Here is a 115,343-nt window from a genome sequence, read left to right on the forward strand (position 1 = left end):
GGGTAACGAACGGAAGAAAATCCATAGAACCGCAATACTGGGAAAAAATGGTAGACATACAAAACCCTATGAATTCTGAAAGCTTTTTCGGGGATGGGCCATTCAAGAACAGAAACGTGCCAAACCAGAGAAACCCGACTCGGAGCGTGCAGAATTCTCTTTTTTGATATGATAAGCACTGACTAGTTTATTTTACTCCAAGCTATTTCTGAAAATCAATCAGAATCCCAGGGAACTCAGGTAAACGGCCGCGAAATCCGCTGCATGACCTGTTTTCCCATGTTTTTTGCGATACACGCCACTTATGACTTGGATTTACAGCCATTCCGACTTTTTAGCCCACCAGACAGGCACCCATCCCGAACGCCCCGAGCGTTTGATCGCGATTCTTCGGCAATTAGAACGGACAGGCCTGGGGGCACGTTGCCACCACCCCACCTGGGAAGTGGCCACTACCGCGGAGCTGACCACCATTCACGGGACCGATTATTTAAACGATTTGAATGCTTTTTGCTTGCGGGGCGGGGGTCGAATCGAAGAAGACACCGTGGTCTCGGCTCGGTCGTATGACATTGCCCGGCTGGCGGCTGGCGCGGCGATTTCCGCCACCCGGGCCGTGATTTCCGGCGACACACCCACCGCGTTATGCCTGGTGCGGCCCCCCGGTCATCATGCCCGCCGCGATACCGCCATGGGTTTTTGTTTGATCAACAATATTTCGGTGGCGGCGCACGCGGCACTGGCTGCCGGATTATCGCGAATTTTGATCATTGATTGGGACGTGCACCATGGAAATGGCACCCAGGAACAGTTTTATACCGACCCGCGGGTGGGCTTTTTTTCGATCCATCGCTGGCCCTTTTATCCGGGAACGGGGGACCACGATGAAACCGGTAGCGGGCCGGGGCTGGGGACGACCAAAAATCTGCCGATCGCCTGGGGAACTTCTCGACAAGAGTATTTGAATCAGTTTACCGAGGCAGTAGAGGGTTTTGCGGACAAAATTCGCCCCGAGCTAGTTCTGCTAAGCGCGGGGTTTGACGCGCACCGGGATGATCCCGTCGGCTCGCTGGGCCTAGAGACCGAGGATTTTGCCATGTTGACCCAGATTGTGGGGGAAATTACCGCGACGTGGTGCGGAAAAAAACTGGTCAGCGTGCTGGAGGGGGGTTACAACACGGGCGTCCTAGCCGGCTGCGTGGAAGAGCATGTGCGGGGGTTGCTGACCCTAGAAAATCGCGATATCAAATCTGCTTAGGTAGACAGTCGTGGCTAAACTCGGATCGCAAATAATTTACAAAAACTTTTAAAAATCTGGGAATATTTGGCGGGGGAACTCGTTTGCACTGGTGTGATGGCAAGACACGTCATACTTGGCCGCGACGGTAACACTTTACCGTATTTTTCGCACTGCTAATCAAAGCGTGTTTTACCCTTCTGTCGCAGTTTTTTTCAACCCCGCTGAATTTTTTGAGGAGACCCAGCCATGTTACGCCCCCTGATTTTTTGTGGATTGTTCGCTCTGGCCCTGATCCCAGGCTTTAGCCGCGGAGCCGATTCCGCCGGAACGGAAAAGCCTTCGGTGGACCAGCTCAAGCAGTTAGCCCCCAGCAATGTCGAAGAATTAAAAGTTATCAGCGAAAAGCCCCCGCTGATTCAATTCAAGCAACGGGGCAATAAAGGCTTTGCCTGGAAATTGGAGCTTTCCCGGTATGTCAACAAGCACGGAGATTTTTTGGAGATGAGTTTTCCTTGTGAACCGCTTCCCGAAAACGCCAACTCCGCCAAACTGCTAAAACTGCTCCAAACGAACGAAATTATGGCTGGCTCGCCCGTCTATAGTGTGGATAAAAACAACCTGGTTTGGTTGCGGCTGCAAATTCCCGCAAGTACCGCCACCCCCGAGGTCGTCGCCCGCAAATTTGCCGAACTGGTCTACCATGCCGAGGATCACCTGGCGGAATGGGACTTTGAAGAGCTCTTTGTCGAGAATAATCACACTGTGGCAAAAGTGGAAACGGAATAGCTAGTAAAATTAAGGAATTTTGCCGGGTGATATCGGACGGCCTGGAAAGATGACTTTCCAGGCCGTTTGTCATTTATACAGGCAAAAAATGCATGCTCTTTGTAAAAGACCGAGCTAGCCACCACTATTAACGCCAGTAAAAAAGTAGACATTACGCCTCTAATTTCTTGGACAATTTATGCATTTTTACTTACCAATTGATTGCAAAATTGGAGATTTGAATTACAGTAAAAGTCAGGTTGCGAGATGCCGCAATAAAGAGGGCCACCCATTTACACACCGTGAGGAGTACGCTGATGAGTCGGAATTGGAAAATTGCCTTGGCTGGTCTATTTGGCCTGGCATGCATGGCGGGGCAGGCAAGTGCCGCATCTGTAACTTATGGACCCCAGCCCATCGGTCCCAACAATGCTGGCAGCGCGGGAAGTTTCTTTTTGCCCCAGTTTGATCCTTCCTTGGGGACACTGACCAAAGTCATTTTGATGGTAAATGGCTTTAGCGATGGCGGCCAAAACATTCTGGATAGTGAATCGGATTTCTCGGGGAACGCGTCGGTCTCCATCGGTACAAATATCACCGTGACAGGCCCCGCCACCTTGACCGTGTTAACCACCCCGGTGGATACCAATAGCGGCCCCATCGGCCCCGATGATGAAATGGTTTTTCCCGATTTTGCGGGTCCGGACTCGATTGGGGTGTTTGGGAATCTGTCCACCGACTCGGACATGAGCATGATCACCAGCGGCATGGGCCCCTACATTGGTTTGGGGAATGTCACGTTCAACTACAGCAGCGTGGTGAACAATTCGTCTTCCTCGACGGTTTCGCCTTCGTTCACGTTTAATACACCCACGATTTACAGCTTTGACGCCAAAGTGACTTACGAATACGACGTCATCCCGGAACCCTCGACCTTTATCCTGGCCGGATTGGGCGCGGTTGGCTTGGTGGGTTATGGCTTGCGTCGTCGGGTCAAGTAATCGTCCCGCACAGATATTAATGAAACATTTTCAGCCGCAAAAGCTTGCCTTTTGCGGCTGTTTTTTTGCGCTAAGAACGGGAATGCCCTTAGCCGCTCACGCCACTGGACAATTTCTCCGTTGGTTTTGCGCTATGTGGTCTGAGAATTCCTGGATCATCGCCAAAGTAATATTTGCGGGCGTCCGGGTTATTCAGCACTTCCTCGGGCGTTCCTTCGCACAGCACCTGACCCGCGCGGATCACATAACTGCGATCGGTGATCGCCAGCGTTTCCCGTTCGCGGTGGTCGGTAATCAGTATCGAAATGCCGTCGTCCCGCAAACGGCGAATAATCCCCTGGATGTTGTTGATCGTCACCGGGTCAATGCCGGTGAATGGCTCGTCCAGCAGAATGATGGTCGGTTTGCTGACCAGGCAGCGGGCAATTTCTAACCGGCGTTTTTCCCCGCCGGAGCAACTTTGCGCCAGTGATTTGCGGATTTTGACAATGTCGAACTCCCGCAACAGTTCCTCGCACCGGCTTAAACGCTCGGCCCGCGGCATCCCTAACAACTCCATAACCGCTAGCAGGTTTTGCTCTACCGTCAATTTGCGAAAAACGCTTTGTTCCTGGGCCAGATATCCCATCCCCCCGTCGCGCGCCCGGCGATACATGGGCCAATGAGTCACATCCAGTCCATTCAGCGTCACGGTGCCGGCGTCCGGTTCCACCAATCCGCAGGTCATGCGAAAGCTGGTCGTTTTGCCTGCGCCGTTGGGACCCAATAGACCCACAATTTCGCCGGTATTCACATAAAACGTAACGCCGTCCACCACACGGCGACGGCCATAGGTCTTTACCAAACCGGTCGATTTTAATAAGGGATTCACCTGGTCCTCCCTGACCTGGCACTGGCAATGGGGCAAAAGAATTTCAATGCTTTGGCGGCTAGTTTAGCAAAATTGGCCTAACGGATAAAGTTCATTCGCGACCAGTTGGGCATAAAGGGAAAGTCATACCTCACCCCGCGAATCATGATGGGCAGGGAATAAGTCGTGGGCCAGCTATGGGGCCAGTAAATCGCCATTGCCTTGCCCACCAACTGGCGACGTTCGACAAAGCCCTGGGTCAACCAATAACGGCTATCGCTGCTGGAGGGGCTATTGTCACCCAGCATAAAGAATTGATCGCGGCTGGGATCGGCGGGATTTTTTTTCAGTTCGATTTGATTCCGCTGCATACCATCGGTAGCCTGGGAGGAACCGGTGTAAAAAACATCCCGCATGATTCGCAGGGAACTGACGGTGGCGGCGCTTCCCTGGACCGAGATACCCGCGGGAGAATGGTCGGTGACGCGCTGTTCGCCGGGACGAATGGAGGGCAGTTCCGCCGGACGGGTATTACCCAGGTGGTCGTAAGTAGTGGGGGAGTCAAACTCCACCGGCTGGCCATTGATCACCAGCCACAGCTGATCATCCACATTGGCAAACATGACTTGCTTGGTCGCGCTGCTCCATACGCGGGTGGTGGATTTAGGTTGATAATTCTCCACTCCGGGAATGCGCAAGCGGGCGATTCCCGAAGCCAAATCGATTTCGGCATGAAAAACCCGGCCTCCCTTGACCAGCTCTAACCGCAATAAGCCTGTCTGTTCGGCGGTTTGCACCTCGCACATCAAGGCTAAATCTCCCACCCAATGGATACCATCGCGGGCATTGGGAAAGGGTGCATAATTATAGGGATAAAAATCGCGGATAAGTTGGGGGACGGGTTGCAACGAGGGTTGTGCCAGGGAGGCCTTTCCCCCGGGGGGGTCAACTTGGTCCCAGTTGTATTGATCCACCAGCAGATGCAGATATCGCAGCGATGTTAATTCCGTGGTTTTATCCAAAGTAAATACTTTTTGATCCGCGCTGGTCTTCCAGCCAGGTTGATTGGGCATGGCCCAATTTTGCCAGCGCGAGGGCCACCCCTTTGCCAGTAACTCTTCTGGCTGGTGGTCTTGGTCATGGACCGGCTGCAACATGGCGCGTAGTTTTGCCAGGTTGGGCTTGCGGGCGATTTCCCATTGTGGACCGGTCCCTGCGGGCAGGTTCGCTCCTGACGGTGGCTTCAGCCAAATATCGCCATGCTCGATTTTCAGGGTTTCCCCCGGCAGGCCAATGAGCCGTTTAATATAATTGGTCTTGGGATCCTCGGGATATTTAAAGACAATCACATCCCACCGTTCGGGCGGGTGAAAATCGTATATAAATTTATTTACAACAATGCGATCCCCTTCAAAGACTTGCTCATATTTGTCGGTCTCTGGCTGGACAGCCTGCACATATTGGCAATTGGGGCAGCAGGCGGCCGTGGTGGCGTTAAGACCAGCCCCCGGCGCGGCCGGGTTGCTGTCGCTATAACCTTTGCGAAAACTGGTGCCACATTGGGGACAAACCAAATCATAATGCTTCCCCTGCAACGTGGGAGCCATCGACCCCGTCGGAATAACAAACGGCTCCGCCAAAAAGTTTCGAAACATACAGGCCATCACAAAGGCAATCAGCACCGACTCTAGCGTTTCCCGCCAGACATTCCCCTCTGGCTCGGGAGGGACTGCGGGAGAAGAGGGGGCCTCGGTAGCCGCATTCTGGGGGGATATGGCCATAAATCAAAAATAATAATTGAATGATCGAGGAAAGAAACCAACAAGCCAATTGCGTAAATATTACCAAAATTTATCCAATTCGGCTGGACCAGACAGTATTCGGAATCGTACAAAAAATATTGGATTGCATCGTTGTGACATCTTAAAAGACGATAATTTAGGGCAAATGGCTTAAATGAGGGCTATGCAAAGCTAGGTGCCGCATTGGTGAATTCAGTGACAAACTGCGGCTTACCGCCGTTATAGTCGTTACAGTCGGGAATTATTAGCCATTATAACCAAATTATTGCAGAAAACTCATCGTTGTTTATAATGAACTTTTGAAACTGGATTTTGAGCCAGGTTCAATTCAACACGATTTTCACAACTTTGGACGGAATTTGGCTAATGAAAATTTGAAAACCTGTTCCTAAGCGGGAAATCTTGGGGATTGGGTAAATTTTCATGGCTGTTAACCTTGGGAGGCTCGGCAGATAATGCCGACAAGGTTATGAAACGGCTATCAGCGATAGCTTGGGATCAAACGCGACGTTGGTCCCCGGAATTAGCATTGGAACATTGGATGCTGGGTCGAAATCCGCGCATGCGCAGGATTTCACAGCATATTGAGCGCGCTGCCGATGTGCAGTGCACCGTGCTGATCACCGGCGAGACCGGCACCGGCAAGGAAGTTCTCGCGCGCCTCTTGCACGAGGTTGGCTCCCGCAATTCAGCCCCTTTTGTGCCGGTCAATTGCGCCGCCCTGACCACCACGCTAGCCGAAAGCCAACTCTTTGGCCACGAAAAAGGTGCCTTTACCGGTGCGGCCGGTAGTTCTTTAGGCGTGTTTCGCGCGGCAAGTTCCGGTGTGGTGTTTTTAGATGAAGTGGGCGAAATGCCATTAGAGCTGCAGCCCAAGTTGCTGCGTGTTCTGCAAGAGCAAGAGGTCACACCCGTGGGGTCGTCGATCCCCGTATCGATTAATGTGCAAATCGTCGCCGCGACCAATCGCAATCTCGAGGCGGAAGTCGCCGCGGGCCGCTTTCGCGAGGATCTGTATTATCGGCTGAACATGGTCGAGCTGCGCGTCCCACCTCTCCGCGAGCGCAGCGAGGATATACCAGATTTTGTGGACTTTTTCTCCGAAAAATTTGCGTTACGTTATCAACGCCCGGTTTGGATTCCCACTCCCGCCATTTTACAAGAGTTCTGCGCGTACCACTGGCCGGGTAATATTCGCCAACTGGCCCATGTCATTGAACAAGCATATGTGCTAGAGACCGAGCCGATGCTGCCAGGCCGGGATTCCGCCACGACCGGCGAAGAGTCCGGCCCCGCCGGGCGGCTCCCTTACCTAAATCTGGAAAAACTCCGCTATGAGGCTGTCCGCCAGGCTCTGGTGTTGACCCGCGGCCATAAAGGACAAGCGGCACAAATGCTGGGCGTACACGCCAACACCCTGACCCGGATGATCGCCGAATTTAAAATGTCTCCCAAACACTGGCAAGCAACGGTGCCCAATTAAGCCCGGATAGCAACCGGTCCACGCGAGCGACACTCTTTTTAACCAGCCGCGGCATAAGCGACACCCCACTTAAAAAAAAACGGCCGACGCGGCCGGTCGCCCCGGGAAAGAAACTTTCCCGCGGGCATGGCGGACGGGTCGGCCAATTGCGCTCTTTTACTCGAGCAGTCTCTTTTTAATTCACTTCATTTGCCGTTTCGCCGCTGGCCCGGGTGACGAATTTAGCAAACTCACGGATGTTGATATCGCTATTGAGAAAGCGTACCGAGGAATCGCCAAAGACGATATTCGCCCCGCTGGTGTGAAAGGAATAGGTTTCACTGCTTCCTTCCGAACCATAAAATGGATGGGGAAACGTGTTGCCAAAATCCTCGCCGTTGGTGCAATTCACGGCGCAGGGTCCGGGAAAGGATTTGCCGTCATAGCTTGATCCATCCACGCTGAAATCGCTGGCCGGACGGCACCACCCCCCCGCATTGACACGATTCGTGTTGATATCCGCGGCAAGTTGCATGCCCCCTTGGTAAACATAGGGACGTCCGGCTGATTCCGCATACAGGATCGTCTTGGACGTACCATCCGTCACATCTTTGAACTTGGGATTCCCATTCTTGGGGAGCATGCCGGTACCGGCAAAATCAACTAAATTGGCGTCTTTCAATCGCTTATCGACGCTAATGGTGGGGGAATAATCCGTGATTGCCACCAGGTTCCCCCGCCAACTGGGTTGCGGGTCGCCATCCAGCCGGTCGGCATCGGGCGAGGAAGGGCACAAAAACGTGGTGATGATAGTGCTGGTCACCGGCAGATTCTTGACATGCGACCAATTCAGGGTTTTGTCGTAGCGCTTAAAGAGGTTGTCCTCCTCGATAAAGGGCAACAGTTGCAACAGCCCGGCAATCCGCGGCAGGGGCGTCACACCCGCCGGTCGAATACTGGAAGGGAGTTTTTTGTAGGCATCGCTAAAGTTGTGCGCGGCGATGCCCAACTGGCGGATGTTATTGGTGCACTGCCCGCGCAGGGCGGCTTGCCGGGCCGCCTGGATGGCGGGCAGCAATAACGCGACCAAAATGCCAATAATTGCGATTACGACCAGCAGTTCCACAAGGGTGAAACCGCGTCGCGACAAAGGGGAAAACCGTAACATGAACGTACTCCTGGAAACAAAGTTGTAAGGTGTAATCTTTCTTGAAATCCGTCCGTCGGACCCAAGATAAAAATGGTGAAGGTGGTTGAAATTCAACGAGTGATGTTTTTTGCCGGAATTTTGGTTGGTGCCTGGCCAACCGTCACTTTCCAATCCGTGGTGTTCGGGTCGGAGTATTTCGCGGGGAGTGAGTTCTCTCCCCGTTCATAGCTTTCGCCATTTTTTACCAATGGATAATGTTGCACGGTGATCTTGTACTCTCCCGTCGCGGCTCCATCTCCCGTTTCGTAGGTGGTGACGGTAAAATTTCCCTCCTTATCAGTTTGCGCCCGCGCCGCCAGCGCCGGAGAACCCGCGGCACTGGGATGCAGGATGATCTGGGCATGGGGCAAAGGCTGGTTATTCACCAGTAACCGCCCTTCCACCGGAAATGTCGCCAATCGTTCTGGCTGGGATTTGCCGCAGCCAACAACCAATGGCAATGCACAGAACGCCAGCAACAGCCAAAAACCAGAGCCACGTCCCATAGGCGCGGGAAGCTCGCGATCCCGGCAATAAACTTCAATTCGCATGATGAAAATTCCTCAAAACAGTAGTGGTAAAAAATCCAGATAAATTCGCTCTCCCGGGATCAATCCGCACAGCAAATTTGCAGTGGTAGACTCCAATCAATCTCTGGTGATTTCGCGGGATCTATCCGTACCAACAACGGCGTTTGACGCCATTCCTGATAACGCCGCGGAAGTCGCTCCGGGCCGGGGATCAATGATTCATATTCATGAATTTTTGGCCGCCAACTGGCGGTGACGTGGTATTCCCCCGGCGAAAGATCGCGCCGGGAAATATAAAATTCACCTTCCGAGTTGGTTACCGTCGTGCATAACGAGGTGGCGCTCATTTGCTTATTGGCAAAAAAACGCAACACGACGCCCCCCGTCGGCAAGCCGTTCATACGCACATTTCCCGTAATCACCGGACGGTCGTATTGAGACGGCAATGTTTCACGAAGCGAATCCAGCCATTGCCAGCTAACCGTGCCAATTAACAGCACGCCGGAAAACAAACGGGCCCACAAGGGGAACAATTCCAGACTCATGACCAAAAGTCTTTACGAATAGGTCATGCTCGGGATCAATCCGTGGCAAACCTGAACTCAACTAGAGACCTCTTCCCCGCGGGAAGTCGGCAAACATGTTCAACGTATGAGATAGGGGGGGTCGGTGGAACGCATCTTAACGCCAAGATGCCGCCACGACCCTATCGACAGCTTGAATTCTCGTTGGTAACGCCATTGCGGCGCGTGCGGCGTTTTTCCGTGCGATCAATTTGCACCACCACGCCATCCTGCACGATCACATTGACCGATCCAAATCGTAGACCCCGCAGGGCGTCACGAATTTGCGCGATCTCTTGATCACGTTCGCCCATTCGCGCGGATGGATTCGAGTTTTCGCTGGCGTCTGTCATGGTATTGCTCCCGCCCGCGATTGGGCATCGGTCCTTCGATTTCGTGCGGTTTTTGGCTCAAATACTATAATCCGGCACAAACACGCGGATTTTTTTAGGTGACACAGACACCCATTCGCCTATCCTTAACTCGAGTTCCTCCAAGCGATCCAACGGCAGATCGACCAGGATTTCGTTTTCGTCGGCGTTTTTTAAGGCAATTTTGGCGATTGAACCGGCGGGATTAATACGCAAGATTTGTGCCAATATGCCTGATTCGGGCGCGGGCCCGCGTAAAATATCTAATTCATGGGGGCGAACATAAACATTGGCGGTGGTATGGCCTTCCGCCGACAAATGTGAAACATCGTGCGAGCCGCCGCGCCAGATTGCCCGTCCTTGTTCAATGCGTCCATGAAAGACATTGACCTGGCCTAAAAAGTCCATCACAAATTCCGAGGCGGGGTGATGAAAGACCTCCGCGGGAGTCCCCACTTGTTCTATCTTGGCTCGATTCATGACAACCACCCGATCCGAAACTTCCAGGGCTTCTTCTTGATCGTGGGTGACTAAGATCGTTGTCATTTTTAGTTCTGTTTGCAGCCCCCGCAGCCAACTGCGCAAACCCTGGCGGACTTTGGCGTCGAGCGCGCCGAAGGGCTCGTCCAAGAGCAGAACTTGCGGTTCGATGGCCAAGGCCCGCGCCAGCGCCACCCGTTGCCGCTGTCCGCCTGAGAGCTGGCTGGGCAAACGGTTTTCAAACCCGGTCAATTGAATTAATCGCAGCAATTCCTGGACTTTTGCGGTAATTTTCGCGGCGGAAGGGCGTGTGGCGCGGGGCCGTACCCGCAGCCCAAAAGCGATATTTTCAAACACGCTCAGGTGCTTGAACAGGGCGTAATGCTGAAAGACAAAGCCTACTTTGCGATCAGCCACGCGGTTGCCGGTGACATCTTGATCATGAAATAAAATCGCCGTTTCCGAACGCTGATCGGGTATTTCCAGGCCAGCGATGATGCGCAACAACGTCGTCTTGCCCGACCCGGAAGGTCCCAACAGCGCGAGCAACTCCCCCTTGCGAATTTGCAAATTAACATCGTCGAGCGCGGTGTAATTGCCAAAAGTCTTGGTGACATGGCGTATCTCAATACTATTGGCCGCGGGTGTGGTGGCCGCGGGGGGGGGTCGTGATCGAGCGCGTGGGGCTGTTGACCAGCAGCGCGGCGCGGGAGGAGAATTGCGGCAAGGTGGTAACCAGTGTCAGCATATTCAGGCCTCTGCTGTCTTCAGCTCAAGTGGAGAGTGTTGTGGGCGTAACTTATGTTCAATCCATGATTTAATGACCAGGGTCGCCATGCCCGCCAGCGCTAAAACAGACGCCATGGCAAAGGCGGCCACAATCTTATAATCGTTGTAAAGATTTTCGATATGCAGCGTGATGGTGTTGGTTTTGCCCCGCACGTTGGCGGCGACCACCGCCACCGCTCCAAATTCGCCCAGCGCCCGCGCCGTGCACAAAATCACGCCGTACAGCAGACCCCAGCGAATATTCGGCAGCGTGATCCGCCAAAATGTTTGCCAGCCATTGGCCCCTAGGGAGATCGCCGCCTGCTCTTCGTCGCTCCCTTGTTCTTGCATCAAGGGTATCAATTCCCGCGCGACATAAGGAAACGTTACAAAAATTGTCGTTAGCAAAATCCCCGGCCAGGCAAAAATGATTTGGATGCCCCGTTCCATCAACCACGGCCCCAGCCAACTTTGGCTGCCAAACAGCATGACAAAGAGCATTCCCGAAATAATCGGCGAAATGCCAAACGGCAGGTCGATCAGCGTGATAAGCAGGCTTTTACCGGGAAAATCAAACTTGGCAATCGCCCAGGCGGCGGCAATTCCAAAGACCATATTCAGGGGTACCGCCACCAGGGTCGTCACCACCGTCACCAGCATCGCCGTTTGCCCGGCGGGATCCTGAAAGCTTTTGAAATAGGCCAGCACCCCCTGGGCCAATGCCTCGTAAAAAATAACGGCCAACGGCAGGATGAGCATGAGCACGCAATAGCCCACCGCCACCACGATCAGGGGCCACTTGATCAGTGGGGGAATATTTCGCCGACTAAAGTTCTGGACGGGGTTTGCGGACATCAGGCCCCTCCCTGCAAACGGCGGCCTGCCCACCATTGCAACAAATTGATGGAAAACAATAATACGAACGACGCGACAAGCATGGTGAGGGCGATGGCGGTCGCCTTTGCATATTGGTATTGCTCTAACTTTTCCAGGATGAGCGAAGCCGCGATTTCCGTCTCCATAAATTTATTGCCCGAGATAAACACCACCGACCCGTATTCACCCAATCCGCGGGCAAAAGCGAGGGTAAAACCCGTCAGCCACGCGGGAAGCAGCGCGGGGAGGGTCACTTTGCACATCTTTTGCCAACGACTGGCACCCAGACTATCGGCGGCTTCCTCGGTCTCGACATCCAGTTCTTCGATCGCTGGTTGCAGTGTCCGCACCACAAAGGGGAGGCCAATAAACGTCATGGCGATCATGACCCCCAGGCTGGAATAAGCCGTGGGAATTCCCCAGGCAAAACAGTACCGACCCAGCCAACCGGTCGGACTATAAATGGTCGCCAGGGCCAATCCCGAGACCGCCGTGGGCAAGGCGAACGGCAAATCAATCAGCGAGTCCAAAAATTTCCGGCCAAAGAACTCGTACCGCACCAGGACCCAACTGACCACAAAGCCAAAGACCGCGTTAACCGCGGCGGCAAAAAACGCTCCGCCAAAGGTTAACCGTAACGAGGCCAGCACACGCGGATCGGTGACTGTCTGCCAAAACTCCGGCCAGGTGAGGGAATATGTCCTCACGACCAGCGTGGTCAGGGGCAAAAGCACAATCAAACTCAGGTACAACACCGTGTACCCCAGCGTGATGCCAAAACCGGGCAAGATCGAGTGTTTTTTGCTCAGCCATCCCATGGCGCGATTTCCTATGTGGTGTTATTCGCCGCGAGAGGCCTGAAGAATTCCGTCAAATTCACCACCGTCGTTAAAGTGCGCGGCTTGCGCCTTGGGCCAGCCCCCAAACACGTCGTCAATGGTAAATAGTTCCACTTTTGCGAACGCGTCACGTTGCTCCGCGGAAATTTGCTCCAAATTCACCGGGCGATAAAAGTGCTTTGCCGCCAGTTGCTGTCCCTGGGGGGAATACAAATGCCGCAAATATGCTTCTGCCACTTCTCGCGTGCCACGCTTGTCCACCACCTGATCAACAACCGCCACGGGGGGTTCGGCCAAAATGCTACTGCCGGGAACCACAATCTCGTATTTGTCCGGGCCAAAATTCTTTACCGCCAAAAACGCCTCGTTTTCCCAGCTAATCAGCACATCGCCGATTTCCCGCTGCACAAACGTATTGGTCGCGGCCCGCGCAGCGGGATCCATCACCGGGACGTGCTTGTACAATTGCACCATGTAATCGCGTGCCTTGGCCTGAGCGGACTTTACGGCTTCCGCCGCGGCGGGGTCGTGCAGTTTTTTTAAATCCCCCAACTCTTGTTTGAGAACAGCCCCCCAGGCGGCAAGATAGTTCCAGCGCGCTCCGCCGCCGGTCTTCGGATTGGCGGTAATGACTTGCACGTCCCCCTTGATCAAATCCGCCCAATCCTTGATCTGTTTAGGGTTCCCCTTCCGCACTAAAAATACAATCGTAGAGGTGTAAGGCGCGCTGTTTTTTGAAAGACCTTGTTGCCATTCGCTTTTAATAATTCCTTTGTCGGCAATCGCCTGGATGTCCTGGGCCAAGGCCAGCGTTACCACATCCGCCTGTAAACCATCGATCACGGCCCGGGCTTGTTTACCGGAACCGCCGTGGGACTGCTCGATGGTGACGGTCTGGCCTTTGCTCTTGGCCCAATAATCCGCAAAATTCGAATTGAACTCTTCGTAGAATTCGCGAGTGGGATCGTAGGAAACGTTAAGAATAGTCACCGGCGCGGCTTGACCAGGCTCCGTCGAGGGAGCGCCACCCGTGCAACCCGCGATCCCCAGAAACAACAGCACACCCCAACAGAGCGAGAATGCGAACAAATCAACCTGAGTCGGAATTCGGCCAATCGGTTGGGTCTTGGTCCAAGTTTTCATGCGTTGCTCTGAATAAGGGCAGGAAACTGCAAATTTACAATTATTTTGAAGCAATATGCGTGCCAAGCAATCAAATGAACAAAATAGGGAATATACGTAAATTATCGCTCGTAAAATAGTAAAAATGCCAGATAACCGTTAAATATGACAGAAATACACCTTGATATTTGCTAGTTTTCCGTTACAATAACTACATGAATGAAGTCACTTTATTACAATTGTCCGTCTGGCGCGAAGTCTGTCGCCACCTCGAGATCGCCACTTCGACAGCCACGATTGCCGGCCTCTTGCGACCGCTGGTCCCTTTGGATTTGCTGTTTGTCAGACGCTTTTTACCCAATGGCAATTCACTCCAAACAGTGGCCTATGGCAGCCATGACGGCAGTTCCATGCGCGAAATTGCTGACATACCCATTTCACCCACCCGCTACAAGCGTTTGTTAACCTGGGCAGCAAATGGTAAGCCACTCCAAAACCGATCACGGATTGCCGCCGGAGATATCGCCCTATTGGCAGGTCCAGTCGAGGGAGATTTGTTGGTGGGGCCGTTGGTCGGGGCAGAAGGACCAATCGGCATTTTGGGTTTGCACTGCGCTGCGTTTGGGATATTGACCCCGGAGCAAGTGGAAATTTTCAGTAGCTTGCTCGAGCCATTTTCCGCAGCGTTAGAGAACGACCAACGCTTGCATGAACTTGCCACCCTGCGGGAAGCCGCCGAGGCGGATCGCCGCTCACTTTTGACCCGCCTGGGCCGCACGGAAACTGGCGAAACCATCGTCGGGGCGGAGGTGGGTCTGCGGCACGTCATGGAACGTGTTGATTTAGTCTCGCAATCCGATGTGCCGGTCATGATCCTGGGCGAGACTGGAACCGGTAAAGAAGTGGTTTCGCGCGCGATTCATAACCGATCTAAACGACATTCCGCACCGTTTATTCGGGTTAATTGTGGAGCGATTCCCGCGGAACTGATTGACTCGCAGTTATTTGGGCATGAACGAGGCAGCTTTACGGGAGCGGCTGATACGCGAAAAGGTTGGTTTGAGCGAGCCGATGGAGGCACACTGTTTTTAGATGAGATAGGGGAATTACCCTTGCCTGCGCAAGTGCGTTTATTGCGGGTGTTGCAGGATGGCTTTATCGAACGCGTGGGAGGGCAACAACCGCTGCGGGTGGATGTGCGGATTATCGCGGCCACACATCGCGATTTGCCGGAAATGGTCAAAGAGGGGACCTTTCGAGAGGATTTGTGGTATCGAATTGCCGTATTCCCGATTTTGCTGCCACCTTTACGGGAACGCCGCGAGGATATCCCGCTGCTCGCGCGGCACTTTGCGGAGCGGGCCGCCAAGCGGTTTGGCTTGCCATTTGTCGAACCCAGCCCCCATGATCTTAACATACTGCGGCAGTACGTTTGGCCAGGGAACATTCGCGAATTAGGGGCGGTCATCGACCGCGCCGCGATTCTTGGTGATGGCAAATCCCTGGAAGTGGCCAAGGCCCTGGGAAACGAGGCAACCCCATCCGGCGGTTCACGATCATTGTCGACGTTGAAAGAGCTACGGGAACCAAATCCCGTAACTTCCCTATCCACGGCTTACGAATCGGGCGGCGGTTTTGCCACGCTCGATCAAGCGCTGCGAAGCCATATCGAGCGCGCGTTGCAAGCGACCCGCGGCAAAATAGAAGGCCCGCATGGTGCCGCAAAATTGCTGGATATCAATCCCCACACCTTACGCGCTAAAATGCGAAAATTAAAACTCAAATGGAGCGATTATCGTAGTCCGCAAATCAATTAATTGACGGCGTGCAACCAATACAAGCAACCGGAATCGCCCTCACTTTGTCCCTTACTGTCCCGGTGCCGCGCTAGTTGGCGTTCCCTGGCCAACAACTCGACGCGGACTGTGATACAGACCGACTTCGTCCCGACCGTCGCCGTCCCAATCAGCCGCGACTGGTTGGACGGACTGGCTGAACTGCGCGGCTGTCATTCCCGCCGGAACGCTAATCGACACGACTTCATCGCTCTCGTCCAGCACGCGATTATTATTGGTGTCGAGGATAAAGCGATCCCCGCGATATACGCCCAACTGGTCGACGCCATCCCCATCCCAGTCGCCAACAATCGGCTGATCGCCGTTGGCTCCGTAGCTGGCCGCTAGATCGATGGGGCTAAATTTGCCATCGCCATCGACATCCAGCCGCCATTCGCCGTTATTATAGACGCCGATGCTATCCGACCCCTGGCCGGTCCAGTCTCCCGTGACGGGATGATCGATATTGGTGCCATAGTGGAAGACATGGTCGATCAGGTCCGCCCGCAGCTTGCCTGTGAGCGAACGTTTGAGCGTTCGTTCGCCCAGCGGTGCTTCATCCGGTAACGGAGGCATATTTTTGGCCTTGCCCGTCGGTGGATTCAGGGCAATCGGCAGACCCGGTTCGCGCAGGATCGCTTCGGGATCGCGGGGCCAGGCAGGCCCATAAATGCCAATGTCGTCCTTGCCGTCGCCGTCCCAGTCTCCAACCACGGGCAGGTCTTCTTCGGTCCCCAGCTTCGCCCAGAGGTCGTCTTTGTCCCAACGGCCATTGGCGTTCAGATCAATAAACCATTCGCCGCGGATATAGACGCCCAGCTCGCTTTGCCCATCGCCGTTATAGTCCCCGGGAACGGGAATGGCGTTTTCATTGCCAAAGATCGGCGTGGCGACGGTTTGGCCGTCGCGGCGGTACAGACTCCATTGCGTCCGGCTCATCTCCACGCCGTTCCATGTTTGCAGATTGAGCTGACTGGCAAAGGCGATTTCCGGCTCTTTTTCCCGCTCGGTGCGGGGTTGGCCCGCGTCAATCACGCTTAGATGCCAGGTCTTGCCACGGACACCCGTCCCGTCAATATACAAACGGGCGATTTCCGGCGCGGGTATAAAGGGCAAAATCTTTTGCGGCGGAGTCGCGGGAGTGGCCGTAAACTGATACGTGGGCGGGGGGGGTATGCGTAAAATATCCGGCGGCGGCAGGATGGTTTCCACCACCACTTCGCTAAAATTGTTCTCGCGCGAGGTCACGCCCACCGGCACATTGATCCGGGCGATAAAGTCATAATTGGACAGCGGCACGTCGAATTCAAATTGCAACAGCGCAATGTTCACGCTGCGGTTGATCGCCAAGCCCGAAGTCGTCCCCGCGCGGTCAATATTGTCCAAAAAACCCTGCGGTTGAACCTGCCGCACGGTATACAGTTGCCCCCCCGTCAGGCCCGTAAATTCATAATACCCCTGGGCGTTGGTGGTAGTGGTCCGGGGGTTGCCATAAGCATCCAGGATCGAGTTTCCGCGGCTATCCCCTAGCAGCAACTTAACGCCGGGAATAGGGATGCTATCCGCGCCGCGGATACCCGGGCGGCGACCATACACATCGGGCGATTGACCCGGCAAAACCACGATAGGAGGCCCATCCTGGAACACATAACCCGACAGCGCCGCGGAGGGAAGTTCACAAAAGTCGTAGTTAACCGCGTGTTCGGCGGAATCGAGAACAATGCTTACAATCAGGTCGTCTTGCAGGACCACGCCGCCGGAACTGCCAGGAAGCGTTCCCCCTTGGAAGTAGCCGCTAGGCTGGCGTTCACGGATGGAATACAGTTTGCCCGGTTCGAGTCCGCCAAAGTGATATTCGCCGTTAGTATTCGTTAACGTGGTTTGTAGGACCGCGCCAAAGTTATCCAGCAATTCGATCGTGACTCCAGCGAGGGGTTGATCCCCTTCGTCATACACGCAATCCTCATCCGGATCAGCCCAGACCCGTCCGGCGAGACTGGCGGGAAGCAGTTCGCAAAAGTCATATTGCACGGCCGCGGTGCCAGAACCAATCGTGATTTGCCGGATCGTATCCTGAGCGGTAATGTTTCCCCCCGCCGAACCGATCATTTCCTGTCCATCAAAGTAGCCGGTCGGCTGCAGTTCGCGTACACCATAACTGCCGGGAGCCAAATTATCGAAGGAGTATTCACCCTGGGCATTGGTCAGTGTCGTGCGAATGACCGCGCCATTGGCATCCAGTAGTTGCACCACCACGCCGCCAAGGGGGGTATCACTTGGCCCAAAAAAGCAATCATCTTGTGGGTCCGCCCAAACGCGACCCGCGATTCTGCCGGGGAGTAATTCGCAAAAATTGTTTTCGACCGACAATTCACCAGAGCCTAGATCAATCTGCGTGATCAAATCGGTCCCTTGCGACACACCACCCAAGCTGCCGGGGGTAGCGGCCCCTTGAAAATATCCCGCGGGCTGGATTTCGCGGACGGAATAAACGCCAGGGGGCAAATTTTCGAACGAATATTCCCCGTTGGCATTCGTCAAGGTCGATTGGATCACGTTGCCACTGGTGTCCAAGAGCTCGATCCGCACGCCCGCCAGCAAAATGTCATTAGGCCCAATGATGCAATCCCCTTCGGGATCCCCATGCACGCGGCCTCGAATACCGACGGGAATTTTTTCGCAGAAGTCGTAATTTTTCGCGTTTTCACCGCTCGAGAGGCTGATTTTTCCTAGATGGTCCGCGCCCAGGATCAAACCCCCGGCGGTGCCGATCATTTCCCCCCCGTGAAAGTAGCCTGCGGGCTGGATCTCGCGAATTCCATATTGTTGGTTGGGGGCCAGATTCAAAAATTCGTACTTGCCTTCGGCATCGGTAAACGTCGTGGCAATAACCGCGCCGCTGACATTGAGTAACTCTATTTTCACCCCGGACAGGGCAAAATCCTCGGGATCTTGAAAGCAGTCCCCATCACGGTCGGCAAAGACCTTGCCAGCGATGCTAGCGGGCAAAAATTCGCAAAAATCGTACTCGATGGCATTGGTCCCCGAACCGAGCGCGATCTGGCCCAGGTGGTCCTGGCCTAGGACGCTGCCGCCGGCACTTCCTGGTTTTTGGCCCCCTTGATAGTAGCCAGCGGGTTGGATCTCGCGCACGCTGTAAGTGCCGGGAGCAAGATTTGCAAACTTATATTCCCCTTGGGCGTTGGTCGTGATCGTGTTGATAACTTCGCCCGAGGAATTGAGCAATTCGATCGTGACGCCACTCAGGCGTTGATCGGCGGTGGTCAAAATGCAATCTCCCTGCGGATCCGCCCAGACGCCACCGGCAATACTCGCGGGAAGCAACTCGCAAAAATCGTAATTTTCGCCGACGCCATTGCCCAATAGGACAATCCCGCCGATGTTATCGGCACCGGTGACCTGACCACCGGCGGTGCCCACCATTTGGTCCCCGTGATAGTAGCCGCTGGGTTGGGTTTCGCGCACGGCATAGATGCCGGGGGCTAAATCGGTAAAGGAATACCGCCCTTGGCTATCGGTATAGGTGGTTTGGACGATTTGTCCGCCGCTATTGAGCAGATCGACGCGCACATTTGCCAGTGGCACATCACTCGTGGTGTAAACACAATCCCCCTGCGGATCGGCCCAGACGCGACCGCTCAGCCGGGCGGGCAGCAACTCGCAAAAATCGTAGTGAATGGCGTCGGCATTTGATCCCAGGACAATCTGACTGATGAGGTCCGTACTGGCCGTGCCTCCGGCACTGCCGACCATTTGCCCTCCTTGGTAATAACCCGCGGGTTGGATTTCCCGCACGCTATACACCCCGGGTGCCAAGTTGACAAATTCATATTGTCCCTGGCTATTGGTCGTGGTGGTCCCCACGACCTTTCCGCTGGAATTGAGTAATTCCACAGTCACGCCACCCAGCGCGATATCGTTGGGGCCATAAACGCAATCCCCCTGGGGATCGGCCCAGACGCGGCCGCTAAGCCGTGCGGGAATCAATTCGCAGAAATCATAATTCAATCCCTCCGCGCCTGAGCCCAGATTGATTCCTGTGATCAAATCCGTGGTCGCCACGCCTCCCGCGGTGCCAACCGTTTGTCCCCCTTGAAAGTAACCCACAGGCGTGTATTCCCGCACGCTGTAGACGCCGGGGGGGAGGCCGGTAAATTCGTATTGGCCTTGCGCGTTGGTAAAGGCGGTTTGCAGCACCGATCCAACGGGGTTAAGTAATTCGACTTTAACATTTGCCAGCGGCAAATCGTTTGGCCCAAAGACACAATCGGCCTCGGGATCGGCAAAGACCCGCCCGGCCAACCGCACGGGCAGGACCTCGCCAAAGTCGTAGCGCACGCCATCCTCACCCCCATCCAGAGTGATTTCGCACAGTTCATCGGCGGTAATAACCGTCCCCCGGATCGAGCCATTCACGCTGCCCACTTTTGATCCGGTGCTGAACCAGCCGGTGGGCTGGGTTTCGACCACGCAATATTTTCCCGGTAATAGTCCGGTAAATTTGTATTCGCCGCTAGCGTTGGTGACAGCCGTTTGCCCCGTACTGACATACTGGCTGCCGTTCCATTGCATTAACGTCAAGCTGACATTCGCGATTCCCTCTTCGCCTGTCCCCTGGCTGATGGATTGATCCCGGTCATGAAAGACCACGCCCGACAAGGTAATCGGTTTTGGAACCTGGGTAAGAACTGTCACCGCCCCGGCGGTACGGTCGATCCGGTCGATTGTGTCCGGCGGTATATAATCATCCGGCGGCAGATTTAGCGTCGAACCCGCCTGTGCGCGGGCGTTGGCAAAGTTTGTGTCAAAATAGTCATAGTAAATCGCCTGGCCCGTGATGTCCTCGTAGTTGGGATTCGTAAAATAGCCGGTCAGGATAGAGCCTTCGAACTCGCCCCCTTCCGCCAGGGCGGTCGCGCTGAATAGCCCTTGTTCATCCACATCCAGGCTAAAGATCAGTTTTTCGCCCGCGTCCCAATCCACCAGATCAAACGTGATTAAGCTGGATCCATCCGCGACGCTGACATTACTAATGGAAAAACCCGTGGTGCTGACAATCGCCAAGGGGATAGAGTTGAACACGCCATGGCCCCCAGGCGCCGTGTCATAAAAAATATCCCCGAGGGTCAGGCCGCCATCCTGGAGCTTATCGCCGTCGATGGTAACGCGATTAAGCTTGGTCCCCGCCGCGCCGCCGGTAAAGGTGACTTCCAGGATATCCGGTCGAGAATCGTCCCCGGAGGCTTCCTCGTAATAAACCGAGCCTAAATGCAGCGGAGCGACCGCCATCGCCCGGCGGGATTCCAGTTCTTCCACGCCGCAAATTCGCAGTTGCGCCGCGCGCTCGACATGATCCGCCACGGGACCGCGAAAGAGGCTCAGGCGACTGGCCCAATGACGTACCTTGCGTAGCATACCCATCGTCGTACCTCCGTGCACGTCAATGTTTGATGAATTTGTTGGGGTTGCCCATCCTGGGAACCGGTTCCATTGTTTCTTAGCTATGCCATTGCGATTTTTTAGGTCAATCGAAATGCGATAAGGAAACCAAGCGTATCTCTTCCGCCAGGGGTTTATTTATAAGCACTTGGCAAGCGCGACTGGCGCGGCGGTGTTTTTCCCTGGGAAGTCGCCGGAACCTCGGGAAAAGCCCCTTCCCCGGCGCCGGTATTCACTGGCGGAAAACTTGAATTGCCCGGCGGCAAGACACCTGTTGTCCCCGCGGGAGCTTCCAACGGGTCCACGATTGCGGGTCGGGGTGAGACCTGCGCGGTGGTGGAACCAGCCAGGATTTGATCCATATTCCACACCCGCGCGGTGGTGTCAAAACTGCCGGAAACCAGCAAACGGCCCGCGTCATCGGCGGCTAAGGCCGCAATCGTGCCGGTATGTCCGCGCAGGATTGCCAGCTCACTCTGGGTGGCGGTGTCAAATAGATGGATCAGGTTATCGCTCCCCCCAGCGGCGAGCGATTTTTCTCCGCACCAGGCTAGGGCCATGATTTTACTGCCGCGAATGGTGATTTTTATCGGTTGGGGGTTGGCCTGCATTCCCGCGGCCAAGTTCCAAATTTGCAGTTGCTGATCGTCGCCGGCGGTGGCTAAATATGCCCCCGAAGGCGAAAATGCCATTGCCCGCAGACGCCGCGTGTGGGCGATAACCACCGGCCCCGGAGATGGCGGAGAAAGCCGCCACAATTGCAAGCGTCCGTCGCGACCCCCGGCGGCCAACGTTGATCCATCGCGGGAAAAAGCCACCGCCCGCAGATCCTCGCTAGCGGCGGCAAATTGCTGATTCAGGTTGCCGGTGGTCACATCATAAATGCGGACATCCTGGGCAAAACCGGCGGCGGCGAGTTCATTTCCGGCAGGGCAAAAACCCACGCTACGAATGGCCAGGGGATGCGCGGGCAATGTTTTTAACAGTTGGCCATCGTTTACTTGCCACAGGCGAACTTGGCGGTCGTCCCCGGCGGTGGCCAGGATTTGCCCAGCGGGGTGAAAGACCGTGCCCCGCACCCAATCGGTATGCGACTTTAACGTATGGTGCAGTTGCCCATCGGCCAGATTCCACAACCGGACAATATGATCATCGCCAGCCGTGGCCAAGGTTTGCAGATCGGGGGAAAGCGCCACACCCGTCACCACCGGCGCGCGGTCGGCGGGAAGTTCCGCCAGATGCTGGATCGTCAGGCGGGGCAGGACCTGGGGTAATGCCTGATCCGCGTGAACGGTGGACCAGACGCTGCCGCACTCCGCCACCAGACATGCCGCGGCACAGAGGCCCAGAAAATTTCCGCGAGTCATCCGTGACATCATCGCCTACTCCCATCCTGGGAAAAGCCGGTTAGGGCAATTGCCGCTAGCAACCGGGCGGCAAAAAAGGTGCGCGCAGGCAGCCTGCCAACGCGCGGTCTCTAGTGTTATCGACTTAGAGCCTGGAAAGTCCGTAGTCGAAATATGGGATTTTGAGAAAGTTTAACGATTAGGGGGATTGTGTATGCCAGCAGGACGAGCTGTACCACTTACTATCAAATTTCCCGTGTTGTGCTCAGCTTTTTCATCGCCAAAAACAATTGAGGGCAAAAAGGCGTTTAATTCATTGCGGGCCAAAGGCCCGACCTATCCCCCAGCCTAGGGCAAGCGCAGCGTCGCCCTAGGTACATGGAAAGAAATAAATGGAAGGGCCAACGGCCCGATTCACCCACTGCGACAACCAGATAAAAGCTAACATACCTCTGAGAGGTTGGGGCCGAAGCCCAAACTACGTTTATTCCGCTTCAGCGGCGGCTGGTTTTGCCGGTAAAAACTCCACGGTCTGGCCATCGATTTTATATGCTAGGCCGCTTTCCGCCACCAAAGCCGCTAGCAACTCATCCAAAGTCGCTTCCTTGACCGCCAGCTTAACCGGCTTGTCCAAATTGATCCCCGCCTGACGCAATGCCGTCTTGTCCAACTTGGCGGTTAATTCCAAACGGGGTAAAAGTGTCTCGATCGCCGTGGCCAGGGGAAGTTCTAGCTTCAACGTGTAACGCTTTTGACCCTCCGCAACGCTGGTCACCTTGGCGGGTTTATTTGCCAGCAGGTTTTGTAGCAACTGGTGCTCCTCGGCGGTCCCCCGCAGCGTGATTTTTTTGCCAGCAATTTCCATCTCCCGCTTGACGCCCAGTTTCTCTAGCTTTTGGCGTAATTGCGCGGGATCGGCAAAGGTGTATTGGCGGCTGACAAGGATTTTTTCCAGTTCCGCGGGAATGGGAATCAACGTGATCGAACGGCCATCGGCGGACCATTCCCACGTTAGGCCAAACTGCGCTAAAAACAGCGTGGACCGTTGAATCGTGGTCAAAGGAGGCCAAGATTTTTCCGCCCAAAGATCGTGTGGCAGTTCCCGGGGGTTGGTCGGGGTGACGCCCGCGGCGGTGGTGATTTGAGCGAGCAACTTATCTACAGCAGTCGCCTCGGGCCAAGACCACGCTTGCGAGGTTGTCCAGGGTTTGCGTAGCGGCGCGGGTATGGTGGCGAGCCGCTCGGTTTGCCACAGCGCCAGCGTGTTAAGCTTGGCGGCTGTATCGGGGGGGCCCAGGTAGATGACGCTTTCACCAATGGAAACGCCCAATTTTTTGGCGGAAGCCAGTTTCTTTAACAATAGCTCCAGCGGTTCGCTATTTGCCGTATACTCTACAAACTGCTCGGGATCGACCCGACGGTCGAGCACAATGCAAATTTTGTGAACGTCACTGATACGGGCCAATACCTGCCGCAGGGGAATGCGCACCCAACTGCCATCAACCGGCAGGGCAAGCTGGCGCTCCAGCGCGGAGCCGGTCAGGTATTTGGGTTTGGGTAAGGCGGGAGCGGGGGGAGTAGCTTCCGGTTTAACGGCGGGCGGGGGTGTTTGGGCAGTGGCGACAGGAAAGTAGATGGGGAGAGTGGTTAATAAGATTATTATCGAGTTTGCGAATTTCATACTTACCACCAGAGTTTGGGGAAATGCCGTATTTAACCGCGAAGCGGTTTCACTCTATAGCCCAGGGTCGCGCAGCGCACCCTGAGCGAGCAATTACCACACTATATCATAAACCCCTATGGGGTTTCACGATGATAACCGGCGGTTGAATCTGTTTACCCACCTAAAAACACCCGCCGCAATTCCTCGATCACCGTGTCACCCATGACCGTGACCGGGCCCAGCGCGCGGCTATGAATCAGGGCCTCGGCGGTGGTTTCCAAGACTTCCAGCCGGTCAAACGCATCCAACACACTCTTGCCTAGCACTAGAACGCCATCATTGTCGATAATCGCCGCGGGCTGTTGAGGGCCAACCACTTCGGCCACCGCGGTCCCCGCTCCAAAGTGCGGCCCATAGGCAATGCGCCGCACATCCCGCAAAAAAATATAGCTTTCCGGGATGGTCCGCGCATCTAGCGCTTCATGGGTGACCGAATAAGCCGTCGCATGCACGGGATGGGCCAGCACGATGGCCCGCACCTCCGCATGCTGGCGATAAATACTTTGATGCAGTCGGCTAGCGCGGCTGGGATATTGTCCCGCCGCGGCGGTGTTTCCGCGCACTAGCACTAAATCCGCGGGCTGCAACTCATATCGGTCGCGCTGCGAAGGAGTGATGACAAAGCGTTCTTCATCCAATCGCGCCGAAAAGCTCCCTTCCGTGCTAATGAGCAGTCGTTGCCGCACTCCGCGCCGCGTAAATTCACACAACTCCCGCCGCAATTCCAACTCCTCCGCGCCGGGAGGTGGAAAATTCGCCGGGCAAAAGTCGCTTCGTCGCGCCGCGGACTCCGCCAGTTGGGTCGCCGTTAAATGATGCATCGTACCCAGTTGGCGGGCCTGAATGATCGTCTTGGCCGCGAACTCCAACGCCTCAAATCGTTCAAACGCTTGCGCCAGGGTACTGCCACCCACGACCACGCCATGATTTTCTAACACGACGCAAGTAGGCAGCGTCTGATCGGCGGTCGCGGTCATAAATGCGTGCGCGATGTTTTGGCCCAGTTGCCGACTCCCCGGCAAGCCATACGGAGCAAAGCCAGGCTGGCCACAGACCTGATGCGCCTGGGGAAACAACCGCGTGTCCGGCGTTTGGCGGGTCATGCTAAACGCGACCAGGGACGTGGGATGGGCGTGAACAATTGCCCGCAAGTCCGGTCGCGCGGCGTAGATCGCCTGATGAAAAGGCAATTCGGACGACGGCGGATGCAGACCGATTGATTCGCCGCCGGGCCGCACACAAACCATGTCGGTCCGCCGCAGGCTCCCTTTATCCACCCGGGCGGGAGTAATCCAGATCTGCCCCGTATCATCCACGACAGAGAGATTTCCCCCCGACGTGGTGGTCATGCGAAACTGGTAAATCCGCTGCATGACGGATAAAAGCTGATCGCACGGGGGAAGCCACTGGGTTGCGTGCATGGGGAAGCAAAAAATTCCGGGACTTTATCCAAAGTAGCCTATTCTGTGTGCCACTCTGGCGCAAACTGCACAGAGTTTTTCACGGAGAAGACTGGGGGAACGGGTTACATCTCTTTCGCATCTCTCCTAATTGAATCTCGCTGTGTGAATATCCCGGCGACCTCCACCAATTCTGTGGCCGGATTCGATGCGGTTCACTGGCTGACCCGGCGGCGAATTTCGTCAACCACGTCGTCGGCCTTGACACGCCATTGTTCCAGGGAATCGCGGTCGCGAATGGTCACGGTGTTATCCGTGAGGGTTTGGCCATCCACCGTGATGCAGTACGGCGTGCCAGCTTCGTCCTGGCGGCGATAGCGGCGGCCCACCGCCCCCTTTTCGTCATAAAAGGCGACCATCTGTTTTTTTAGCCCGCGATAGATGGCCTGCGCGATCTCCGGCATGCCGTCTTTTTTGACCAGGGGGAATACCGCCGCTTTGATCGGAGCCAGGCGGGGATGAAACTTCATCACCACGCGGGTTTGCATTTCTCCTTTTTCGTCCGGGGCCTGATCCTCGTGATAGGCCTCGCATAAAAACGCCAATGTGCCGCGGTCCGCCCCAGCGGATGGTTCAATCACATGCGGTATGAACCGTTCATTCGTCAGATCATCGCGATAGCTCAGGTCCTTGCCGCTGCCGCGATGTTTGGGCTTGCCGTCGGGACCTGGCTCGACCTTTAATTCCGGTTTAGAGTTGGGATCGAGCTTCCCCTCCATGTGGCTGCGCAGGTCAAAGTCTCCCCGATGGGCGATCCCCTCCAACTCGCCAAATTCCCCCGGGGCCAAAAATGGAAACGCGTATTCAATGTCCGCCGTTCCGCAGGAATAATGGCTTAGTTCATCCGTGTGATGCTCGCGCATTTGCAGTCGCTCGGGCGACAATCCCAAATCCAAATACCACTGAAACCGGCGATCCCGCCAGTATTGGTACCATTCGCGCGAGGAGTTGGGATGGCAAAAAAACTCGATCTCCATCTGCTCAAACTCGCGCGAGCGAAATGTAAAATTTCGCGGAGTAATCTCGTTGCGAAAGCTTTTGCCGATTTGCGCGATACCCACCGGCACGCGCACCCGCGAGCTATCAATCACGTTCTTAAAATTGACGAAAATCCCTTGCGCGGTTTCGGGACGCAGAAAGGCCACGTCGTCCTCACCCCCCAGGGCGCCGATGAATGTCTTGAACATCAGGTTAAATTCGCGCGGGTCGGTCAAGGTGCCGAGTGTCTTGGCATCCACGCCCAGGACGTCGCTCTTGGCGGCCTGCAACTGAGAGTACCGCACGACATCCCCTTCCCACTGCAACTCGCCGGCGTCTTTATTTCGCAGATTAAAAAATTTGAGGGCTTTTTGCTGCAATTCCTCGGCCTCTTTTTCCGGCTCGGCCATGGTCGTGACAAAGATGCGCTTATCTGCATAACGGACCCAGCGCCCGCGGATATGGTCGTGGCGATAGCGCTTTTTAGACTCTGTGCAATCGACCATAAAGTCATGAAACAGATCATAATGCCCCGAACACTTCCAAACCTGCGGATGCATGATGATCGAACAATCCAGGCCGCACATGTCAAACGGTTCGGGCGCGCCGGGGGGGGCGGTCAACTCGTCATGGCCGCTAACCATGTCCCGCCACCATGCTTCCTTAATGTTTCGCTTGAGCTCCACGCCCAAGGGGCCGTAATCCCAAAATCCGTTCAGGCCACCATAGATTTCGCTGGATTGAAAGATAAACCCCCGGCGTTTGCACAGCGAAACCAGCTTGTCCATGTCCATAAATGTGGGAAGCGGTCAAAAAAAGTGATGAAGTCAATGAGAAAATCCGAAAAAACTCCGGGTGGCGAGACTCGAACTCGCACGGGCGTTACCGCCCAAGGGATTTTAAGTCCCTAGTGTCTGCCATTCCACCACACCCGGGTAAGAACTGGGCAAGTACCTATGATTCGGAGGAATCAGGTGACAATTATCCCATCCATGTGTTACGCCCATCTAGTGAAGGATTTGCGGAGGATTGCGGTAAAATAATAGCGTTCCGACGGTCGCGTATCCTGCCATTCCCCCAAATTCGCCCAGCGGCTAAAATTCTGGCACCAGTTTAAACAAATCGGGATGTTTTTAATAGGCATCCTCCCGGACCACTTTTTCCAAGATCATTCCCTGTCCCGATTGGTTCGCACATACACGACCATCCAGTTTTATGCCCGGTTTTTTGCAATATTTGTTTCCCACCCGTGCATCATTGATGCTGGATGTGGTGTTTTTGGCTATGTTTTTAGTCGTGCCAACCCTGGCCGTCAGTATTCAACTGGCCAAGCGCAAACAATACACCCTGCACAAAATTACCCAAACCGTTTTAGGGGCGGTGCTGCTGGTGGCGGTTTTGGCGTTTGAGATTGATATGCGATTTTACACCCAATGGCGGGCCTTGGCCGAGCCGTCCCCTTACTACGCCAATGGGTTGGTCAGCCAAAGTTTAATGTTGCATCTGTGCTTTGCGGTCCCCACGCTTGTATTATGGATTTTGGTAACTGCGCGGGCGTTAATGAATTATCCCAATCCCCCCCGCCCCGCCGCCGAAAGCAAATTTCATTTATTTTGGGGGAAAGTCGCGGGCCTGGGCATGGTGGGGACGGCCGTGACGGGCTGGTTGTTTTATTATTTGGCGTTTGTGGCGTGAGTTGGAGAAGTGAAGGAGTAGAGGCTGGAGGAGTGGAGCAGTTTTTGCGCGTTAACATAATTCCTCCATTACTCCACTACTTCAAACTCCTTCCCCCCGCTACAACTCCACGCCCAACCGCGCCATGACGACTTTCATATCTTCCCACACGTCTTTCTTGGCGGCGGGGTTACGCAGCAAATACGAGGGATGGTACGTGCAGTACAGGGGTATCCCGCGATAGTCGTGCCACTTTTTGCGCAGTTTGCCAATCGAGATCTGGCTATTCAACAGGCACTGTGCCGCGGTCGTTCCCAAACAAACAATCACCCGCGGGTGCACAATCTCTAACTGCCGTTCCAGGTAGCCGCGGCAATTGGCCACTTCCACCGCTTCCGGGGGACGATTTCCCGGTGGCCTGCATTTGAGCACATTGCAAATGTAAACCTGCTCCCGCGTCAATTGGCATGCCTCGATAATCTTGGTCAGCAACTGCCCTGCCCGACCCACAAACGGCACGCCGGTCTCGTCCTCGTCCGCGCCGGGGGCTTCCCCCACCAGGCACAGCTCCGCCGTGCAACTTCCGTCGTGAAACACCGTCTGCGTCCGGGTGCTGGCTAACTCGGCGCAGCGCGGGCAGCCAGCGACTTCCCGGGCAATCACTTCCAGCCGCATGGGCCGCTCTGCCGCGGGGACCACCTCGGTTATGGGATTATTTTTTAAGGTTGGTTGGGTTGACATATTTTCCGCCGAAATCGCGGTAAACGGTGGTTTTAGGGGGGGAATTTCCAGCTTGCCCAAATTGTTAGCGGGAGGGAATGTTGGCTTCGCCATAACTGGGCTAGCCGGGAGGGGCATCATGGCTGGATTAGACTGCGGAGCCGGTACCCCAGTGATAGCACGACCCGGGCCTGACGCGGGGGGCGCGGCCGGTTTTTTTATAGCGGGGGGGGGAACCGCCGGATCATCTTTTATTCGTGGGGAAACCGCCTTATCCGCACTTTTATGCGACTGAACCAGCGCTAATGATTCTGCTTCGGCGACACCCATGACTTGCAAGGTTTGCAGCATATCACGTACCGCTTGTTCCCGCGGACGCATCAGATCCTGCAGGCCGGCCCGCTCCCAACTTTGCACTAATTGCAGCAGGGCGGTTTGCATATTGATTATATCCGTGGGCATGGCGCTCCTTGGCGATCTACTCGTATGAAAAACTTGAATTCAACAGAAATTCCGCACAGTACATAAAAAGTGACGGAAGTGGGGTTAGCCGCGCTGGTTGCCTTTGCAAAACAGCGGTCTACAATGGGTTGGCCTGACGGCAAATGCCGCAATAAAATCAATTCTAAACACTGGAATGGAATGATGTCCACGACCACCGTTACTTATCGCGGATCCCTGCGGACCGAAGCGCGGCATCATGAAAGCGGCGGCACTCTGTTGACCGATGTCCCCACGGAAATTGGCGGCACAAACAGCGCCCCTTCCCCCAGCGACCTGCTGGCCGCGGCGCTTGGCGGGTGTTTGCTGGTCACGATGGCCATGCTGGCCGAAAAACGCGGGATCAACCTAACAGGGGCGACGGCGCTGGTACGGAAAGAAACTTCCACGGATTCGCCCAAACGGATCATCAGCCTACAATCTGTCTTGACCATACCCGGCGGGGCGCAACTGACCGCCGAACAGCGCGAAATCCTGGCCAAAGCGGAAAAATACTGCTTGGTGCATAATAGCCTCCACCCGGATATTTCTGCCCCGGTCGAAATTATTTGGGCGTAGTCATTAATCTATGAAGTTACCCATTTTTTCCCACATTTTTTTCCTGAACTATGTCGCTCATGTCTCCCTCCGCGCTGTTGGAACAACTGCAATGGCGCTACGCCACCAAAAAATTTGACCCCGCGCGTCAAATTCCCGCCGATGTCTGGCATGTGTTGGAACAGTCGCTGGTGCTGGCCCCCAGTTCGTTTGGCCTGCAACCGTGGAAGTTTATCGTGGTGACCAATCCCGACATCAAGGAAAAACTGGTCGCCGCCAGTTGGGGTCAAACCCAAACCCGCGACGCCAGTCATACCGTGGTCTTTGCCGAAAAGCTGGAAATGCGGATGGAAGACGTGGATCGCCACCTGGCCCGGCATGCGGCCGTGCGGGGGACCACCATCGAATCGCTGGCTGGATTTCGCAAAATTATCGAGGGCTTTTTTAGCCGCCCCCCCGCGGAATTTGACGTGAATCACTGGTCCGCCCTGCAGGTCTATCTGGCGCTGGGACAGTTTATGACCGCCGCGGCGGTGGTGGGGGTCGATACCTGCCCGATGGAGGGGATCATTCCCGCCCAATATGACGAAATCCTGGGCCTGACCGGGACGGGCTATACCACAAATGTGGTGGCGACGGCTGGGTACCGCGCGGCGGACGACAGATACGCGACGCTGCCGAAGGTGCGGTTTGAGACGAAGGATGTGGTGGAGTACCGGCTGTAGGAGGCGACTCCGTCGCCGAACTGGTTTTTGGTTGTTGGTTTTTGGTGTTTGATTGAATGACTTTTTGCCACGAAGCGGTTGCATCCCTTAGCCCAAGATCGCGCAGCGCATCGTCGGTAAGCAAACCTCATCCCCCTGTTTAGCCGCGACGCGCAGCGGAGCGCGGCCCGGCTGGAACCAGAAATGCTTTTTTCACGAAGGAAAGCAAGAGGCACGGAGCAGGCAACCTGTAGGAGGCAACTCCGTTGCCGATTCTCCTCTTAGTGGCGAGGTCCACTTGCCGACACCGCTTCTCGGTGAAGTAGCATAACCGTAGGTGTCACTTTCCCTCATCCCGCCCCCTTTCCCCCTTCGGCTACTTGGCGCAGCTTGTCCCAGGATTGTCGCATGACGCGTTGCAGTTGCCAGCGCGTTAAGGGGGAGTACACCCACACGAACCAGCGCAGCATCGTCGAAAAGAGCGAATAATCGACGAGTTGCCGGTATTCCAGGTTAGTGCGATAACCATTGCGCCGCAGCGTGTAGGCGACTTCGATGGGGAGGGGAAATTTCCCTTGGTAATCCAGACGCAAGCGTAACTCGCGCGGTGGATCAACCACCAGATATTCTCCCGGACTGGTGATCAGCCGCCCCCTTTCCCGCAGATCGATTTCAAACCTTGAACCCGGCATGGGGGGTCCAGGATCTATGTCCCGCTGTGCCACGATTTGCGTCCTCCATTGGCGTTGAAGATCCGGCTCGGTCAGACACGCCCAGACGCGTTCGACCGAAGCGACGATATCCACAGTGGAGGTAAATTCCATACGGCACAACGCGGTTAAGGGGAAAAATCGCCTGGAATTCGCGCCATGATAGCAGAGTGCCGCCTAGGAGGCCAGTTAGTAGCTCATAACTGGTAGCCACGTCGGTGGGGTGATGATCTTACAAAAGGGCAGCGCGTCATATCCCGCCACGGATGAAGGGGCTGTGCGGAAACGCCTGTGTCGATGGCGGAACACTACGATTTCTCGTCACGCCCTACGGTTTCTATCGCACGATGGCGGAACACGTTCCGCCCTACGATTCTCACCTCGCCCCACGGTTTCTATCGCACGATGGCGGATCAACGTTCCGCCCTACGATTACGATGGAACTTCTTTAGCGGCTTCTAGATCGCCGATTCCGCGATTTGCCGCGCCTCTTGGCACGCCGTGTCGGTATGCGTGGCGCAGTGGGCCTGCCACCAGCGCTCGGCCGCATCGCGGCTCCAACGGCGATTCAGGTCCAACCCCACCAGCGCCTGCCACAACTCCCGGGTACTGCCATAGCGGTCCTGAGGGGATTTTTCTAAACATCGCAGTACGATTGCTTCCAATTCCGCGGGTAATTCCGGGCGATGTTTGCTGGGTGGAACCACCGGTTGGCTGGCATGGGCCAGGAGCACCTTAATAGGGTTATCCGCCTGGAACGGGGAACGCCCCGTCAGTAAGTAGTACATCACCGCCCCCAGCGAGTAAATATCGCTACGGGCGTCCGGCTCGGACTCGCCCGTGGCTTGTTCGGGGGACATATATAGGGGCGAACCGGTTATAGCCCCCTGTACCGTCAGTTCCAGGTTATCTTCCTTGTTCATGAGCGGCTTGGCCAAGCCAAAGTCCAGCAGCTTGGCCACGTCATAGACACCCCCGCGATGGGCCGAAAAAATATTTCCCGGCTTTAAGTCGCGGTGAATCAGGCCCAGCTCGTGCGCTTCGCCCAGGGCCTCGCAGACCTGCTGGATTAGATACACGACCCGTTCCGGCGGCAAGGGTCCGTAGCGTTCAACCATATCGGCCAGGTTCATCCCCGGCAGGTATTCCATGACGTAATAAAACGTGCCGTCATCCGTGCGGCCATAGTCAAAAATTTCGATCGAATTCCAATGGGAAAGTTTGGCCGTGGCCCGTACTTCCCGTTCAAAACGAAGCAGCGCCTGGGGATCATGGGTTTTGCCGGGACGGATGAGCTTTAAGGCGACGGGGCGCTTCATGAGTTGATGTTCGGCCAGGTAGACCTCTCCCATGCCCCCCGAACCGATCAAGCGTTTGAGTTTGTACTGACCCAGTTGTTTGGCCTCGTAAACTTCGGCGCGAAGGGAGTTGATCGTGGCGACGCCAAAAATGCCGGTCCCAGCGACCAGCAATAATTGCAGAACGTTTCCGCTAAAAGTATCGATATTATTAACCGGGCAGTTTTTGCCAATGCACACGGAAAGCAACGTGACAGAGCCAAATAACAAGATCGGGACGCTGACCATGACGCCAATCACCACCGCCGCCCGCCGCCATGTATTGGGAATAAAGATTGCATAATTAAAAACCAGCAAAAACCACGGCGCGATCGGATTTTGGGCGTAAGCGGGATCCTGCGTCGCTTGCCAGCGATTGATATACAACACGTTATATAACAGAAAAAACAAGGCGGGCAGGCCAAAGATCGCCAGTTCCATCATCCGCAGCTTGCCCAGGCTGTGCGCGCATTTGCGGCATAAACTAAACGCGCACACCGCCAGCACCGCCGCCACCATGCCGTTGATCCCCCACAGCAAGAGCGCGTCCCATTGATCCAGCCCATAAATAAAGAAATTACGAATAAAAAACAGCGTAAAGCCCGTGCATAACACCAGAGCCGCGCTGCGCAAGCGGTCCCGCAAGAGGGTGGTTAGCTCGCTGCTAAGCCCCGGCTTGCTACCCTCTACTAATTGGATGGGGATGGGCCTTTGAATATTTTGGCTGGATGGATCGGATGTACCCCCTGGTCCCAGGCTCACGGCGCCACCTAGGTAACCCCGTGGCAAGTCCCCGGCGGTTGCGTCCAATGTCCGATCCAGGGGAGGGGGAGTCTGTACCAGGGGGGAACTTGCCATATATGCTGTTCACTTTCAAAAATGTAACAACCGCGCCCCGGCGGCCATCACCGACTTCATGTGAAATTAATCTGTATTCTATGCTAATCAGCCCGGGTCGCCCAATCTTTGTCTTCGTGGCAAACTGACTATTGGATGCTAGTCTTTGTATTCGGGTTACTAAGATCAATCGCAAGTATTGACAGGGAAAGCCGTTATGGCAAGGACACCTTATACCTGCCGAGAGCTAAACCGCGCCAAATTCCCGCGCGCAGTGCTTGTGAAAATTTAGCGGATACTGGAAACTAAGTCGTGTCCCCAGACACAAAGGCCGCGGATCCCCCGTCGAGGCAGGATTTTCGTAGTTATTCCACACATTTTAATTAACAAATGCCCCGCTACAATCCCGCAGAAATTGAACCAAAATGGCAGGCATATTGGGAAGCGCACCGCACTTTTGCCACGCCCCGACTTCCCCCCGGAGAAAAACGGTATTATCTGGATATGTTTCCCTATCCCAGCGGTGACGGGCTGCATGTCGGCCATCCCGAAGGCTACACCGCCACGGATATCCTTTCCCGGTTTGAGCGGATGCGCGGCAGGACCGTCCTGCACCCGATGGGCTTTGACGCGTTTGGCCTTCCCGCCGAAGAGAACGCCATCAAAAACGGCATTCCTCCGCGCGTCTCAACCGAAAAAAACATCGCCAATTTTGTCCGCCAGCTAAAGGCGCTCGGTTTTAGCTACGATTGGCAGCGGCAGCTAAGCACGACCGATTTGGACTATGTCCGTTGGACGCAATGGATTTTTTTGGTGTTGTTTGATACCTGGTTTGACAGTGACCAGCAGCGGGGAAGGCCGATTAGCGAACTGCCCATTCCCCCTAGTGTGACGGCTGAGGGTCCAACCGCCGTGGCAAAATACCAAGACGAGCATCGCTTAGCGTACATTAGCGAGGCGCCGGTGAATTGGTGCCCGGCGCTCGGCACGGTCCTGGCCAATGAAGAAGTTATTGGCGGGTTGAGCGAGCGCGGCAGGCATCCCGTGGTGCGGATTCCCTTAAGGCAATGGATGTTGCGCATCACCGCCTACGCGGACAGGCTGGAACAGGGTTTAGCGAATCTGCACTGGCCGGAAAGCATCAAAAAGCTGCAACGGGATTGGATTGGCAGAAGTACCGGAGCAGAAGTGGACTTTTACATTGGCCCCGCCGGGGAGTTTGAATCGTGGAAGGCCTCCCGCCAACAGTCGGGTTGGCCTGCCAAGCCCGGCGCGGATGTCCTGCGCATTTACACGACCCGCCCGGATACGCTGTATGGGGCGACATATATGGTCATTGCCCCGGAACACGCGGCCGTCGCGCGATTGACCACGCCCGACAACTCCGCAGCGGTAAAAGCCTACTGCGATCAAGCCGCAACCAAAAGCGACTTGGACCGAACCGAACTGGCCAAGGTCAAAACCGGCGTTTTTACCGGCAGTTACGCCCTCAACCCGGTCAATGGGGCGAAAATGCCGATCTGGATTGCCGATTACGTTCTGGCCACTTATGGCACCGGCGCGATCATGGCCGTCCCCGCCCATGATGAGCGCGATTTTGAATTTGCCCAGGTTTTTGGCCTGCCGATTATTCCGGTGGTAGATCCGGGAGAGGCCGCGGGAGTGGAACGTAACTCGCTATTGGCGTGTGAAAAATCCTTTGTGGCGGATGGTGCGGCGATTAACTCGGGCAAATACAACGGCACTCCCAGTGCGCAGTTTAAGCCGCTCATCACGCGCGATCTGGCGGCGTCTGGCCTGGCCCGCGCGGCGGTCAATTACAAGCTGCGGGATTGGCTGTTTAGTCGGCAGCGTTTTTGGGGAGAGCCGTTCCCGATCTTGCACGAACTGGACGACCAGGGGCAATTTACCGGCCGCTACCGCGCGGTCCCCGTGGAGCAACTGCCGGTTCCGCTACCGCACTTGGATGACTACAAACCACTTGGCCGGCCCGAGCCCCCCCTCGAAAAAGCCGCCGCCGACTGGCTCTATGTCACGCTCGATGGCGAGCGCTATAAACGCGAAACCAATACCATGCCGCAATGGGCGGGCTCTTGCTGGTATTACTTGCGTTTTATCGACCCCAAAAACGAGACCGCACTCATTGACCCCGCTTTGGAAGCCGCTTGGATGCCGGTCGATCTGTATATCGGCGGGGCGGAACATGCCGTGCTGCACCTGTTGTACTCGCGCTTTTGGCACATGGTCCTCTTTGATCGGGGACATGTCCGCGCGCCCGAGCCATTCACTCGGCTGGTCAATCAAGGAATGATCCTGGGCGAGGCGGAATATCACATCACTCCCGCAATGTACGCCTTACATGAGTCGGGGATTCATGCGAGCGGCGTTACAACCGTGCATTTACCCGCCAAGGAAGCCGGCGGCAAGGAAAGTTACGTTCTCAAAGTCGCGGACGAAATGGGCAAGCTGGGCAATTTAACGGAGGAACTTGTCGAGAAACGCCAGGGAAAGGCATTTTTGCGCGGCACGCCGGTCGAAATGACCAGCCTGAGCGAAAAAATGTCAAAGTCGCGCGGGAACGTGGTCAACCCCGACCATATCGTCCAGGAATTTGGCGCGGACTCGTTGCGGCTGTATGAAATGTTCATGGGCCCGCTGGAGGCAACCAAGCCGTGGAGCACGACCGGTGTTAATGGCGTGCGGGGATTTTTGGACCGGGCCTGGCGATTGATCGTTAACGAAAAAGCGGAAGTCCTGGAACTCCACCCCGCCGTGGTTGATCAGCCCCCGACGGAGGAACAACTGCGCATCCTGCACAAAACAATCGCGGGGGTCACCGCCGATTTGGAAGCGCTCAGCTTTAACACGGCGATCGCAAAAATGATGGAATTTACCAACGCATTTACCAAGTTGGAGCAACGCTCCAGACTTATTTTAGAGCAATTTGTCCTGCTGCTAGCCCCCTTTGCGCCGCATTTGGCCGAGGAACTGTGGCAAATTTTGGGCAAGTCAAAAACACTGGCGTATGAGCCTTGGCCACGGGCGGAAGAGCGCTATTTGACCGAAAACGAGCTGGAAATTCCGGTGCAGATCTTAGGCAAATTACGCGGGCGGATCGTCGTGCCCGCCGAAAGCACGGCGGACCAGCAAGAAGCCGCCGCCCGCGCGGATTCGCGGATTGCCGAATTGCTGGCGGGTAAAACGATTGTTAAAGTGATAGTAGTTCCGGGGAAGCTGGTGAATTTTGTGGTCAAGTGAGCGGGGGCGGCATGGGGGCATCGTCCGCGCCATTCGTTTGATCAGGGTTGCTCCCGGGATTCGCTGATTCTCCTTAATCCCTTTCTCTCATTAATTTAATTTATTTCCATGCGAAATGTTTTGGCGTTGGTACTGGGTGGGGGACGGGGCACACGGTTGTACCCATTGACCAAATTCCGCTCCAAGCCCGCGGTCCCATTGGCGGGTAAATACCGCCTGATCGATATCCCGCTGTCGAACTGTATCAATAGCGGAGTGAGCCGCATTTATGTGTTGACGCAGTTTAACAGCGTCAGCTTGCACCGGCATATTCGACGAACGTATCAGTTTGACGCTTATAGCGGGGGCTTTGTCGAGATTTTGGCCGCGCAGCAGACCAACGACACCAGCGAGTGGTACCAGGGAACCGCGGACGCCGTGAGGCAGCATGTGCGCTATATTCAGCAGGCGGATATTCAATATGTGCTGATCCTCAGTGGCGACCAACTTTACCGGATGGATTACTCCGACATGCTGCGGACGCATCTGGCCAGCAAGGCGGATGTGACGATCGGGGCCATGCCGGTTACCCGCGAGGCGGCTCCTGGATTTGGCATTATGCGCGGGGATGATAATGGCCGGGTGGAGGGCTTTTTGGAAAAGCCCAAGACCGAGGCCGAAATGAACATGGTCATGACCCCGTCGCACGTGATCGACGCGCGGGGAATACCCAGCCGGGGGCGGGATCTGTTAGCCAGCATGGGGATATACCTGTTTAACCGCGACACACTGGTGGACGTGCTCACCAAGACCGATTATCACGACTTTGGCAAGGAAGTCTTTCCGGCCAGCATTCGCACCCGCAAGGTGCAGATGCATCTGTTTGACGGTTATTGGGAGGACATCGGCACGATCAAATCGTTTTACGAGTGCAATTTGGACCTGGCCAAAATTAATCCCCCGTTCCAGTTGGCCAGCGCGGAAGCCCCCATTTACACCCGCGCGCGGTTTTTGCCTCCGTCGCAAATTCATGACGCGACCATTCGCAACAGCATGATCGGCGACGGCTGCGTCATCGAAAATGGGGTGGTCATCGAAAACAGCGTCATCGGCAATCGCACGCGCATTGGCAAGAATGTTACTATCCGCGACACGGTGGTGATGGGGGCGGACGAATATCAAACCGCCGCGCAAATCCAGCAAAATATGAGCCAAGGCCTACCACTCCTGGGGATTGGCGAAGGGACCGTGATCGAACGCGCGATCATCGACAAAAATGTGCATATCGGCCGCCATGTGCGGATCGTCAATGAACGCAACTTGCAAACCAGCGAGGAAACCGCCGAGGCGATGATCTGCGACGGCATCGCCATCATTCAAAAAGAGGCGTACCTGCCGGATGGCTGGAAGCTATAATTTAGTAGTGCTGGCTTTAGCTAATAACTATATCGGGTGTGCTTTAGCCCGAAATACATAATGTGTAAATGACCAGATTGTCTGGCAATGATGCCAAGAGAAATGCCATGTCCAAAACAGCGAACTTGATCACGGCGGATGAATTATTGCGCATGCCGGATGTCGGCTGGCGGTACGAACTGTTGCAAGGGGAACTGCGAAAAATGGCTCCAGCTGGACATGAACATGGTGGCTCAGCACATGATTTTGCGTTAGTCCTAGGCAATTTTGTTAAACAGTATAAGCTTGGAAAGGTCTATGCAGCCGAAACAGGTTTTCTTCTTTCTAAAAACCCCGATACGGTCCTAGCTCCCGACTGTGCCTTTGTCCGCAAGGAACGCTTGGCAAAGGCCAATAAAGTCAGCGGCTATTTTCCTGGTCCACCCGATCTGGCGGTGGAGGTCGTCTCCCCCTCGGACCGACCCGCCGAAGTGCGGCAAAAGGCCCTCGCTTGGCTGGCGGCGGTAACTTTGGCGGTGGTTGTGATTGATCCTGCGCCGCATACCATGACCGTCTATCGAGCGCCCGATAACGTTGTTAACTTACAGGAATCAGATGTATTAGATCTCTCGGACGTGGTTCAGGATTTTCTGATGCCAGTGAGCGAACTTTTCGATGTGACTTAACTCAAACCCCTACCCCCTCTTCTCGAGCGCGTACCGGCGGACTAACGTCCATCGCACGCTACCTCAAGCCACCCGTCTCCCCTCGCACCAGTTCCGTCGGGCGGACGGAACCTACTCCCCATGTCTGTCGCGCTCGCTATTTTTGCCCATCCCGATGATATCGAGTTTGTCGCGGCGGGGACGCTATTATTGCTTAAGAAAGCCGGTTGGGAACTGCATTATTGCAACCTTTGCCGGGGAAATTGCGGTTCGCAAACGACCGATGGACCGACCACCGCCGCGATCCGCCAGACTGAGGCCCTGACCGCAGCTACACTGCTGGGGGCGACCTGGCATCCACCGCTGACGGATGATTTGGAGCTAATGTATGACGTGCCCACGCTCCGGCGGGTCGCGGCCCTGGTAAGAGAGGTCCAGCCGCGGATTGTGCTCACCCACGCGCTGGTTGATTATATGGAAGACCACATGGCGGCCAGCCGGTTGGCGGTGACGTCTGCCTTTGCCCGGGGAATGCCAAATTTTGCCACCTCCCCCGCGACCGATACTTATTCCGCCGATGTGACTGTGTATCACGCCCTGCCCCATGGCCTGCGCGATCCGCTGGGCCAGCCGGCCAGTGCCAGTTTGTATATCGACACCACGTCCGTGCATTCCAGCAAAAGGGGGGCCTTGGCGGCGCATGTTTCGCAAAAGGCGTGGTTGGATGTCAGCCAGGGGATGGATTCGTATCTGGCCGCGATGGATGAAATGTCGCATGCGGCCGCCACGTTGGCGCGGAAAGCATTGGCTACTCTTGGTCAAAGCGACAAGACTCAGTCCTTTCCAGAGAAAAAATCAGGAAAATCAGCCGCACAGCCAGATATTTCCCACGACCCGCGACCCCCATCCCCTCCAGCGAATGAGTCTCCTTGGCAATTTGCCGAGGGATGGCGACGGCATCTGCACCTGGGTTTTTCCGCCACGGATGACGACCCCTTGGCGGCGGCACTTGCGGAATATGCGCTGTTGGTCACATAAATGGTAATTAGCACGCGGAGACGCAGTATTTCCGAAAGTAAGGAAGTGAACAGCGGATTTTAGAACTAATGATGTGTAAAGTTAATAAAGTATTGCAGTAACCCACCCCTGCTCCTCCGCACCCCCTCGTCCCTCACCCCCTGTCCCCCATGCCCCGCAAGTTATCACATATCGCCCCCGACTGGTGGGATTACACCACGCTGGATGAAGCTCTGATTAACGACGCCGCGCGGCTGACCGCCGCCGACCTGGCGCAGCTTTCACGTCCGGGATTTCAGGTGATCATGCATGACACGCTGGAGGATTTTTATCTGGCCGAGGCGCTTGAGTATATTCACGCCTGGCGGGCCGCCACGCCGGACAATCCCGCGGGAATTTGCGGGCCGATCGGGCCGACCGAGCAACTCCCCCTGGTCGCCAGACTGGTGAACGAGCTGGAGCTGGATTTGCGACACGCCCACTTTTGGGGGATGGATGAATGGTACGCGGAGGGGCGGGCGGTCCCCACATCGCATCCGCTCAGTTTTGAACGGGCCGACCGCGAGCTCTGTTTTGACCGCATTCGGCCAGATCTCGTCATGCCGGGGGAAAATTTGCATTTTCCCACAGCCGATCTGCCCACCTATATCAATTCGTGGAACGGCGTCCGCTGTGTCGTCATGCAGGGGGGGCAGGGAGACATCAAGCACTGGGCGTTTAATGACCCCGTGCGCCGCACGGGGCCGTATGCCGACCAGCCCCCCGCGCCCGAGGAATACCTGGCGCTTTCCACCCGGGTGGTTGAGTTGCATCCCGTCACGCTGGCCCAGAATGCGCGGACATCCGGCGGGGGAAATTTAACCCTCGTGCCGCAGCGGGCAATCACCGTCGGGCCGGTGCAAACTTGGCAAGCGGAGAAAGTGTCAATCTGGCAGGCGGGGGCGCATGATAATCCGCTGGGCCAGCGGCTGACGGCGCTGATGATCAGCAAACACCTAGCCGATAGTGCTGTCCCGATGTCGCTTTTAGGACTGCACCCCCACGTGGAGTTTCATTACTACCGCGGCGGTGTGGGGAGCTGCGCGGTGGAGATGCATTAGGAGCGAAGAGTGGAACGACTTGCAATGCCAATCAATTAGATTGCCAGCACATCCCAGCTTACATCTAGTTCGGCGAATAACTCACCCAGCGATTTCTCTTCCGTGGGTAGATCGACTAAAGGATTATTGTTCGCAATTTCCGCTGTCCAGCCCGGTAGGAAAGAGACGACAGTCCCGTCAAACAATGCTTGACCCGCGGTGGAGTTCATCCCTAAACCGCTAACATTCCCATTTGTAAGCGGGTTAGCAAAGTTGTCGTTTGTCGAACTCAGTCCCAATTCACCAGGGGTGATGGCAACCAGCAAAGGCTGTTCAGTTGGGGGAGAATCCGGTGGCAAGATGCCGCTAATCAGCGGGCCGGAATTATGGGTGATGACCACATCTTTCAAATTAAAGCCTGTGGTATACCCTGGCCAATAGTCGTTATCAATTAGAATCACCCCCGTGCCGGGATTAAAAACTGGCCAAGTCATGATGGGCTGCCACGGCACGTCAATCAAAACGGGATTCGGCGAAGTGACCAAATCAAAGGGGGGCTGGGTATCGCCTGGAAATGCAATGCCCGGCAAATTGATGACTACCGGCTCAATTGGCAGCAAAATCGGTGTGCTCACATCGATTGGCATGGGAAAATATATAGGACCATCAACCGGAGGCAAGGTGTCTACCGGCGGCAAAGTGTCTACCGGAGGAATCTCTGGTGTGGGTGGTGGAATCACTTCGATAGTCGGCGGTAAGTCATGTATCTCGATAGAATCGTCCGGTGAAATGATAATAGGTTCTGGCGGACGTGGTAGTGCCGAGCGATCCGCAAACGCCTGCAGGAAGTTTCCCTCCGCGTCAAACAAATGCACGGCAGCTACGCCGCCCAATTGATAAGGATTTACTCTCAAAGAAGCAGGCTGGTAGCTGGTGATCGCCAGCAAATTCCCCGCGCTCTGCATATAATATCCAAATTTTTCCTCTACGAGTTCGTCAGGACGCTCCAATGTCCTGAACCAGACGCCGTCCTCGGCGTGGTACAGGTACACCGCGCCAGCTACAAGACCAAAAGTGTCGTCATTATGGGCACCTATGGCCAACGTATCCCCGGCAAATGCCAGACTGCAACCAAAAACGCTCCGATTCAATGGCGTAGGATTGATCAAGGAATACAATAAATTTCCGGTCGCAATGTCAAATACTTGAATCGGAATTTCTGGCGAACTGCCGTACATACTGATGGCAATCTTTGTATCGGAAATGGCCAGCGTATGACCAAACCGCTCGTCGCGCGTATTGGGATTAATAATTTCTCTCAGTAACTCGCCAGTGGAGACGCGGTAGAGACTAACTCGTCCACGAAATTGAGAATCTGACAATGGCTCATCTACCCGGCGGTTAGAAATGGCCAAAATATCGCCCGAAACCGCGATGGTGCCACCAAAAGTCCAAGGATCGCCAGTTGTGCTGGATATCGTCCGTTGCAATGCGCCATTTCTCGCATCGTATATCTTTACGCAGCCAAGTTGATTGCCAAATTTCCCAGACTTACCGCCATCCGTGCCAACAATCAGTGAATCGCCACTTATCGCGATACCAGTACCACTATCACCGGAATCGAGCAAGCCCGTCAAATGCGTTGTTAACACTCCGTATTCCAAGTCGTAAACCATAACTTGGCTTACATCCTGGATATAATTGTGAAAACTAATTGCCAAATACTTATCGGTCATGATCATGTGCATTGACCGAATGTTGAAATAAAAAGTTCCAATCGTTGGCAATTCGAGGCGGCTGGCGAGTTGGCCCGTGGAATTGTCGAATAGTTGAATGCTATGTCTTCCAGAAAAAGCAGTATAATAGACTGGTTGATCCTCACCTGCCCAAAGATCATGATTTTCATCCGCTTGGATGACACTATTTGTGGCGCTAAACACGGCCGTAAATTGCGAATTCACGGCGACTACATTTCCAATTCCCCTATCGAATTGCGCATACTGCAGGACATCGGTGCCTGGTCCAACGTCCTGCCATTCGGTTTCCACCAGACCGGTACCATCATAAACCGTGCGTGTTTCCAATGATTCAAACCGCAATATGCGAATTCCGGCGAGTTTGTTCCTCCGCTGGGAAACTTTACCCTGACCAATCAAGCGGGATAAAAAACTTGCCATGATACTGCTCCGTGTTTTGATATTGCCCCGTTTGCCCTGAGTGCGTCGCGCCTCTTACAAACAAGAACCGCGTAAAGAAATCCGCCCCGACGCCAGAAACCGCCAAACCGCATAAGACGACTAGCAATTAACCTGTAATGTATCGCCGGGCGAGGTTAGCGTCAAGGTTTTTGGCGAAAAAAATAGAAAGCTGGCGATTCTAACCAAATTCTCGCAAATCGAATTCAAGGAATCTAGAATGTTTTACGCTAAGGTTTAGCAGCATCGACACCCTTCTCCGTGATCCACCGTGTCTTCTCGGCCGCTCAGTAGTTCATAGCTCTCAATATCCGAATCGCACTGCGCGCCTAATTACAGATAACTCACGAATTAAAAAATCAAAAATTATAAATAAACTTGCTGTCAGAGTACCTAAAGCAAATTTGCTGCATACTTTGTAACCACCCTCTCGCATCGTGCTGCGCGTCGCGGCTAAACGATTTTAGAGCCACCCCACCTCCCGCCTCTCACCTCCCGCCTCTCACCTCCCGGCTCTCACCTCCCGTCTCTCACCTCCCGTCTCTCACCTCCCGTCTCTCACCTCCCGTCTCCCACCTCCCGTCTCTCACCTCCCGTCTCCCACCTCCCACCTCCCGTCGCACCAGTCCCGTCCGGCGGACGGGACCTACCCGCCTGCTAGATCCCCCGCAACACATCATCAATCAGCGCATCGTCGTTATCCCACAGATCGGCCAGGTTGCGGCGGATGCGGGTCTCGGCTAGCTCCAGGGCATACCTTCCCGCGGCCAGTTGCCCGCTGATCGTCTTTCCAGGGTCAGATGGCTTTTCCTCCTGTCCATTCGCCCCATTCGCTCCGTGGGTTGGCTGGCCCATGCCAGCTTGCCCAACGGGAACATCCCTTGCCACCAAGATCGCATCCATCCGCCGCAGTACGCACGCACTGACGTATAGATCGATCGCGGCGTCGGCGATGCGTCCCGCCTGTAACTGCTGGTCGACAATTTCTTCGCGATATTTGGCCAGCGCTTTTTCCACTTGACCGCCAAAGTATGCGGTCAACCGGCCCAAGCGTTCCGCCTGCGGATGCAACTCCGCCGCTTGCACGCGGACCTCGGGCGTGCGAAAGTAGCTCTCCAGCCGCTCGCCGGCAAATTGGCTCAGTCGGCTCAGGTTCTTCCACGGGCTTTGCACCGCCTGCAATATTCCCTGCAATTCCAATCCAACATCCCGCATTCCCACCAACGCCACAAACGCCCGCAGGACATCATTGGCCCCTTCGCCAATCATATTGATCCGCGCGTCGCGGAGCATCCGCTCGAACGGCTCGTCGGTAAAGTACGCCTTGCCCCCGTAGATTTGGATCGTGTCGTTGATGATCCGCCACAGCGTTTCCGTGGCAAAGACCTTCAGCATCGCCGTTTCCAGCATGTAATCTTCTTCGCCGGCGTCGATCAAGGCCGCGGTCTGGTAGGTGCACGCCTCCATGGCAAACACCCCCGCCGCCATCCAGGCCAGCTTTTCCCGCACCATGCCAAAGCTGGCCAGCGGTTGACCAAACTGCACCCGCGTCTGGGCGTGCCGCACGGCGTGCTCCACGCAAAATTTGGCCGCGCCGGTACAACTGGCGCCAAAGGTCGTCCGTCCAAAATCCAACACAGTCAGGGCGATCTTTAGCCCTTTACCCACCGCGCCTAGCACGTTTTCCGCCGGGACATACATATTTTCAAAGGCCAGCCGCCCCGTCGCCGTCCCGCGCACGCCACACTTGGGCATGCGCTCTTCGAGAACCCGAAATCCCGGCATGTCGGGCGTGACAATAAAGGCCGTGGGGACCAGCTTTGTCGGGGGGTAAGTTTGATTTCCCGTAGCGGAAGCGGGGGTAGCCTTATCCCCCATGGGAACCGGCACTTTGGCAATGACCGTCAGCACCTGGGCGATGCCGCCATTGGTGATCCAGCGTTTGGTGCCATTCAGGATGTAGCCCCGGCCATCTGGCGTGGGGGTGGCAATGGTTTGCACGTTGGCCGCGTCGCTGCCGGCCTCGGGCTCGGTCAGGGCAAAGGCGCTAATCCACTCGCCACTGGCGAGTTTTGGCAGGTATTTTTCTTGCTGTGCGGGCGTGCCAAACAGGACCAACGCGCGTGGGCCGATGGAATGATGCGCATTGACGAACAGCGCGGTGCTGGCACAGTGACCCCCCAAAATTTCCAGCAGTCGGCAATACTCGGTTTGGGTTAGACCATGCCCGCCGCAAGTCGTGGGCAGGCACGCCCCCAAAACGCCAATTCCCCCCAAGCCGACAATGACACTTTCGGGAATCCGCTCGGCGCGGTCGATTTCCACGGGATCAACAGAATTTTGTAAAAACTTACGCAGGTTCGCCAGCATGGCGGTGGTTTGTGGTCCCGGCAATTGAGCCGGATAGCGGGGGAGTTTTTCCGCTAGATATTTGCCAAAATACAGCCCCCGCACAAAGCCCAGTTTTTGTAGCCGATCGCCCAGCAACTCTTCGGCTTGGGCGATTTGTTCTTCCCGTTGCATGGTTCCCATAAGTGATCCTGTAAATCTCCCTCTTCCGGCGCACCATAAGAGGTTGGGGGAGGAGGGAACAGCGCGACTTCCGATGGAATCTCCGCACCGCCGCCAGCATCCAATTTTACGCAACTTTTGCCACTAAGACGAATAGCAGTTAGGCAAGGCGATCTAGTTTTGGGTTGCCTGCCATCAAAACCCCATCAACCAGGTGTCCCTTTTTAAAGAGAATTGCGGGCAATTCGCGGAAGAATGCCAAATCTAGGCATTCACCTTTTGCGAACCTATCGTCGGGGATTCACTCTGTCCCCCACAGGGGTTTTTGATTAAAATAAGGTGGTGGAATTTATCCAGCTTAGCTAACTTGTTGCTAGTTGGTTTAACGATTGTGTCAGGTGAGAAGACAGCTTTACTTTTCCGTCTTGTTTTTGCGGGATTCGGGTGGGATACTTCCGCGGCAACAAACGAAAAATCCCCAAAATACCGCGTGAAATTTTTTTACTCCATAACTTTTTCGATTCTGAAAAGAGATCCATTCTGAGGTGGCGGGCTAAGTGTCAACCAACTTCAGGGGTAATGAACGTTGACGGCGGCGTGAAGCAAGGCGGACTTTTATTAGGAATTTTGGTAAAGGAAGTGACATCATGGCCAAACGACGTGATTTGGACACTTTGTTACGAGATTGGAATTACCGGCCCGACGACATCGTGGCGCGGGTGTTAAAGGGGTCCGATGGGCGGCCCATTTTGCAAATGCGGGTGGATTTGGGAATTTTGCAAATGGAAACCAAGGATCGTCCCGACGGCCAGCGTCCCCATGGCGAACGGACCTATTATGACTATCTCATTCGTGAATCCCTGGATGAGGAAAACCAGGACTTTACCATGACCGCCGAGCAATGCTCCCTGGCGGATCAAGAATTTTCACAGTTTTACCATCGACGGGTATGCTGGCTGAGCCTGCGGGAATATCGCCGGGCGGTGGAGGACGCGGACCACACGTTGTCATTTATGGACTTTGTGCGGGACCATTCACCCAACGAAGACTGGACGATCAGCCACGAACAATACCGCCCGTTTGTGCTGTTTCATCGGGTGCAAGCGGCGGTGCTGGCCGAACTAGAGGAAAACGGTCCCGAGTCCGCCATTGCCGAACTCAATCGGGGCCTGAATCGCTTTAAACAGCTTTATGTGGACTACGAGGCCGAGGACAAATACAGCGAAGATGAATTTGTTCAGCGGCTAAATGACCTCAAAACCAGCCTCAAAACCCACTTTAAGATTGGCCGCAGCGCCGAAGACTTGCTGGCGGAAGCAATCGAAAAAGAAGACTACGAAACCGCGGCTAAGCTGCGGGACGAATTGGCCCGTAACAAGCGCAAAAATTAACGGCGGCCCGGGAGTGGTGGTTACCAGTCGGTGGCGATTTGCCGACGGGAACGACCTCGCTCCCCGTTAGGTCTCTGGTGTCAGCAGGTTGGGGCAATTTCTGGGGATTCTCTACGCCTAATCCTCAAAATTCACTTGTCCGGGCATGCCCTGACGCGCCATAATCAGTGTTTGAGGGATGGCCTGCGACAATTTCACACATTTTTCACATAAATTCATGACAATGCACAAACCAAATATCACGAAATCGTGGCGATTGGAACAACTCCCCGGCATGGCGCTTTTGGTCCTGGGACTACTGGTTTTTTCCTCCAGCACGTTGTTTGCCGCCAATGAGGGCCAAGCCAGCCTGGATGAAGCGACGGAGAAAAAGCTCGACGCCGATTCGGTGAAGGATCTGTCGGAGGTGATCAAACTGGCGGAGCGGGCCATAGAAGAGGGTTTGGACGAAACCAACACCCAATTCGCCAAAAGCCTATTGACCAGCACTTATGCCCAGCGCGGGCTGATCCTGGCGGAAGCCGCCGTCGAGCAATTTCAGCAAAATCAGCAACAAGGGACCTGGAATCAGATACGCGGCATGGCCCTGCAGGACCTGGAAAAAGTGCTCAAGGAAGACGACCAGACCGCGGAAATTTACTTTATGATCGCCAAGCTCAATTCCCTTCCCGCGGGAAAGACCGAGCGCGCCAAACAAACCATCGATAAGGCGGTCGAACTGAGCCAGGATAACGCCTCGCTGCAGGCCCAGGCGTTGGTGCTGCGGGCCGATATGGAAACCAACCCCGCCGCCATGCAAGCCGATCTGGACAAAGCGGTCAAGCTAGCCCCCAAGTCGATGGAAATCCACCGCGCGCGGGGGTTGTTTCATCTATTAAAGAATAACAAGCCCGAACTGGCGCTGGCGGATTTTGACAAGGCAGCCGAGATCGAACCCGCCAACCCTGGCTTGCAACACGCGCGGGGTTTGGCCTACATGGCGCTGAATAAGCCCGAGGAAGCAATTGAGGCCTACGATCGGGTGGTGGAATTGTCTAACGGCAACCCCTTAGCGCTTTTACAGCGGGCGCGGGCCAAAGTCACCCTCAAAAAGTTTGATGCCGCGATCGAGGATTTGAACACCGCCCTGGAACAAGAACCGGGCAATAACACCATTTTGTTGCTGCGGGCCCGCGTTTACCAGATGCAAAACAAAACCGAACTCGCCCAGGCGGACATCACCGAAGCCCTTAAAAAACGGCCCGGGCTGCCCGCCGCGATCGAATTACGGGGCTTGATTGCGGCCGATAGCGGCGATTTTTCGAAGGCGATTGAGGATTTTGAAGAGCTGTTAAAGCTAGACCCCAAAAATGTGGAATTGATGCTGCAAATTGGAATTTTGCGGGTCGCGGGCAAACAGCCCCGCAAGGCAATCGAGAAATTCACCGCCGCCCTCGAGCAACAACCAGATAACTTTTTTGCCCTGCGGACACGCGCGGACGCTTATCTGAGTGTCGGTAAACATGCCGAGGCAATTGCCGACTACGAAAAAGCCCTCACGCTCAAGCCCAAAGATTCGGGCGTGCTCAATAATCTCGCCTGGGTGCTGGCCACTTCCCCGGAAGATAGCCTGCGAAATGGCAAACGCTCTATCGAATTGGGGACGCAGGCGTGTGAAGTCACCGATTATAAGGAGGCCCATATTCTAAGCACGTTGGCTGCGGGCTATGCCGAGTCAAATGATTGGGAAAACGCCGAAAAGTGGATTACCAAAGCGGTGGAGGCGGGGGCGGACACCGAACACAAAGAGCAAATCGTCAAGGAACAAGCCAGCTATCGGGAAAAAAAGGCCTGGCGTGAATTGCAAAACGAGCCCGACGCCGAAACCCCGCAAAGCCGGGTAAAATCAGAGAGCGAAGATTCCGCAACTCCGAAATCTCCCCAGGAGAATTCGGCCACACCGGGGAACGATGCGCCAGCCGAACCGGCGAAGGAGCCAGAGGCCGAAAATCCCGGCCCGAAGGTGGAATCATCGCCCGAGAAATAATGGTCCATCCGGGATTCGCCTGGGTTGGCAGCCTATTAAAGATGCCCTGATTGACACAATTTATTTTTCGGTTTGGGCGAACTAAAAACTACCATTAGCCGAGTATGAAGGCTAATTTTCAATTCTAGTGTAGTCCCCGGCGAATGATTGGTTCAGCTCGAATCGGTAATTTTGATACTGTACTTATTGCAATGGGTTAAACTAAAAAAGCATTTGAACCACTTATCAGTACTGATCTTCACTCATCCAGCCAAGGTTTTCCGGCTAGCATACCGTTAAATTGTTTGCGACGGTAAAATTGAACTCTGGCTTCGTGTTGAAAAGCGAAGATGAGTGTTTTCAAATTTCTTCCTCAAGAAATCTTTATTACACGCTTTCTAGCTAAACGTAGCGCGGCTAGCAATTTATGAAGGCATGCAGTATTACTGGGTTATTTCCGGATGACGCAACCGCGTTTCGGTAGAATCCCTCACCCCGGCCCTCTCCCAGAGGGAGAGGGTGTATTCCCAGGGTAGCCGCTACGCGGCAACCCTGGGCTGAGTTATATAACCGCGTTTCGGTAGAATCCCTCACCCCGGCCCTCTCCCAGAGGGAGAGGGGGTACCGCGAAGCGGTTTCGGAATATAGCCCAGTGGTTGGAGCGCAGCGAACAACCCTGGGAAAAGATCAAAACCAGTGAACTCCTACTCCAACGGAGTTGCGGAATCCTTTGGTAAATTGGTTAAAAACCGCGCTATTATTAGTTGTGATTAGTATTACTTGCTCGCTAAAAATCTTGCTAGCGAGGCATTCGGCTGAAATGGCGCGACGTTAACGCCACGCCAGCCAAAGTAAAAACAAGAGCCACACGCCAAAAAAGAGCGCCGCCCAATAAAAATGAGTGTATTCGGCACTGGTGCTCGTCGTTGGCAGGGGAGCCTGCCACGTCAATGGGGAATCAGTCTGTACCGGTCCCGCCCCCACGGCGGGGGAAGATTGTTCCGGAGTCGCCTGGCGGGATTGAGAGGGGGTCATCAGGGCAGGCTAGAAAGCTATTGGTCGGTAATTTTAAATTCGCGGACGAACGCCTGGTCAAAGTCATAAACATTGTCAAAATCTTCGCGGCGGTCATGGCGCGTTTTGCGCATTTGGCGAATTGCGATCAGATTGAACACGATCTCGCCAAAATCAGCCGTCTGCCGGAGACCCCAGCTATTCAGCACGCATTTGGCCATTAATCCAAATTGCTCAAGCGCATAAATGCGAATGGCCTGGCACAGTTCTTGTCCGCTGAGATGCCGTTCGGTTTTGAGCTTGGTCGTCTCGGAAGTATTTTCCGCGGACATGTGTTCGGCGGGTTCCGCCGCATGGGTCACCCGTTCCGAGGCTGAATATTCTTCCGCCCCCTCCGCTTCGGTTTCTTCCCGGTAATAATCCGTCCCCATGTTCAATTTGTCATGGGCATAAGAAAGAGCCTCAAACACAAAGGCGTACGCTTCAAAGCGATAGCGCTTGTCTTTTTTGAGCAAGGTGATAAGGGCGTGCCGTGGGTCTTCCATAGTCAAATTACCCCAGGGATATTTTTCTAAAAGTATTTTAACATGAAATCACGGATGTTCCACCACTCTCGTGGCGGCGACTTGATCAAATTCGTTGATTCCCCCGGATGGGGCGGAAAATCAGGGTGATTTAGGATGGCAAACGCTCGACTGTGACCATAGGTTAATCCGCGGCAGGATTCCCACCGCGATTTTTGTCCGTTGGGGGCCTGCGCCGGGAATCCTGTTCCGGGGAATCGCTTTCCGTCGTATTCCGCGAGGCTCCACCGCCTGCGGAGCGCGAAAGCACTGTCAGAACCTCGGTCGCGGGCAAAAGCACCCGGCGGCGATCTTCCATTTCCACCAGCAACTGTTGGGAAAGGATTTCCTGGGCCAGCACCCGCGCGCGTCCCCGGCCGGTCACAATATCAGCGCCCACGGGGGGCAAATCCCGCTGCAACTCCTCGTAAGTGTCGTACTCATAGCGCAAGCAGCACTTTAACCGCCCGCAACGGCCGGAGATTTTGGTCGGGTCCAGCGTCGCCTTTTGCAGTTTAGCCATTTTCATGGAAACCGGGGGCATATCAATCAGATGCGTGTTGCAGCAGACCGGTTTGCCGCAATCGCCATAATCGGCGAGAAGTTTAGCCTCGTCCCGACTGCCAATCTGCCGCATTTCGATCCGGGTTTGCAGTTCTCCCGCCAATTGCTTGACCAAATCGCGAAAGTCGATCCGGTTTTCGGACAAATAATAAATCACCACCCGCTCGCCGCCAAACAATTGCTCCACATCCACCAGCTGCATGTCCAGCCCGGATTGGGCGATAATCCGCTCCACGATCGCAAACTCGTCCCGCTGCCGGGCTAATATTTTAGATAACTCGAGCGAGTCCGCCGGTGTCATTTCGCGTTGAATTTGCCCTTGGCCGGGATTGGTTAGTTGGGCCACGGCCTGGGGCGTGGCCTCGCACAGGACCACACCCGCCTCCAGGCCCCGTTCGGTCCGGGCAATCACCTGCGTTCCGCGGGATAACATGGTCCCTTCACGGGCACCCATGATCGCGATGGCCCGCATGACGCCGTGCCGGACAATGTATTTGGGCATAAGGGCGGCAGCGGGAATAGAGGCAAAAAAAGTTATGGACGCGCGATTGAGTCGTTATGGTCAAATTATAAAGGTTTTGGCCACGTGCGCAAAGGATAGCGCGGGCCGCTTGGTGCGACGAAAAAAACCCCGAATATCCATTCCCCCCGCCTATCCCCGCAAGTTAGGATAAAAATAGAGCAGAGACTGCCCAAGCGGCGGTGTGGGAACCAACGGTTGAGCCGCTGCCAGAGCAGATAAAAGTTCTTTGTGGATTTCTTCAACAAGCTTTGGCAAGCTCGCGGGAACAAGCAGTATATGTCGGTGACGATAGCGGATTTTTGGCATCAACTGGAACAAAGCCGTTTAATCAGCGGCGAGCATTGCCGCCAATTGGCAGAACAATTTGGCGAGTTAAAGGGGGTCGCGCGCCAGGGAAACGCCACCGTCCTGGCCGAATGGCTGGTCAATCAGCAAGCACTGACCCGCTACCAGGCAAAAATCCTCCTGCGGGGCAAGTCCGGTCCCTTCTTTTTTGGAGAGTATGTCCTCTTTGAAAAAATCTCCGCCGGTCGTTTAGAAGGTCTTTACCGGGCGTTGCACTTGCAGTCGCGGCATCCGGTCCTGTTGGAATTTTTAGAGCCGGGCAATTTTGCCGAACCCCAGCAACGCGCCGCCCTGGCGGAATACACCCAGTTCGCCGCCAACTGGCTGGGACATCCCCATTTGCTGGATCTGTATCAACTGGCGCGCGCGGAACGGCGGGCATTTGTCGTATATGCCGACTGCGCGGGAGACACCCTTGATCAAGTATTGCAAAAGTCCGGCCCCCTCCCCTCCGCGGAAGCTTGCCGACTGGTGCGGGGCGCGCTGTTAGGCTTGGCGGTGCAGCATCAACTAGGCCTGGTGCATGGGGCCATTCGACCCGCGAATTTGCTCTTGGCACACGGTGGGCTGGTCCCGACTTTGCTCGTCCCTCCCCTGGCCCGGGACACTTGGCCCGACCCCGCAAAGGCGGATCTTAGCGCTTTTACGCCGGAGCAATTCACCAACCAAGTCGATTACATGGCCCCCGAACTGGCCCGCCCCGGCCAAACCGCCAATATCCTGACCGATATTTACGCCTGCGGTTGCTTGCTGTATCACAGCTTGGCCGGTAGGCCCCCCTTTGCTGGCGGCGACTTGGGCACCAAATTTGTACGGCATGCCTCGGAGCCGGTCCAACCCCTGGAACCACTGGGCGTGCCGCCGCAACTGGCCCAAGTCGTGGCGTATGCCATGGCCAAGGACCCTGGCTTGCGTTACACGCAGGCTGGCCAGCTTGCCGAGGCATTATCCTACTTTGTTGATCCCCGGGCATTGCAGATACCGTTACCCGCGGCCCCCGCCAGTCGAGTAGCATATTTGAGTTGGCTGGGCCAGCAACCTCGCGTTGATAGCGGCTTTGTGGGTGCGCGGGTGGGAGGATCAGGCAATGATAATTCCAGCGCCGGGGGCGCGCTCGCAACGCTGCCTAACCTTTCGCCCCAGTTGGACTTTGGCGCCGCCATGGCCGCCGTGACAAATAAGCAATCTCCCCCTGGCGCGCCCGGCGTTCCCTTAGGAGACCCTGCTTCCGCCGGTCCGAGCATCTTTGAGCAGCAAACGGCACGCCGGGAACAAGCGTTTCGCAAGCAACTGTTTATTGCCGGGGGCATCCTGGGGCTAGTTATAATCACCACGATGATTGTGTTGTCCCTCAACCGGGATCAACCAACGGATACGCCAACGGAGAAAAATCCTTCCACAATATCCCAACAAAAAACCCAGCCAGAGCCTGCCCCCACCGTTAGCCCGACCACGCAGTCACCCATGATTGCGACGACCGGTCAAGATCCGCTTTCCGGCGATCCGGGAACCGCCACGCCCCCCGCGACTTCCCCCCCCGTGAATACGACTCCGCCTGTCCAAAATACGTCCGTTATCCCCGGTGAACCGGATCGTCCGCTGGAAATCTCGTCCCCCCCGACCAATGTGGCGGACGATGGAAACTCACTTTGGGCGTCTCCCACCAATGGAACGCCGCTAAATTTTTCTCAGTTACCCGCGGGAGCGCAACTCTTTTTTTCTTGTCGTCCGGCGTTTTTGTTAAGGCAAACGCGCGTCGGGCCAAAAATGGTGGCCGCCGCGGGGCCGCTGGTGGCGGCGGGGCTGGAGGAATTGCGTCAAATTACGGCAGTACCGGTGGATGAATTGCAGTTAGTGCAGATTGCCTGGGTGGACGGGGGAAATCGCCTGCTGCCGGTCGTCTATGCCCGCGCGGCCGAGTCCATGACCAAAGAGAAATGGCTGGCGGCCCTGCGTAACCCCGCGGCGGGGATGGAGGGAAGCGAACAAGTTTATCACGGCCCAGCCTGGAGTTATCATTTTCCCTTGGTGGATGGTGGAAAAAAAATCATTATCGCGCCGGTCGCGCAACTGCGGGAATTATTGACGGCTCCCGCGTTACCCTTGCCAAAGATGGAGCGGTTGTTAAAGACCAGTGACGCCGAGCGGGGGGTCAATCTATTGTTTGCCCCGAACTTGCTTTTCAGCGAGGGGGCCAGGTTTTTTCCCGGCCAGGAACCTTTACTCAAATTTTTTGCCGACGTTTTAGGTTATGACACCGAAGCCCTCGGGCTTAGCCTGCATGTGGCGGGGACTGATTTTTTTGTGGAGGCCAAATTTCGCCCCAGCGCGGGTCAATCCGCGGCTCAAGGGGCGCTACTCTATCGCGAAAAAATTAGAAACTGGCAAAGCGCCGCGACGGCCTTTATCAATACCGTTCTGCCTAAAAATCCGCAGCAATACGCTTTTGCGCTCCTGATGAAATTTCCCGAGCGCGTCGGCATGTTTAGCCGCTTTACCCGCACGGGGGAAGAAAACGGGCTGATCGTGGTGCGGACTTATCTCAATAGCGACGCGGCCGAGCACATGGTTTACGGCAGCGAACTGTCCATGGCGTACGCGGGCCTTTTACCAACGATGACAACCGGGGGAACCTCCTCCGCCACTCAACCCGGCACGACCGGCGCGAATGTTCCCGTCGGGAATACCGCCGCGGCCAAGTTGCAAAAAGTGATCACGCTCAACTTTGCCCGCGATACGCTGGAAAAGTCGATGGAAATGTTGTCGACGGAAATTGGCGTACCGATTGAAATTCTGGGGGCGGATTTGCAGCTTGAGGGGATTACCAAGAATCAATCCTTTGGACTGGATGAAAAAGACAAAACCGCCGAGCAGATTTTGCTGACAATTTTCTTAAAGGCCAATCCCGATGGCAAATTGGTCTATGTGATCAAAACCAAGGAACCAGGGGGAGTCGAGACAATCTTTATCACCACCCGCGCCGCCGCGGCCAAACGCCAGGAGAAACTTCCCGCCGCATTGGACCAACCGGCTAAGAATTCGGCTAAAAAAGGGAAGTAGCCGCTCTCGGTAACATTTGTCGCGATTTATCCTAGGAATTTTCGGCAGAATCCACATTTTTGACAGAATTGGCCAAATCTTGGCCGCTTGGCCCTGTTTTGTTCGCTATGATAAAGGGACGCCCGCGCAGCCTGGGCCTCCGCGTTTTGTCAAAGCGAGCGAGGCGAAAGGGCGGATCAACCACCGGGCGTTCGCCTGTGGTTTTTTGCCGTTCCAACCGTGGGCGAGCACCCGACGGTTGAGCCAAAAAACTATGCTTTGACGGGGCATCAGGAACTTTGATTTTCAATTACCCGCTTATTTGGCTCCATTCGTGCAGCCCTACGCCATCCATTGCCAGACATGCCAAGCCGCGCTCGTGGTTAACAAGCCCGAGGCGATCGGTCTGATATTGGCATGCCCCCGCTGCAGTAGCATGGTGGAGGTAACGCCCCCGCCGCAACCGCTGGAATCTACCTCACCCGCCGCTTTACAAAGCTCAAAACGCCCTCCCTCACCAGCCCCGGCCAGTGTTCCCGCCACGGCAAATGGTTCCCGCGGAACCACCGTCCCAAATCACAACCCTAGCCAGGTGGAACCACCAAAGGTCGCAGGTCATCAGCCAGTGGGCGCGCTCCCGGCTAGCAATTTGTCCTTGACTGCTGATCCCACGACAACGGCTGCCGGTTCCGGAATGGCTGATGGTGGGTTGAGCTTCCCCACGCTCTGTCTTGTGGGAGGAGCGGGTATTTTACTGACCGGGGGAATATCCTTTGGTTTGTGGAGTCTCTTACGGGCCGAACCAGCCACCGTCACATCCAACCCTCCTGCGATAGCCGCACTCGGAAATACCGACAGTCAGAACAATGACAGTAACCTGGATAGTACTGTCGGTTCCACTCCATCAATTCCTCCTACGTCCACCGAATCCCAGCCGACGCTTTTAACACCGCGGGATAAACAGCCGGTTCCTCCCGCCACAGCGGCAAATCCCGTCCCGTTGCCAAATGATGACAGTTCAGTGGTAACTGCACCGTCGGCGGAGGCCCCCAACGCAAAGGGGTCCGCTATCGGAAATAATTCCATTATCGCAAAGAATTCCCCGCCCGCGTCGGCTCTCCAGCCTCCCCCGCCCGATACCCCCATTACAGAAGCCAACGCTCCTGCGACAGGCGCCCCACAATTGCCGGATGCCGCTGCACCCTCAGGGACAGTCCCCGCGGGGGTACCCATGGCGGAAAAAGACCCACTGGCCACAAAAACCCTCAAGCTGGATCCCGCCCCTCCGGGGGACACCATTGTGGCGGCCGACGCCCCCCAAATTCCCCGGGCTAATCAGCCCTTGCCCTCGCCGATCCCCCAAAGCGTCCCTCCCGCGGAAGCGGCGAACAACTCGGCCGGCAATCGCTCGGAAGGGGCCAACCCCGTCGCGGTAAAAAATCCAGCCGAGACCAAACCCGCCACGGTAAGCATCGAGCGGTTCCCCCCGGGAAAGCTTCCTCCGGATAGCCTGGATTTACGGCTGAATTTGGTTAATTACGACCAAGTCCCCTTATGGCGGATGGCGCGGGAGATCTCGACTCTGACGGGCGCCCCGGTGCAACTAAACCCCTTGGTGCTAGAAACGACCGGTTGGCGGTGTCAAACACCAGTGACGGTGCGGCTCGAGTTGTGCACCGCGCGCGAAGCATTGGCGGCGGCGGCCCTGCAAGCCGGCCTGGAACTGCTCGAGCGTGAAACCTATTGGGAACTCGCTCTTCCCGGCGAAATGAGTCCGCGCGCCCGTTATCAGGTGGATGACCTGGCCACTCCTGACAATGCCATCGAAGCGGAGATTGCCGCCCCGATTCGGCGTTTGATTGAACCCGCCAGTTGGGGTGTAACCGGAAAGTTGGAGGCGCGGGATGGAGCTCTTTTGGTGGACCAATCCGCCGCCGCGCAAGATCAAATCATCGTCTTTTGTGAAAAGCTCCGCCAAGCCCGCGGACTAAAGCTGCGGACAAAATACGACCCGCGCGAATCCCGTTTGCGCCGGTTTGATCCAGCGCGGTTTGCCCTCACGACCCGTCGCGCCGCGGCGGCGCCGTTGTTGGCCAAGCAGGTCAAGCTGTATGCTCCGCGGGGGGAATCGCTGCAATCCTTGATCAATCAACTTGAACAACAAACCGGCGCGGTAATCCAGTGGGACTGGGGCGCGCTTACCTTGGCCCAGGCAGCGCCGGGTAGCCGTGTGACCGCGGATTCGCGGCCTGAAAATTTGTCCGAGGCCCTCGCCCGGATGCTTACACCTTTACGGCTTACAGCGATTCCCATTGATCACCAGACACTGTGGATCACCTCGGAAGATCCCTCCCGCCAATCCAGACTGCTCGAGTGGTATCAACCCCGCGTGACCGGCGAGCATGATCCCGTGGCGGAACTGCTAACCCAGTATCAAACGCTGGCAACTACCGCGGGCCTGCGACAACCCCTGGCGGCGGCGGATTGCCACTGGGATTTGCCTAGCCAGACGTTGATTGTGCGCGGCACGGCGGCCCAGCACGAAATATGCTATCAACTGTGGGTTGCCTCTTCACCGCCCGCTCCCCAAACCGTCGATTAATCCTTTCCTCCCGGGCAATCAAAGTAGCGATTCGACCATCGCCTTAGGAATCCATTTTTTACCCTGCCAAAAAGACAAGCCCCCGGAATCTTCCAGGGGCTTGTTTATTGCGCTGCTTATTGCCTGTGGAATAGCAAACAACTCTACATATCAAAGGGGTTGGCCTCGGCCGGGGGCGCGGGAGTATTGTCAAATGGATTCGATTCCGACGGCGCTGGCGTTGGCGAAACGGGAGGAGTACCTGCATCAAAAGGATTCGCCTCTTCGGATGGAGCGGCCGCGGAATTATCGTCAAATGGATTAGGTTCGGTGGCGGGAGCGGGAGTGGGTGCCCCGGCAGGAGGAGTCTCCACAACGGGGGCGTCAAAAATATTTTCTTCCACTGTGACTTCTGGCGCGTTGGCCATGGGCGTGGCCGCCGGGGGATTGGCTGATGGCGGAGGGACTAAAGTAGCAGGATTGGGAATTGCCGCTTGGGCATCCTGCACTGTATTTCCCACGGCCTTACCCAATACATTTCCCAGCGCCCTCCCAACGCTAGCCAAACGCCCCGGCGCGCGGGATGTATTACTAGCTATACGAGGCTCGGAAGGAATCGCCAACTGGTTGCTGGCAGGGGGAGTTGCGGGAGCGCTGGCGGAACTATCGAAAGGATTATCGTCGGTCGCTGGTGGTGTGGCGGGTGCCGGGGTGGCGGGAACATCGGTAGTCGGTGCGGCCGCTTCTGGTTCGCCAAATGGGTTATCAGCGGCGGGGGGCGTGGCGGGAGCGGGTGTCGCCGGAGCCGGGGTGGCGGGAACTTCGGTAGCGGGAGCCGCGGCTTCTGGTTCGCCAAATGGGTTATCAGCGGCGGGGGGCGTGGCCGGTGCGGGTGTCGCCGGAGCCGGTGTGGCGGGTGCTTCGGCGGCGGGTGTGCCAAAGGGGTCTTCCGCCATGGGTGTTGTTGTCGCAGGTTCTGCGGCTGGAGAGCCAAATGGATCGCTTGCCATAGGAGTCGCGGGAACCACGGCCGCCGGAGCCGCAGCCTGATCCGCCCCCTTCGGGATCGCCACTAACGGAGTTGGTGCAACCGTTGCCGAGCGTTCCTTGGCTAAGGGAGTGTTCCGTAATACAGCCGCTTCATTGCCACGGGCAACTTCGTACCGTTGGTTGCGCGCTTCTTGTGCTTTTTGATACAACGCCACCCGGGCCGCAGCGCGATATTTTTCTAATTGCAGCCGGCGCGAACCCTGCACACGTTCCAGGCTGCGGCCCACTTGATAAAAACCAGTGGAATCAAGAGCCTCTAGTTCGGCCCCTTTTTTAAAGTCGGCAATCGCTTCATTTTCGCTGCCAAGATTCAGCAAACTCAATCCACGAAAATAAAACGCGCGAGGGTCTTCGCTCCCCCCGGTAATCGCGGCGTTGAGGTCCTCATGCGCGGCCAGATAATTCCCCGCGTTGTAATGATGCACGCCGGTGCCATAATACTGGCCCAATATCGCAAGATCCGCCCCGCACAACGGAGCGGCAAACAACGACGCACCAAACAACAGCGCGGCTAAATTCCTACGCATGATCAAAGCTCCCATTCTGTGAAAAGTGTTTCCTTCACCAGCGCGTGGGCGAGACCACAAAAAAAGTGATTTCCTGGAAAGACCACCCAGGCACCACTCCCGCTTGAAAAGTATTTATCATGTACCTTATTTGTCGCCAACAAATGTCCTGGCCGGGTAATTACACATCCCTACACAAACATGCACCTAGGGACCACGGCATACCGACACATTTGGACGATTGTAACGTCTGGCAAGTTCCCCGCTAACCGAAACAAGCTACAATCCTATTATATTAACCGTACAAATTCTTGAATTCAACGCGCTACGGGGAAAAAGTGCCGTGCTGTAACTACATATTTAATTTACACTTAGGACAATGTTGTCGAATTGGTATAATTGCTATAGCCCATTTTCCCAGACTCCCGTCACGAATGTCGCCGCGACCATCGAAAGCAAGACCCATATGCAGATGTAAAAAATCATAATATCAAATCAGCTTTTTTCACTGGTAGCGTACTCGATGCGCTCTTGTGAAACTGGCATAATTGCCTAAAATTATCGAGAAAAAAGCTACCCATCGAATAGATGGCAAGGAACTGCCGCAATGTATAAAATACCATAATAGATTGCCAAATTTCCACGAGGGCCGGACAGGAAAACAGTGGCAAGTCGAACCAGATATCATCGCTAACTTATTTTAGGCGGCATTTTATGGCTAAGAGACCCGGGTGGAATGATGGCTGGTTGCGCGGCCTAGCTGCCAAACTGGCATTGATGGCTCTGGGCGGTCTTCATCTCTTTTCGTCCGCGCTGCATGTGCGGGGAGAAGAAAGTTTTGACCCGACCGCCGTGGTGGACCTACTCGAAATCATGCTCGAGCAACAAGCCGAAGAGCCGGACACTGTGATCAAATGCCTGGATGTCTTGTCTCAAAAAATCGAAACCCGCGAAGTAACTCCCGCCGCCGCCGCGGAATTGCGCCCCCGTCTGCAAGAACCCTTGCAAAAAATCCTGGCCGGACCTAGCCATATCCCGCTTTTTTCAGCGGCCGCGCGTTTAGCCGCCGGATTGGGTGATCCTGCTGGCCGAAGAGCCATGCGTCAAGTCTTGGCTGATGCAAAATCACCCGTCAACATGCAACTAGCGGCCCTATCGGCGGTAGTGGCCGAACCGGACGATACCCTGTTCAATTTTTTGCGGCGAGTTTTCCCCGCGAAAATAAACCCGGCGGACGCACCACGGCCCGAATATTCAGAAGCCCAACTAATATCAATACTTCAAACCTTGGATCGGAGCGAGGCGACGGAAATTGCCGAAATTTTGTTGGCCGGCTATCCGCACGTCTCCGCCACGCTGCAGCCTCAGGTTCTGGAGCTGTTAACGCATCGCGCCGCTTGGTCTAGGGCGTTACTGGCGAGCATCGAGAAAAAAGAACTTCCCGCGACGATCCTCAATACCAACCAAATCCGCCGGATGCTAACCGGTAATGACGCGGAACTCAGCGGGCAAATCAAAAATATCTATGGGACCATTCGGACCGACCGCAATCCCCAGCGCGAACAGGTTCTCTTGGCCATGCGAGACGCCATCCGCCGCCATCCCCCGGGAAACGCGCTGACGGGGGAAAAAGTCTTTCAACGGGTCTGCGGCCAATGCCACAAACTACATGGCGTCGGACAAGATGTGGGCCCGGATATCACGCTCAACGGCCGAAATTCGTTTGAGCAACTCTTGTCAAATGTCTTTGACCCGAGTCTGGTCATCGGGGCCGCTTACCAGGCCCAGATTGTCGAGACCACAGACGGGCTGACGCTGACGGGATTAGTGGCCGAAGATAACGACCAGCGGCTGGTCCTAAAGCTGCAAGGGGGAAAGCTGGAGATTATCCCGCGTCAGAATATTGCCGCCTCCTTTACCAGTCCGCTATCCTTGATGCCCGAAGAACTGGAAAAACAATTTAGCGAGCAAGAATTACGGGACTTGTTTGCCTATTTGACGTTGGATAAACATCCGTCCGACCCCGCGGCGGTCCGCTTGCCGGGGGTTTATCCACCGCAAAATCGCACTGCCAAAACCGCCGCCGCGTATCCCGAATTGGTCAATTACATCGCCGCTGGTTTCCAACTCAATGGTTGCGGCGAAGGGGGATTAGTGCTTTTAGAAAAATTTCGCGACCAGCCCGATATCTTACAAACCCACCCCCTCGGCCCGGAGCAGCCCGCGATTATGGCAGGGGAGTTTGCCATTCCCGCCTATGTCCAAGCCATGCTAAAACTGGCGGTCACCCATCACCCCGATGGCGACTGGCGGCTGGTCGTGCGGGGGAATGGCCAAGTCTTGCTGGACCGGATTATTGGTCCCACCACCAGCGCCGATCCGTGGCATCATTTGGCCGTCGATTTAAGCCAATTCGCGGGGGGCAAAGTTCAACTCGAATTGGAAAATTCGGCCAACAATTGGGCGTGGGAGTTTGGTTATTGGCGGGAAGTGCGACTGGAATTTCAACCAAAACCCGCCAGCGACGCGCCAAAGCCGTAGCCGTTTTTGGTCTCTTAGCGCCTCGATAAATTTTGCCAGCCGAACAGGTGAATGGTTTGCTCGCCTGAACGGAGGGGAAAAAAATATCCCAAATTCATCGCGACAGCTCCACTCTCCGTTGGCTAGACTTATGACTGTTTATTTGCCCTAGCGATTCCCACTTTATGCGGCGCGACGCGGTCGACCACCGCGCCTGGTCGCTCCCCTTTTTGCAAATTGCCCGTGGCGTCGATCTTATTGACCGCGTTTCAACCGTATGATCGCTGGACGAGCAATTCCAGTTGGTTGACGTTGGTGGAATTGACGCGGCAACTGCCCGTGGATTTGCAAGTGACCACGCGCCTCTACCCGGTCGACTATGACGCGGCGCGTGAAGCGGTGCTGGCCGATCTACGGGATAACTATGATGTGGCATTGCATTTAGGCCAGGCCCCGGGAATCAATCGGATTCATCTGGAGGCGCTGGCGATCAATGTGCGGCAGCAACCGGGCCAGCCCGCGATTCCACTACTCAGCGACGGTCCGTTGGCGTACCAGTCGACGCTTCCCTTGGCGAGGTGGGGGTCTGAACTGGTGGCCCGGGGATTTCCGGCGGCGGTCAGTTGGCACGCGGGAACCTATCTGTGCAATGCGCTACTGTATTACTCGCTACACTCCGCGCATGTGCTGGGGCTAAAGACCGCGGCCTGCTTTGTCCATGTGCCGCTGGATGTTTCGCAAATCATGACCGAACCCGCGGGAACACCCAGTCTGCCGGTGGCGTACTCCGCCGCGGCGATCCATTGCCTATTAGGAGAAATCGAACGCGGGGAATATTAAGCATCGCCACCCTCTCCCCACTTTCCACTACCCACTGCTCACTTTCCTCCACCCACCCCCTATCCCCCACCTCATTTCCTCGGCGGGATCAGGACCACGCGAAATCCCAAAATATTATCCACGTAATCGGGTTTATCACGTACCCGCATGGAGGAGCGGCAGGTTAATGGAAAGCTGTCCCAGCCGCCGCCGCGATTGACGCGAAATTCCCCGCGTGCCGCTCCCACGGGATCTTTTCCCCCCGCCAGTTTGTCGTCATACCAGTCGCCGCACCATTCCCAGACATTGCCATGCATATCATACAGCCCCCAGGCGTTGGGCTTTTTTTGTCCCACAACCTGCGGCGCTTGCCACCCCTGGTCCCAGGTGTTTTCCATATACCAGGCATAGTCCTTTAACTTGCGTACATCCGCGCCAAAATAAAACGCGGTCTTGCTCCCCGCGCGGCAGGCGTATTCCCATTCCGCTTCTGTCGGCAAGCGATACGTTTTACCTTCTTTCACGCCCAGCTTTTTGCAAAAGGCGTTGGCGTCGGTCCAACTGATATAAGTCGCCGGATAGTTCGCCCCTTCTTCGACAAATTTTTTGCCTTTCCAGGGTTTGGTTCCCATGACTTTTATCCACTCTCCCTGGGTGACTTCATGCGCCCCTAGATAAAACGCCTTGGTGATTTCGACATTGACTTGCTTTTCGTTGAGTTGGCGAAACCCATCGTGACCCAATTCCGTGGGGGGACTGCTCATCACAAATTTTCCGGCGGGAATGGCCCTTAACTGCATCCCGATGGAATTGGTGATATTTTGCCGCAGAACATCCTCGACCCGGCCCAGGGTCCAACTGCCAACCTTGCCATACGGGACGGGAATTTGATCCTGTTTGTCCTTATTCCAGACGTAATCCTTGGTTTCGCGGCTGACATAATTCAGCATTTCCGGTAACGCGAGTTCTCCCTTGGGATACCAGACCTCGGCGGCGTCCCCGCGCAAATACTTGAGCATCTGCGCTGTAAACGCGCCGTGACCGCGACCGTCGACCAGCGCCGGATACTCATGGCTTTTTTCGCCGGCCGAGCAACTAAAAAACGCGACCATGCCGGTTGGCACGGTGCGGATTTTTTTCCCCACGGGTTCAAGCTCTACCTCCTTGGAGCGGGTCTTGTTTTTTGGCTGGGGATTATTGCGGCAGGCATCCACGATCAGTAATTTGCGCCCCGCTTTGGATTCCTGCAAAAGGGCGTACACCTTTTCTAGTGATAATAGGGTGTCACGGTCATCGAGCTGCGCCTCGGCGGGGCAAAAATAAAGTTCCTGCGTTTCAGACTCTTCCCCCATCCCTTTATCGATGGCAAATTGGACACCATGACCCATAAAACCAAAGATAAGCGTGTCATTTTCTGTCAGGCCCTGCGCGCGATTATTTAAAACTTTTTCAATTTTTGCCGGCGTATTGGGGTGCAACTGCGGATTTTCCACGGCCAAGGTCATCAACGTGACGTCAAATCCTAATTGCTTGAACTGCTTGGCCAATTCTTCGGCGTCGGCCACCGTATAATTCAGCCGATTGAGTTGAGAGGGATCATATTTATCCACGCCCACCAGCACGGCATATTTTTTGCCTATATTTTGGGCCGCCACCTGAGTGGAACTGGCCGGAAAAAGCCCCAGACACAACATCCAGAGAAGCCAGCGGGTAAACCGCCAATGGTTAAGAAACGCTTGACCGGAGACAAGGCGAGATCGACGCTGGGTGCTGGGGGACATGGCGGTTATTCCCTAGAAAAACAAGCGCGATGGCATTTTTGTTACTATACTTACCCGTCAGCCCGACACAATCCCGCCCCGGACTGGCCGAACATCAACCAGCCAGGTCAGGGGTAAAAATCATCCCGGCGGTACTGTTTTGAACTGGCTGCTAGCGGGAAGTTTTACTGGTCAACGAATCCACGGCTAAAATCTTCCCCCGGGGGGGATGTAACGGTGGACACCGTTAAAACTTATCGCAGTTTCAATGAATTATTTTAAATATTAGCATTCTCTCTAACCGGACGCCAACCAAACAGGGTGCGTCCTTACTGACAACCGAGATGGGATTTGTTACATTGAAATTGCGTCGTTCGATGGCGGCTAGTTAGCGGGGCTAGGCCATGTTGGAGACATGACCCAGTCAACCCCTTTTTTGTTTATTTTGGAACTTGGCGGTTTTTTGTGGAGTGGCACTGATGGCAACTGCGGCAAAGGCGACCAGCACGACTCGGACGGTTGATCCCTTTCAGGCGTATGACACATTCTCGACCGGGACTGCCGCCACGGGAGGCGGAGCGGACACTCCCGCGACTGATATTCCCGCGACTGTGGGAATTTATCGCCTGGAAAAACTGAACAGCCTGGGCCTCGGGCCGGTCAGTCGCCTCCCTTATTCCATTCGTTTACTCCTGGAATCTTTGTTGCGCAATTGCGACGGCTACGAAGTGACCACCGACGATGTGCGTAACTTGGTGGCTTGGAACGCTGCCAAACCGGCAGAATTGGAAATCCCGTTTAAGCCCGCCCGCGTGGTCTTGCAGGACTTTACCGGCGTGCCGTGCGTTGTCGATCTGGCGGCCATGCGCAGCGCGATGCAGCGACTGGGGGGAGACGCCGCCAAAATCAATCCCCTGATCCCCGTTGATTTGGTGATCGACCATTCGGTCCAAGTTGACGAATTTGCCCGCGATAATGCGCTTGACCTGAATGTCGAGCTGGAATTCCAGCGCAATCGCGAGCGGTATGAATTCCTTCGCTGGGGCCAAAAGGCGTTTAATAATTTTCGCGTGGTTCCGCCAAATATCGGTATCGTGCATCAGGTCAATCTGGAATATCTGGCCAAAGGGGTCTTTGTGCGCCCCGATGCCGCGGGACGCCCCACCGCGCTCCCCGATACACTAGTCGGCACGGACAGCCATACCACCATGATCAATGGCCTAGGCGTGGTGGGCTGGGGGGTCGGCGGTATCGAGGCCGAGGCGGTCATGCTAGGCCAACCACTCTATATGCTCATGCCCGAGGTGGTGGGCATGGAAATCACGGGGCAACTTCCACCGGGCGCGACTGCGACCGACCTGGTTTTGACCGTGACGGAAATCCTACGCAAGGAAAAAGTGGTCGGTAAATTTGTCGAATTTTTTGGTTCCGGCGTCACCCACATGCGGTTGGCGGACCGGGCAACCATTAGCAATATGGCACCGGAATACGGGGCCACGATGGGATTCTTTCCCACGGACGAGGAGACCCTGCGTTATTTGCGGCAAACAGGCCGGACCGAGGCCGAAATCCAACTGGTGGAGCGATATTGTCGTGAACAAGGATTATTCCGCACCGATGACGCCCCTGTCCCGGAATTTACCAAGGTCCTGCGGCTCGACCTGGGGACCATTGTCCCCAGCCTGGCCGGGCCCAAGCGCCCGCAAGACCGGGTCCCGTTAACCCAGGTAAAGCAAACCTTCTTGCAAGCGCTCAGCGCCCCCGTGGCCGAGCGGGGCTTTGCCCTGGCAGCTGACAAACTAAATGCGACCGCCAGCGTCAAGGATAACGGCCATTCCAGCCAGATTGGCCACGGCGCGGTCGTCATCGCCGCCATTACCAGTTGCACAAATACCAGCAACCCCAGCGTGATGCTGGCGGCGGGTTTGTTAGCCAAGGCCGCCGTCGAACGAGGCCTAACCGTCCCCCCCCACGTCAAGACCAGCCTGGCCCCCGGCTCGCGGGTGGTGACCGACTATTATGTCCGTTCCGGGCTAAATCGTTATTTGGATCAACTCGGTTTTCAAACGGTTGGCTATGGCTGCACTACCTGCATTGGCAATAGCGGACCCTTGCCGGACGCCGTCGCCCAGGCCGTGACCGCGGGAGATTTGGTTGTATCGGCGGTGCTATCGGGAAATCGCAATTTTGAAGGGCGGGTCAATCCCCATGTAAAGGCCAATTATCTGGCCAGTCCGCCGCTCGTGGTGGCGTATGCCCTGGCGGGTTCCACCGCGATCGACTTGGCGACGGAACCTTTGGGGCGAGATCAACAGGGCCAACCGGTATATCTGCGCGAGATCTGGCCATCGTCGGAAACGGTGATGCACACGATGGCCTCGGCCGTCCTGCCCGAAATGTTCACCCGCCGTTACACCGGCGTCTGGGAGAGCAATCCCAAATGGAATGCCATCCCCGTCAGTGGCGGCCAATTGTACGACTGGAAGGAATCCAGCACCTACATTCAAGAGCCGCCGTTTTTAATGGACCTGGCCCCTGCTCCGGCGGCAATTCAACCGATCAAAAATGCCCGCTGTCTGGCCGCATTAGGCGATTCCGTCACTACGGATCACATTAGCCCCGCCGGTTCAATCAAGGCCGATAGCCCCGCGGGCAAGTACCTGCAGGCCGCCGGTGTTACGCCAGCGGATTTTAACAGTTACGGTGCGCGCCGCGGTAACGACCGCATCATGACACGGGGCACGTTTGCCAATATCCGCATCCGCAACTTGCTGGCTCCGGGGACCGAAGGCGGGGTCACGCGCTTACTTCCCGGCAACGAAATCCTGCCCATTTTTGACGCCGCCCAACGGTACAAGGCCGAGGGCGTCCCCTTGGTCATTCTTGCGGGCGAGGAATACGGTACCGGCAGCAGCCGCGATTGGGCGGCCAAGGGGACCATGCTCTTGGGCGTGCGGGCGGTGCTGGCCAGCAGCTTTGAACGCATCCACCGCAGCAATCTGGTCGGCATGGGCGTGTTGCCGTTGGTCCTGCCCGAAAGCTGGCAATCGCTGGGTCTAACTGGCGAAGAGCTATTCGACATTCCCATCTCGGAAAAAGTCGCCCCTCGCTCCAACATCACTGTGACCGCGACCAAGCCCGATGGCACCGTCGTCACCTTTGAGGCCAAGGTGCGGATCGATACCCCGGTGGAGCTGGATTACTATCGCAACGGCGGCATATTGCAGACTGTGTTGCGAAAATTATTGGCGGGGTAACGTGGCTGTCGCCCCCTCGCCCGCGGATTAAAATTTATGTCAGGAACGGTAATAAAAATGCCTAGTTACGCTGATAATTGGCCGATCGATTTTAGTTTTTTAGAATTGCGGCCGGCGAATGTCACGTTGCAAATCTGGTTAAAAAACTCCCTCGAACAGCGGATCGTCTCCGCCACGTTGATCGGTCCCCAATCGCGTTATTCCCAAACGCTCTCCACGCGCTATAACTTTCGCGTGGCGCGACAGGTCCGGGTGATGCCTGACGCCTGGCAAGTCACTTGTCCGGATCCTTGCTACTGGACGCCAAACCTGCCATTTTTTTACGAAATTCACCTGGATGTGCGAGACGCGAGGCAACCCGAGGGGCCTATTACCAGTTACCGTCTGCCCCTGGCACTCAAACGGCTGTCGATCGGCAAGCAGTCGTTGTACTGCGACGGAGAACGGACCGTCTTGCGCGGCATTACCCTCAAACTAGCCGAACTGGCGGACGAGCTTTGGCCTGAATTACGGAGAAAACGGGTTACCGTGCTTAGCGACGCGCCGACCGAGGAAATTTTGCGCAATTGCGGGGATCACGGCATACCCATTATTTGGGATTGCCGCAGTCAATTTCCCACCGATGATCAACTTCGCTGGGCACGGCAACAAGGGGCTTTGTGGGGCATTTGGGTAAAGGCGAAAGAATTAATCCATTCGGATTGGGAAACCGAAATCAATCCGCTGTTTTGGTGGGTGGAGCTAGAGGCGGATAGCGAGCCGCGCGACTTACATTCTGACGTGGACTTTTTGACCGATTTCCAGACTAATTTGGGGATTATTTTGGCTAAGGCAAATTCCATTGCAGCCTGGCAAACCTGCTTGAAAGCCCTAAAGGAAATGCCATTTCCCCGCGGAATATGGACAACGGCCCCAGCGGACGAAAGCGACTGGACCGCCCGCCGCGCGGCCTGCGACCGGCTGCAGGCGGAAATGGCCAAGCAGCCAAACATGGCCCCCCAGGAGGATTTCTCGGCATATTGGGTGGTCTGACGCAAATTGTCCCCGCGTAAAATATATCCCCCATGGCCGACACCCTTGCCCGCTATGCCCGCCAGATCAATTACGCTCCCCTGGGCGCAAAGGGACAGAGCGCGCTTCTGGCCAGCACGGCATTGATCGTTGGCTGCGGCGCGCTGGGGACCGTGCAGGCTAATTTGCTCGCCCGCGCGGGCGTGGGTCGATTACGGATTGTGGATCGGGACTTTGTCGAATTGACCAACTTGCAGCGGCAAGTTCTCTTTGACGAGGAAGACCTGCGACGGGAACTCCCCAAGGCCGTGGCCGCGGCGAATAAACTGGCGGTGATTAATTCCACCATCACACTCGAGCCTATCGTCGCCGATCTGCATAGCGGCAATATCCGCGAACTGTGCCAGGGCGTGGATTGCATTCTGGACGGGACGGATAATTTTGAAACGCGCTTTCTGATCAACGACGCGGCACACGCGCTGGGCATCCCCTGGATCTATGGGGGGTGCATCGGGGCGGAAGGGCAAATGTTGGCGATACTCCCCGGCGAAACCCCATGCTTGCGCTGCGTCTTGCCGGAACCACCCCCCCCCGGCACGCAACAAACTTGCGATACGGCGGGAGTGCTCGGCCCCGCGGCGGGAATCGTGGCCGCCTGGCAAGCCGCCGAAGCCCTCAAAATCCTCAGCGGCAACCGCGCCGCCGTTAACCGTCACTGGGTGGTGTTTGACTTGTGGCGGGGGGATTGGCGGCAGTTGGCGGTGGCGGGACTGCGGGAAGCCGGGGGTTGCGGCTCTTGCCAACAAGGGGAGTACCCCTGGCTGTTGGGCGAGCGGGGTAATCAAGCGGCGGTCCTCTGCGGGCGAAACGCCGTGCAACTGACCTTTGCCGATGTGCGCTGGTCGCTGGCGGAGCTACGGGAAAAGCTCCGCCTATTACCCGAGGCGCAACTGAGCGGCAACAATTACCTGCTGCGGTTGCGGGTGGATCCTTATTTATTGACGTTCTTTCCCGATGGGCGTGTGATTGTCCAGGGGACGGACGACATTGCTGCGGCCAAGACCGTCTTTACAAAGTATCTGGGGGGGTGAGAAGTCGGATATGCAGACAGCAATAAGTAAAATTTATGACGGAGTTACGGAGGAATGCATTGAGGTGCACGGAGAAGAGGTTTATTGTAATTTGCAATTTATGATTAGAGCTCGCTCTTTGCCGATTAAGCAACTCTCCGTAGCCATCCCTGCCACCTGTTCAAAATATCTTCTCTGTGTAACTCAATCTGCCGCCGTGTCTCCGTGCTAAACGTATTCAAGATATTCCCTGGCTGACGCGGCGGGCTGAAAGATGCCCTGGCTGACGGGGCGGGCTAAATACTCCATCACAACGGACAGTGATGAGCACATTATACTTCCAGTAGTTGATTCGCTTGCGACGAAAAGCGTTCGCGAATGGCAACAAACTGATCTTCGATTTCCAGAAACGCCGCGACGATCTCGGGGTCAAAGTGTGTCCCGGCTTCCTGCGTGATGATGGAGTTGGCCACCAACTGGTCAAAGGCGTCTTTATAACAACGCTTGCTGGTGAGCGCGTCGTACACATCCGCGAGCGCCACGATACGGCCACAAAGGGGTATTTCCTCCCCTTTCAGTCCCAAGGGATATCCGGTGCCGTCCCACCGTTCGTGATGGGTGGCGGCGATATCCCGGGCCACTCGCAAAAACCGCGCATCGGGAAATTTGATCAACGCCGCATCCAGGGTTTCGGCCCCTAACAGGGCGTGGGTTTTCATGATGGCGTATTCCTGGTCGTTGAGCCGACCTGGCTTGCGCAACACGCAATCCGGCACGCCCACCTTGCCAATGTCATGCAGCGGACTGGTCAAATAGATCAAGCGAATGTATTCGGCGTCGATTTCGTGGCGGTATTTGGGGTGGGTGGCCAGTTTTTCGGCCAAAACCCGGGAATAACACTGCACCCGTTCAAGATGGTGCCCCGTTTCGGGATCTCGGGATTCGGCCAGTTTAGCCAGGGCAAAAATCGCGACTTCGCGCGTTTCCAGCGATAAGACCCGCTCCCCCGAACGAATCCGCACCAACAATTCCGGCGTATGAAACGGCTTGATGACAAAGTCGTCGGCGCCGGCGGACATTCCCTGGACGATCTCGTCGGACGCGGCGCGACTGGTCAGTAAGATCACATACACATAACCGTCAAAGTCCCCCGCGCGGATGGCTTGGCAAAGCTGGATGCCGGTCATCTCGGGCATTTCCCAGTCCGAGATCACCAGCCGCGCCGCCCCGGCGCGCAGGAGTTCCAGCGCCTCCCGGCCATTATTGGCCGTGACCACGTCATAACCCGCCTTGATCAAGGTATGTTCCAATAACTCCAAGGCGATTTCGTCATCGTCGGCAATCAAAATTCTCATGATGGTGAATTTTCCAAAACTTGTCGCCCCTCGGTGTTATCCACCTGTAATATTTGCGCCAATTCCAGCAGGCACTCTTCAATGCGGGACTCTAATTCGGCCAGCGACTCCGGAGCCACGGCCAAATCCGCCGTGGCTAACGCGCTTTCCAGCGCGGCCGCCTGCGTTTGCACCGCCACCGCCGCCAAATTTCCTGCCGCCCCTTTGAGCGTATGGGCCAGCTTGCGGGCCTGTTCAAAATTTCCCGCCTGCACGGCCGCCGTCAGCGCGGTCCGATCAGCGGGGAGCCGTTGATGAAATTTTGTGAGCATTTTATGGGCAAATCTGGCATCCCCGCCACAACGCTCCAATAGCTGGGAAAAATCCAGCGTTGGGGCGCACGCCGCCGGTTGCGGCACATTTGCCAATACGGGGCCTACCGGTTGAGCGCTGGAGGACTCATTATTCGACGTTCCCCGTTGTTCGTTCCCTGCGATGGGGGCCGCGATCGCCCCCCCGCTCCCGGGGGTATTGATCCATTTGGCGATCGTGGACAGTAGCGCGCGGGGATCGATGGGCTTGGTAGCGTAATCATCCATGCCGGCCTCTAGGCAATTTTCGCGATCACCGCGGACCGCGTTGGCGGTCAGGGCGATGACGGGAATTTTACCCCGGGAGCAATGGGGCAGGCTGGCGGTGGATTCCAGCCGGCGAATTTCTCCCGTCGCGGCAAAACCGTCCATTTCCGGCATTTGGCAATCCATCAAGACCAGGTCATATCCTCCCCGGGCCAGCGCGGCGAGCGCCTCCTTGCCATTACCAACAATGTCGCAAGAGTAACCAGCGCTGCGCAAAATTTCCCCCGTGACCTGTTGGTTGATCTCGTTATCATCCGCCACCAGGATCTTTTTATTCTTTCCATGGGAGGGTATCGCGGCGACGGCCGGGGCCAGGCTGGCTGGATCCAGTTTGCCGGTGGGCTTGAGTAATTGCACCACTTCATCCAACAAGCGCGATTGGCGAATCGGCTTGCTCATCACCCCTTCCAGGCCTTTTTCCCGCGCCGCGCCGCGGTCAATCTGCATATCGGCCGAAGTTAACATCAACAGCGGCGTCCGTTTTAGTTTGGGCACCGCTTTGATCCGCGCGGCCAGTTCCATGCCGTCCATTTCCGGCATTTGATGGTCCAAAATGACCAACTGGTAGGGCTGGCTGGCTTCGAGCGCGGACTGCAGTTCGGCCACCGCCGCGCGCGGCTCGGCCAGGGTGGTGACCTGCAACCCCCATAGCCGCAATTGATCGCGCAGGATTTCCAGATTGGTATTGGTGTCATCCACGGCGAGTACGCGCAGGCCGCGAATATCGGCCGGCGGCAGCGAGGAGACCGGCGTTTGGGAAGAGATAACCTCCATCGGCATATCCACAAAAAATGTTGATCCCCGGCCGTCGACGCTTTCCACGTCAATCCGACCCCCCATCAGCTCGACCAGTTGTTTGCAGATGGCCAGGCCCAGCCCGGTGCCGCCATATTTGCGAGTGGTGGAGGCGTCGACCTGGCTAAAGGCGTTGAATAAGCGATTGCGGCGGTCCGGTGGGATCCCGATTCCGGTATCCTCCACCGCCAAGCGGACCAAAGCGCGATCCGCGCCTTGCTCAAGTACCGTGGCTTTCAGCCGAATTTCGCCGGATTCGGTAAACTTTATCGCGTTGTTGCACAAATTAATAAGCACTTGCCGCAAGCGTTCGGGGTCGCCGCGGACGACCGGTGGGACGCCGGGCTGAATTTGGCAGATCAACTCCAGTTTTTTTTGCGCGGCGCGGTGCGAGAACATCTCGGCGATATCTTCTAACAACAACGGCAAGTCGTAGTTGACGATTTCCAGTTCCAGCTTGCCGGCTTCGATCTTGCTAAAGTCGAGCACATCATTGATCAGCCCCAAGAGCGTCCCCGCGGAAGACCGGGCGATCCGCGCATAGCGGGCCTGCCGCTCGTCCAGGGTGGTCGCGCAGAGCAACTCCAACATGCCAATGACCCCGTTGAGTGGGGTGCGGATTTCGTGGCTCATATTGGCCAAAAACGCGCTCTTGGCGGCGCTGGCGGCCAGAGCGGCGTCTTTTTCGGCTTGTAAATCGGCATTCCGTTTGCGCTCGGTGATGTCCTCGACGGTACCTTCGTAATATTGAATCTCTCCTTGCGCGTCGCGCACCGCGCGCGCGTTTTCCGAAATCCAAATCACCGATCCGTCCCGGCGATATACCTGCGACTCAAATTCCGTGACGATTCCCCGCTCTTCGATCAATTTGCGAAATTCCTCGCGGCGTTCATCCAGCACGTACAATTGCTTGCGAATATCGCATAACGATTGCATTAGCTCTTGTGGCGTATCATATCCATAAATTTGGGCCAGCTTTGGATTGGCGCTCAGGTAAGTTCCCGCGGGCGTCGTCTGAAAAATACCTTCGACGGCATTCTCAAAAATTGATCGATACTTTTCCTCGGCCTGACGGGCTTGCTCGATGGCGATCTCCCTCGCGGCGATTTCGGCATTGACCCGCTCCAGCACGCGGTTGTACTCCGCGGCAATCTGGCCCACCTCGGTGTGAGGCTCGACTCGCACCCCTTGCGAGAAATTGCCACATAACCGCTGCTCATGCATGCTACCCAGCAATACCTGGATTTCACTCACCGCCCCATGCTCCGAGACATTCAGCCCTAGTTCTTCATGAGCGACACTGACGCGCAGCGGCCAAAAGCGGTTTACCAGCCAAAAGACCAGATAACTTAAGCCAAACGACCAGCCGGCACAGACCCCAATACCCAGTAACTGCACCAGGAATTGCTGGCCCCGCCCTCCGGCAATGCCAAAACTATCCTCAGGAGCAAAAATCGCCACCGCCAGCGTGCCCAGCATGCCGCACAAGCCATGCACCGGGAACGCCCCGACCACATCGTCAATTTTTAGCTTTTCCAGCGCATACGTCCCCCCCGCCGCCAAGGCCCCGGCTATTAGGCCAATCACCACCGCGCTTACCGGCGAGACCAAATGGCAACCCGCCGTCACCGCCACCAGTCCGGCAATCACGCCGTTCAGCGTCTGGCCGACATTTGGCAGCCGTTCGATCGACCAGGCCACGCCCAAGGCCGCCAATCCCCCCGCCGCGGCGGCCAGGTTGGTGTTTAGCAGAATCAGCGGTACTTTATCCGTCATCCCGAGCGCGCTGCCGCCATTAAATCCAAACCAGCCAAACCACAATAAGAACGTCCCCATGGTTGATAACACCAGGCTATGCCCATGCATCGGCGCTTGTTGCTCCGCAAAGCGTCCTATTCGCGGCCCCAGCACTAAAATTAACGCCAGCGACACCCACCCTCCCACCGAATGCACGCAGGTCGAGCCCGCAAAGTCAATAAAACCCATTCGCGCCAGCCATCCCGTGGGCGTGCCGGTAATTGTGCCCCCCCAGGCCCAATGGCCAAAGATGGGATAAATCACCGCCGAGACAAATAAAGCCACGACCAGATAGGCGGAAAATCTAATTCGCTCGGCCGCCGCGCCCGAGATGATCGTGGTGGAGGTGCTACAAAACATGAGCTGAAACAGGAACAACGTGAGGAACCACGGTGTGGCGGTTTCCCCCGGAAAAAAGTCGGTGGTCCCCACCAATCCATGCCAGCTTTGCCCAAACATGAGCGCGAATCCAAACGCCCAAAACGCCAAGCCCGAGATGCAAAAATCGATTAGATTTTTGATGGCGACATTGATGCTGTTTTTTGCGCGGGAGAAACCCGTTTCTAACAGACAAAATCCCCCCTGCATCAGCATGACCAGGGCCGAAGCGATTAAAACCCAAACCAGATCGGCGGCGGAGGGAGAGGCGGACATGGGACTTCTTAATAAATCAAATAATTATTTTGCGCAACAGCAACGATCGCCGCGCGCAAAGAATGATCCTGCACAAGCCTTTGCCGCCTCGCAAAAACCTGATAGATCGAAAAAACCTAGGTCAAAGCCGGATTGAGTGGGAATAAAATTCCTTCAATCGCGCAGTTTTTTCTGACAATTTCCCCTTAACCCGGGCGGTTCCCCCCCGATAGAGGCAGATTCCGCCGTAAAAATTGTGCGTATTGGAATAATGCGAACGATGAAGGTTAAGCAGGTTTTTAGACGAACGTTCGCCAGACAATCATGCGCTTTCAAGTAATTAACCAAAAGAAAAGCCGCATCCGACATGACCGGGGGTTTGTGTCGGACGCGGCGGCAAAAGTAAGACCGCCAACGGTCAAGGCTGGCCACAGGATGAATCCAATCGACCGATGCTTAGCCCGCTGGTTGGCCGGGGGGCGTCTCGTGCAGGGCCACACGGCTCCCCTCGCTATCAATAAACTGCGCAATAAACCCATATTGGCCGATACTGGTTCGCGGCATGCAAATTTTTCCCCCTGCCGCTTGGATTTTTGTTAATACCGGTTCGATCGACGCAACCTTAAAATAAATCGTCGCGCCCATGGCCGAAGGTTGCACCTGGGGCAGATGGATCAACGAGCCTCCCGCGCCGGGAGCGGACATTTCCATCGGGAAAAAAGACATTTTGTTGCCACCCACCTCATCGATGGGGGACATCTGCACTTCAAAGGCTTGTTCGTAAAATTTGATCGCGCGGGGAAGATCAACCACCGGCAATTCGAACCAGTTCACGGGATTGGGGGAAATCAAGGCCATGACAAACTCCTGTGATAAAAGTAGGGGGACAAGTGTAACCAAACGAACACAATTATCGTCAGCCACAGAAGGCGTATTGCTCGCTCCCCGTGGTAAAAAAACTATTTTCGCCGTGTTGGAGGAGGTTTGGCCGCGGCGGCTTCGCGCTCGGCGGCTTGTTTGATATCCAACAGCGCATCCGACCAAAATTCGGCATATTTACCCACCCAGCGCTCATAAATCAGGCGGATGGGAACGGCGTTAAGGGAATTCATGCGGACCCGGCCTTCTTCACGGACAAGCAACAATCCCGCGTCGCGCAGCACCTGCATATGCTTCATCACGCCAAAGCGCGACAATTCGGGAAAGCGGGCGACAATGTCGGTGGTGGTTTTTGGCCCGTCGCGCAAACAATCCAGAATCGCCCGGCGGGTCGCATCGGCCAGGGCTTTCCAGATCACATCCAAATCGTGCGGTGGAATCCGGGGTGGAGTGGTGTTAACTGTTACGCGGGGCATGCGTCCGCCGCCATGCTGTTAAGGATTTCCCGCCAGCCCAGGACGGCGTTTTCGCGATGTTCGGGCTCGATCAGGCCGATGGCCCGATGACGCAGCAGCACACGGGAACCGCCGGGAGTGGGACTAACGCGCACCTGCACATGCCCCGCGACCGGATAGGACATAAATAACGGGCCTTGAATTTCCAACAGTTGGGGGGGCTTGTAAACCTGCACCAATCCCCACAAATGCCCGCTGCCATCTCCCAAATCCCGATACCAGCGCCCGCCGGGAAAGCGTTCCAGCGTCAGCGGCATCTTAATATTTTGCTCTCCCAGGCGGCGGAGCATGATTTCAAACACGGTTGCCGGCGGGGCCTGAATATCAATCTGTTGCTCAATCTCCAAAATTAATTTATCGAGTTCGGGCATGGCTGGGGTCTTTAAAAAATGAGCGGAGAAAATGCTACCGACGCGGCGGCAACCTTATATGTGACTAAATGGTAACATGTTTTGCGGGAGCGTCAAGGGTATCCCACTCACAGTTATAAAAAATCGTGTCGGGGCTAATCGCCATAAGAACCGACCTCCTCTCTATTTGCCTGATCGACCGCCGCGGGGTGGTGGCCACGGAACACGCGATCTACCGCAATGAGAGTTTTCTTGATCCCTAAAATTCCCCAGACTTTACAAAATATTTCCAAATCCGCGCGGAAATTTGTTTCGAAAATCCGCACAGCCCAATTACACTAAAAATCAGGCGACCTTGTGGGGCATAAAATCCCCGACGCGCCCTTGAACAGCGGGCCTAAGCGATTGTTGCCTTGCCCCCTCTTTGTTTATTTGCGATTGCTAGCCCCGTGTTACGGGGCGATTGTGTGTGCCCATGTCTTTCATCCAAAATCCCCGCAATCCGGTCTTGCTCGAATTGTACGACCAGTTCCTGGCGGATGAGGATTCCGCCGCGTTTATTCACCGCGTGGGCCAGCGGTACGCGTTGGCGACGCTGGCAAGATTGCTCGCGCATAGCCATCGGCTGGTCCGGCGGGCGACGGCGCTCGCGTTGGGATATCTTGGGGATTACAGCGTCAACGCCCCCCTGGGCAAGGCGCTCAATGACGTGGACCGGGGCGTGCGTCTCTTGGCCGAGAACGGCATTCGCAGCGTCTGGTGCCGGGCGGGAAATGAGCGCCAGCGGCGGGAAATCGCGGCGATTATTGCCTTAAATACCACGAAGCAATACCAAGCCGCGCTGGACCGCGCGAGCGACTTTGTCGAGCGGCACCCCTGGTTTGCCGAGGGATGGAACCAACAGGCAATCGCGCTCTATTGCCTGGAGCAATACGAAGATTCCATCCAAAGCTGCCAGGAAGCCCTGGAAATCAACCCCTACCACTTTGGCGCGGCGGCGGGCATGGGCCAGTGCTATTTGAAGCAGGGGAACCAAGCGTACGCCCTGGAATCCTTCCGCCGGGCTTTGAAGCTTAACCCCAATCTCGAAGGAGTCCGGGCAAACGTGGTTTATCTGGAACGACTGCTGGAAAAATAGATTTGTAGGTCGGCACGGGTTCCGAATTTTCAGTTTTGTCGGATCAGCGCGGCTTTTGTCGGATCACAATCCGACCGACGGGAATTTCCAGCCGCTATTTACTTATCCGCCGTCTGCGCGTCGATAAACACATCCACCTGCTGGCCCACGCGCAGCTTTTGGGTGGCGGGTTGCATGGCATAGATGACCTGCAGGACGCGGGTATCGACCCGTTCGGTGTTGAGACCCGTGAGGGATTTTTTGGGGATCACATAAGGTTCCTCGCGGACAAAAGTGAGCGGGAATTTTTCTTTGCTTTCCCCCTTGAGCATGGCATAGGCCGGGGTATCCGGACGAAAACGGGGAATGTCATGCTCATCAATGTCCACCCGCACATGCAGCGTGTCGATGTCACCTAATAATATGAGCGATTGCCCCGCCTGAGCGGCGGCAAATTCTCCCGGGCGAATATTGACCTGCAAAACCTTGCCCGGCACCAGCGCGCGTACCTCGGTCCGTTTGATTAAGAGATTTGTCTGCTGGATCAGCGCCTCGGTCCGTTTAATTTCCATCTGGGCGACATCCAGGTCATACTGCCAAGTGCCGGCTTTTAACAGATCCAATTCCGCCTTGGCTTTTTTGACCTTGGCAATGCCGATATTATAGGCCTGGCGCCGCTTGATCACATCCTGTTCGGTCATGGCCCGCGCCGGGCCGCGGGCCAGTTGCTCGGTCCGTTGCAGGTCGTCCAGCAGATCCGCCAGGTTGGCTTCAGCTTCTTCGATGGCGGCCAAATTCACCGGTAGTTGCTCTTTGCGGGGCATATTTTGCAACCGGGTCAGTTCGGTCTGCGCCGCGATCAGGCTGGCCTTGCGCACTTCTAGTTCCGCCTGCAATTCACGGTCGTCAATTTTAAATAGCAAATCGCCGGGATTCACCCGGTCATCCACTTTGACAAAGACTTCCATCACCAACCCCGAAACCGGAGTGCCGATGGCAATATTTTCGTAGCGGGCCTCAATGATGCCCGAACCCGCCACGGTGTTCGTAAATTCGGTCTGGGGCGGGGCGAGTGGCGGCGTGGTCTGCTCGTCGGGGCGGGGGGCCGTCACCATCACGTGATAGGCGGTAAAAATGATTAACCCCAAAGCGCTGACCGGCAATATCAACCGGATCAACAAGTTCATCGGGCTGAACATTCGCCAAAATTGGCTGCCACCAGAATTCGAATCAACAAGAGGCGGCATAATTTCCGGACCGTAAAAAAATTGATCTTATTCCCAATTACATTATTTTAAGCACAAATCGGCTTCTGGCAAACAGGGATTGCGGGTGTTATGGTAACTGGCACACGGCGCACACGACGGGCGTGGGCGCAAATGTGAACGAACCTACCGTCCATATAACCGAAATTCGCCATGCAAGACCTGCCCCGTTGGAATTTGCAGTCGATTTATCCTAGTTTGTCCAGTCCCGAGTATACCGCCGCCCGCGCGGATTACCAAAATCGCCTGACCGCGCTGGAAGCCTATTTTGACCAACACGATATCCGCCGACTGACCACCGAAACTTCTTCCGCGGCGTCCCAACTAGGGTCGGAATTAGTCGAAATCATGGGACAATTGCAGGAATTAAGCCTCCAGGGAGAGACCCTAGGGGCATACCTGTATGGGCTAATTACCACCGATAGTTTTGATGCCGCCGCCGCCAAGGAAAACTCGCAACTCGAGATTTTAGGAACTCGCCGCCAGAAATTAGAAGTGCGGCTGAAGGGTTGGTTAGGGAGTATTGCCCAGCGGATACCCGCAATTTTATCCAGCACTCCCACCTTAGAGCCTTATCGATTTTTTCTAGAATTTAACGCCGCTCAAAGCCGCTATCTGATGAGCGAAGAACTGGAATCGCTGGCGGCGGAGTTATGCCTGGACGCGGGGACGGCATTTGGCCGACTCCAAGGTAATATCACCAGTCAATTGCAGGTCCCTTGGGAGGAAAACGGCCAAACGCGGTTACTACCGATCGCGCAGATACATAATTTTTCCTTTGATCCAAATCCTGACATCCGACGGCGCGCCTACCAGGCGGAGATAGCGGGCTGGCATAGCTTGCGCACGACCGTGGCGGCGTGTCTAAACGGCGTCAAGGGGACGTCCATTACGCTAGCCCGATCCCGCGGCCGCGAAAGCCCATTAACGGTGGCGCTGGAGCAAAACCGGATCGACCGGGATATCTTGGAAGCGCTGCTCGGAGCCATTGACGAAGCCCTCCCCATGTTTCGACGGTACCTTTTAGACAAGGCAAAAAAGCTGTGCCATGCGGGGGCCATGCCGTGGTGGGATTTATTCGCCCCGGTCGGACATGCCGAACAGCGGTTTACTTGGGCCGAGGCCCGCGCGTTTATCATCGAAAAGTTTAGCGTGTTCAGCCCTGAACTGGGGGAATATGCCCGCCGGGCATTTGATGAACAGTGGATCGACGCCGAGCCGCGGTTGGGAAAACGGGGGGGAGCGTACTGCATGCCGGTTCCGGGAGTGGAGGAAAGCCGCATCCTGGCGAATTATGACGGCAGCTTTGAGCAGTTGATGACCCTCGCGCACGAGTTGGGGCATGGTTATCACAACGAATGCCAAAAGGGCCTGGAAATGCCGCGGCGGGGCTCCCCCGCGACCCTGGCGGAAACAGCCAGTATTTTTTGCGAAACGTTGGTTGCCACGGCGGCCCTGCAAACCGCCCCCCCGGGGGACCAACTAGCGATTTTAGAGACCCAACTGGCCAACGCCATGCAGGTCTGCGTGGACATTCGCTCCCGCTATCTGTTTGAGACGGCGATTTTTGAACGCCGCGCGTCCGGAGAGTTATCGCCGGAAGAATTTTGCGATTTGATGCGCGACGCCCAAGCGCGCACCTACGGCGAGGCGGTCTTGCCGGAAACCTATCACCAATATATGTGGCTTTGGAAACCGCACTACTATAGTCATGAGGAATATTTTTATAACTTTCCTTATGCCTTTGGGCATTTATTTGGCATGGGTCTATACGCATATTATCAATCGGCGGGGGAGACGTTTATTCCCCAATACCGGCAATTGCTGCGCGATACGGCGCAGGATTGGGCGGGGCCGTTGGCGGGCAGATTTGGCATTAACCTGGCCGATCGCGAATTTTGGCGCGGTTCCCTGGCCATCATCGCCCGCTTGATTGAGCAATACGAAAAGCTATCCCCCACTTAACCGCACTGCGTCCGATTAACGCACTGCGCTCGTACTACTACACTGTGTCCGCATAACCGCTTTTGGTAGGCAAATGCGTTATGCCGGTGAGGCATTGGCGTTCGGCACCGGCGCGGCCGTAGGGGCCTGGGGAGCTGATCCCCTGGGCGGGACCGGGGGGTTAGGGGACTGGCTGGCATACACTGGCACACCGCGATTGACGGGAGGTGTGCGGTACAGCGGAATGTTTGCTCCCCGCCTCCCAAATTGATGGCCGTAGTAGAGGTAATAGGCCAGGACCGCCATGATGGGACCGGTATAATGGTTGGCAAAGAGACTATGGCCGAACATCTCTGTCATAAATAACATCGTAATGGCCCCCATGAGCGGGCCGCGAATGGAAATATCTGGAATGGTGTAGGCCTGATAAACAATCACCGTCAAAAATATCAGATAAACCAAGAGCGCGATCGCGCCGGAATTTCCCCACAGATAGATAAACTCATTATGGGGGGACAAAAAGTCGCGGTTCATCCCCTCCATGCCGCCATCCATCGAACCATGGCCCAACCCCAGAATGGGGTTATTATCCATGATTCGCTGCGAGTGCAACTGCCACAGATCGGTGCGGTTATCCATGGCGTTTTCTTCGGTAAAGCGGCCGGTGATAATCCCCGAAATGCTGTTGATGCGGGTCTTGACGCTTTTGGACTCGATGGGAATTACCCCTTGTTCCACCAGCACGCCAAAATACAAGAAGCCCAACAAGATGGAAAAAATCCCGGCTCCGGCGGCCACCGCGCGTCCCACTTTGCCGGTGGAGATGCTCGCCACGATTGACCCCATCACAATTCCCAAAAACGCCGTGCGGGACAAGGTAAGCATTACCATCAAAAGCATCATCCCCCGCAGGCCCCACATGAGCCACTGGTATTTTCCCTTGTACAAAAAACTAAAAAAGAAACACATCGTCACCATAAAGCCGGTGCTATTGGGATTGATCCACAAACCCGAACCACGACCTTTTTCGACGGAAAAATAATCCACCGCCTCCAGTCCTAAAATTTGCAGTACCATGACCGCAAAACCCAGCACCATGCACGCCATCAGGATCCACAAGATCCGCTGCGACTTATCATAGGAAATCACCCGAAACATCATCCACGGAAACCCGATCACGGAAATCCAGCTTTTGACAATACCCTGGGAAATGTACACCGGCGACAGCATGGTCAGTTGCTGTTCTCCGGCAAAACCAAACAGAGTGTAGAGAATCCAATAGGTCCACGCCCACCAAAAATACTGCCCCTTGGCCCGCTCTTTGGTAAAGAAAAAGATAATGGCAAAGGCACCAGCCACGACAAACGGAAAGAGCTGCATTTGCCGCTCGCCGGTACCGACAAACCGCTGCATACGGGTGAGCACGGCAATCAAATTGCACGTGGTCAAAAAATACAGAATGTAAAACACCCACAGCGGCAGCGGATGCACATAAAACGACTGCGCCTGCTGCCAGGCCCCTTGCAAGCGTTGTCGGGCGGCGGGCATAAAGCCCAGGCTTTGCGGCGCGGCATAGGGATTTGAGCCAGCATAGCCAGTTGCCAATGCGATCCGCGGACCGGCAAAACTCTTGTCGTGCGTCATAGTGCGACTGCCAAAAGTAAAAAAACGGGGGTGTGGGACATCCGCCGCGTCGATTGCGCTCCCTATCCGCCCGGAAACCGTGGCGGCCTGCATTCTAGTTTAGCAAATCCCTACAAGTTAGCCGCCAGGTTAGCTCGTGGCGGAAGGCTCTCGATCGGGCAAATCCCACTTAAAACCAGCAATTCATTGGAATAAGCCAATAATACCGATTGTAATGCCTCTCCCCGGAAGTGTGTGAGGGCCGGGCGGGCGACTTCTTTGGTAAAAATTCCCGATCTTGCCGGAATGGCGATTCTTACGCCATACGCCGCCACAGCCCGGGAGGTTTGCTCTATTTTTAACCCAGCTAAAAAGTTTGCGGCAAAAAAACCTGAAATCCGGGCAATTGCCTTTTCACTGACCGGAGATGTTTTATAATGCGCCGACATTCGCGGGGGGAATGGTCGGCGCCAGCCTGGTTTGGTTGCCCTGGCGATGATTTCCCCCCGGTATGTCCCTGGCAAACCTGCTTACCCTTAACTTCTCTTTTCCCGGCGAGGAGCGATTTTCATGGCACGCCCTGTTACATTATTTACCGGTCAATGGGCCGACCTTCCCCTGGCGGATATGGCGCGTAAAACGCGGGAATTTGGCTTTGATGGGATTGAGTTGGCGTGTTGGGGGGATCACTTTGACGTGGAGCAAGCGCTCAAGGATAGCGGCTATTGCACCCGTCAACGGGACATCTTGGCAAAAAACGACCTACAGGTCTTTGCCATTAGCAACCACTTGGTCGGTCAAGCGGTGCTGGACACGATTGACGAACGGCACAAGGCGATTCTGCCCCCCCGCATATGGGGGGACGGCAAACCCGCGGGCGTCAATCAGCGCGCCGCCGAGGAAATGAAAAACACCGCCCGCGCCGCCCAAAAACTGGGCGTGGGAATTGTTAATGGCTTTACTGGCTCCAGCATTTGGCATTTGATTTACGACTTTCCGCCGGTTCCGCGCAAGATGATCGACGATGGTTTTGCGTTATTGGCGGAGCGGTGGAATCCCATCTTGGACGTGTTTGGCGAGTGCGGGGTAAAATTTGCCCTGGAAGTCCATCCCACGGAGATCGCGTTTGACATTTACACCGCCGAACGCGCCTTGCAGGCGCTCAATCATCGACCGGAATTTGGCTTTAATTTTGATCCCAGCCATTTACTTTGGCAGTTTGTCGATCCCGTGGAATTTATTCGGGCGTTCCCCGATCGGATTTACCATGTCCATATCAAGGACGCCATCACCACACTAAACGGCCGTAGCGGCATTCTGGCCAGCCATTTGGCGTTTAATGATCCGCGGCGCGGTTGGAACTTCCGCTCGCCGGGACGGGGCGGGGTCAATTTTGAAGAGATTATCCGGGCCCTCAACGAAGTTGGTTACAAGGGACCGTTGTCGGTCGAATGGGAAGATTGCGGCATGGATCGCGAGCATGGTGCGCGCGAATCGGCGGAATTTGTTAAAAAGCTGGATTTTACCCCCAGCAATGTGCGATTTGACGCGGCCTTTGAAAAGGCCTAAGGCCAACGCTTGAGTCTTTCTTTCTTGTCGAGCAGCAAATAACGACGCAAGAGATTTGAACCAGCACAACAGCCGCCGAGCATTTCGGCGGCTGTTTTAGTTTTCCTGCTTTACCAGATCTGCCCATTTTAAGTTTTATTAAAAATCTGCTCTTGGCCGCAGCTGGTCTCCACGCTAGGGTTTAGCCGCGCATGATGCGGCACTTTTTCCCATTTGTTCTGGTGGTCTATGCAAAAACCCTTGCCTTTTTGGCGCGTTCTATGGAGCTCGCTGGTGGCTGTTGCAACCCTCGGTCTGCCGCTGGAGATGGGTACCGCCCAAACCATACGCCGGCCAAAACTGGGCTCCGCCACGGGAGCGACGTTGGAAGAAACCTTGGCGGCGGGGCTGCGTTGCCGCCGGCCTGAGGAATTTGCTTTTGTAAAACTTGTCGCCGATCGCGTGGAGGAGGGGACATTGCCCCGTAGCTTGGTCGAAGGAACGTTTTTTTGGGCCCGCCGACAAAACCAATACCCCTATATTTCATTCCGCTACGCCCTGGAATTACGAGCAAAAAAATTAGGCCTGGTTTTATAAGACGGGACCAGCAAAGTACGATCCGCTAGCCAGCGGTCAATGAGCAAAGCCCAGACCTTCTTGCAGATCGTCCCCCCCCGATGCAGGCGGACGAGTGTGCCCGCCTATCCGGCGTGATGATTGCGTGTCTTAAAGGGGATCAGCTTAGTATTCGCGGCTGGTCTTGATGCCCGGTTGGGGGATCGGATATTTCCCGTTGGCATCCGCTAACAGCGGAGCCGGTCCATCCAAGGTCAACTGGTCGCTCAAGGGTGAAAATTCATGCTCGCAACCCAGCATGTCGTCCCAGGTAATGACCTGTCCGGTGTGGGCGGCCATCCGTCCCATGGCGGTGACCAAGCTGGCCTCCACCCCTCGTTTGACTTCATTGTAGGGTTTGTCGGTGCGAATCGCCTCAATCAGGTCGTTCCATTCCAGTTGATAGGGATTAGGCTCGTTGGGTCCATACGTCCATAACTGGTTTTTCTTGTTCATTTCCTGGCCGGTAAAGGTGCGGGCTTTGGACGGGGCATGCCCCGCCGAAGAGATTACTGCGGATCCCTTGGTCCCATGCGCAAAGCTGGCAAATTCGTCATGACAGCCCGGCATGGCCCGGCCATTGAGGAACAGCTTTGCGCCATCCTTAAATGTGTATTCCACGTGGTAGCTGTCAAAATTTTGGTCAACGAATTCTTTGCCGGTGGCAATATCCGTGCGGTAAGTCCGCCCGCCAATCGCCTGCGCCTTGATCGGCCAATCATTTTTCATCCAGCAACATTCGTCAATGTTGTGAATCATGTAATCGCTATAAGAACCGCCGCTCGCCCATAAAAAGCTGTGAAATCGGTCGATTTGCCATAACAGTTCGGTAATGCCGTCCGGCTTGGCCGTGGAAAAGCAGGACGCAATGGGGCCCGACATGCGATAGGCCCGCAGCATGGTAATGTCGCCGATCTCGCCATTTTGAATCCGGTCAAAGAGTTGCCCGCGCGCGACGCAATGGCGGCACATCAGGCCGACGCCCACCTTTAGGTTTTTGGCGACGGATTGCTCACCCAGGGCGAACATCTTGCGCGAGGTTGGCCCATCGACGGTGACGGGCTTTTCCATAAAAACGTTCATGTTTTTATCGATGGCATACCCAAAGTGCACCCAGCGAAACGCGGGGGGCGTGGCAAAAATCACGACATCGCCGGGTCGCAGGCAATCGATCGCCTTTTTATATCCGTCAAAACCGATAAACCGGCGATCCTCTGGCACGTCCACCTTGGAGCCAAATTGCGCCGCCAAGCCGTTATAGCTGCTCTTGAGCTTGCTGGGAAAAACATCGGCCATGGCGACCAGCTTGAGGGGGCCGTTCTGCACATTCAAAGCGTCCGCCGCGGCGCCAGTCCCTCGCCCGCCACAACCGACCAGGGCAATCTGAATTTCGTTGTTTTCCCCGGCATGGACCGCTGGAATAGCCATTTGCGACAGCGCGCCCACTGCGGCCAGAGCCGTGGACTGTTGCAAAAAACGTCGACGGCTGGGGGAGCCTATCGACTCGGAGGGAACGCTTTGTGGAGCAACAGCAGCGGGGGTGGGCGGATTCATACTCATACAAGATGGCTCCCTAAACATGAAGGCGGGGTTGGTGGACGATTAATCCGGCAAGGAGGGATAGGAATACGATTTCGGGCGGTACACTCAATTAGCCAGTTTAGCAAAGGAAACCTTTGACCGGCAAATGCCGCAAACTGTTACTAGGTACCGGGGTAAATCCCATGCTCGAAACATATGAAATGGCAGCGTGCCTTGGCACCCCGCAATCCATTTCCCCCCTCAGTTCCTTCAGTATGCGCCTAGCAGGGGCGAAAGAAAACAGCTTTTTCCACAAAATCTTAGATCGGGCAGATTTGTAATTTCCGCTTTTATCCTGAGCCTGCCACCCCTTAGGGGACAGCCGGACTGGCGGTTAAAGTAGACTTTGGCATTATCAAACTTTGCGAATAATTCAGCAAATCCTGTAGATTTTCACAATAAACTGTATAACTAAGCTCGCTCCGCAGCTTAGTAGTCAGGGCCTGGCCCCCGATTGCCAGCGGAATCTGCAACTCCGCGGCCGTGGCCGCGACCTTATGGTATTGCTGCAAAAACAGCTCCCGATCGGCAAAATAAGAGATACTTAGCCAAAACAGTCGCGGCTGATGATCCCGCATGCTAGTCCCCAGCGTCCCAGAAGGCAAATTACAACCTAGGGAACTAGCCTGCCAACCCTGGTCCTGAAGCACCAATTCGACCATTTGGGTGGGTAGTTGATAATAATCGCCTGTCAGGGTCCCCCCCATGGCCACGGGCCCTGTGGTCCGCAAAGGAATTTTTAGGCCTAAATCGTGCAAATGTTTGGAAATAAGCTCACAAGCCCGTCGTTCGGCATATACCTCCACAGAACCGCAACTCCAATTCTCTCCCATTTCCCGCATGGCTGCGCAAATAAGATGATCGCAAATTTTAGCAATAGAATGCCCTCCCAAGTACAGGTCATAAATGATTTGCTGAATCGCCGTAGAGTCACCGTTTTGAATCGCTTGCGAAAACTGTCCCAACAACGCATCCCAGTTGTCTTCTGTATGCTGGGAACGTTGTGGCAGGCCCAAAAGTTCGGGGTGAATCAGGGATTTGCCCTGTTGGCGTAAGAAACTTAATACATCGGCCAAGGCCAACTTGCGGTGCCCCCCCGCTGTGCGGTTGGTGGGAAGCATTCCTTTATCGCACCAGCGTTTTAAGGAGGATTCGCTAACCCCGAGCGCCTGCGCCACACGTTTGGGAGAGACAAATCGATCCATAGCTGGACGTTTTGAACGAAAAAATAAACCACGAAACAAATCTGAAATAACAAATCGTATTATAGCCACCATCTTTTTTTGGTCAATTAAAATTCACGCAACTATATTACAAATATAGACTTAAGTTATAATCTAAAGATTATTTTTAAAAGATTTCCACAAATCGTTTGACACCAGTTTCAGAAATGCGTATTAATAATGTGAATGTTTTGAACGATTTTGCGGTATCCAATAGAGGGCTGAATGTCATTTTTAGGGAAACGGAGTTTTTTATGGTCGCCGCTCACAAACTGTCGCAAACGTCCCCAGCGGTCCGTGCCCGACAAAAACCCCTGGCTGCACGGGACGCTTCTTTGTCGTTGCATACACCCAAACAGCGCTTAACGGGGAATAAACCGACGGATGTGGCCCTGGAATTGAACGCCTTGCGCCACCGCGCCGCCGCGCTCAAGGAATTAGAGATTGACTACATCGCCAGCGAGGATTTTTCCAATCGCAAGCTGCAAGCGGTCATGTTACGCGACTATGACTCCGTGGGATCGGTCTCCGCCGAGGTGGTAAAAAGCCTCAACGGCAACTCCGTTCCTTTGTTTGTGGCAAAGCTGTACGAAACAGAATTGTTGGACAAGGCTGAAGAGTCGCACTTGTTCCGCCAAATGAACTATTTGCGCCACTGTGCCAAGAAATTGCAAAAAAAACTAAAACCGACCACCCCTGATCTGCGCTTGATTGAGCAAATTCAGCGATATCTGCAAGCCGCCGACCATGTCAAAGGACGTATCATCCAGGCCAACATGCGGTTGGTGGTTTCCATTGCCAAGAAATTTGTCGATCAACACAATAGTTTGGAGGAATTGGTCAGCGATGGAAATCTGTCTTTGATAAAGGCGGTCGAAAAATTCAATTATTCGCTGGGAAATCGCTTTAGCACGTATGCGACTTACGCGATTCAGCGAAATTTTTACCGCACCGTCCAGCGTAGCCGCAAACAGCACGCGCGGTTTATCTCGGACGAAGACTCCCTGGCTGGATTGTCTCAAGCCCTAGACACCCCGCAAGCCAGTGAACGCCAATTGCGGGATCTTCACCAATCCTTTGAGCGACTGCTTCCCCGGCTAAATCCCCGCGAGCAGTTGATTATTCGCAAACGCTTTGGCTTTGACCAAGGTGAAGAACAAACTTTTAAGGATTTAGGGGATGAACTGGGCGTGTGCAAGGAACGAATCCGCCAAATCCAGGCTCGAGCCATGGAAAAACTGCGGAAATTTGTGGATGAAGAACGCCTCATGCAGCGCTACGAGGATGACATTTACTGCCAAGTCTGAGATTAGGACCGCGGCGGCTCCAGCGTTACTTGAAACTTCTTTTCCTCTTCCCCGCGCTTCACGGTTATTTCCACGCTTTCACCACTCTTATATTTGCGTAAAGCACTGTCAAAATCGGCTAAATTGCCGATTTTATTCTCGCCCACGGCGATAATGACGTCTCCACCCATGATTCCCCCTTTGGCGGCGGGGCCTTGCTCCGCCACTCCTTGCAGGGCATACCCCTCTCCATTGTAAGAAAGATCGGGAATGCTGCCAAAATAAGGCCTAGCTCCTTTTGGAGCGGGGGCGGCGTTGGGGTCCCCATGTCCATGAAAGCTCTCCTTAGTGGCCAGCGTAAAGAACGGGCGTTCCTTGGCGTCTACGATACCGACGGCGGTATCACCCAGAAATTGCAGCACGCGTCGCATTCCCGGGAAATTGATTTTTTCCACATCATCCCCGGGACGATGGTAATCAGCGTGCAATCCCGTAAAAAAATGGAGGACGGGGATTTTTTTGGCGTAAAAACTGGCATGATCACTCGGCCCAAAGCCCCCCGGCTCGCGTTTGATATTCAATTTGTAAGCTTGGTTGACGCGTTCCAGCAATTCATCAAATTCCTTGGCGGTGTCAAAGCCGTAGATGATGAGTTGTTCGTTTTGCAGCCTTCCGACCATGTCCATGTTGAGCATGGCGATCGTGTTTTCCAGGGGAAAGAGGGGATGTTGCACGTAGTGGGCACTTCCCAGTAACCCCCGTTCCTCGCCGGAAAAGGCGATAAAAACCACCCGGCGAGATAGTTTTTTTCCTGCAAAGCGCCGGGCGACTTCCAAGAGCGCCGCTGTTCCAGAAGCATTGTCATCCGCGCCGTTGTGGACATCCCGTGACCCAGGATCCAATGTCCCCGCGTCTCCCCGTCCCAAATGGTCATAATGGGCGCCGATGATTAAGGTCTCTTCGGCGTGGGGGCCTGTTCCTTCGAGCACGCCGATGACATTTCGCAGCGTGGCGTCCACCCGTTGCACATTTGTCTCACCCAAGATGGTCGCTCCGGAAAGCGGAAAAGAGCGCGGACGCAGATCCTGATCGATCGCGGCTTCCAGCTCTGCCAAAGACTTTTGGCCCGTGCGGGCCAGCAGCAGATTCACCACTTCGCGGGTGGCATGAATCACCGGCATTTTGCGGGCGTCGCTGACATCCCCTCGTTCAAAGGGAATCAGCGGATCGCGATTAGCCACAAATTGCTCTCCCGCCGCTTGAAAGGCTGTCGTCAATCGTTGGATTTCTTTCGATTTATCAGCGAGGGCGGGATCATCGGGAGAGAGCGCCGCAAATTCCCGCATGGCGGTTTGCAATTTTTCAAATGTTGCTTCCCAATGCTTGCGGTTTTCGGCGGTACGGGTGCGAATTTCCACCTCGTCGGTGACAAAGACCACCGCCGCCGCTCCATGTTGGTAGGCATTGCTGACTTTTCGAGATAACGCGGCCTGCGGAGAATCCGCGGTCCCGGCAAAAGGACTGTGGGGGTCGCTTTGGCGCGGTTCATGCCGAAGCAATATCACGGCTTTGCCCGTGACATCCAGCCCTTCGTAATCGTCATAGTTGTCCTCCTTGCTGGAGATGCCATACCCGGCAAAAACTAATGGAAAATTCCACTCGGCCGAACCGCCTAAACTAAGGGGTCTAAAATCGACGTCCAGCTCCCAGACACGTGGTTCTACGCTTTTGGTATTCGCTTCGGCGGGCGAATCCGCCATGGCGGGAGAAAACACGATTTTGAGCTGGTTTTTATCGGCCGGGCCTCGTTCCACTTTGGCGGTGATCGAAAATTCCTGAAATGGCGTCCCATTTACAAGGTCGGTTTTAAGACCCAAGTTGCGAAATTCCTCGGCGATATACTCCGCCGCTAGATCCAGGCCCTTAGTCCCCGGCCCACGTCCTTCCCACTCGTCGGCGGCCAATTTTTGCACGGATGCGCGAAGCCGGGCCTCGGCGGCAAGATCTTCCACGGATGACTGCTCTGTGCTAGCTACGGCAGCCTCCGCTTTTGTCGCGGGGGGTGCTTCCGGGATATCCGCGGCGATAGCCCCAAATCGCCCCGACAGTGATGCCCAGCAGGCCAGCACCAAAGTCCAATGACGCCATTTCAACCAGCCAAAACGCTCAATCATCGGTGAATTCATATAAGAAAATGGGTAATGCCGGGTAACTAGCCCTATTGTAGACCAGAGAGGGGGGTAAAATAAGGGATTTTACCGGACGAATGGCGGGAAAAGCGGGTTAAGTTCCCTTGCCAAGCGTAAAATGTCGAGTTACCGGCTTTGACACAATTCTTCCCGCTCGCTATAGTTCCGACCCGCCAACATTTCACCCCTCCGGCCGCGATATGTGCCTGGCGCGCTCGCCTGAGCCTGGCTCCATCCGATTGCCATTAACAGTCGTTTCGGACGCCCCCGGTGGATGAATTCCTTTAGCTGTTAAGGTCAGGTCAATGCCCCCATCCTCCCGAATTTTGATCGTGGATGCTTCGCCGGATAACCGGCAAGTCTTGCGGACGGCGTTGGAAAAGCGGGGGATCGAAATTTTGGAAGCCGCGCGGACCAGGCAAGGTTTGGCGCTTGCGCAAACCGCCCGGCCAGACCTGGTGATCTGGAACCTGGAAGATAGCCCTCCGAACACGGCGGCAGTCACCGATGAAGTGCTGCGGCAAACGCCCGCCAGCACGGAATTGGTCTTTTTAGGCGGGGTTGGGCGTCCCGTCGCGCATGCACGCAGCGCGTTTGTGCCGCAACCCTACCATTATCCTCGATTGATCTCTACAATCGAACACATGTTATCAGCCCGTCGCGCGGCATGATATGTACTCATCTCACTCCGTGAGATGTCATATCGTACTCATCTCACTCCGTGAGATGGATTACACCCATAACAACCACACCTTGTTGACATAACTCCATATAGCAGCCGGTTCCTACGTTACCCGCACGTTATTGCGGTTATTGTTCCTCTCACGGAGTCAAGAGGACCCCCACCAGCGGCACGGATCGCCACTCGCCAGCCAGGAGTCGCCGCCGTGCCTTCGCTGTTCGTGATTCAAGGACGCGATCAAGGCTCTCGCTTTGAGTTAGGACCCCCTCCCCAGACATTCACCCTGGGACGGGATCCGGGGAACGCCGTGCAATTGCACGATACCGAAGTCTCCCGCCGCCATGCGGAGTTGCTCTTTACCGGCGATCAAATGGTGCTGACGGACCTGGGAAGCTCCAACGGCACTTATGTCAATCATCAGCGGATCGAGCGGCAAGAATTGGCCAGCGGTGACCAAATTCAAATCGGACGCTCGGTGCTGCTGTTTACCGCTGGCGGCGATTCGTTTTTGCGGGATGCGGGTCAGCGCGTCAGTATCGTGGAGCAAAATGCTTCCCGCGAAGAACCCTCCCGCATTGTGCGCACCATGGCCGAGACCGAGGGGAGCGCCCTTTTTGACCTGGAAATCGACCCCACCCAGTCCAATTGGCTCGCCCAGGCCCGCTCCAACCTGCAGATCATGTATCGCACGGCCCTGGCGGTAAGTCGGACGCTGGATATTGATCGGTTGCTGGACCGGATCATGCAGTTGATTTTTGAATGGGTAGAGGCTGACCGGGGCTGCGTCATGTTGTGGGATGCCGCCAGCGAAAAACTGGTGCCGCATGTGCGGCGCGATCGACGCCCGCGCAAAAAATCAGTGCCACCCCCTAGCCACGCGCTCCCGGGTGAACCCCCCGCTCCCCCGGAAGACACCCTGGCCATTAGCCAGACGATCCTCGATTATGTCTTACAACGCAAGGAAGGGGTTATCACCAGCGACGCCCGCGACGACGCCCGCTGGGACGGCGCGGAAAGCATTGTCAGCCTGGGCGTGCGAGAGGCGATTTGCGTCCCCATGCTGGGCAGATACGGGCTGCAGGGGGTCATTTATATCGATACCCATACGCCCGCCGCGGCGGCCCTGACCCAAGGGCGCAAATTTGGCGAGGATCACCTAAAGTTGATGGTGGCCATCGGGCATCAAGCGGCTCTAGCGGTCGAGGACACCAACTATTATGCCGCCATGGTCCGGTCCGAACGCTTGGCCGCCATGGGCCAGACGATCGCCCTGCTATCCCATCACATTAAAAATATTTTGCAGGGAATCCGCGGGGGGAGCTATTTGATTGAAATGGGTTTAAAGGAACATGATGAGCCGCTGATCAGCAAAGGCTGGGGGATTGTCGAGCGCAATCAAAAGAGGATCTCCAACATGGTCCTGGATATGCTGACTTTTAGTAAAGAGCGCGAGCCCGAATTAGCCCCCGCCTACCTCAATCGGACCGTGGCCGAAGTCATCGAACTGATGCAGGTCCATGCAGCGGAAAAACAGATCCAAATATCCTGGCAACCCGATACCCAATTGCCGCAAATGGTGTTTGACGAGGAAGGCCTGCACCGCGCGGTCCTGAATGTGCTAACCAACGCGATCGACGCCGTCGAGGACCGCCTGGCGGCCGCCGCCGAAATTGTCGGCCAGGCGGGAGGGAACGCCTCGACAATCGACGCGACCCCTGGCAGAATTGTGGTGCGGACGTTGTGGCTGCGCGACGAGCAACTTGCCCGGGTTTGCATTCAGGATAACGGCACGGGAATCGAACCCGCCAAAATCGGCGAAATTTTTCAAATGTTCGTCTCGTCCAAAGGGGGACGCGGAACCGGCCTGGGCCTGTCCGTCAGTCAAAAAATACTGCAGGAGCATGGAGGACAAATTCGCGTGCAAAGCCAATTGGGGAGCGGCACAGAGTTTCAGCTAGAGCTACCGGTCCAACTTCCCGAGGAAAAAGCCTCTCCGACCGTTCAACAATAATTCTTGCCTGTTCAAAAATTCCTGACTGTCCACGAATAAATATTCCTCCCGCGAGAATCTTTCCCGCCAGTCCCGTACCGCATTCACAAGTCACTTTTATCGCACCTTGACCTCTTAAAATATTTGCGCCACGATGTTACCCACTCAATCAACAATGGAAATGCGTCCCTTTGGCAAAAGCGGCATCCAGGTTTCGGGAATCGGGATCGGCACCTGGCAAATTGGAGGCCAATGGGGACCGGAGTTTACCGATGAAACGGCACTGGAGATTTTGCGCGCCGCCGCGGACCAGGGCGTAACCTTTATCGATACGGCCGATATTTATGGGCTAGGGCGCAGCGAAACCGTCATTGGTAAATTTCTGCGCGAAAATCGGGGCAACTTTTTTGTCGCGACCAAACTTGGCCGCAATCCCCATCCCGGTTGGCCGCACAACTTTACCCCCCGCGTCATTCGCGAACATACTGAAAATTCGCTATTGAATCTGGGGGTCGATTGCCTGGACCTGACCCAGTTGCATTGCGTTCCGCAGGAAGAGCTGGAATCGGGCGTGGTGTTTGAAGCGCTGGAGGATCTCAAACAAGCGGGCAAGATTCGCAATTACGGCGCCAGCGTGGAAAGCATGGAAGAAGCCCTCATTTGCCTGCGATATCCCGGTTGTGCCTCGCTGCAGATTATTTTTAACATCTTTCGCCAAAAACCGATTAGCACGCTTTTTGACCAGGCCCAACGACAGGGGGTCGCCATTATTGTCCGGTTGCCGCTGGCTAGCGGGCTGCTCTCGGGCAAGATGACCAAAGATCGCGTCTTTGACGAAAATGACCATCGCAATTACAACCGCGATGGACAGCAATTTAACGTGGGGGAGACCTTTGCCGGGCTCCCCTATGAGGCGGGCGTGGATCTAGCGAATCAAGTGGCGGCTCTGGTTCCTCCGGGCATGACCATGACACAAATGGCGTTACGGTGGTGTCTGGACTTTGACGCGGTAACCACCGTTATCCCCGGTGCCCGCAGCCCCGAACAAGCCATCGAAAATAGCCAGGCAGGCCATTTGCCGCGCTTGCCCAGTCCGCTGCATGATCGCCTGGCCGCGCTGTACCATACCGAGGTCGAGCCCCTCATCCGAGGCAAATACTAACCCATACTCTTCACAGTCCCTGTGAAGTTATAATGTACTCTTCACAGTCTCCGTGAAGTCAAAATAAAACTCTTCACAATCCCTGCAGCATCCCACATCACAAGCTACGGTATTCCCATTTTTTGCGGAAATTTGCCAGATTGATTTTTGCTGAGTATCAGAGGATGGACGTGGTTTATGTTAATTGACACCCATGCCCATCTGGATCATGATCCGTTTGACAATGACCGGCAGTTGGTGATCGAGCGTAGTCTGGCCGCCGGCGTGACAGAAATCGTCGTGGTGGGAACGACGTTGGCTGGCAGTCAACGTGCGGTTAAGCTGGCTAGCGAGCAGGCGTGTCTGTATGCTACCGTGGGGATTCACCCCAACCACGCCGCTGAGGCCGCCCCCGCCGATTGGGAAGAAATTTGCCAACTGGCGGCGCACCCCCGTTGCGTCGCGCTGGGGGAGACAGGATTGGACCGATATTGGGATGATACGCCCTTCGCCCAGCAGCAGGATTATTTTGACCGGCATATCCAATTATCCCAACAAACCGGATTGCCGCTGGTGATCCATACCCGCGAATCCCTGGCCGAAACGCTAGAAATGCTAACCGCCGCCCGCCAGCGCGGCCCTGTGTCCGGCGTGCTGCATTCCTACACCGGCGATTATGCCAGCGCATTGATGGCAATTGAACTAGGTTTGTACATCAGCTTTGCGGGGATGGTGACTTTTAAAAAAAATACCGCTTTACGAGAGGTCGCCCGGCAAATTCCCACAGAACGAATTTTGGTGGAAACCGACTCGCCGTATCTTGCCCCCGAACCGGTCCGGGGCAAACGCAACGAACCAGCCAATACGCGGTACACGGCTGAGTGTCTGGCGCGGGAACGAGGGACCAGCCTGGCGGAATTTGCGGCATTAACCACGGAAAACGCGCGGCGGTTGTTTCGTCTGGGCGTTGCCAAAAACCGCTAATGCACGACGCCGTTCAGGCAAGACAGTATCCTCTCAAAGCGCAACCCCCGACAGCCGGGTTCCTGATAAAAATATTTTGTAAAAGAGATTTCTACTAAAATCGAATATACTATGGCTGCGGACGAATATCCCCTGGCAAGCTGGGAAATTAAATAAAGTTAGGACGCATGGATACAATGTCACCAAAAATTTTAGTTCTTTCCGCCGCGGTGGGGGCGGGGCATTTACGCGCGGCGGAAGCGGTGGAATTAGCGCTCCGGCAAATTGCCCCGGCCGCGGAGGTGCGCAATGTGGACTTGTTGACCATGACAAACGCCATGTTTCGCCGCGTCTATGGAACGGCGTACCTGGATATGGTCAACAAGCTTCCCCATGTGCTGGGATATTTTTATGATTACATGGATCAAGCCCCCTCTCCGCAGCACAAAACCGATCGCCTGCGGAAGATGGTGCAACGGCTAAATTTGGGGACGTTTCTCAAATTTTTGCGTAGTCAGCCCTGGTCCGCCGTGGTTAGCACGCATTTTTTACCCGCGGAGTTGATTGCGGGACTGAAGGAACAGGGGGAATTTTCTCCGCCGCAATTGACCGTCACGACTGATTTTGAAACGCACCGCCTGTGGGTCAACCAACCGTGCGAACATTACTTTACGGCCACACAACAAGGGGCGATCTATTTACAACACTGGGGCGTACCCGCCGAGACGATCCAAGTCACGGGAATTCCCATCCACCCCAAATTTTGCGAGCCGCTGGATCGAACCGAGTGCCAAAAAAAGCACCAGATCCTGGGGAATCGGCCGGTGATATTGCAACTTGCGGGGGGCTTTGGCGTGGGGCCGATCTTGCAGATTTATCAAGCGATCCTGCGGGTGGAAACGCCCGTGGAACTGATCGTGGTCACCGGCAAGAACCAGGAACTGTATGAGCAGCTTCAGGCCGATCATGATATCGGTCCGCATCGCGTGCATATCCTGGGCTACACGACTGAAATGCACGAACTAATGTGCTCGGCGGATCTGGTCGTGACCAAGCCAGGAGGACTAACCTCTTCCGAAGCCCTGGCCAGCGGACTGGGTATGGTGATCGTCAATCCCATACCCGGTCAAGAAAGCCGCAACAGCGATTACCTTTTAGAACAAGGGGCGGCGATCAAGGCCAACAACATGGCTACGCTGACCTACAAGCTGCAAGAATTGGTCCAATGTCCCGCCCGCATGCAAAAGCTGCAATGCCAAGCCCGCCAAATCGCCCAACCCCATGCGGCCTTTACCGTGGCGGAAAAAGTGTTGGAGTTTGCGATGCTGCATGAGGCCCAAAGCTTACCAACGACAGCGGCACATTAGCCCACCGTCGCGGCCGGGGCGCAAAGGTCTTTTGGCAATTCCCCCGCTTCGTGAAAAATCTTCCACTGTTCGCTGGGCAATCCGTGAAAAGCCGCCGCGAAACGCATCGCCGGATCGACCGGGGGGATGGCTTGACGCGGCGCGGTTGGCGAATTGCGAATCCAGATCTTTTCCACTTGCTCCGGAAACTTGCGGGCCACTGCGCCGTAAATTTCCGGGTCTTGCTCGCTCGAATCCCCCACCAGTAAAAACCGCCGCTGGGGAAAGTCCCGCAGGATCGCGGTAATCAACTCTTGCTTATACTTGGTCGGTGAACGCAAAAAGCTCCACCCCGAACGATCCGATAACCGAAAAAAACGCAAGTGCCACGACCCCTGGGGAAAACCGCGCTCGGAGCGAAATTCCTCTAGCACGGGATATAACTGCCAGGGACTGCTTGACACATAATGAAAAGCCACATCCCGCGCCGCCCAACGGGCGTAGACCTCCGCCATGCCGGGGACCGCCTGAAAGGGATGCAAAAAAGTATTGGCCAGCAACTGCCGCCGGTCGGTCACTTGGCTGATTTTGATCGTATCATCAATATCCGAAATGACACTGATCCCGCGCGGAGGGATGCTTTGCCAACACCCCTGAAATTGACGCGAATCCTGCTCTTGCAAAATCGCGGTAAAGTGTTGCCAGCGGATAGCGGGGCCGTCGGGAGTTAGCGGTGCCGGGATGCATCCTGTAAGTTGCTCTCCCGATAACAACGCCGAATTCACAACATGCCCATTGGGCGCGGTTCGTCCTAGGGGAATGGCCAACGAGCCGCAACGAATCTCGATTTCTTTGCCTCGTTCATGATCCACTAAAAATAACTGGGAGCGTTGTTGAAAGAGTTCGGTACGGGCGTCCGCGGCGGAAATCCGCAACGCCCTCCGCATGATGGACATGAGGGCCGTGCGACGAAACCCGGGATGCCGCGGTTCGTGAACAGAAGCATGAAAGGCGACCTTCCAGGCTTGCGCGTCATCGTTCCAGGTGGCGTAAGTCGGGTAAAAAACGACGACTTCGTCAGGTTTAATCTGCCGGGAAAAGAGCCGAAAAAGCATATCCGCAGCACCTGCCGTAAAGTTTGAACCAGTTGCCGCAAAATTTGAAAATGAGTCTTAAAAATTGGAATTCTTGCAAAATCCTGCATTTTGACACAAAAATAGTGGCAAATGCGCCCAATAATAGCCAGTAGCTTTCCTTATTTGAATCCTCTCCGCTGGAAAAATCAATTCTCTCTATTGACAAATAATTTTGATTAGTCAAAAATTAAATTCTTGCCACTCAAAACCTTTCGGTTTCTATTTGACTCTCGTAAAAATGACCTCGCAACCTTGTCCAAGTTACCCGTATCCCCATCTATTAAAACTCTGGGTGGGGGAACTGGTTACTCTTTGCTTGGCTCTCGGTTGTAATTATTCGCCTCCCGCCAATTCCGATTCAGCGCCATATGCTGGAACTGCCATAACGGGACAAGAAAAAACGTCTTCCCCTCTGGTTGTGCTCTGTACCACGCAACAGGCGGCGGATCTTGTCAAAAATGTGGGTGGGAAACATGTCCGCGTGGAGGCGCTCTTTGGGCCTGGGGTCGATCCGCACACCTACCGCGCCAGCACCAAGGATACTCGACTTTTAGAGCAAGCCGAATTGATTGTTTATAACGGGTTGCATCTGGAAGGCAAAATGGCCGAAATGTTGGGAAAAATGTCGAGCATGAAGCCAACATTGAGCCTCGGGGATACCATTGCCGGGGTGGCACCGGAAAAAATGCGTCATCCCCCGGAATTTACCGACGGTATCGATCCTCACCTGTGGTTTGATGTGGAACTATGGAGCCTGTCAATCCCGCCGCTGGTACAAAAGCTGGGCGAATTACGCCCCGCATTCAAGGAGGAATTTGCACAGCAGGGCCAGGCGTATGCCGCGGAATTAGGCAAATTGCACGCGGAGTGCAAAGCGACGCTGGCCGCCATTCCCCGCGAACAACGAATCCTGGTCACCGCGCATGACGCATTTGGATACTTTGGCGCGGCCTACGATGTCGAGGTTCGCGGCTTGCAAGGGATCAGCACCGCCAGCGATGTCAGCATTCAACATGTAAATGAATTGGTGAAATTGCTGGTCGAGCGTAAAATTAAAGCGATCTTCGTGGAAAGCAGCGTCGCGCCGGAAAATTTTCGCAACGTGATCGCCGGTTGTGCCGCGGAAGGTCATACGGTGGTCGTGGGAGGAGAGTTGTTCTCCGACGCGATGGGGCCCGCCGATACTCCCGAAGGCACCTATGCTGGCATGATTCGGCATAATTTGCGGCTGATTTCCACGGCTTTAAAGTAAGACGGCGGGGGAGTTAACTCGCAACACCATATATTGCCGACTCGTTTTTATTGCTTTTCCTCAATGAATCAGCCCGTTGGCCCTTGCCTAGTTAAACTTTGAACTTACCCCGGGAGATGCCGCGGCTGTCCTCTTGTTTAGTCAAACCTTATTTTATCGATGAGTCGCGAGGCGCGCTCGCGCACAGGAGGAACGGCAAAACACTGGACTTGCGCCCGACGGCAGATTCGTCCAACTCAAATCATTAGCTTTGAAAAAAATTAAGGTGGTATCACTTAGGCCCCCAAAGAATCGCACACCTTTGGCCAGCAACAGTTTTGCAGCGAAGAATCCTTGCACAACACGGAAAATGGCAAAAATTCCCGTTGAGATCCATGACATGACGGTGGCCTACCAGCGCAAGCCGGTGTTGTGGGATATCGACCTGATTGTGCCGGAAGGGGAGTTGATCGGCATCATCGGGCCTAATGGCGCGGGTAAATCCACACTTATCAAGGCTGTGTTGGGACTTCTACCGTTGGCCAGTGGCAAAGTCGAAATTTATGGCCAACCCGCCGAGCGGCAGCGGCACTTGATTGGTTATGTGCCCCAACGCGAAACGGTGGATTGGGATTTTCCCGTGAATGCCCTGGACGTGGTGTTGATGGGGACTTACGGGCGGTTGGGATGGTTTCGACGCCCCGGAGCGGTGGAACGCCGCTTGGCCCGCGAGTGTCTGCAAAAAGTGGGAATGTTGGAATATGCCGAGCGGCAAATCCGCCAATTATCCGGCGGTCAGCAGCAGCGCGTGTTTTTGGCCCGAGCGCTCGCCCAAGATGCGCAGATTTATTTTTTAGATGAGCCATTTGCGGGGGTGGATGCCGCAACCGAACAAGCGATCGTGCGCATCCTGCAAGATCTGCGCAAACAGGGAAAAACGGTCCTGGTGGTGCACCACGATTTAAATACTGTCGAACTGTACTTTGACAGCGTGATCCTGCTGAATCTACGTCTCATTGCCGCCGGGCCGACGCGCACGACATTTACCCCGGATAATTTGCAAACCACTTTTGGCGGCCGATTAACTATTTTGGATCAAGCGGTGGAGGCGGTCCACCGGGGGCAACACTTGCCATGAGCAGCGTCACCCTCACTGTTTTGTGTGGCACGAGCCTGCTGGGAGCCATTGCCGGTACCATCGGCGCGTGGTCGGTCTTGCGGCGACAAGCCCTGGCGGGAGATTTGATATCTCACGCCGCCTTGCCGGGGATTTGCCTGGCATATTGGTTCACGGGAGAGCGCGACTATGGGACGCTGCTTATCGGAGCCATGACCACCGGGCTGCTTAGCGTGCTATTGGTCAGTTACCTGACCCGCCGGACCCGGACCAAGGATGATGCCGCCATTGGCATCGTGCTAAGCGTCTTTTTTTCGCTAGGAGTCGTCGGACTCTCGCTGATCCAACGCGATCCCCGGCTCTCGCGGCAATCCGCCGGGCTGGCAACCTTTGCCCTGGGTCAAGCGGCAAATCTTTCCACAGGCGATCTTTGGTGGATTGGGGGCGTGGGGGGAACCGCGCTGGCGATCATGCTGCTTTGCTACAAGGAATTCAAACTACTCAGCTTTGACGTCAACTTTGCCCGGTCGTTGGGTTTGCCCATTTTGACCCTGGATATCGCGCTGATGACTTGCTTGGCCGCCGTGACCGTCATCGGCATCAAGGCCGCTGGCGTGCTGCTTAGTCCGGCGCTGCTCATCATTCCCGCGGTAACCGCGCGGCTGTGGGTGGATCAACTGGGCAAGCTTTTATGGTTAGCCGCGGCGATTGGCGCGGTCATGGGCTGCCTGGGAACGCTCTTAACGGCGGGAGAGGGCCAAGCCTGGCTGGCCGCGCGGGGATGGTATACTCCCCCGGAACTACCCACCGGACCGGTGATCGTGCTGTGCGGCGCGGTTGCGTTTGGTCTGTCGTTGCTGCTCGCCCCGCAAAACGGAGTCTTTGCCCGTTATTTGCGCCAAACCCAATATCAACACCGCATCGCGCGGGAAAACTTTTTACGCGCTTTATATGAGCTGCACGAACGTCAGCCCCCGCGCCAGCAAACCTGGAGCCGCAAAGAATTACTCGAGTGGCATTCCTGGGACACGTCCGGATTAGAGCGTCAAATTGCCCTAGCCCTGCAGCGGGGAGACCTGCGGGAAAATGCCGCCGGCGTAGCCTTTACCGAGGAAGGCTTGCGCAACGCGCAAAGCGTGACCCGCGCGCATCGGCTGTGGGAACTGTTTTTGATCCAGGGGGCAAATATCGCCCGGGATCATGTGGATCGCGACGCCGATGGCATCGAGCATCTCTTGTCGCCGGAATTATTGGCGGAGCTAGAGTCGGAACTACGCGCCGCCGGACGCTGGCCCGTGCATGATCCCGTCCCCGCTTCTCCGCACGCGGTGCAATCATGAATGGCCTGACCTGGTGGTTTACGGAAAGCTGGCAATGGTGGTTGTTTATCACCGCCGCCCTCACCAGCGTCAGTTGCGGCATGCTGGGGGTGGTGCTGGTCCTGCGCAAGCTTAGCCTGATGGGGGATGCCATTTCCCATGCCGTGCTGCCGGGCTTGGTGTTGGCGTTTGTGCTGACCGGTTCCATTGATCCCGGCATGATGCTCTTGGGAGCGTTTATCGTCGGGCTGCTGACGACCTGGCTGATAGAACTGCTCGGCCGCAGCGGCGCGATCGCCGCGGATGCCGGTATGGGCGTGGTGTTTACCTCTCTATTTGCCGTGGGGGTGGTGCTCATCGCGGTGTTTACGCAGGGAAAGGTGGACTTGGATATTGATTGCGTGTTGCAGGGGCATTTGGCCCATGTGGCGACCGTCACACGGAATTATTTTGGATGGGAAATTCCCGCGGCGGTGCCGGCGCTGGCCGCGACGCTGGTGGTGAATTTGCTGTTTTTAGTGATTTGGCGCAAGGAACTGCTGGTCAGCGCGTTTGATTGGGAATTTGCACAAGCGCAGGGGCTGCGCCCCGCCTGGGTGCATTATGCGCTGATGGCCCTCACGGCGATGACCACGGTGGCTTCTTTTGAAGTGGTTGGCTCGATTCTAGTAATCGCCATGTTGATTTTGCCCGCCGCCACGGCGCAATTATTGACCAATCGTTGGCAATGGCTGCTCCCCCTGGCGGTATTGCTGGCGTTGTTGTCGGCCTATTTGGGAATTGTGCTCAGTTTGACGCCCTGGCTAGAAAACGCCGAGCCTGCCGCGCTGGTGGCGGTGACGGGAGGGGTCATCTACGCCTTGGCCGTGGCTTTCTCTCCCACCGAAGGGTTGGCTTTTGTCTGGTGGCGACAAGCGGCGGAGCGGCTGCGCATCATGTGCGAGGACTTGCTGGCGGTGCTGTTTCGGATTGCGGAACTCGCCCCGGCAAAAACGTTGGGGACCCGCGAACTGGCCAGCGCGATCGGCGGGGGATGGCTGGCGTGGCTGGCGATCTGGTCGGTGCGGCGGCGAAATCAGATTATCTTTGCCGAAGGAGGCTGGCAACTTACCACCGAGGGACGTGGCACCGCCAAGCGGCTGGTGCGCTCGCACCGGCTGTGGGAGGCTTGGCTCGTGCGGCATTTGGGGTTGCCCCTGGATCATGTGCATGCCCCCGCCGAGCGGATGGAACACTTTATCGATCACGAGCTGCAGGCGGAAATCGCGGCCCAAATCGCCCCTCCGCCACAAGCGCCCCTGCTGGATCCCCATGGCAAGGAGATACCGGAATAGCTCGGCGCGTACTTTACCATTTGAATTCCGGCTGGATAGAGTGAAATTCAAGAGGCGAATTTAAAGATAGAAATAATTCAAACCCTTTTAACTTACAACTTTAACCCGGTATCTTGTCCCGCGTTACAGGATTCCCTGTTCGGGATCATAGCCGTATTCGTTGGCTTTTTGATAATCCGCGGCGGCTTTTTCCTCGTTTTTAAGGGCTTGGTAGACTTCCGCCCGGTGATGATACATGACCGCCAAATTTTCACGAACATGAGCTTGTTGGGCATGCGAACGGCGGCGGCGCGGGTGCAGCCGCATCAGTTCTTCCGCGTCCTCATAATCCTGGATGGCGGCGTTCAGGTCCTTGAGCGCGAGCTGATAATTCTTGAGGCGGTAATGCACATAACCCCGCGTGTCCAGGAACGCCGCATTGCGCTGCGGAGACAACTTGATCGCCAGGTTGATATCCTCCAGCGCTTGCTCGCAATTTTTATCGCACAGCGAACAAAGGTAGGCCCGCGCGTTCAAGGCTCCTTCCCAACTGGGAGCCCGCATTTCGACCAACTTGTCGATTTCCGCCAGGGCCTCATCGGGCTTATTCATGCGAAATAAAATATAGGCCCGACCCTGGATCCCGTCAGGCAAGCACGTATGATCGCGCATCACCGCCGTAAAATCCGCCAAACTTTCCGGTAATTGATTTAGCCGGGAGTGCACTTCCGCCCGCAACAAACGCCATTCATTCCGCTCCGGCAAGATGCCCAAGGCGGAATCCAAATGATCGCGGGCGCTGCCAAAATCTCCTTCCAAATAAGCCCGTGCTCCCATTTGGGCCCGGGCCTCCGCATAGAGTTCTTGGATTGGATTGGCGAATTTCCAGGCTATCATTCCCAGGATGCCGCCGATCAACAAAAGCCACAGTAACCGCTTTTTCCAGACAAACGCCCCCGGGGACATCGTGCCCCATCCCCGTCCGGCCATTTCTTGCCGGTCGGTCCGCGCCGGCAAGTCGGTAAATGTCCCGGGAATCGGAAAGCCCTGCTTATCAAATCGCTTTTGCGGTTGGCTCATATTGACGGTCGATAGGATTTGGCTCGTTTCGTGCTTTACCTGCGGGGTAAAAATCCGGGTCCCCTCATTTTAGCATAGATTCCAGTGAAGCGTGGGCCAAGGGTGTGGCCCGGGGCTTTTGTTCATCCCCGATGATTTTACGACTTTCCCTGTCCATTCGTCCAGAAACAGTTGCCAGCGGGCCTGAATTCCCGCTAGTATAGCACTGTCGGTCGGATGAAGGGGCGAGTCTGGCGCGCTTTGCCCTAGTTACCGTATGCCAACTTTTTTGTTTTTGAGCTATGAATTCACTTTTGACAAGTCTCTCGCCGCTGTGGGCCCAATTGGAAGCGCCGGAACGGGATTTGATTGGTTCCGGCATGATTTATGATGTTTTGCTGGGAATTTTCTTGGTTGTGGTCGGGATTTTCATGCTGGTCCTGTTGATCATCTATGGAAATCTGTGGTTTCAAGCCTACATGTCCAATGCCAGCATCTCCATCTGGAATTTGGTCGGCATGAGCTTGCGCCAGGTCAACGCCCAAACAATTGTCAAAGCCAAAATCATCGCCATGCAGTCGGGAATCGCCAATGACCCGCAGGCGCAAATCACCACCCGGCGGCTAGAGGCGCACTATTTGGCGGGGGGGGACATTCCGCGTGTGATCACGGCGCTGGTCGCGGCGCACCGGGCCGGGATTGATTTGGACTTTGATCGGGCCTGCGCGATCGACCTGGCGGGACGGGACGTACTCGAAGCGGTGCAAACCAGCGTCAATCCCAAGGTGATTTCCTGTCCCGACCCTAACATCAGCCGCCGCAATATGCTCAGCGCGGTGGCTAAAAATGGCATCGAGCTGAATGTCAAGGCCAAGGTGACCGTCCGCACCAATCTGACGCAATTGATCGGCGGTGCAACCGAAGAGACCATTATCGCCCGCGTGGGCGAAGGAATCATTACGGCGATCGGCTCTGCCGACACGCATAGCGTAGTCATGGAAAACCCCGACATGATCTCGCGCACCGTGCTTAGCCGGGGGCTTGACGCCCAGACCGCGTTTGAGATTGTGGCGATCAATATCGAGGAAATCCAGTTGGGAAATAACATCGGTGCTCGCCTCCAGGCGGACCAGGCCGAGGCCAACACCCGGGTCGCGCGGGCGGAGGCCGCCGGTCGGCGGGCTTTGGCGGTTTCGATGGAACAAGAAATGAAAGCCAAAGTGGCCGAAAACCGCGCCAAAGTGGTCCTGGCCGAAGCGGAGGTTCCCATTGCCATGGCGGAAGCTTTTCGCACCGGACGGATGCAAGGCCTGGACGACAAATAACGCGACCTGCGGTATTGGGCGTGGCAAACCGCGGCATTTGACGTCCTATAATAATTGCCTGCGGCGTGGGAAACTGTTTGCGAGAGAGGGACGGTCAAACCGAACACCAGGCATAAGGCGCGCATAGTTGGCCGCTTTCGGACCACCATTACCCAAGATTTGATCCGCGGGAACGAACAAGTTACGCCGCATAGAGTCATAGCGTCTGTAATTTTTTCGCTAGGGGATAACCTTGACGGAGCCACCGACTGTCATGACGGAGACGCAGCCGCCGTTGGTCGACCAGCAAGCCCGTGCTTTGGATCTACCACTCCCCGCAGGGACCAGTTGTCAAGCGTGCGGCAGTCCCGTGGACGAGCGGGACCGTTTTTGTCCGGCATGCGGCTCCACCCGTGATAACATGGTCGCCCCCAATCTGGCGACGGGAAACGGAATTCAGGAATTACCCGAAATTCCCCCCGCGGAGTCCCCGCTGGAGACCGCCAGTCATCAAAAACACTTTCGCTGCCAAAATTGCAGCGCTGAAATCAACATTGATCCGGGACAACGCAGTTACGTTTGTCCCTTTTGTGAATCGACGTACGTGATTGAGCTGACGGACCACAGCCAACGCCAACGTCCGGAATTTGTGCTGGGGTTTGGCATCACTCCCGCGGCGGCCTGGGAAAAGTTTCAACAGTGGCTCCGCTCCAAGACCTGGTTTCATCCGTTAGATCTGCAAAAAATCGACCTGCCCGACCGGCTCCGCGGGGTGTATTTGCCCTTTTGGTCGTTTAGCATGCTGGCCGTCGCCGATTGGGAGGCGATGATCGGCGAATACTGGTATCGGACCGAAACCTACACCACCACCGTCAATGGCAAGACCGAAACCCATACCCGCCAAGTGCAAGAAACCGAATGGTGGCCGTTGGCCGGAAATTTTCATCACTATTATTACGGCTACCTGATCTCCGGCAGCAAAGGGCTGGCCCAAAACTATGCCGATGCCATCCAGCCGTACCACTTGCAGGGAATCAAGCGCTTTGAACCATATTTCTTGGCTGGCTGGCTGAGCGAGGAATATTCCCTGGAACGGGACGAGGCGGAACGAATTTGCCGCGGCGTCTTTCAAAAAGCCACCATTCGCGATATTGACGCTTTCTTGCCCGGGGACACCCATCGTGACCTGCAATCCCGGGTTGAGTTTCAGAATGTCAGTTCGGACTTGATCTTATTGCCGATTTACTTGCTCACCTACCAATACAAAAATCGCACCTACCACTTTGTCATGAATGGCCAAACTGGCAAAATCCACGGCGAGCGGCCATTTTCTTGGATACGGTTGGGCCTCTATGCCCTAGCGGCTATTTTGCTGGGATTGATCATTGGCGTGGGCTTGCAGGCTTTTACCTAGGCGGGGGCCAAAATGTCGGATCTATTGATCAAATGCAATGTGTGCGGGGCGGTCCAGGACGAGGAGGACTTGTTTTGCTCCGAATGCGGCACCGAGGTCCCCCGCCGCGCGGAACAGAGCGAGGAACAGCACACGCGACAATCGACGCATAACTTTATTTGCCAGGGCTGCGGCGCGTCCATGAGTTATGACGCTCACGCGGGAGCGCTGCGCTGCCCGTTTTGCGGATCCGAAAGCCTAGCCGCGCAAGAGGATTCGACGGAAATTTTGCCCCGTTGGGTAATACCCTTTTTCAGCGATCGAGCGCAAGCGGAAGCAGCGCTCCGGGCCTGGTTACGCAAGGGCATTTGGCGGCCGGGGGATCTCAGCGAGCAAGCCCTGGTCGTGGCGATGCAGCCGGTGCTGATCCCGTATTGGGTATTTGCCGCCGAGACGCACACTTACTGGACCGCCGACACTAGCGACGTCCCCTGGTCGGCCAGCGGGACCTGGCGGCCGATCGCGGGAGAGCATCGCGGCAGCTACGAATCCGTCTTGGTTGGGACCAGCAGCGCGCTGACCCCGGCCGAAATGCAGGCCCTGGGCGAATACAATCTGGACCAGGCCCAGCCCCCCGACAAGGTAAAATTGGACGATTTTACCAGCGAGCGCTTTGTCGTGCCGCGCAAATACGCCCGTCCACTGGCGCGGCAGGGTCTGGAAGCGCGCGAGCGGGCCGCCTGCGCGCGATATGTGCCGGGCAACCAGCGAAATCTAAAAGTCAATGTGCGCATTGTGGAATTAACCAGTTACCCAATATTAGCGCCCGTGTGGATCATGGCCTATCGTTACCGCGACCAGGTGTATCGCTTTTTATGCAACGGCCAGACGGGAATCTCCACCGGCAAAGCTCCGTTGTCCTATAAAAAAATCGGTCTGGCGATCGCCTTGTTATTTGTGCTCATTGGCATCATCGTGGCATTCATGCTGCTAAATTAAGGCTCTAATCCATTATCGCGGATCGGCGTCACCGTGATGGGTCAAAGGTTACCCCTGGTTGTTGGCGGCGCTCTATTTGGTTAAAAAGCGTCACGGAAAACCCGCTTATCCCCCTCTGGCGACCAATCTTTTTGACTCTCTTCCCGCGCAATTGTTACAGACGGATTATTGCGCCCGGTGGATTTGACCGGGAAAAAATGCGGCGTAGGCTTTTGGCATAGGTTTTTTCGCGAACGGGGACAGCGTTTTGCGGGCGTACGCGCCGCGGCTGACCCGGACGCCACCCACCAGAAATCTCGCGGGAGAGGTCGCAATGTCGCTGGTTTCCTCGTTGCAAAAGTTCGCATCCCTGGTCAAGCCAGGCTCCGCCAGCACGGCGGTGGCCGAGCCGCTCCCCGCTACGCCGGCGACCCCTTATGTGCCTCCGCTAACTGATCTAAGCGCGGTGGAACCCGGCCCCGTGGATTCAGCCGCGACGACGTTAAAAGCCGCTCCCGACGTCGCGGTCGATCCGCAAGAGTCAAATAAGCTGGATCATTTGCTAGGGCGAATCGCCAAGCTGACCGGGCATGAGTCCATCGAACGCGACAACGGCGCCCCCAAACCCGAAACCTTTGTCGGCAAAGCCAACCCGCAAAATTTTGGCGAAGCGCCCGGGTCGACCCCTGATCCAGAAGCGGCGGGGAATAAAACCTACACGCAGGGAGAGTTTTTTCCGGATGAACCTAAAAGTTACCGAGACGCCAAAGTCACCGAGACCCTGATCGAAGAGCTGATCCTTAAATTCCTGTTGACGCGCGGGGAAGCCAGCGGCAGGGAATGCAGCGATCAAATCAAAATGCCCTTTGTGCTGCTGGAAGAAACCCTGCGGCAAATGAAGTCGGACCAGTGGGTGTACCACCGCGGCGCGGCGACAATGAACGATTACGTGTTTTCGCTGACGGACAAGGGACGGGAACGGGCCCGGCGGCATGTGCAAATTAGCACCTATTATGGCGCGGCGCCCGTCGCATTGGAGGATTACATTGTCAGCGTCAAGGCCCAATCCCTGGAAAAGCAGCATCCCACGGCGGCTGATTTGCAGGCGGCGTTTGCGGATCTGCTAGTGAATGAACGAATGTTGCGGCGGCTGGGTCCGGCGGTAAATTCCGGCCGCGGGATGTTTTTATATGGTCCCGCCGGCAACGGCAAAACCAGCATCGCCGAGCGGATCACCCAGGCGTTTGGCGAATATATTTGGATACCCCGGGCGATCGGCATGGATGGCGAGATTTTGCGCGTGTTTGATCCCAACTGTCATGTTGTGGCTCCGCGGGACACCGGTGCGGGGATCGTCGAAAGCCGCAAGGTGGACCGCCGCTGGATTCGCATCAAGCGGCCCACGATTGTCGTCGGCGGCGAATTAACGCTGGAAAACCTGGAAGTCAGCGTCAGCAAGGCGACCGGCATCAGCGAGGCCCCCGTTCAGCTCAAAAGCAACTGCGGCACGCTGGTTATTGACGATTTTGGCCGCCAAAAAATGAGCACCGACGCGCTGCTCAACCGCTGGATCGTTCCCCTGGAAAAACGCTACGACTTTCTGAATTTGGCCAGCGGGAAAAAAATCCAAGTCCCCTTTGACCAGTTGATTATCTTTTCCACGAATTTGCAGCCCAAGGATCTGGTGGATGAGGCGTTTTTGCGGCGTATTCCCTACAAGATTGACGTGATCGACCCGACGGAGGGGGAATTTCGCGAGCTGTTTAAGATCCTGGTTCCCAAAATCGGCTTTGAATATCGCCAAGAACCGATCGATTATCTGATCGAGCGTTATTATAAAAGCGTGAATCGCCCCTTCCGCAATTGCCAGCCGCGCGACTTGCTGCATCAGGTGCGCAACTATTGCCACTTTATGAATCTGCCCGCGGAGCTGACCAACGAATACTTTGACATCGCGGTGGAAAACTACTTTGCGGTGATGTAAGCGGGAGAAGTGGAGTTTGGAGGAATGGAGGAATGGAGGGGCATGTAGATCTATCTGGCAATCAATTTGTAATTCTAAATTTTTAATTCTTAATTCTTAATTGGAAGACTACGCTGTGATCCCCTTGGTCAGCACCATGAATGCCGATTCCAGGTTGAATTCCTCTTCGCGGAACAAGCGTAGGCGCAACCCCTGCCCGACCAGCATGGTCGGCAGGTCGCTATAGTCCGGCGCGCCTAGCCGCAGCGTCACTTTATAGTCCCCTCCGGCGCGTTCGACTTTGTCGGTATGGGGATAATCCAAGAGCGCCTGGGCGCCCCGTTCGTCCTCGGCGGCTCCTCCGGCAAATCCGATCTGCAGCACCACTTGCTTGCGCAGGCGTTTCATGAACTCCTGCACGTCGGAGTTCTCGATCAATACGCCCTTCTCGATGATCCCGATTTTATTGCACATATCGGCCAGTTCGGGCAGGATATGGCTGCTGACCATGATCGTCTTACCCATGGTCCCCAGCTTTTTTATTAACTCCCGGATTTCAATTCGCACCCGCGGATCCAGTCCGCTGGCCGGCTCATCCAGCAGCAGCACCTGCGGATCATGCAACAAAACGCGAGCCAGGCCCAGCCGCTGGTTCATCCCCCGCGACAAGCTAGTCGCCAGTGCGTCCCGTTTAAACGTTAGTCCGACGAGCTCCAGCACTTCCTCGCACTTTTTTCGCCGGGCGGGCCCATTGATCCGATACGCAGCGGCAAAAAACTCGAGATATTCGATGACCTTTAAGTCGTCATACACGCCAAACGCGTCCGGCATAAAGCCGATCAGGCGGCGGATTTCCTTGGCCTGGGTGTAAATGGAATGCCCACAGACATAAGCTTCTCCCCAGGTGGGATTGAGCAGCGTCGAAAGCATTTTCATCGTGGTGGTTTTACCCGCGCCATTCGGCCCAATAAAGCCGAACACATCCCCCGCCTCCAACTTTAGGTTGAGCGCCTTGACGGCAAACAGATCGCCGTATTTTTTATTCAAATCGCGGGTTTCGATCACAAACTGTTCCCCTTGATGATGAGGGCAAAACCAAAACTGGCTGTGGTCTATTTGGCGGGTTGCGGCGGTGGCCCCGGCCACCGTAGTGTGGTGGGCCTAGCACCGGCCGCGGGTGTGGCTGTGGCCGGAGGACTGTTATCCAGGGATGTGGAGGTATCTAATTTTTCCACGGGAAGCCAGATCCGATAGAGCGTCTGTTGGGCTTCCACTTGCAACCCCTTGCCTTCAAAAACACTGCTATCCATTTGTGTCCCGCTGGCCTCACGCAATTCGGTTTGCCGCAAATGCCAGGCGGCGGGCCCCCAACCAATCACCACCGCGTGCTTTCGCAGTTTTTCGCTCTGGTCAAGCTGGGACAAATAGCGATTCCACAGGCCCGAATATCGCGTCCCGCCAGCGGCCCGGTGAAAAGCCAGCATTTTTAGAATTTGCGGCACGCTGGCCTGTTCACGGGGATACTGTTGTAACTGCGATCCGCCGCGAATGTTGGACTTTCCCGCGACCTGCGACCCCACGGACATTCCCGTTCCGGCCAATTCATCCAAGGCCACCAATTTTCCCGGTTCCAGCCGGCCCAGGGGCATCGCCCATTGATCATGCAACAGCCAGCAATCATCCAGGGAAATATGCAAATCGTTGTGGATCGTGCCGCGCAGGCCGCTTTCATTGGGTCGCTTTTGTAAGGGGGGGGGCAAGGCGGCGTCCCCTTGCCACTGGCCCAGCACGGTAAAACAGCGGCTGAACTGCGCGGGCAGGGTGAAATGCCGTAAGCCAGGGGGCGCGCAAACGATTGGCGCACGAGGCAAACTAGCGTGGTAGTTGGCTCCCACAAGGGGAGTTAAGGAGAGGACGGGTGGATTCCATAAATTAGCCGGTTCCGCAATCAAACTTGTGCTCGCCAGTTGCGAATCCAATCCCCCCCAGCTCGTACCGGGGATCCCAAACCAATCCAATTGACAGGCAACGCATTGCTGTTCGAGTAGCTCCTTTAATTTCGGAAAAGCCCTCAAATTTATCTCTGCCGCGTTCTCGCTATAGATCGCCCCCCAGGCTTGGCTTTGCACCCAACCGGTCGAGCTGTCTATATCCACGATTTCCGCGACATTTGCTCGTGGCGACTGCCCGATTGGCGCATAGTCAGTCGCGGCAAAGAGCCAGCCCAATCCGGCCGACTGTAAAAAAACCGCCCCCCAAATCAACCACACCGACATCCGCTCTCGCAGCCGCCAGAGGATCAACCAGAACAGCGCGGATAAACCCGCCAGCAAAAATATCCACCAAAAGCGGCCGGAATCGACCTGTTGTCCGTCAAACTGCTGTAAGGCCGTGCGAAATTGCCCCGCCAGGTCGTCATAGCCCAATCTCGCGACTTGATTCCCCACGTAATTGCCGCTGTCAACTTCGGCGGTTAGCGGCCAGGGAAGCAATTCCTGCAGCAGTTTCTTGCGCGAGGCGTGCCAATTCACCCAGGGTTCTTGCGAAAAATCGATGATGCATGTCCGAATCCGTCCCAGACCCACCGCTTCGTCAATGATCAACGGCACGCCATCGCTAGCCAGAAGAGTACTCCCCCGCATATCCCGCCATACGGGGACCAGCAGCGAAGGAGTAGCCTCGGTCACGGGGATCGGCTCTTCGGCGTTCAGGTAGGATTCCCAAGCGGTAAATTTGCGAAAAGGAACAATTTGCCGAATTTCCCCCGGCAACAGCGTCGAGAACGAGTGGTTTTTTACAATCTCTAGGCTCGATGTCCCTCCCCGGGCCGGAACCGCCGACACGCAGAGCAGCAATTGTCCCCCTCCGGCCACCCAATGGCGGAGGGCATTCGCCTGCAATTCTGTTAATTGCTGGTTGGCCTGATCCAGCCGTACGGTCAGCATGATTCCGGTGCATCCCGAATAGGCCAAGCCGTTTTCGGGCAAGTTACCTAGATCCGTAAGCGGCACGGAAATCAACGGATCGTGGCGGGCGCGCCCCCATAACTCCTTCGCCAAGTCAGTCAAAATACTTGTTCCGCCGATCTCTAACCAGTAGGCCTGTTGAGAGTTGCGGAGGATGCTGTTTGGCGGAGGAGTCCAAGTTTGGGTGGCTAAGGTTTGAGTGGCCAGGGTTTGATTTGTAAAAGGTCTCGTACCCCCCCCGCCCCTCTCGTTAGGAGAATTCACCACGGCGACCTCGGCATCAATGGCGCGGGCGGTGATTTTTAGGGGTTGTCGGCCAAGCTTGACTAGCATGCGGATCGTGGTCGATTCGCGCGGTTGAAGCATGGTTGGCGGGGAACGAACGATAAGCGGCGCATCATCGCCATCCAAGATTTCTAATTCAATTATCAACGTTTGCGGTTCATTGGCGGTAGAACCAAGCCGGCAGGGAATATGCACCGCGGTTTCAAAGCCCACCCGCAGGATCGGACCTATGCCCACGCGCAAGGGCCCCAGTACCGGGGGTCGATAGGGAATATCGGCACAAGCCCCCCGTGGGGCAAACGACACGCCGTGAAAAAACATACCGTCCAGACCCCAACCAGCGATTAACAATACCGCTAGCCACAGGTGCTTGCCGAGATTCGCGCGGTATCCGCCGATCATTGTTGATATGCTCTGGCCCATTATGGTTTTTCTGTCTGATCGCAGGTACACACAAATAGGCCGCAGCCGGGGCAGCCCGCGCCGTACTTGCGAAAGACGGCCTCGGTCAGATCCACGCCGACCACGTTGGCAATGGTGGTCAACCAGGCGATGACATCGGCAAATTCCCCCAGTCGTTCCTCATGCGTGCCGTTGCGGAGGGCGCTGGCCAATTCGCCGATTTCCTCCATCAGCCACATGAAAGTGCCATCCACACCGCGCGCCAAGTCTTTTTCCAGGTACATCTTGCGAATAAGAGCCTGAAAATCGGCCAAAGTGATTTGGGGAGCTATAGGTGGTGATGATTCGGCGGCGGACAACTGGCACCCCTTTTTGATTAATTTGTTCTACGATCTTGTAATAATCTGAAATGTACTCATCACACTCCCGTGTGATCAATTCTGCCGTTGCGACTAGCTCCCCCAACAAAACACTAATGTTCCTCTCACGGAGTGAGAGGAGCACACTACCCAATTTTACGCAAATCCCCCCTCCCCTAATAGCCAATCCACCACCTGCAACAATCCCTCGTCGGTGTTTTTTCCCGTCACCCGCGACGCCTGGGCACGCACATCGGGGGGGGCATTTCCCATTGCCACGCCCAATCCCGCCTGGGTGAGCATGGGCAGGTCATTCACATCGTCCCCAACTGCGCAAATTTGTGCGGGAGAAAGTTGCAATTGGCGGGCAACGTATTGGACCCCGCTCCATTTGCTGACGCCAGCGGGGGCGATTTCGCACATATATCCGAAATAGCGGGGGCTGCGAATGACATGCACATACAATTCTCCCGGCCACAAACGCTCCAGGTTGGCGGCCAAATCCCGCATTTCATCCGCCGTCCCCATGACGAATCCGGCAAAGACGTCTGCGGGGGGGGACGTCATCAGGTCGGGCGAAAGCCGGATGGAATCGGCGTTCAACGACAAAAACTCCGCCAACTCCGGCGATTTCGCCCGCGCTTCGGCCAGATGAAAATCGTACCCCAGCCCAAAGCTATCGGTATACAAAATCGGCTGAAAACCGCGGTCATGGACATACGCCAACAGCGGCAGCAGCACGGCGGGACGAATCTGGGCTTGAAATAAGGTTTCGTGTGTGGCGGGAGATTTAATCAGCGCCCCGCTGGCGGTCACCAGCGGCAAATGCAGGTTCAACCGCCTGGCAATCGGCAGCGCGCGGCTATACCGCCGTCCCGTGCAAAGCATGATCTCCACCCCCCGCGCTTGGGCCTTCGCCAGCGCGGCTAAAGTGCGCTCGCCAATTTTATCCCCCAAATCGACCAGCGTGCCGTCTATGTCGAGGGCTAACAGGCGGTAAAAAGGGGGGGACGAAGGCATAAAGACCACAGGTAACGGTTTATTCCACCAGAAAAAATAGAGTCAAATCGGGATGTCAACGGTAACAAGGAAATACAAACAACAGGCGGCGGTACGCACCCTCGGGCAACGCTCCGCTAGCACAAAACGCGGGAAATTTGCGATTTCCCCTTATCAAAAGTTGTTGATGGCTTTTATATTATGGTTATGCGCTGCCCTTTTTGTAGACTGGATAACGATAAAGTCCTGGACTCCCGCAGTTGCGATG

General features: G+C 55.6%; 83 protein-coding genes and 1 tRNA gene (1 of these 84 only partly in view). 41 read left to right on the forward strand and 43 right to left on the reverse strand.

Annotation, left to right across the window (positions count from 1 at the left end):
• Positions 1-304: 304 nt before the first annotated feature.
• From SFX18_05900 to SFX18_05910, 3 genes are all read left to right on the forward strand, one after another.
• Positions 305-1,258: a histone deacetylase gene (locus SFX18_05900; GenBank protein MDX1962665.1), complete on the forward strand. Its 954-nt coding sequence runs from the start codon at positions 305-307 to the stop codon at positions 1,256-1,258.
• 228 nt (positions 1,259-1,486) lie between these two features.
• Positions 1,487-2,026 (forward strand): hypothetical protein, encoded by a 540-nt coding sequence (locus SFX18_05905; protein ID MDX1962666.1) that lies wholly within the window; start codon positions 1,487-1,489, stop codon positions 2,024-2,026.
• Between the two features lie 296 nt (positions 2,027-2,322).
• Positions 2,323-3,006, forward strand: a complete 684-nt coding sequence (locus tag SFX18_05910; protein MDX1962667.1) for a PEP-CTERM sorting domain-containing protein — start codon at positions 2,323-2,325, stop codon at positions 3,004-3,006.
• Between the two features lie 88 nt (positions 3,007-3,094).
• Here the strand turns inward: SFX18_05910 and lptB are convergent, their stop codons facing one another.
• Together lptB and lepB are read right to left on the reverse strand one after the other, a co-directional pair.
• On the reverse strand, positions 3,095-3,877 hold the full coding sequence (gene lptB / locus SFX18_05915) for an LPS export ABC transporter ATP-binding protein (GenBank protein ID MDX1962668.1): 783 nt from the start codon (positions 3,875-3,877) through the stop codon (positions 3,095-3,097).
• A gap of 77 nt (positions 3,878-3,954) precedes the next feature.
• Positions 3,955-5,637, reverse strand: a complete 1,683-nt coding sequence (lepB, locus tag SFX18_05920; GenBank protein ID MDX1962669.1) for a signal peptidase I — start codon at positions 5,635-5,637, stop codon at positions 3,955-3,957.
• 562 nt (positions 5,638-6,199) lie between these two features.
• On the opposite strand from lepB, the gene SFX18_05925 reads away from it, so the two are divergent.
• Positions 6,200-7,141: a sigma-54 dependent transcriptional regulator gene (locus SFX18_05925; protein ID MDX1962670.1), complete on the forward strand. Its 942-nt coding sequence runs from the start codon at positions 6,200-6,202 to the stop codon at positions 7,139-7,141.
• Positions 7,142-7,316: 175 nt separating this feature from the next.
• On the opposite strand, the gene SFX18_05930 is transcribed toward SFX18_05925, so the two are convergent.
• From SFX18_05930 to SFX18_05965, 8 genes are all read right to left on the reverse strand, one after another.
• Positions 7,317-8,288 carry a DUF1559 domain-containing protein gene (locus tag SFX18_05930; protein MDX1962671.1) on the reverse strand — a complete coding sequence of 324 codons (972 nt, stop codon included), beginning with the start codon at positions 8,286-8,288 and terminating at the stop codon, positions 7,317-7,319.
• 92 nt (positions 8,289-8,380) lie between these two features.
• Entirely contained in the window at positions 8,381-8,860 is a 480-nt protein-coding gene (locus tag SFX18_05935; GenBank protein MDX1962672.1) for a hypothetical protein, read from the reverse strand.
• Between the two features lie 59 nt (positions 8,861-8,919).
• Complete coding sequence (locus SFX18_05940; protein MDX1962673.1) at positions 8,920-9,384, reverse strand: carboxypeptidase-like regulatory domain-containing protein; 465 nt, start codon at positions 9,382-9,384, stop codon at positions 8,920-8,922.
• Positions 9,385-9,545: 161 nt separating this feature from the next.
• Positions 9,546-9,755 (reverse strand): YezD family protein, encoded by a 210-nt coding sequence (locus tag SFX18_05945; protein ID MDX1962674.1) that lies wholly within the window; start codon positions 9,753-9,755, stop codon positions 9,546-9,548.
• Positions 9,756-9,812: 57 nt separating this feature from the next.
• Positions 9,813-10,883 carry a TOBE-like domain-containing protein gene (locus tag SFX18_05950; protein MDX1962675.1) on the reverse strand — a complete coding sequence of 357 codons (1,071 nt, stop codon included), beginning with the start codon at positions 10,881-10,883 and terminating at the stop codon, positions 9,813-9,815.
• Between the two features lie 120 nt (positions 10,884-11,003).
• The gene (gene cysW, locus SFX18_05955; protein MDX1962676.1) at positions 11,004-11,876 is read right to left on the reverse strand and encodes a sulfate ABC transporter permease subunit CysW; all 873 of its coding nucleotides are present in this window, start codon (positions 11,874-11,876) and stop codon (positions 11,004-11,006) included.
• Positions 11,876-12,715: a sulfate ABC transporter permease subunit CysT gene (gene cysT, locus SFX18_05960; GenBank protein MDX1962677.1), complete on the reverse strand. Its 840-nt coding sequence runs from the start codon at positions 12,713-12,715 to the stop codon at positions 11,876-11,878. The genes cysW and cysT overlap by 1 nt, the downstream gene beginning before the upstream one ends.
• Positions 12,716-12,736: 21 nt before the next feature.
• Complete coding sequence (locus SFX18_05965; GenBank protein ID MDX1962678.1) at positions 12,737-13,879, reverse strand: sulfate ABC transporter substrate-binding protein; 1,143 nt, start codon at positions 13,877-13,879, stop codon at positions 12,737-12,739.
• A 194-nt stretch (positions 13,880-14,073) separates the two neighbouring features.
• Between SFX18_05965 and SFX18_05970 the strand changes: the two genes are divergently transcribed.
• Positions 14,074-15,675, forward strand: coding sequence for a sigma 54-interacting transcriptional regulator (locus SFX18_05970; GenBank protein MDX1962679.1), 1,602 nt, complete (start codon positions 14,074-14,076; stop codon positions 15,673-15,675).
• Positions 15,676-15,726: 51 nt separating this feature from the next.
• Here SFX18_05970 and SFX18_05975 read toward each other — a convergent pair whose 3' ends face one another.
• The 6 genes from SFX18_05975 to SFX18_06000 form a co-directional block, all read right to left on the reverse strand.
• Positions 15,727-21,135 carry an SdrD B-like domain-containing protein gene (locus SFX18_05975; GenBank protein MDX1962680.1) on the reverse strand — a complete coding sequence of 1,803 codons (5,409 nt, stop codon included), beginning with the start codon at positions 21,133-21,135 and terminating at the stop codon, positions 15,727-15,729.
• Between the two features lie 152 nt (positions 21,136-21,287).
• A complete protein-coding gene (locus SFX18_05980; GenBank protein ID MDX1962681.1) occupies positions 21,288-22,529 on the reverse strand; it encodes a WD40 repeat domain-containing protein in 1,242 nt (413 codons plus the stop codon).
• Between the two features lie 454 nt (positions 22,530-22,983).
• A complete protein-coding gene (locus SFX18_05985) occupies positions 22,984-24,180 on the reverse strand; it encodes a hypothetical protein (GenBank protein ID MDX1962682.1) in 1,197 nt (398 codons plus the stop codon).
• A gap of 155 nt (positions 24,181-24,335) precedes the next feature.
• A complete protein-coding gene (locus SFX18_05990) occupies positions 24,336-25,643 on the reverse strand; it encodes a class II aldolase/adducin family protein (protein ID MDX1962683.1) in 1,308 nt (435 codons plus the stop codon).
• 194 nt (positions 25,644-25,837) lie between these two features.
• The gene (locus SFX18_05995; protein ID MDX1962684.1) at positions 25,838-27,448 is read right to left on the reverse strand and encodes a glycine--tRNA ligase; all 1,611 of its coding nucleotides are present in this window, start codon (positions 27,446-27,448) and stop codon (positions 25,838-25,840) included.
• A gap of 62 nt (positions 27,449-27,510) precedes the next feature.
• A tRNA-Leu gene (locus tag SFX18_06000) sits at positions 27,511-27,595 on the reverse strand.
• Positions 27,596-27,875: 280 nt separating this feature from the next.
• On the opposite strand from SFX18_06000, the gene SFX18_06005 reads away from it, so the two are divergent.
• The gene (locus SFX18_06005; GenBank protein ID MDX1962685.1) at positions 27,876-28,355 is read left to right on the forward strand and encodes a DUF420 domain-containing protein; all 480 of its coding nucleotides are present in this window, start codon (positions 27,876-27,878) and stop codon (positions 28,353-28,355) included.
• Positions 28,356-28,454: 99 nt separating this feature from the next.
• Here the strand turns inward: SFX18_06005 and SFX18_06010 are convergent, their stop codons facing one another.
• Positions 28,455-29,516 carry a uracil-DNA glycosylase family protein gene (locus tag SFX18_06010; GenBank protein MDX1962686.1) on the reverse strand — a complete coding sequence of 354 codons (1,062 nt, stop codon included), beginning with the start codon at positions 29,514-29,516 and terminating at the stop codon, positions 28,455-28,457.
• Positions 29,517-29,699: 183 nt separating this feature from the next.
• Between SFX18_06010 and SFX18_06015 the strand changes: the two genes are divergently transcribed.
• Both SFX18_06015 and SFX18_06020 read left to right on the forward strand, forming a co-directional pair.
• Entirely contained in the window at positions 29,700-30,113 is a 414-nt protein-coding gene (locus SFX18_06015; protein MDX1962687.1) for an OsmC family protein, read from the forward strand.
• Positions 30,114-30,163: 50 nt separating this feature from the next.
• Positions 30,164-30,817: an NAD(P)H-dependent oxidoreductase gene (locus SFX18_06020; protein ID MDX1962688.1), complete on the forward strand. Its 654-nt coding sequence runs from the start codon at positions 30,164-30,166 to the stop codon at positions 30,815-30,817.
• A 329-nt stretch (positions 30,818-31,146) separates the two neighbouring features.
• On the opposite strand, the gene SFX18_06025 is transcribed toward SFX18_06020, so the two are convergent.
• Together SFX18_06025 and SFX18_06030 are read right to left on the reverse strand one after the other, a co-directional pair.
• Positions 31,147-31,620, reverse strand: a complete 474-nt coding sequence (locus tag SFX18_06025; protein MDX1962689.1) for an SRPBCC family protein — start codon at positions 31,618-31,620, stop codon at positions 31,147-31,149.
• 344 nt (positions 31,621-31,964) lie between these two features.
• Entirely contained in the window at positions 31,965-33,701 is a 1,737-nt protein-coding gene (locus SFX18_06030) for a serine/threonine-protein kinase (GenBank protein ID MDX1962690.1), read from the reverse strand.
• A gap of 369 nt (positions 33,702-34,070) precedes the next feature.
• Here SFX18_06030 and leuS point away from each other — a divergent pair, with 369 nt between their 5' ends.
• From leuS to SFX18_06055, 5 genes are all read left to right on the forward strand, one after another.
• A complete protein-coding gene (gene leuS / locus SFX18_06035) occupies positions 34,071-36,938 on the forward strand; it encodes a leucine--tRNA ligase (GenBank protein MDX1962691.1) in 2,868 nt (955 codons plus the stop codon).
• A 108-nt stretch (positions 36,939-37,046) separates the two neighbouring features.
• The gene (locus SFX18_06040; protein ID MDX1962692.1) at positions 37,047-38,333 is read left to right on the forward strand and encodes a glucose-1-phosphate adenylyltransferase; all 1,287 of its coding nucleotides are present in this window, start codon (positions 37,047-37,049) and stop codon (positions 38,331-38,333) included.
• 107 nt (positions 38,334-38,440) lie between these two features.
• Entirely contained in the window at positions 38,441-38,998 is a 558-nt protein-coding gene (locus tag SFX18_06045) for a Uma2 family endonuclease (protein MDX1962693.1), read from the forward strand.
• 120 nt (positions 38,999-39,118) lie between these two features.
• Positions 39,119-40,015, forward strand: a complete 897-nt coding sequence (locus SFX18_06050; protein MDX1962694.1) for a PIG-L family deacetylase — start codon at positions 39,119-39,121, stop codon at positions 40,013-40,015.
• A 149-nt stretch (positions 40,016-40,164) separates the two neighbouring features.
• Positions 40,165-41,094 carry a glucosamine-6-phosphate isomerase gene (locus tag SFX18_06055; protein ID MDX1962695.1) on the forward strand — a complete coding sequence of 310 codons (930 nt, stop codon included), beginning with the start codon at positions 40,165-40,167 and terminating at the stop codon, positions 41,092-41,094.
• A gap of 35 nt (positions 41,095-41,129) precedes the next feature.
• Here the strand turns inward: SFX18_06055 and SFX18_06060 are convergent, their stop codons facing one another.
• Positions 41,130-43,250, reverse strand: coding sequence for a hypothetical protein (locus tag SFX18_06060; protein MDX1962696.1), 2,121 nt, complete (start codon positions 43,248-43,250; stop codon positions 41,130-41,132).
• 675 nt (positions 43,251-43,925) lie between these two features.
• The gene (locus SFX18_06065; GenBank protein MDX1962697.1) at positions 43,926-45,800 is read right to left on the reverse strand and encodes an acyl-CoA dehydrogenase family protein; all 1,875 of its coding nucleotides are present in this window, start codon (positions 45,798-45,800) and stop codon (positions 43,926-43,928) included.
• A 626-nt stretch (positions 45,801-46,426) separates the two neighbouring features.
• On the opposite strand from SFX18_06065, the gene SFX18_06070 reads away from it, so the two are divergent.
• Both SFX18_06070 and SFX18_06075 read left to right on the forward strand, forming a co-directional pair.
• On the forward strand, positions 46,427-47,170 hold the full coding sequence (locus SFX18_06070) for a UvrB/UvrC motif-containing protein (GenBank protein MDX1962698.1): 744 nt from the start codon (positions 46,427-46,429) through the stop codon (positions 47,168-47,170).
• A 217-nt stretch (positions 47,171-47,387) separates the two neighbouring features.
• Positions 47,388-49,196, forward strand: coding sequence for a tetratricopeptide repeat protein (locus SFX18_06075; GenBank protein MDX1962699.1), 1,809 nt, complete (start codon positions 47,388-47,390; stop codon positions 49,194-49,196).
• Positions 49,197-50,006: 810 nt separating this feature from the next.
• Here the strand turns inward: SFX18_06075 and SFX18_06080 are convergent.
• The 3 genes from SFX18_06080 to ricT form a co-directional block, all read right to left on the reverse strand.
• Positions 50,007-50,210 carry a hypothetical protein gene (locus SFX18_06080; protein ID MDX1962700.1) on the reverse strand — a complete coding sequence of 68 codons (204 nt, stop codon included), beginning with the start codon at positions 50,208-50,210 and terminating at the stop codon, positions 50,007-50,009.
• 17 nt (positions 50,211-50,227) lie between these two features.
• Positions 50,228-50,734 (reverse strand): hypothetical protein, encoded by a 507-nt coding sequence (locus tag SFX18_06085; GenBank protein ID MDX1962701.1) that lies wholly within the window; start codon positions 50,732-50,734, stop codon positions 50,228-50,230.
• A gap of 163 nt (positions 50,735-50,897) precedes the next feature.
• Positions 50,898-51,818, reverse strand: coding sequence for a regulatory iron-sulfur-containing complex subunit RicT (gene ricT, locus SFX18_06090; protein MDX1962702.1), 921 nt, complete (start codon positions 51,816-51,818; stop codon positions 50,898-50,900).
• A gap of 297 nt (positions 51,819-52,115) precedes the next feature.
• Between ricT and SFX18_06095 the strand changes: the two genes are divergently transcribed.
• Together SFX18_06095 and SFX18_06100 are read left to right on the forward strand one after the other, a co-directional pair.
• Positions 52,116-55,244: a protein kinase gene (locus SFX18_06095; protein ID MDX1962703.1), complete on the forward strand. Its 3,129-nt coding sequence runs from the start codon at positions 52,116-52,118 to the stop codon at positions 55,242-55,244.
• 313 nt (positions 55,245-55,557) lie between these two features.
• Positions 55,558-57,825 carry a hypothetical protein gene (locus SFX18_06100; GenBank protein ID MDX1962704.1) on the forward strand — a complete coding sequence of 756 codons (2,268 nt, stop codon included), beginning with the start codon at positions 55,558-55,560 and terminating at the stop codon, positions 57,823-57,825.
• Between the two features lie 143 nt (positions 57,826-57,968).
• Here the strand turns inward: SFX18_06100 and SFX18_06105 are convergent, their stop codons facing one another.
• Positions 57,969-59,381, reverse strand: a complete 1,413-nt coding sequence (locus SFX18_06105; protein ID MDX1962705.1) for a tetratricopeptide repeat protein — start codon at positions 59,379-59,381, stop codon at positions 57,969-57,971.
• A gap of 693 nt (positions 59,382-60,074) precedes the next feature.
• Between SFX18_06105 and SFX18_06110 the strand changes: the two genes are divergently transcribed.
• Together SFX18_06110 and SFX18_06115 are read left to right on the forward strand one after the other, a co-directional pair.
• Positions 60,075-61,901: a c-type cytochrome gene (locus SFX18_06110; GenBank protein ID MDX1962706.1), complete on the forward strand. Its 1,827-nt coding sequence runs from the start codon at positions 60,075-60,077 to the stop codon at positions 61,899-61,901.
• A gap of 222 nt (positions 61,902-62,123) precedes the next feature.
• Positions 62,124-62,720 (forward strand): pyroglutamyl-peptidase I, encoded by a 597-nt coding sequence (locus tag SFX18_06115; GenBank protein MDX1962707.1) that lies wholly within the window; start codon positions 62,124-62,126, stop codon positions 62,718-62,720.
• Positions 62,721-62,791: 71 nt separating this feature from the next.
• On the opposite strand, the gene SFX18_06120 is transcribed toward SFX18_06115, so the two are convergent.
• The gene (locus tag SFX18_06120; protein ID MDX1962708.1) at positions 62,792-64,480 is read right to left on the reverse strand and encodes an SUMF1/EgtB/PvdO family nonheme iron enzyme; all 1,689 of its coding nucleotides are present in this window, start codon (positions 64,478-64,480) and stop codon (positions 62,792-62,794) included.
• Positions 64,481-64,938: 458 nt separating this feature from the next.
• Between SFX18_06120 and acnA the strand changes: the two genes are divergently transcribed.
• Genes acnA through SFX18_06135 form a run of 3 tightly spaced genes read left to right on the forward strand, consistent with a single transcriptional unit; the run spans position 64,939 to position 69,818 of the window.
• Complete coding sequence (acnA, locus tag SFX18_06125) at positions 64,939-67,716, forward strand: aconitate hydratase AcnA (protein MDX1962709.1); 2,778 nt, start codon at positions 64,939-64,941, stop codon at positions 67,714-67,716.
• Positions 67,717-67,773: 57 nt separating this feature from the next.
• Positions 67,774-68,748 (forward strand): hypothetical protein, encoded by a 975-nt coding sequence (locus SFX18_06130; protein MDX1962710.1) that lies wholly within the window; start codon positions 67,774-67,776, stop codon positions 68,746-68,748.
• 32 nt (positions 68,749-68,780) lie between these two features.
• Entirely contained in the window at positions 68,781-69,818 is a 1,038-nt protein-coding gene (locus SFX18_06135; protein ID MDX1962711.1) for a ThiF family adenylyltransferase, read from the forward strand.
• A gap of 311 nt (positions 69,819-70,129) precedes the next feature.
• Here the strand turns inward: SFX18_06135 and SFX18_06140 are convergent, their stop codons facing one another.
• The 5 genes from SFX18_06140 to SFX18_06160 all read right to left on the reverse strand — a co-directional run bounded on the left by SFX18_06140 (position 70,130) and on the right by SFX18_06160 (position 76,759).
• Entirely contained in the window at positions 70,130-71,152 is a 1,023-nt protein-coding gene (locus SFX18_06140) for a response regulator (protein ID MDX1962712.1), read from the reverse strand.
• Positions 71,149-75,015, reverse strand: coding sequence for an ammonium transporter (gene amt, locus SFX18_06145; GenBank protein MDX1962713.1), 3,867 nt, complete (start codon positions 75,013-75,015; stop codon positions 71,149-71,151). The genes SFX18_06140 and amt overlap by 4 nt, the downstream gene beginning before the upstream one ends.
• 435 nt (positions 75,016-75,450) lie before the next feature.
• Entirely contained in the window at positions 75,451-75,852 is a 402-nt protein-coding gene (locus SFX18_06150; protein ID MDX1962714.1) for a VOC family protein, read from the reverse strand.
• A gap of 101 nt (positions 75,853-75,953) precedes the next feature.
• On the reverse strand, positions 75,954-76,349 hold the full coding sequence (locus SFX18_06155) for a metalloregulator ArsR/SmtB family transcription factor (GenBank protein MDX1962715.1): 396 nt from the start codon (positions 76,347-76,349) through the stop codon (positions 75,954-75,956).
• Positions 76,337-76,759: an SRPBCC domain-containing protein gene (locus SFX18_06160; protein MDX1962716.1), complete on the reverse strand. Its 423-nt coding sequence runs from the start codon at positions 76,757-76,759 to the stop codon at positions 76,337-76,339. The genes SFX18_06155 and SFX18_06160 overlap by 13 nt, the downstream gene beginning before the upstream one ends.
• Positions 76,760-77,213: 454 nt before the next feature.
• Here SFX18_06160 and SFX18_06165 point away from each other — a divergent pair, with 454 nt between their 5' ends.
• Positions 77,214-77,876, forward strand: a complete 663-nt coding sequence (locus SFX18_06165; GenBank protein MDX1962717.1) for a tetratricopeptide repeat protein — start codon at positions 77,214-77,216, stop codon at positions 77,874-77,876.
• Positions 77,877-77,974: 98 nt separating this feature from the next.
• On the opposite strand, the gene SFX18_06170 is transcribed toward SFX18_06165, so the two are convergent.
• Complete coding sequence (locus SFX18_06170; protein MDX1962718.1) at positions 77,975-79,042, reverse strand: biotin/lipoyl-binding protein; 1,068 nt, start codon at positions 79,040-79,042, stop codon at positions 77,975-77,977.
• 231 nt (positions 79,043-79,273) lie between these two features.
• Between SFX18_06170 and SFX18_06175 the strand changes: the two genes are divergently transcribed.
• Positions 79,274-81,085, forward strand: a complete 1,812-nt coding sequence (locus tag SFX18_06175) for a M3 family oligoendopeptidase (GenBank protein ID MDX1962719.1) — start codon at positions 79,274-79,276, stop codon at positions 81,083-81,085.
• A gap of 78 nt (positions 81,086-81,163) precedes the next feature.
• Here the strand turns inward: SFX18_06175 and SFX18_06180 are convergent, their stop codons facing one another.
• Both SFX18_06180 and SFX18_06185 read right to left on the reverse strand, forming a co-directional pair.
• Positions 81,164-82,708, reverse strand: a complete 1,545-nt coding sequence (locus tag SFX18_06180; GenBank protein ID MDX1962720.1) for an O-antigen ligase family protein — start codon at positions 82,706-82,708, stop codon at positions 81,164-81,166.
• 110 nt (positions 82,709-82,818) lie between these two features.
• Positions 82,819-83,136, reverse strand: a complete 318-nt coding sequence (locus tag SFX18_06185; protein ID MDX1962721.1) for a hypothetical protein — start codon at positions 83,134-83,136, stop codon at positions 82,819-82,821.
• Between the two features lie 121 nt (positions 83,137-83,257).
• On the opposite strand from SFX18_06185, the gene SFX18_06190 reads away from it, so the two are divergent.
• Both SFX18_06190 and SFX18_06195 read left to right on the forward strand, forming a co-directional pair.
• Entirely contained in the window at positions 83,258-84,256 is a 999-nt protein-coding gene (locus SFX18_06190; GenBank protein ID MDX1962722.1) for a sugar phosphate isomerase/epimerase, read from the forward strand.
• Positions 84,257-84,529: 273 nt separating this feature from the next.
• Entirely contained in the window at positions 84,530-84,832 is a 303-nt protein-coding gene (locus tag SFX18_06195) for a hypothetical protein (protein MDX1962723.1), read from the forward strand.
• 144 nt (positions 84,833-84,976) lie between these two features.
• On the opposite strand, the gene SFX18_06200 is transcribed toward SFX18_06195, so the two are convergent.
• Positions 84,977-86,410 (reverse strand): Gfo/Idh/MocA family oxidoreductase, encoded by a 1,434-nt coding sequence (locus tag SFX18_06200; protein MDX1962724.1) that lies wholly within the window; start codon positions 86,408-86,410, stop codon positions 84,977-84,979.
• Between the two features lie 332 nt (positions 86,411-86,742).
• On the reverse strand, positions 86,743-87,636 hold the full coding sequence (locus tag SFX18_06205; GenBank protein ID MDX1962725.1) for a helix-turn-helix domain-containing protein: 894 nt from the start codon (positions 87,634-87,636) through the stop codon (positions 86,743-86,745).
• A gap of 272 nt (positions 87,637-87,908) precedes the next feature.
• Here SFX18_06205 and SFX18_06210 point away from each other — a divergent pair, with 272 nt between their 5' ends.
• Entirely contained in the window at positions 87,909-88,961 is a 1,053-nt protein-coding gene (locus tag SFX18_06210) for a sigma-70 family RNA polymerase sigma factor (protein ID MDX1962726.1), read from the forward strand.
• 2 nt (positions 88,962-88,963) lie between these two features.
• Here the strand turns inward: SFX18_06210 and SFX18_06215 are convergent, their stop codons facing one another.
• Positions 88,964-91,126 carry a M28 family peptidase gene (locus tag SFX18_06215; protein ID MDX1962727.1) on the reverse strand — a complete coding sequence of 721 codons (2,163 nt, stop codon included), beginning with the start codon at positions 91,124-91,126 and terminating at the stop codon, positions 88,964-88,966.
• Positions 91,127-91,434: 308 nt separating this feature from the next.
• On the opposite strand from SFX18_06215, the gene SFX18_06220 reads away from it, so the two are divergent.
• The 5 genes from SFX18_06220 to SFX18_06240 all read left to right on the forward strand — a co-directional run bounded on the left by SFX18_06220 (position 91,435) and on the right by SFX18_06240 (position 97,272).
• Positions 91,435-91,800 carry a response regulator gene (locus SFX18_06220; GenBank protein MDX1962728.1) on the forward strand — a complete coding sequence of 122 codons (366 nt, stop codon included), beginning with the start codon at positions 91,435-91,437 and terminating at the stop codon, positions 91,798-91,800.
• Positions 91,801-92,016: 216 nt separating this feature from the next.
• Entirely contained in the window at positions 92,017-93,822 is a 1,806-nt protein-coding gene (locus SFX18_06225; GenBank protein MDX1962729.1) for an ATP-binding protein, read from the forward strand.
• A gap of 154 nt (positions 93,823-93,976) precedes the next feature.
• Positions 93,977-94,963, forward strand: coding sequence for an aldo/keto reductase (locus tag SFX18_06230; GenBank protein ID MDX1962730.1), 987 nt, complete (start codon positions 93,977-93,979; stop codon positions 94,961-94,963).
• A 177-nt stretch (positions 94,964-95,140) separates the two neighbouring features.
• Positions 95,141-95,926, forward strand: coding sequence for a TatD family hydrolase (locus SFX18_06235; GenBank protein MDX1962731.1), 786 nt, complete (start codon positions 95,141-95,143; stop codon positions 95,924-95,926).
• Between the two features lie 176 nt (positions 95,927-96,102).
• The gene (locus SFX18_06240) at positions 96,103-97,272 is read left to right on the forward strand and encodes a glycosyltransferase (protein MDX1962732.1); all 1,170 of its coding nucleotides are present in this window, start codon (positions 96,103-96,105) and stop codon (positions 97,270-97,272) included.
• On the opposite strand, the gene SFX18_06245 is transcribed toward SFX18_06240, so the two are convergent.
• The gene (locus SFX18_06245; protein MDX1962733.1) at positions 97,269-98,366 is read right to left on the reverse strand and encodes an App1 family protein; all 1,098 of its coding nucleotides are present in this window, start codon (positions 98,364-98,366) and stop codon (positions 97,269-97,271) included. The genes SFX18_06240 and SFX18_06245 overlap by 4 nt on opposite strands.
• A gap of 439 nt (positions 98,367-98,805) precedes the next feature.
• Between SFX18_06245 and SFX18_06250 the strand changes: the two genes are divergently transcribed.
• The 4 genes from SFX18_06250 (at position 98,806) to SFX18_06265 (ending at position 103,388) form a co-directional block, all read left to right on the forward strand.
• Complete coding sequence (locus SFX18_06250; GenBank protein MDX1962734.1) at positions 98,806-99,639, forward strand: zinc ABC transporter substrate-binding protein; 834 nt, start codon at positions 98,806-98,808, stop codon at positions 99,637-99,639.
• Positions 99,640-99,988: 349 nt separating this feature from the next.
• A complete protein-coding gene (locus tag SFX18_06255) occupies positions 99,989-100,756 on the forward strand; it encodes a metal ABC transporter ATP-binding protein (GenBank protein ID MDX1962735.1) in 768 nt (255 codons plus the stop codon).
• Entirely contained in the window at positions 100,753-102,075 is a 1,323-nt protein-coding gene (locus tag SFX18_06260; GenBank protein MDX1962736.1) for an iron chelate uptake ABC transporter family permease subunit, read from the forward strand. The genes SFX18_06255 and SFX18_06260 overlap by 4 nt, the downstream gene beginning before the upstream one ends.
• On the forward strand, positions 102,072-103,388 hold the full coding sequence (locus SFX18_06265; GenBank protein MDX1962737.1) for a metal ABC transporter permease: 1,317 nt from the start codon (positions 102,072-102,074) through the stop codon (positions 103,386-103,388). Before SFX18_06260 ends, SFX18_06265 begins: the two co-directional genes overlap by 4 nt.
• A gap of 123 nt (positions 103,389-103,511) precedes the next feature.
• Here the strand turns inward: SFX18_06265 and SFX18_06270 are convergent, their stop codons facing one another.
• Positions 103,512-104,447: a hypothetical protein gene (locus SFX18_06270; protein ID MDX1962738.1), complete on the reverse strand. Its 936-nt coding sequence runs from the start codon at positions 104,445-104,447 to the stop codon at positions 103,512-103,514.
• A gap of 359 nt (positions 104,448-104,806) precedes the next feature.
• Here SFX18_06270 and floA point away from each other — a divergent pair, with 359 nt between their 5' ends.
• The 4 genes from floA (at position 104,807) to SFX18_06290 (ending at position 110,085) form a co-directional block, all read left to right on the forward strand.
• Entirely contained in the window at positions 104,807-105,751 is a 945-nt protein-coding gene (gene floA / locus SFX18_06275) for a flotillin-like protein FloA (GenBank protein MDX1962739.1), read from the forward strand.
• Positions 105,752-106,004: 253 nt separating this feature from the next.
• A complete protein-coding gene (locus SFX18_06280; protein ID MDX1962740.1) occupies positions 106,005-107,144 on the forward strand; it encodes a zinc ribbon domain-containing protein in 1,140 nt (379 codons plus the stop codon).
• 12 nt (positions 107,145-107,156) lie between these two features.
• The gene (locus SFX18_06285) at positions 107,157-108,122 is read left to right on the forward strand and encodes a zinc ribbon domain-containing protein (GenBank protein MDX1962741.1); all 966 of its coding nucleotides are present in this window, start codon (positions 107,157-107,159) and stop codon (positions 108,120-108,122) included.
• A gap of 313 nt (positions 108,123-108,435) precedes the next feature.
• The gene (locus tag SFX18_06290) at positions 108,436-110,085 is read left to right on the forward strand and encodes an AAA family ATPase (protein MDX1962742.1); all 1,650 of its coding nucleotides are present in this window, start codon (positions 108,436-108,438) and stop codon (positions 110,083-110,085) included.
• 108 nt (positions 110,086-110,193) lie between these two features.
• On the opposite strand, the gene SFX18_06295 is transcribed toward SFX18_06290, so the two are convergent.
• The 4 genes from SFX18_06295 to SFX18_06310 form a co-directional block, all read right to left on the reverse strand.
• Positions 110,194-111,129, reverse strand: coding sequence for an ABC transporter ATP-binding protein (locus tag SFX18_06295; GenBank protein ID MDX1962743.1), 936 nt, complete (start codon positions 111,127-111,129; stop codon positions 110,194-110,196).
• A gap of 47 nt (positions 111,130-111,176) precedes the next feature.
• The gene (locus tag SFX18_06300) at positions 111,177-113,738 is read right to left on the reverse strand and encodes a hypothetical protein (GenBank protein MDX1962744.1); all 2,562 of its coding nucleotides are present in this window, start codon (positions 113,736-113,738) and stop codon (positions 111,177-111,179) included.
• Positions 113,738-114,001 (reverse strand): MazG nucleotide pyrophosphohydrolase domain-containing protein, encoded by a 264-nt coding sequence (locus tag SFX18_06305; protein MDX1962745.1) that lies wholly within the window; start codon positions 113,999-114,001, stop codon positions 113,738-113,740. The genes SFX18_06300 and SFX18_06305 overlap by 1 nt, the downstream gene beginning before the upstream one ends.
• Before the next feature lie 231 nt (positions 114,002-114,232).
• On the reverse strand, positions 114,233-115,096 hold the full coding sequence (locus tag SFX18_06310; GenBank protein ID MDX1962746.1) for a Cof-type HAD-IIB family hydrolase: 864 nt from the start codon (positions 115,094-115,096) through the stop codon (positions 114,233-114,235).
• Positions 115,097-115,282: 186 nt separating this feature from the next.
• Between SFX18_06310 and nrdR the strand changes: the two genes are divergently transcribed.
• Positions 115,283-115,343 carry the 5' end (the start) of a transcriptional regulator NrdR gene (gene nrdR, locus SFX18_06315; protein MDX1962747.1) on the forward strand. 410 nt of this gene lie beyond the right edge of the window, so 61 of the gene's 471 nt are visible here — the first part of the coding sequence; it begins with the start codon at positions 115,283-115,285; its stop codon lies off the right edge, out of view.

It is taken from the genome of Pirellulales bacterium, assembly GCA_033762255.1.
Lineage (GTDB): Bacteria > Planctomycetota > Planctomycetia > Pirellulales > JALHPA01 > JANRLT01.

Bases quoted from the DNA above. Each gene is read 5' to 3' on its own strand.
- SFX18_05900 (MDX1962665.1), top strand. From the start codon at position 305: ATGACTTGGATTTACAGCCATTCCGACTTTTTAGCCCACCAGACAGGC.
- SFX18_05905 (MDX1962666.1), top strand. From the start codon at position 1,487: ATGTTACGCCCCCTGATTTTTTGTGGATTGTTCGCTCTGGCCCTGATC.
- SFX18_05910 (MDX1962667.1), top strand. From the start codon at position 2,323: ATGAGTCGGAATTGGAAAATTGCCTTGGCTGGTCTATTTGGCCTGGCA.
- lepB (MDX1962669.1), bottom strand. From the start codon at position 5,637: ATGGCCATATCCCCCCAGAATGCGGCTACCGAGGCCCCCTCTTCTCCC.
- SFX18_05925 (MDX1962670.1), top strand. From the start codon at position 6,200: ATGCTGGGTCGAAATCCGCGCATGCGCAGGATTTCACAGCATATTGAG.
- SFX18_05930 (MDX1962671.1), bottom strand. From the start codon at position 8,288: ATGTTACGGTTTTCCCCTTTGTCGCGACGCGGTTTCACCCTTGTGGAA.
- SFX18_05935 (MDX1962672.1), bottom strand. From the start codon at position 8,860: ATGCGAATTGAAGTTTATTGCCGGGATCGCGAGCTTCCCGCGCCTATG.
- SFX18_05940 (MDX1962673.1), bottom strand. From the start codon at position 9,384: ATGAGTCTGGAATTGTTCCCCTTGTGGGCCCGTTTGTTTTCCGGCGTG.
- SFX18_05945 (MDX1962674.1), bottom strand. From the start codon at position 9,755: ATGACAGACGCCAGCGAAAACTCGAATCCATCCGCGCGAATGGGCGAA.
- cysW (MDX1962676.1), bottom strand. From the start codon at position 11,876: ATGTCCGCAAACCCCGTCCAGAACTTTAGTCGGCGAAATATTCCCCCA.
- cysT (MDX1962677.1), bottom strand. From the start codon at position 12,715: ATGGGATGGCTGAGCAAAAAACACTCGATCTTGCCCGGTTTTGGCATC.
- SFX18_05965 (MDX1962678.1), bottom strand. From the start codon at position 13,879: ATGAAAACTTGGACCAAGACCCAACCGATTGGCCGAATTCCGACTCAG.
- SFX18_05970 (MDX1962679.1), top strand. From the start codon at position 14,074: ATGAATGAAGTCACTTTATTACAATTGTCCGTCTGGCGCGAAGTCTGT.
- SFX18_05975 (MDX1962680.1), bottom strand. From the start codon at position 21,135: ATGGGTATGCTACGCAAGGTACGTCATTGGGCCAGTCGCCTGAGCCTC.
- SFX18_05980 (MDX1962681.1), bottom strand. From the start codon at position 22,529: ATGTCACGGATGACTCGCGGAAATTTTCTGGGCCTCTGTGCCGCGGCA.
- SFX18_05985 (MDX1962682.1), bottom strand. From the start codon at position 24,180: ATGAAATTCGCAAACTCGATAATAATCTTATTAACCACTCTCCCCATC.
- SFX18_05990 (MDX1962683.1), bottom strand. From the start codon at position 25,643: ATGCACGCAACCCAGTGGCTTCCCCCGTGCGATCAGCTTTTATCCGTC.
- SFX18_05995 (MDX1962684.1), bottom strand. From the start codon at position 27,448: ATGGACAAGCTGGTTTCGCTGTGCAAACGCCGGGGGTTTATCTTTCAA.
- SFX18_06005 (MDX1962685.1), top strand. From the start codon at position 27,876: ATGCCCGGTTTTTTGCAATATTTGTTTCCCACCCGTGCATCATTGATG.
- SFX18_06010 (MDX1962686.1), bottom strand. From the start codon at position 29,516: ATGCCCACGGATATAATCAATATGCAAACCGCCCTGCTGCAATTAGTG.
- SFX18_06015 (MDX1962687.1), top strand. From the start codon at position 29,700: ATGTCCACGACCACCGTTACTTATCGCGGATCCCTGCGGACCGAAGCG.
- SFX18_06020 (MDX1962688.1), top strand. From the start codon at position 30,164: ATGTCGCTCATGTCTCCCTCCGCGCTGTTGGAACAACTGCAATGGCGC.
- SFX18_06025 (MDX1962689.1), bottom strand. From the start codon at position 31,620: ATGGAATTTACCTCCACTGTGGATATCGTCGCTTCGGTCGAACGCGTC.
- SFX18_06030 (MDX1962690.1), bottom strand. From the start codon at position 33,701: ATGGCAAGTTCCCCCCTGGTACAGACTCCCCCTCCCCTGGATCGGACA.
- leuS (MDX1962691.1), top strand. From the start codon at position 34,071: ATGCCCCGCTACAATCCCGCAGAAATTGAACCAAAATGGCAGGCATAT.
- SFX18_06040 (MDX1962692.1), top strand. From the start codon at position 37,047: ATGCGAAATGTTTTGGCGTTGGTACTGGGTGGGGGACGGGGCACACGG.
- SFX18_06045 (MDX1962693.1), top strand. From the start codon at position 38,441: ATGTCCAAAACAGCGAACTTGATCACGGCGGATGAATTATTGCGCATG.
- SFX18_06050 (MDX1962694.1), top strand. From the start codon at position 39,119: ATGTCTGTCGCGCTCGCTATTTTTGCCCATCCCGATGATATCGAGTTT.
- SFX18_06055 (MDX1962695.1), top strand. From the start codon at position 40,165: ATGCCCCGCAAGTTATCACATATCGCCCCCGACTGGTGGGATTACACC.
- SFX18_06060 (MDX1962696.1), bottom strand. From the start codon at position 43,250: ATGGCAAGTTTTTTATCCCGCTTGATTGGTCAGGGTAAAGTTTCCCAG.
- SFX18_06065 (MDX1962697.1), bottom strand. From the start codon at position 45,800: ATGGGAACCATGCAACGGGAAGAACAAATCGCCCAAGCCGAAGAGTTG.
- SFX18_06070 (MDX1962698.1), top strand. From the start codon at position 46,427: ATGGCCAAACGACGTGATTTGGACACTTTGTTACGAGATTGGAATTAC.
- SFX18_06075 (MDX1962699.1), top strand. From the start codon at position 47,388: ATGACAATGCACAAACCAAATATCACGAAATCGTGGCGATTGGAACAA.
- SFX18_06080 (MDX1962700.1), bottom strand. From the start codon at position 50,210: ATGACCCCCTCTCAATCCCGCCAGGCGACTCCGGAACAATCTTCCCCC.
- SFX18_06085 (MDX1962701.1), bottom strand. From the start codon at position 50,734: ATGGAAGACCCACGGCACGCCCTTATCACCTTGCTCAAAAAAGACAAG.
- ricT (MDX1962702.1), bottom strand. From the start codon at position 51,818: ATGCCCAAATACATTGTCCGGCACGGCGTCATGCGGGCCATCGCGATC.
- SFX18_06095 (MDX1962703.1), top strand. From the start codon at position 52,116: ATGTCGGTGACGATAGCGGATTTTTGGCATCAACTGGAACAAAGCCGT.
- SFX18_06105 (MDX1962705.1), bottom strand. From the start codon at position 59,381: ATGCGTAGGAATTTAGCCGCGCTGTTGTTTGGTGCGTCGTTGTTTGCC.
- SFX18_06110 (MDX1962706.1), top strand. From the start codon at position 60,075: ATGGCTAAGAGACCCGGGTGGAATGATGGCTGGTTGCGCGGCCTAGCT.
- SFX18_06120 (MDX1962708.1), bottom strand. From the start codon at position 64,480: ATGTCCCCCAGCACCCAGCGTCGATCTCGCCTTGTCTCCGGTCAAGCG.
- acnA (MDX1962709.1), top strand. From the start codon at position 64,939: ATGGCAACTGCGGCAAAGGCGACCAGCACGACTCGGACGGTTGATCCC.
- SFX18_06130 (MDX1962710.1), top strand. From the start codon at position 67,774: ATGCCTAGTTACGCTGATAATTGGCCGATCGATTTTAGTTTTTTAGAA.
- SFX18_06135 (MDX1962711.1), top strand. From the start codon at position 68,781: ATGGCCGACACCCTTGCCCGCTATGCCCGCCAGATCAATTACGCTCCC.
- SFX18_06140 (MDX1962712.1), bottom strand. From the start codon at position 71,152: ATGAGAATTTTGATTGCCGACGATGACGAAATCGCCTTGGAGTTATTG.
- amt (MDX1962713.1), bottom strand. From the start codon at position 75,015: ATGTCCGCCTCTCCCTCCGCCGCCGATCTGGTTTGGGTTTTAATCGCT.
- SFX18_06150 (MDX1962714.1), bottom strand. From the start codon at position 75,852: ATGGCCTTGATTTCCCCCAATCCCGTGAACTGGTTCGAATTGCCGGTG.
- SFX18_06155 (MDX1962715.1), bottom strand. From the start codon at position 76,349: ATGCCCCGCGTAACAGTTAACACCACTCCACCCCGGATTCCACCGCAC.
- SFX18_06160 (MDX1962716.1), bottom strand. From the start codon at position 76,759: ATGCCCGAACTCGATAAATTAATTTTGGAGATTGAGCAACAGATTGAT.
- SFX18_06165 (MDX1962717.1), top strand. From the start codon at position 77,214: ATGTCTTTCATCCAAAATCCCCGCAATCCGGTCTTGCTCGAATTGTAC.
- SFX18_06170 (MDX1962718.1), bottom strand. From the start codon at position 79,042: ATGAACTTGTTGATCCGGTTGATATTGCCGGTCAGCGCTTTGGGGTTA.
- SFX18_06175 (MDX1962719.1), top strand. From the start codon at position 79,274: ATGCAAGACCTGCCCCGTTGGAATTTGCAGTCGATTTATCCTAGTTTG.
- SFX18_06180 (MDX1962720.1), bottom strand. From the start codon at position 82,708: ATGACGCACGACAAGAGTTTTGCCGGTCCGCGGATCGCATTGGCAACT.
- SFX18_06185 (MDX1962721.1), bottom strand. From the start codon at position 83,136: ATGTCGGCGCATTATAAAACATCTCCGGTCAGTGAAAAGGCAATTGCC.
- SFX18_06190 (MDX1962722.1), top strand. From the start codon at position 83,258: ATGGCACGCCCTGTTACATTATTTACCGGTCAATGGGCCGACCTTCCC.
- SFX18_06200 (MDX1962724.1), bottom strand. From the start codon at position 86,410: ATGAGTATGAATCCGCCCACCCCCGCTGCTGTTGCTCCACAAAGCGTT.
- SFX18_06205 (MDX1962725.1), bottom strand. From the start codon at position 87,636: ATGGATCGATTTGTCTCTCCCAAACGTGTGGCGCAGGCGCTCGGGGTT.
- SFX18_06210 (MDX1962726.1), top strand. From the start codon at position 87,909: ATGGTCGCCGCTCACAAACTGTCGCAAACGTCCCCAGCGGTCCGTGCC.
- SFX18_06215 (MDX1962727.1), bottom strand. From the start codon at position 91,126: ATGAATTCACCGATGATTGAGCGTTTTGGCTGGTTGAAATGGCGTCAT.
- SFX18_06220 (MDX1962728.1), top strand. From the start codon at position 91,435: ATGCCCCCATCCTCCCGAATTTTGATCGTGGATGCTTCGCCGGATAAC.
- SFX18_06230 (MDX1962730.1), top strand. From the start codon at position 93,977: ATGGAAATGCGTCCCTTTGGCAAAAGCGGCATCCAGGTTTCGGGAATC.
- SFX18_06235 (MDX1962731.1), top strand. From the start codon at position 95,141: ATGTTAATTGACACCCATGCCCATCTGGATCATGATCCGTTTGACAAT.
- SFX18_06240 (MDX1962732.1), top strand. From the start codon at position 96,103: ATGTCACCAAAAATTTTAGTTCTTTCCGCCGCGGTGGGGGCGGGGCAT.
- SFX18_06245 (MDX1962733.1), bottom strand. From the start codon at position 98,366: ATGCTTTTTCGGCTCTTTTCCCGGCAGATTAAACCTGACGAAGTCGTC.
- SFX18_06255 (MDX1962735.1), top strand. From the start codon at position 99,989: ATGGCAAAAATTCCCGTTGAGATCCATGACATGACGGTGGCCTACCAG.
- SFX18_06260 (MDX1962736.1), top strand. From the start codon at position 100,753: ATGAGCAGCGTCACCCTCACTGTTTTGTGTGGCACGAGCCTGCTGGGA.
- SFX18_06265 (MDX1962737.1), top strand. From the start codon at position 102,072: ATGAATGGCCTGACCTGGTGGTTTACGGAAAGCTGGCAATGGTGGTTG.
- SFX18_06270 (MDX1962738.1), bottom strand. From the start codon at position 104,447: ATGAGCCAACCGCAAAAGCGATTTGATAAGCAGGGCTTTCCGATTCCC.
- floA (MDX1962739.1), top strand. From the start codon at position 104,807: ATGATTTATGATGTTTTGCTGGGAATTTTCTTGGTTGTGGTCGGGATT.
- SFX18_06280 (MDX1962740.1), top strand. From the start codon at position 106,005: ATGACGGAGACGCAGCCGCCGTTGGTCGACCAGCAAGCCCGTGCTTTG.
- SFX18_06285 (MDX1962741.1), top strand. From the start codon at position 107,157: ATGTCGGATCTATTGATCAAATGCAATGTGTGCGGGGCGGTCCAGGAC.
- SFX18_06290 (MDX1962742.1), top strand. From the start codon at position 108,436: ATGTCGCTGGTTTCCTCGTTGCAAAAGTTCGCATCCCTGGTCAAGCCA.
- SFX18_06300 (MDX1962744.1), bottom strand. From the start codon at position 113,738: ATGGGCCAGAGCATATCAACAATGATCGGCGGATACCGCGCGAATCTC.
- SFX18_06305 (MDX1962745.1), bottom strand. From the start codon at position 114,001: ATGTACCTGGAAAAAGACTTGGCGCGCGGTGTGGATGGCACTTTCATG.
- SFX18_06310 (MDX1962746.1), bottom strand. From the start codon at position 115,096: ATGCCTTCGTCCCCCCCTTTTTACCGCCTGTTAGCCCTCGACATAGAC.